The sequence below is a fragment of the Roseateles koreensis genome (assembly GCF_028595305.1).
Lineage (GTDB): Bacteria > Pseudomonadota > Gammaproteobacteria > Burkholderiales > Burkholderiaceae_C > Paucibacter_A > Paucibacter_A koreensis.
In genome coordinates this window covers 1-112,839 of the sequence record NZ_JAQQXS010000004.1, presented here as the reverse complement: position 1 = coordinate 112,839, position 112,839 = coordinate 1, and the positions used below count along the sequence as shown (strand labels likewise).

At 63.0% G+C, this 112,839-nt stretch carries 107 protein-coding genes and 2 riboswitches (1 of these 109 only partly in view); of the genes, 58 read left to right on the top strand and 49 right to left on the bottom strand.

Features of this window, described 5'->3' with window-relative positions; all coding sequences use genetic code 11:
• Together PRZ01_RS05555 and PRZ01_RS05550 are read right to left on the bottom strand one after the other, a co-directional pair.
• Positions 1-507 carry the 5' end (the start) of a DUF1329 domain-containing protein gene (locus PRZ01_RS05555; protein WP_273595772.1) on the bottom strand. 849 nt of this gene lie to the left of the window's left edge, so only the first 507 of its 1,356 coding nucleotides appear in the window; the start codon lies at positions 505-507; the stop codon falls past the left edge of the window.
• A gap of 14 nt (positions 508-521) precedes the next feature.
• Complete coding sequence (locus PRZ01_RS05550) at positions 522-2,189, bottom strand: DUF1302 domain-containing protein (RefSeq protein ID WP_273595771.1); 1,668 nt, start codon at positions 2,187-2,189, stop codon at positions 522-524.
• 541 nt (positions 2,190-2,730) lie between these two features.
• Between PRZ01_RS05550 and PRZ01_RS05545 the strand changes: the two genes are divergently transcribed.
• The 10 genes from PRZ01_RS05545 (at position 2,731) to PRZ01_RS05500 (ending at position 14,962) form a co-directional block, all read left to right on the top strand.
• Positions 2,731-3,693: a LysR family transcriptional regulator gene (locus PRZ01_RS05545; protein ID WP_273595770.1), complete on the top strand. Its 963-nt coding sequence runs from the start codon at positions 2,731-2,733 to the stop codon at positions 3,691-3,693.
• A 551-nt stretch (positions 3,694-4,244) separates the two neighbouring features.
• Positions 4,245-4,334 carry a K(+)-transporting ATPase subunit F gene (kdpF, locus tag PRZ01_RS05540; protein WP_273595769.1) on the top strand — a complete coding sequence of 30 codons (90 nt, stop codon included), beginning with the start codon at positions 4,245-4,247 and terminating at the stop codon, positions 4,332-4,334.
• Position 4,335: 1 nt separating this feature from the next.
• Complete coding sequence (gene kdpA, locus PRZ01_RS05535; protein ID WP_273595768.1) at positions 4,336-6,114, top strand: potassium-transporting ATPase subunit KdpA; 1,779 nt, start codon at positions 4,336-4,338, stop codon at positions 6,112-6,114.
• A gap of 1 nt (position 6,115) precedes the next feature.
• The gene (gene kdpB / locus PRZ01_RS05530; RefSeq protein WP_273595767.1) at positions 6,116-8,206 is read left to right on the top strand and encodes a potassium-transporting ATPase subunit KdpB; all 2,091 of its coding nucleotides are present in this window, start codon (positions 6,116-6,118) and stop codon (positions 8,204-8,206) included.
• 15 nt (positions 8,207-8,221) lie between these two features.
• Positions 8,222-8,794 (top strand): potassium-transporting ATPase subunit KdpC, encoded by a 573-nt coding sequence (gene kdpC, locus PRZ01_RS05525; RefSeq protein ID WP_273595766.1) that lies wholly within the window; start codon positions 8,222-8,224, stop codon positions 8,792-8,794.
• Positions 8,795-8,852: 58 nt separating this feature from the next.
• Entirely contained in the window at positions 8,853-9,668 is an 816-nt protein-coding gene (locus tag PRZ01_RS05520; RefSeq protein ID WP_273595765.1) for a TorF family putative porin, read from the top strand.
• A 16-nt stretch (positions 9,669-9,684) separates the two neighbouring features.
• Entirely contained in the window at positions 9,685-12,402 is a 2,718-nt protein-coding gene (locus PRZ01_RS05515) for a DUF4118 domain-containing protein (RefSeq protein WP_273595764.1), read from the top strand.
• The gene (gene kdpE / locus PRZ01_RS05510) at positions 12,399-13,100 is read left to right on the top strand and encodes a two-component system response regulator KdpE (RefSeq protein ID WP_273595763.1); all 702 of its coding nucleotides are present in this window, start codon (positions 12,399-12,401) and stop codon (positions 13,098-13,100) included. The genes PRZ01_RS05515 and kdpE overlap by 4 nt, the downstream gene beginning before the upstream one ends.
• Before the next feature lie 886 nt (positions 13,101-13,986).
• Complete coding sequence (locus tag PRZ01_RS05505; RefSeq protein WP_273595762.1) at positions 13,987-14,409, top strand: VOC family protein; 423 nt, start codon at positions 13,987-13,989, stop codon at positions 14,407-14,409.
• A 1-nt stretch (position 14,410) separates the two neighbouring features.
• A complete protein-coding gene (locus tag PRZ01_RS05500) occupies positions 14,411-14,962 on the top strand; it encodes a GNAT family N-acetyltransferase (protein WP_273595761.1) in 552 nt (183 codons plus the stop codon).
• Positions 14,963-15,443: 481 nt separating this feature from the next.
• Here the strand turns inward: PRZ01_RS05500 and glmS are convergent, their stop codons facing one another.
• Complete coding sequence (glmS, locus tag PRZ01_RS05495) at positions 15,444-17,315, bottom strand: glutamine--fructose-6-phosphate transaminase (isomerizing) (protein ID WP_273595760.1); 1,872 nt, start codon at positions 17,313-17,315, stop codon at positions 15,444-15,446.
• Between the two features lie 149 nt (positions 17,316-17,464).
• Between glmS and PRZ01_RS05490 the strand changes: the two genes are divergently transcribed.
• Complete coding sequence (locus PRZ01_RS05490; RefSeq protein WP_273595759.1) at positions 17,465-17,950, top strand: Lrp/AsnC family transcriptional regulator; 486 nt, start codon at positions 17,465-17,467, stop codon at positions 17,948-17,950.
• 43 nt (positions 17,951-17,993) lie between these two features.
• Here PRZ01_RS05490 and PRZ01_RS05485 read toward each other — a convergent pair whose 3' ends face one another.
• From PRZ01_RS05485 to PRZ01_RS05455, 7 genes are all read right to left on the bottom strand, one after another.
• Positions 17,994-19,187 carry a class I SAM-dependent rRNA methyltransferase gene (locus PRZ01_RS05485; RefSeq protein WP_273595758.1) on the bottom strand — a complete coding sequence of 398 codons (1,194 nt, stop codon included), beginning with the start codon at positions 19,185-19,187 and terminating at the stop codon, positions 17,994-17,996.
• 35 nt (positions 19,188-19,222) lie between these two features.
• Entirely contained in the window at positions 19,223-20,821 is a 1,599-nt protein-coding gene (locus tag PRZ01_RS05480) for a hypothetical protein (RefSeq protein WP_273595757.1), read from the bottom strand.
• Positions 20,814-21,797: a tyrosine recombinase XerC gene (locus PRZ01_RS05475; protein ID WP_273595756.1), complete on the bottom strand. Its 984-nt coding sequence runs from the start codon at positions 21,795-21,797 to the stop codon at positions 20,814-20,816. Before PRZ01_RS05475 ends, PRZ01_RS05480 begins: the two co-directional genes overlap by 8 nt.
• Positions 21,778-22,533 (bottom strand): DUF484 family protein, encoded by a 756-nt coding sequence (locus PRZ01_RS05470; protein ID WP_273595755.1) that lies wholly within the window; start codon positions 22,531-22,533, stop codon positions 21,778-21,780. The genes PRZ01_RS05475 and PRZ01_RS05470 overlap by 20 nt, the downstream gene beginning before the upstream one ends.
• Positions 22,530-23,390 carry a diaminopimelate epimerase gene (dapF, locus tag PRZ01_RS05465; RefSeq protein WP_273595754.1) on the bottom strand — a complete coding sequence of 287 codons (861 nt, stop codon included), beginning with the start codon at positions 23,388-23,390 and terminating at the stop codon, positions 22,530-22,532. Before dapF ends, PRZ01_RS05470 begins: the two co-directional genes overlap by 4 nt.
• A gap of 66 nt (positions 23,391-23,456) precedes the next feature.
• Complete coding sequence (locus tag PRZ01_RS05460) at positions 23,457-24,338, bottom strand: lysophospholipid acyltransferase family protein (protein WP_273595753.1); 882 nt, start codon at positions 24,336-24,338, stop codon at positions 23,457-23,459.
• A 3-nt stretch (positions 24,339-24,341) separates the two neighbouring features.
• A complete protein-coding gene (locus PRZ01_RS05455) occupies positions 24,342-25,277 on the bottom strand; it encodes a lysophospholipid acyltransferase family protein (RefSeq protein ID WP_273595752.1) in 936 nt (311 codons plus the stop codon).
• A gap of 192 nt (positions 25,278-25,469) precedes the next feature.
• Between PRZ01_RS05455 and metK the strand changes: the two genes are divergently transcribed.
• From metK to PRZ01_RS05440, 3 genes are all read left to right on the top strand, one after another.
• Positions 25,470-26,654, top strand: a complete 1,185-nt coding sequence (gene metK, locus PRZ01_RS05450; protein WP_273595751.1) for a methionine adenosyltransferase — start codon at positions 25,470-25,472, stop codon at positions 26,652-26,654.
• 143 nt (positions 26,655-26,797) lie between these two features.
• Complete coding sequence (locus PRZ01_RS05445) at positions 26,798-27,901, top strand: GGDEF domain-containing response regulator (protein ID WP_273595750.1); 1,104 nt, start codon at positions 26,798-26,800, stop codon at positions 27,899-27,901.
• Positions 27,888-28,988, top strand: coding sequence for a DNA glycosylase AlkZ-like family protein (locus tag PRZ01_RS05440; protein WP_273595749.1), 1,101 nt, complete (start codon positions 27,888-27,890; stop codon positions 28,986-28,988). Before PRZ01_RS05445 ends, PRZ01_RS05440 begins: the two co-directional genes overlap by 14 nt.
• 31 nt (positions 28,989-29,019) lie before the next feature.
• Here the strand turns inward: PRZ01_RS05440 and PRZ01_RS05435 are convergent, their stop codons facing one another.
• Positions 29,020-29,817: an HAD family hydrolase gene (locus tag PRZ01_RS05435; protein ID WP_273595748.1), complete on the bottom strand. Its 798-nt coding sequence runs from the start codon at positions 29,815-29,817 to the stop codon at positions 29,020-29,022.
• Positions 29,818-29,902: 85 nt separating this feature from the next.
• Positions 29,903-30,019: riboswitch (S-adenosyl-L-homocysteine riboswitch) on the top strand.
• A gap of 114 nt (positions 30,020-30,133) precedes the next feature.
• On the opposite strand from PRZ01_RS05435, the gene ahcY reads away from it, so the two are divergent.
• The 5 genes from ahcY (at position 30,134) to PRZ01_RS05410 (ending at position 36,240) form a co-directional block, all read left to right on the top strand.
• Positions 30,134-31,570: an adenosylhomocysteinase gene (ahcY, locus tag PRZ01_RS05430; protein WP_273595747.1), complete on the top strand. Its 1,437-nt coding sequence runs from the start codon at positions 30,134-30,136 to the stop codon at positions 31,568-31,570.
• Positions 31,571-31,577: 7 nt separating this feature from the next.
• On the top strand, positions 31,578-32,348 hold the full coding sequence (locus PRZ01_RS05425) for a TlyA family RNA methyltransferase (RefSeq protein WP_273595746.1): 771 nt from the start codon (positions 31,578-31,580) through the stop codon (positions 32,346-32,348).
• 6 nt (positions 32,349-32,354) lie between these two features.
• Positions 32,355-33,197: a methylenetetrahydrofolate reductase [NAD(P)H] gene (gene metF / locus PRZ01_RS05420; RefSeq protein ID WP_273595745.1), complete on the top strand. Its 843-nt coding sequence runs from the start codon at positions 32,355-32,357 to the stop codon at positions 33,195-33,197.
• Positions 33,198-33,339: 142 nt separating this feature from the next.
• Positions 33,340-33,966 (top strand): OmpW/AlkL family protein, encoded by a 627-nt coding sequence (locus PRZ01_RS05415; RefSeq protein ID WP_273595744.1) that lies wholly within the window; start codon positions 33,340-33,342, stop codon positions 33,964-33,966.
• A 238-nt stretch (positions 33,967-34,204) separates the two neighbouring features.
• A riboswitch (cyclic di-GMP riboswitch) is annotated at positions 34,205-34,303 on the top strand.
• Between the two features lie 68 nt (positions 34,304-34,371).
• Positions 34,372-36,240, top strand: coding sequence for a S53 family peptidase (locus PRZ01_RS05410; RefSeq protein WP_273595743.1), 1,869 nt, complete (start codon positions 34,372-34,374; stop codon positions 36,238-36,240).
• On the opposite strand, the gene pepQ is transcribed toward PRZ01_RS05410, so the two are convergent.
• Together pepQ and PRZ01_RS05400 are read right to left on the bottom strand one after the other, a co-directional pair.
• The gene (pepQ, locus tag PRZ01_RS05405) at positions 36,227-37,567 is read right to left on the bottom strand and encodes a Xaa-Pro dipeptidase (RefSeq protein ID WP_273595742.1); all 1,341 of its coding nucleotides are present in this window, start codon (positions 37,565-37,567) and stop codon (positions 36,227-36,229) included. The genes PRZ01_RS05410 and pepQ overlap by 14 nt on opposite strands.
• An 80-nt stretch (positions 37,568-37,647) precedes the next feature.
• Positions 37,648-38,247: a 5-formyltetrahydrofolate cyclo-ligase gene (locus PRZ01_RS05400; RefSeq protein WP_273595741.1), complete on the bottom strand. Its 600-nt coding sequence runs from the start codon at positions 38,245-38,247 to the stop codon at positions 37,648-37,650.
• Positions 38,248-38,351: 104 nt separating this feature from the next.
• Here PRZ01_RS05400 and PRZ01_RS05395 point away from each other — a divergent pair, with 104 nt between their 5' ends.
• Entirely contained in the window at positions 38,352-38,765 is a 414-nt protein-coding gene (locus PRZ01_RS05395) for a TfoX/Sxy family protein (RefSeq protein WP_273595740.1), read from the top strand.
• On the opposite strand, the gene PRZ01_RS05390 is transcribed toward PRZ01_RS05395, so the two are convergent.
• A complete protein-coding gene (locus PRZ01_RS05390; RefSeq protein ID WP_273595739.1) occupies positions 38,742-39,101 on the bottom strand; it encodes a DUF2917 domain-containing protein in 360 nt (119 codons plus the stop codon). The genes PRZ01_RS05395 and PRZ01_RS05390 overlap by 24 nt on opposite strands.
• A gap of 141 nt (positions 39,102-39,242) precedes the next feature.
• Between PRZ01_RS05390 and PRZ01_RS05385 the strand changes: the two genes are divergently transcribed.
• Entirely contained in the window at positions 39,243-40,232 is a 990-nt protein-coding gene (locus tag PRZ01_RS05385) for a LysR substrate-binding domain-containing protein (protein WP_273595738.1), read from the top strand.
• 38 nt (positions 40,233-40,270) lie between these two features.
• On the opposite strand, the gene PRZ01_RS05380 is transcribed toward PRZ01_RS05385, so the two are convergent.
• Positions 40,271-40,933 (bottom strand): 5-formyltetrahydrofolate cyclo-ligase, encoded by a 663-nt coding sequence (locus PRZ01_RS05380; protein ID WP_273595737.1) that lies wholly within the window; start codon positions 40,931-40,933, stop codon positions 40,271-40,273.
• A 39-nt stretch (positions 40,934-40,972) separates the two neighbouring features.
• Here PRZ01_RS05380 and PRZ01_RS05375 point away from each other — a divergent pair, with 39 nt between their 5' ends.
• Both PRZ01_RS05375 and PRZ01_RS05370 read left to right on the top strand, forming a co-directional pair.
• Positions 40,973-43,126 (top strand): lytic transglycosylase domain-containing protein, encoded by a 2,154-nt coding sequence (locus PRZ01_RS05375; protein ID WP_273595736.1) that lies wholly within the window; start codon positions 40,973-40,975, stop codon positions 43,124-43,126.
• A 149-nt stretch (positions 43,127-43,275) separates the two neighbouring features.
• Positions 43,276-43,956: a glutathione S-transferase family protein gene (locus tag PRZ01_RS05370; RefSeq protein WP_273595735.1), complete on the top strand. Its 681-nt coding sequence runs from the start codon at positions 43,276-43,278 to the stop codon at positions 43,954-43,956.
• 100 nt (positions 43,957-44,056) lie between these two features.
• On the opposite strand, the gene PRZ01_RS05365 is transcribed toward PRZ01_RS05370, so the two are convergent.
• Positions 44,057-44,569 carry an FxDxF family PEP-CTERM protein gene (locus PRZ01_RS05365; protein ID WP_273595734.1) on the bottom strand — a complete coding sequence of 171 codons (513 nt, stop codon included), beginning with the start codon at positions 44,567-44,569 and terminating at the stop codon, positions 44,057-44,059.
• Between the two features lie 185 nt (positions 44,570-44,754).
• Here PRZ01_RS05365 and PRZ01_RS05360 point away from each other — a divergent pair, with 185 nt between their 5' ends.
• Positions 44,755-45,972, top strand: a complete 1,218-nt coding sequence (locus PRZ01_RS05360) for a multifunctional CCA addition/repair protein (protein WP_273595914.1) — start codon at positions 44,755-44,757, stop codon at positions 45,970-45,972.
• A gap of 38 nt (positions 45,973-46,010) precedes the next feature.
• On the opposite strand, the gene PRZ01_RS05355 is transcribed toward PRZ01_RS05360, so the two are convergent.
• From PRZ01_RS05355 to purE, 8 genes are all read right to left on the bottom strand, one after another.
• On the bottom strand, positions 46,011-47,174 hold the full coding sequence (locus PRZ01_RS05355) for a class I SAM-dependent methyltransferase (RefSeq protein ID WP_273595733.1): 1,164 nt from the start codon (positions 47,172-47,174) through the stop codon (positions 46,011-46,013).
• Entirely contained in the window at positions 47,171-48,127 is a 957-nt protein-coding gene (locus PRZ01_RS05350) for a uracil-DNA glycosylase (RefSeq protein WP_273595732.1), read from the bottom strand. Before PRZ01_RS05350 ends, PRZ01_RS05355 begins: the two co-directional genes overlap by 4 nt.
• Positions 48,124-48,690 (bottom strand): ribosomal protein S18-alanine N-acetyltransferase, encoded by a 567-nt coding sequence (gene rimI, locus PRZ01_RS05345; protein WP_273595731.1) that lies wholly within the window; start codon positions 48,688-48,690, stop codon positions 48,124-48,126. The genes PRZ01_RS05350 and rimI overlap by 4 nt, the downstream gene beginning before the upstream one ends.
• The gene (tsaB, locus tag PRZ01_RS05340; protein WP_273595730.1) at positions 48,687-49,430 is read right to left on the bottom strand and encodes a tRNA (adenosine(37)-N6)-threonylcarbamoyltransferase complex dimerization subunit type 1 TsaB; all 744 of its coding nucleotides are present in this window, start codon (positions 49,428-49,430) and stop codon (positions 48,687-48,689) included. Before tsaB ends, rimI begins: the two co-directional genes overlap by 4 nt.
• A gap of 79 nt (positions 49,431-49,509) precedes the next feature.
• Positions 49,510-50,484 carry an SGNH/GDSL hydrolase family protein gene (locus PRZ01_RS05335; RefSeq protein WP_273595729.1) on the bottom strand — a complete coding sequence of 325 codons (975 nt, stop codon included), beginning with the start codon at positions 50,482-50,484 and terminating at the stop codon, positions 49,510-49,512.
• A gap of 40 nt (positions 50,485-50,524) precedes the next feature.
• Complete coding sequence (locus PRZ01_RS05330; RefSeq protein WP_273595728.1) at positions 50,525-51,556, bottom strand: L-threonylcarbamoyladenylate synthase; 1,032 nt, start codon at positions 51,554-51,556, stop codon at positions 50,525-50,527.
• Between the two features lie 14 nt (positions 51,557-51,570).
• Complete coding sequence (locus PRZ01_RS05325; protein ID WP_273595727.1) at positions 51,571-52,734, bottom strand: 5-(carboxyamino)imidazole ribonucleotide synthase; 1,164 nt, start codon at positions 52,732-52,734, stop codon at positions 51,571-51,573.
• Entirely contained in the window at positions 52,731-53,228 is a 498-nt protein-coding gene (gene purE, locus PRZ01_RS05320; protein ID WP_273595726.1) for a 5-(carboxyamino)imidazole ribonucleotide mutase, read from the bottom strand. The genes PRZ01_RS05325 and purE overlap by 4 nt, the downstream gene beginning before the upstream one ends.
• A 202-nt stretch (positions 53,229-53,430) precedes the next feature.
• On the opposite strand from purE, the gene PRZ01_RS05315 reads away from it, so the two are divergent.
• On the top strand, positions 53,431-54,399 hold the full coding sequence (locus PRZ01_RS05315; RefSeq protein ID WP_273595913.1) for a tetratricopeptide repeat protein: 969 nt from the start codon (positions 53,431-53,433) through the stop codon (positions 54,397-54,399).
• A gap of 26 nt (positions 54,400-54,425) precedes the next feature.
• Here PRZ01_RS05315 and PRZ01_RS05310 read toward each other — a convergent pair whose 3' ends face one another.
• From PRZ01_RS05310 to fba, 3 genes are all read right to left on the bottom strand, one after another.
• A complete protein-coding gene (locus PRZ01_RS05310; RefSeq protein WP_273595725.1) occupies positions 54,426-55,547 on the bottom strand; it encodes a hypothetical protein in 1,122 nt (373 codons plus the stop codon).
• Between the two features lie 37 nt (positions 55,548-55,584).
• Complete coding sequence (locus tag PRZ01_RS05305) at positions 55,585-56,481, bottom strand: phosphoribosylaminoimidazolesuccinocarboxamide synthase (protein WP_273595724.1); 897 nt, start codon at positions 56,479-56,481, stop codon at positions 55,585-55,587.
• 125 nt (positions 56,482-56,606) lie between these two features.
• Entirely contained in the window at positions 56,607-57,671 is a 1,065-nt protein-coding gene (gene fba, locus PRZ01_RS05300; RefSeq protein WP_273595723.1) for a class II fructose-bisphosphate aldolase, read from the bottom strand.
• Positions 57,672-57,891: 220 nt separating this feature from the next.
• Between fba and PRZ01_RS05295 the strand changes: the two genes are divergently transcribed.
• The 3 genes from PRZ01_RS05295 to PRZ01_RS05285 all read left to right on the top strand — a co-directional run bounded on the left by PRZ01_RS05295 (position 57,892) and on the right by PRZ01_RS05285 (position 60,904).
• Positions 57,892-58,920 carry an ATP-binding protein gene (locus PRZ01_RS05295; RefSeq protein WP_273595722.1) on the top strand — a complete coding sequence of 343 codons (1,029 nt, stop codon included), beginning with the start codon at positions 57,892-57,894 and terminating at the stop codon, positions 58,918-58,920.
• A gap of 378 nt (positions 58,921-59,298) precedes the next feature.
• Positions 59,299-59,955: a PEP-CTERM sorting domain-containing protein gene (locus PRZ01_RS05290; protein WP_273595721.1), complete on the top strand. Its 657-nt coding sequence runs from the start codon at positions 59,299-59,301 to the stop codon at positions 59,953-59,955.
• A gap of 103 nt (positions 59,956-60,058) precedes the next feature.
• Positions 60,059-60,904 (top strand): sterol desaturase family protein, encoded by an 846-nt coding sequence (locus PRZ01_RS05285; RefSeq protein WP_273595720.1) that lies wholly within the window; start codon positions 60,059-60,061, stop codon positions 60,902-60,904.
• A gap of 3 nt (positions 60,905-60,907) precedes the next feature.
• Here PRZ01_RS05285 and pyk read toward each other — a convergent pair whose 3' ends face one another.
• Together pyk and PRZ01_RS05275 are read right to left on the bottom strand one after the other, a co-directional pair.
• The gene (gene pyk / locus PRZ01_RS05280; protein ID WP_273595719.1) at positions 60,908-62,341 is read right to left on the bottom strand and encodes a pyruvate kinase; all 1,434 of its coding nucleotides are present in this window, start codon (positions 62,339-62,341) and stop codon (positions 60,908-60,910) included.
• 129 nt (positions 62,342-62,470) lie between these two features.
• Positions 62,471-64,798, bottom strand: coding sequence for an NADP-dependent malic enzyme (locus PRZ01_RS05275; RefSeq protein WP_273595718.1), 2,328 nt, complete (start codon positions 64,796-64,798; stop codon positions 62,471-62,473).
• 319 nt (positions 64,799-65,117) lie between these two features.
• Between PRZ01_RS05275 and PRZ01_RS05270 the strand changes: the two genes are divergently transcribed.
• The gene (locus tag PRZ01_RS05270) at positions 65,118-65,939 is read left to right on the top strand and encodes a hypothetical protein (protein WP_273595717.1); all 822 of its coding nucleotides are present in this window, start codon (positions 65,118-65,120) and stop codon (positions 65,937-65,939) included.
• A 302-nt stretch (positions 65,940-66,241) separates the two neighbouring features.
• Here the strand turns inward: PRZ01_RS05270 and PRZ01_RS05265 are convergent, their stop codons facing one another.
• The 8 genes from PRZ01_RS05265 to def form a co-directional block, all read right to left on the bottom strand.
• Entirely contained in the window at positions 66,242-67,435 is a 1,194-nt protein-coding gene (locus PRZ01_RS05265) for a phosphoglycerate kinase (protein ID WP_273595716.1), read from the bottom strand.
• Between the two features lie 91 nt (positions 67,436-67,526).
• The gene (locus PRZ01_RS05260) at positions 67,527-67,859 is read right to left on the bottom strand and encodes an AzlD domain-containing protein (protein WP_273595715.1); all 333 of its coding nucleotides are present in this window, start codon (positions 67,857-67,859) and stop codon (positions 67,527-67,529) included.
• Positions 67,859-68,593: an AzlC family ABC transporter permease gene (locus tag PRZ01_RS05255; protein WP_273595714.1), complete on the bottom strand. Its 735-nt coding sequence runs from the start codon at positions 68,591-68,593 to the stop codon at positions 67,859-67,861. The genes PRZ01_RS05260 and PRZ01_RS05255 overlap by 1 nt, the downstream gene beginning before the upstream one ends.
• Before the next feature lie 79 nt (positions 68,594-68,672).
• The gene (locus PRZ01_RS05250) at positions 68,673-69,425 is read right to left on the bottom strand and encodes a head GIN domain-containing protein (protein ID WP_273595713.1); all 753 of its coding nucleotides are present in this window, start codon (positions 69,423-69,425) and stop codon (positions 68,673-68,675) included.
• A 144-nt stretch (positions 69,426-69,569) separates the two neighbouring features.
• Positions 69,570-69,995 (bottom strand): hypothetical protein, encoded by a 426-nt coding sequence (locus PRZ01_RS05245; RefSeq protein WP_273595712.1) that lies wholly within the window; start codon positions 69,993-69,995, stop codon positions 69,570-69,572.
• A gap of 73 nt (positions 69,996-70,068) precedes the next feature.
• Positions 70,069-70,914: a zinc metalloprotease HtpX gene (gene htpX / locus PRZ01_RS05240; RefSeq protein WP_273595711.1), complete on the bottom strand. Its 846-nt coding sequence runs from the start codon at positions 70,912-70,914 to the stop codon at positions 70,069-70,071.
• 61 nt (positions 70,915-70,975) lie between these two features.
• Positions 70,976-71,944 carry a methionyl-tRNA formyltransferase gene (gene fmt, locus PRZ01_RS05235; RefSeq protein WP_273595710.1) on the bottom strand — a complete coding sequence of 323 codons (969 nt, stop codon included), beginning with the start codon at positions 71,942-71,944 and terminating at the stop codon, positions 70,976-70,978.
• 20 nt (positions 71,945-71,964) lie between these two features.
• Complete coding sequence (def, locus tag PRZ01_RS05230) at positions 71,965-72,483, bottom strand: peptide deformylase (protein ID WP_273595709.1); 519 nt, start codon at positions 72,481-72,483, stop codon at positions 71,965-71,967.
• 223 nt (positions 72,484-72,706) lie between these two features.
• Here def and PRZ01_RS05225 point away from each other — a divergent pair, with 223 nt between their 5' ends.
• The 3 genes from PRZ01_RS05225 (at position 72,707) to PRZ01_RS05215 (ending at position 75,682) form a co-directional block, all read left to right on the top strand.
• The gene (locus PRZ01_RS05225) at positions 72,707-73,903 is read left to right on the top strand and encodes a LysM peptidoglycan-binding domain-containing protein (protein WP_273595708.1); all 1,197 of its coding nucleotides are present in this window, start codon (positions 72,707-72,709) and stop codon (positions 73,901-73,903) included.
• 24 nt (positions 73,904-73,927) lie between these two features.
• A complete protein-coding gene (gene dprA / locus PRZ01_RS05220) occupies positions 73,928-75,121 on the top strand; it encodes a DNA-processing protein DprA (RefSeq protein ID WP_273595707.1) in 1,194 nt (397 codons plus the stop codon).
• A gap of 108 nt (positions 75,122-75,229) precedes the next feature.
• A complete protein-coding gene (locus PRZ01_RS05215) occupies positions 75,230-75,682 on the top strand; it encodes a Smg family protein (protein WP_273595706.1) in 453 nt (150 codons plus the stop codon).
• 9 nt (positions 75,683-75,691) lie between these two features.
• Here PRZ01_RS05215 and PRZ01_RS05210 read toward each other — a convergent pair whose 3' ends face one another.
• The 4 genes from PRZ01_RS05210 to yajC form a co-directional block, all read right to left on the bottom strand.
• Positions 75,692-78,187, bottom strand: coding sequence for a DUF1631 family protein (locus PRZ01_RS05210; protein WP_273595705.1), 2,496 nt, complete (start codon positions 78,185-78,187; stop codon positions 75,692-75,694).
• A 41-nt stretch (positions 78,188-78,228) separates the two neighbouring features.
• A complete protein-coding gene (secF, locus tag PRZ01_RS05205) occupies positions 78,229-79,263 on the bottom strand; it encodes a protein translocase subunit SecF (RefSeq protein WP_273595704.1) in 1,035 nt (344 codons plus the stop codon).
• Positions 79,264-79,284: 21 nt separating this feature from the next.
• Entirely contained in the window at positions 79,285-81,168 is a 1,884-nt protein-coding gene (secD, locus tag PRZ01_RS05200; protein ID WP_273595703.1) for a protein translocase subunit SecD, read from the bottom strand.
• A gap of 168 nt (positions 81,169-81,336) precedes the next feature.
• Positions 81,337-81,660: a preprotein translocase subunit YajC gene (gene yajC / locus PRZ01_RS05195; protein ID WP_273595702.1), complete on the bottom strand. Its 324-nt coding sequence runs from the start codon at positions 81,658-81,660 to the stop codon at positions 81,337-81,339.
• Positions 81,661-81,914: 254 nt separating this feature from the next.
• Between yajC and PRZ01_RS05190 the strand changes: the two genes are divergently transcribed.
• Genes PRZ01_RS05190 through PRZ01_RS05165 form a run of 6 tightly spaced genes read left to right on the top strand, consistent with a single transcriptional unit; the run spans position 81,915 to position 87,204 of the window.
• A complete protein-coding gene (locus PRZ01_RS05190) occupies positions 81,915-82,865 on the top strand; it encodes a dihydrodipicolinate synthase family protein (protein WP_273595701.1) in 951 nt (316 codons plus the stop codon).
• 7 nt (positions 82,866-82,872) lie between these two features.
• Positions 82,873-83,514: a GntR family transcriptional regulator gene (locus PRZ01_RS05185; protein ID WP_273595700.1), complete on the top strand. Its 642-nt coding sequence runs from the start codon at positions 82,873-82,875 to the stop codon at positions 83,512-83,514.
• A gap of 24 nt (positions 83,515-83,538) precedes the next feature.
• Positions 83,539-84,468 (top strand): proline racemase family protein, encoded by a 930-nt coding sequence (locus PRZ01_RS05180; protein ID WP_273595699.1) that lies wholly within the window; start codon positions 83,539-83,541, stop codon positions 84,466-84,468.
• Positions 84,465-85,616: an NAD(P)/FAD-dependent oxidoreductase gene (locus PRZ01_RS05175; RefSeq protein ID WP_273595698.1), complete on the top strand. Its 1,152-nt coding sequence runs from the start codon at positions 84,465-84,467 to the stop codon at positions 85,614-85,616. Before PRZ01_RS05180 ends, PRZ01_RS05175 begins: the two co-directional genes overlap by 4 nt.
• Positions 85,613-85,879: a 2Fe-2S iron-sulfur cluster-binding protein gene (locus PRZ01_RS05170; RefSeq protein WP_273595697.1), complete on the top strand. Its 267-nt coding sequence runs from the start codon at positions 85,613-85,615 to the stop codon at positions 85,877-85,879. The genes PRZ01_RS05175 and PRZ01_RS05170 overlap by 4 nt, the downstream gene beginning before the upstream one ends.
• Entirely contained in the window at positions 85,876-87,204 is a 1,329-nt protein-coding gene (locus PRZ01_RS05165) for an FAD-dependent oxidoreductase (protein WP_273595696.1), read from the top strand. Before PRZ01_RS05170 ends, PRZ01_RS05165 begins: the two co-directional genes overlap by 4 nt.
• Here the strand turns inward: PRZ01_RS05165 and PRZ01_RS05160 are convergent.
• From PRZ01_RS05160 to PRZ01_RS05150, 3 genes are all read right to left on the bottom strand, one after another.
• On the bottom strand, positions 87,180-88,346 hold the full coding sequence (locus PRZ01_RS05160) for a rhodanese-like domain-containing protein (protein ID WP_273595695.1): 1,167 nt from the start codon (positions 88,344-88,346) through the stop codon (positions 87,180-87,182). The two genes, PRZ01_RS05165 and PRZ01_RS05160, sit on opposite strands and share 25 nt — an antisense overlap.
• A gap of 130 nt (positions 88,347-88,476) precedes the next feature.
• Positions 88,477-88,689: a hypothetical protein gene (locus PRZ01_RS05155; RefSeq protein WP_273595694.1), complete on the bottom strand. Its 213-nt coding sequence runs from the start codon at positions 88,687-88,689 to the stop codon at positions 88,477-88,479.
• Between the two features lie 524 nt (positions 88,690-89,213).
• Entirely contained in the window at positions 89,214-90,203 is a 990-nt protein-coding gene (locus tag PRZ01_RS05150) for a DUF1214 domain-containing protein (RefSeq protein WP_273595693.1), read from the bottom strand.
• 145 nt (positions 90,204-90,348) lie between these two features.
• Here PRZ01_RS05150 and PRZ01_RS05145 point away from each other — a divergent pair, with 145 nt between their 5' ends.
• Positions 90,349-90,474, top strand: a complete 126-nt coding sequence (locus tag PRZ01_RS05145) for a hypothetical protein (protein ID WP_273595692.1) — start codon at positions 90,349-90,351, stop codon at positions 90,472-90,474.
• Positions 90,475-90,585: 111 nt separating this feature from the next.
• Here PRZ01_RS05145 and PRZ01_RS05140 read toward each other — a convergent pair whose 3' ends face one another.
• A complete protein-coding gene (locus tag PRZ01_RS05140; RefSeq protein ID WP_273595691.1) occupies positions 90,586-90,822 on the bottom strand; it encodes a hypothetical protein in 237 nt (78 codons plus the stop codon).
• A gap of 202 nt (positions 90,823-91,024) precedes the next feature.
• Complete coding sequence (locus PRZ01_RS05135; protein ID WP_273595690.1) at positions 91,025-91,783, bottom strand: enoyl-CoA hydratase/isomerase family protein; 759 nt, start codon at positions 91,781-91,783, stop codon at positions 91,025-91,027.
• A gap of 202 nt (positions 91,784-91,985) precedes the next feature.
• On the opposite strand from PRZ01_RS05135, the gene PRZ01_RS05130 reads away from it, so the two are divergent.
• The 3 genes from PRZ01_RS05130 to PRZ01_RS05120 are packed head-to-tail and all read left to right on the top strand — an operon-like array spanning position 91,986 to position 95,590.
• A complete protein-coding gene (locus tag PRZ01_RS05130) occupies positions 91,986-93,023 on the top strand; it encodes a branched-chain amino acid ABC transporter permease (RefSeq protein WP_273595689.1) in 1,038 nt (345 codons plus the stop codon).
• 43 nt (positions 93,024-93,066) lie between these two features.
• The gene (locus PRZ01_RS05125) at positions 93,067-94,845 is read left to right on the top strand and encodes a branched-chain amino acid ABC transporter ATP-binding protein/permease (protein ID WP_273595688.1); all 1,779 of its coding nucleotides are present in this window, start codon (positions 93,067-93,069) and stop codon (positions 94,843-94,845) included.
• A 4-nt stretch (positions 94,846-94,849) separates the two neighbouring features.
• A complete protein-coding gene (locus PRZ01_RS05120) occupies positions 94,850-95,590 on the top strand; it encodes an ABC transporter ATP-binding protein (protein ID WP_273595687.1) in 741 nt (246 codons plus the stop codon).
• A gap of 7 nt (positions 95,591-95,597) precedes the next feature.
• Here the strand turns inward: PRZ01_RS05120 and PRZ01_RS05115 are convergent, their stop codons facing one another.
• On the bottom strand, positions 95,598-96,686 hold the full coding sequence (locus tag PRZ01_RS05115; protein ID WP_273595686.1) for a calcium:cation antiporter: 1,089 nt from the start codon (positions 96,684-96,686) through the stop codon (positions 95,598-95,600).
• Positions 96,687-96,794: 108 nt separating this feature from the next.
• On the opposite strand from PRZ01_RS05115, the gene PRZ01_RS05110 reads away from it, so the two are divergent.
• The 6 genes from PRZ01_RS05110 (at position 96,795) to PRZ01_RS05085 (ending at position 100,379) form a co-directional block, all read left to right on the top strand.
• Positions 96,795-97,268, top strand: coding sequence for a CreA family protein (locus tag PRZ01_RS05110; protein ID WP_273595685.1), 474 nt, complete (start codon positions 96,795-96,797; stop codon positions 97,266-97,268).
• A gap of 52 nt (positions 97,269-97,320) precedes the next feature.
• A complete protein-coding gene (locus tag PRZ01_RS05105; RefSeq protein WP_273595684.1) occupies positions 97,321-97,944 on the top strand; it encodes a hypothetical protein in 624 nt (207 codons plus the stop codon).
• Between the two features lie 344 nt (positions 97,945-98,288).
• Positions 98,289-98,480: a hypothetical protein gene (locus PRZ01_RS05100; RefSeq protein ID WP_273595683.1), complete on the top strand. Its 192-nt coding sequence runs from the start codon at positions 98,289-98,291 to the stop codon at positions 98,478-98,480.
• Positions 98,481-98,520: 40 nt separating this feature from the next.
• Positions 98,521-98,769: a hypothetical protein gene (locus tag PRZ01_RS05095; protein WP_273595682.1), complete on the top strand. Its 249-nt coding sequence runs from the start codon at positions 98,521-98,523 to the stop codon at positions 98,767-98,769.
• 88 nt (positions 98,770-98,857) lie between these two features.
• Positions 98,858-99,769, top strand: a complete 912-nt coding sequence (locus tag PRZ01_RS05090) for an HDOD domain-containing protein (protein WP_273595681.1) — start codon at positions 98,858-98,860, stop codon at positions 99,767-99,769.
• Between the two features lie 4 nt (positions 99,770-99,773).
• Positions 99,774-100,379, top strand: a complete 606-nt coding sequence (locus PRZ01_RS05085; RefSeq protein WP_273595680.1) for a methyltransferase domain-containing protein — start codon at positions 99,774-99,776, stop codon at positions 100,377-100,379.
• Positions 100,380-100,386: 7 nt separating this feature from the next.
• Here PRZ01_RS05085 and PRZ01_RS05080 read toward each other — a convergent pair whose 3' ends face one another.
• Positions 100,387-100,869 (bottom strand): Lrp/AsnC family transcriptional regulator, encoded by a 483-nt coding sequence (locus tag PRZ01_RS05080; protein ID WP_273595912.1) that lies wholly within the window; start codon positions 100,867-100,869, stop codon positions 100,387-100,389.
• A gap of 121 nt (positions 100,870-100,990) precedes the next feature.
• On the opposite strand from PRZ01_RS05080, the gene hppD reads away from it, so the two are divergent.
• Positions 100,991-102,115 (top strand): 4-hydroxyphenylpyruvate dioxygenase, encoded by a 1,125-nt coding sequence (gene hppD, locus PRZ01_RS05075; RefSeq protein ID WP_273595679.1) that lies wholly within the window; start codon positions 100,991-100,993, stop codon positions 102,113-102,115.
• 51 nt (positions 102,116-102,166) lie between these two features.
• Here hppD and PRZ01_RS05070 read toward each other — a convergent pair whose 3' ends face one another.
• Positions 102,167-103,126, bottom strand: a complete 960-nt coding sequence (locus PRZ01_RS05070; protein WP_273595678.1) for an esterase/lipase family protein — start codon at positions 103,124-103,126, stop codon at positions 102,167-102,169.
• Between the two features lie 73 nt (positions 103,127-103,199).
• On the opposite strand from PRZ01_RS05070, the gene PRZ01_RS05065 reads away from it, so the two are divergent.
• From PRZ01_RS05065 to tnpC, 9 genes are all read left to right on the top strand, one after another.
• Entirely contained in the window at positions 103,200-103,946 is a 747-nt protein-coding gene (locus PRZ01_RS05065; RefSeq protein WP_273595677.1) for an FFLEELY motif protein, read from the top strand.
• An 85-nt stretch (positions 103,947-104,031) separates the two neighbouring features.
• Positions 104,032-105,762 (top strand): long-chain-fatty-acid--CoA ligase, encoded by a 1,731-nt coding sequence (locus PRZ01_RS05060; protein ID WP_273595676.1) that lies wholly within the window; start codon positions 104,032-104,034, stop codon positions 105,760-105,762.
• On the top strand, positions 105,762-106,718 hold the full coding sequence (locus PRZ01_RS05055; RefSeq protein WP_273595675.1) for an MBL fold metallo-hydrolase: 957 nt from the start codon (positions 105,762-105,764) through the stop codon (positions 106,716-106,718). Before PRZ01_RS05060 ends, PRZ01_RS05055 begins: the two co-directional genes overlap by 1 nt.
• A gap of 349 nt (positions 106,719-107,067) precedes the next feature.
• Entirely contained in the window at positions 107,068-107,829 is a 762-nt protein-coding gene (gene modA / locus PRZ01_RS05050; RefSeq protein ID WP_273595674.1) for a molybdate ABC transporter substrate-binding protein, read from the top strand.
• Between the two features lie 9 nt (positions 107,830-107,838).
• Positions 107,839-108,525 (top strand): molybdate ABC transporter permease subunit, encoded by a 687-nt coding sequence (gene modB, locus PRZ01_RS05045; RefSeq protein ID WP_273595673.1) that lies wholly within the window; start codon positions 107,839-107,841, stop codon positions 108,523-108,525.
• On the top strand, positions 108,522-109,643 hold the full coding sequence (gene modC, locus PRZ01_RS05040; protein WP_273595672.1) for a molybdenum ABC transporter ATP-binding protein: 1,122 nt from the start codon (positions 108,522-108,524) through the stop codon (positions 109,641-109,643). The genes modB and modC overlap by 4 nt, the downstream gene beginning before the upstream one ends.
• 317 nt (positions 109,644-109,960) lie before the next feature.
• On the top strand, positions 109,961-110,332 hold the full coding sequence (locus PRZ01_RS05035) for a hypothetical protein (RefSeq protein WP_273595671.1): 372 nt from the start codon (positions 109,961-109,963) through the stop codon (positions 110,330-110,332).
• Between the two features lie 109 nt (positions 110,333-110,441).
• On the top strand, positions 110,442-110,825 hold the full coding sequence (locus PRZ01_RS05030) for a transposase (RefSeq protein WP_273595670.1): 384 nt from the start codon (positions 110,442-110,444) through the stop codon (positions 110,823-110,825).
• Positions 110,826-111,052: 227 nt separating this feature from the next.
• Positions 111,053-112,642 carry an IS66 family transposase gene (gene tnpC / locus PRZ01_RS05025; protein ID WP_409993807.1) on the top strand — a complete coding sequence of 530 codons (1,590 nt, stop codon included), beginning with the start codon at positions 111,053-111,055 and terminating at the stop codon, positions 112,640-112,642.
• The last annotated feature ends 197 nt before the right edge of the window (positions 112,643-112,839 follow it).

Genomic DNA, 112,839 nt, shown 5'->3' with positions numbered 1-112,839 from the left:
CCACATCGCCTCGATGCCGGACTTCGGGACCGGGAACGGAATACCGCCATAGGCGCCCTGCAACGTATGGCCGTCCAACTTGGCCCGGAGCGCATTCTTGGCGGTGTTGTCATAGACCCATTGCGGGGCCACGGCGGTCCGGTGCGTCGGGTAAACGTCAATGCGGTAACTGTCCGGATACTTTTTCAGCATCGCCTTGACACCGTCGGTGAGCTTGTCGGCGTACTGGTCCATGTTCTTCGCCGTCACGGAGTACAGCAGCTTCTCCGCTTTGAAGGGGTCGCCGCGTCGCCCTCCAGGCTTGTCACCCGGGATCGGGGACGCGTAGCCGCCAGTCCATGCCGGAATGCTGCCGTCCTTGTTGCCCGCCTTCTCCGCACCCAGCGGAGTGAGATCGGTTTTCAGGTGATTGGCCTCTTCTGCGGTGACCCCGGCGTGTGCTGATGCCGAAAGGGCCAAGATGATTGCCGCCGCAATGGCGGTTGATTGAATGTGGTGCAGGCTCATGAACAGACTCCGGATCAGAAGGTGGTGCGCAGCGAGATGGAGACGAAGTCCCGGTCCTTCAGGGCCTGCAAGAACTGCGCATTGCTGTTGTTGTCGAGCGTCGAGCCCTCCTTGCCGAGGTAGTGCACGACGTTGAAGTTCAGGTACCAGTTGGCGAGATAAGCGCCCGCGAGACCGACATTGACGTCGCCGCCGTTGTCGGGGCTGAAGCCGTTGCCCACGGCGGACGAGCGGCCCCAGCCGTAACCCACACCGACGGTCGGGGTCAGGTCCCAGCCAGGCAATGCCTGGCGATAGGTGGGCGAGAAAGTCATCCGCGTCGCCGTGGCTGAGCGCGTGGCGTTCGGGTTCAGCATCCCCTCGTTCTTCGTGACTCGGACGCGTTCGTTCCAGGCGATCTCGCCAACGAAGCTCGCCTCACGCGCAATGAAACTCGGACCAAAACTGGCAATCCAAGAGAAGTTAAGGTGCGCTGTGTCGCCGACGGCGTAGCCTGGGTTGTCTTGGTTATCCAGCCCGGTGTTGACGTGAATGGTCGACAGGATCGATTGACCCGCGCTGGACAGTGGCGCATTGCGGCGATAGGACGCCTCGCCGGCCAGCCCCCACTCCCCGACCGCCTTTGAGAAGCTCACACCGTAGGCCTGGATGCCCTCGGCATAGGCCCACTGGTAGCTGCTGGCAGAGAGCGCGGGCGGCAAGCCTGTGAGGGTCGTATAGATATTGCTGGGCGTCGTCGCGTGATAGCGGATGGCATAGAAGCCGAAGTCCGTCTCAACTGCATCGGCGCGCCAGCGCAACTGCACCCCGCCCTGGCCACTGTTGCGGGGTCGAATGTCGCCCGCAAAGTTGAAAACACCGGTGGAACCTGCATTGATGCGCTCGGCCCCGTCGCCCAGCGCGTCAGACCCGGACAGGTAGGCACCGACGGGCATCATGCGCGTCTTTTCCCACTCGTAGCCGAGGTAAGCGCCCAACGACACCGAATCCGTCAATTGCAACTGAGTGGACAGCTTGCCGGTCGGGCGCGCAATTTCCTTGAACTGCGCGTTGGGAACGGAGAGCAACTTCACCAAGTCCAGCGGGGCCATGCCGCCCGCAATACCGTTGGCGCCAAAGAACAGACTTTCGCCCCACAACACCGTGTGGCGCCCCAGGCGGACGGTGCCGGTCCGGTCGCCCACCGTGAAGTTGCCGAAGACGAACGCATCAAGGAACTCCGCCTTGCGCCCCATGACCTTGCGGGTCGCCTCGGTAAACTCGTTGGCGGGCGTATGGTTCGCCGTCCTCGAAGTGTTGTCGTTCGACCGGTTGTAGACACTGTCGTACCAGGCAGCGCCGCTAACGCGGAATCCGAAGTTCTGGTAACTGGCGTCCAACTCGCTCAGCAAGTCCAGTCGACTGGACACCCAGCCCTTGTCGAAATTATTGTCACCGTCGTCTTGGTTGATGTTGTTGGGGCCAACAATGCCCGTCGGGCCAAACGCGGTCGTGGACAGGCCTTCTGAGCGCGAATTCAGGCGCAGCGCCGCGCTGTACTTGACGGTGTTGTCCCAGCGCAGCTTGAAATCAGGATGGCCGGTGTCGAAATCCATCGCCAGCGCCGGAGCCATGGTCATGGCGGCGGCCATCGGGATGCATGCCAGTCGCGGAATGTCCCGGAATGAATGTCTTGTCTTCATAGTCTCCTCACGTTGTGGTCTGATTGATTCGAGTGAACTCAGGTGCCGTGTTCGACCCTGGCCGCCGGTTGTCTTGCGGGCGTCGCAAGACCGGCCCGGGCCACTGCCTGCAAGTCCCGTCGCTCGGCAGGGGTGGCGATCACGCAGGTCTGCGGCGCACGGTCAGCGCGTCGCGGTAGGCGCAGCCGGGCCGAACGCCTGCGTCGACCCGCTCCAGGGTCGACCGATCTCAGCGCATGCTCGGTGCGACGGCGGCTTGCGCCAAAGCACAGGCGCCACCCGCATCAGGGTCGGACGGCCCCCTGCGCCACCAGCGATGGCAACGCGGCAAATAGGAACCACCCACTCAGGCCTCACGGCTTGGCGGAGGAATTTCGGGCAAAGCAATACCCTTCGACTGGTTCTTGACCATTCGTTGTCTCCAATATGTATGTTTTTTCGGGTTAGCGAGAGCTTACGAACTCTCGTCATTAATGAAAAATGACTTCGATGGATGCCACGTTTAGATGGCATCTAACAATCGAGGGTTCTCCCGGTAAAAATGAAGTTCAATCGCCTGGATCTGAACCTGCTGGTCGCGCTAGACGCGCTGCTCACCCATCAAAGCATCAGTCGCGCGGCCGAGCGGCTGAATCTGACCCCTTCAGCGCTCAGCAGCGCACTCTCGCGGCTGCGGGAATATTTCGACGATGAACTCCTTGTGCAGGTCGGTCGGAAGATGGAGCCGACCCCGCGGGCTCAAGGACTGCACGACGCAGTCCGGGACGTCCTGGTGCGCATCGACAGCACGATCGCCATTCAGCCCCAGTTCGACCCGGCTTCGACCGATCGCACCTTCAGGATCTTCGTCTCCGACTATTCACAGATGGTGGTGATCCCGCACCTGCTCACGCTGGCCGCTGAACAGCGTTGCTCGGCCCGGTTCGAGTTCCTGCCTCAGGTGTCGAATCCGCAGCGCAGTCTTGAGCGCGGCGAGGCGGACTTGCTCATCATTCCGCGCGGATTCATGTCTCCGGACCATCCGGAGGAGCTCTTGTACGAGGAGGGCTTCCTCTGCACGGTCTGGCAAAACAGCGAACTCGCCAAGGGCGAGCTCACATACGATCGCTACCTCGCATCGGGGCATATCGTCATGCAGCCACCTGGCGGTGCGGGGGAGTCATTCGAAACGTGGTTCATCAAGCGCTACGGCGTCGCGCGCAAGGTTGCCATCACGACCTACAGCTTCACAGCACTGCCCATGCTGGTTCAGGGTACCGAGTACATCGCCACGGTCCATGCCCGACTCGCCCGCCTGTTTGCAAGCACCTTTCCATTGGCGCTCAAGGCACCACCCATTCCGATCGAGCACATGCAACAGGCCGTGCAATGGCATCGGTATCGCACCCAGGATCCCGGCTTGGCTTGGTTGAGGCAGTTGCTGAAGCAAGCGGTGCTGCGCATGGACGACGAGGACGCCCGCCGTGCCTCAACCGTCGACGGAATGACGCGCCAAGTGACATGATTCATGCAGATGGGCGATGCATGCTGCGCTAAATTCTCCATGGGGATGACAGCGATCCAGAACACCCTCTCATGGCGCCCGGGTAGATGGGGGTGGTCAAGATGACGACGACTCCATCGGCAACGAAGAACTTACTTCATTGCACCAGTAGACATCTGGAGGGCTACCGGTATGGCCAAAACCTTGACCGCGAAGGCGTAAACGCGACGCCGGCTGATCCGCGACGGTAGGCCACTTGGCGAATCATGTCCTCTATGGCAGCAGGTCGGCGGTGTATCGACTTCATGCCTGCCGGGTGGCAGAAGAACGCGCTAGCTCTGACGTCACCCTCCGCGGGCAATGCGCCGCGCACGATCCGTCTTTACGGAATCTTGATACCGCCCAGCCTACCTTCTACATGGCCTTGATGCCCTGAAACCTAAGCTCCATCCATCGAATTTCTCATCAACGAGGACTGCAATGGATTGGATTTTCTTAGGCTCCGGCCTGGCGCTGTTCGGCCTCGGCGTGGGTCTGGCGGCCTTCAGCCACAGGCTGGCAGGGAGCAAGCCATGAGCGCGCTGTACTGGGTCTGTGGCTTGGTGTCCGCCGGGCTGTTTGTCTATCTGCTTTACGCGATGTTCCGCGCCGAGGAGTTCTGACATGAACAATCTCGGGTGGCTCAATCTCGGCCTCTTCATGACGGTTTTGCTGCTGGCCGCCTGGCCGTTGGCCCGTTGGTTGCATCGCGTAGCGGACGGCCGCCTGCCGCGCTGGACGCAAGCAGTTGAAGGCGGCCTCTACAAGCTCGCCGGCGTCAGACCGGACGAGGGCATGCACTGGAAGCGCTACGCGCTGGCGCTGCTGCTGTTCAACTTCATCGGCGTGCTGGTCGTCTACGCCTTGCAGCGCTTCCAGTCCTCGCTGCCGCTGAACCCGCAGGGCATGGCCGACATCACGCCTGATTCGGCTTTCAACACGGCGATCAGTTTCGTCTCTAACACCAACTGGCAAGGCTACGGCGGCGAGAGCGCCATGAGTTATCTGACCCAGATGCTTGCGCTGACGGTGCAAAACTTTCTCTCGGCCGCCACCGGCATCGTCGTGGTGTTCGCGCTGATTCGTGGCTTCGCCGGAAAACTACAGACCCACATCGGCAACTTCTGGGCCGACCTGACCCGCGTCACCCTGTGGGTGCTGCTGCCGCTGTGCTTCGTGTTTGCAATCTTTCTGGTCGGCCAGGGGGTGATTCAGAACTTCGATGGCTACAAGAACGCCACGACGCTGGAGGTCACGGCCTACCAGACGCCCAGGCTCGATGCAGCCGGACAGCCGCTGAAGGACGACAAGGGTCAGATCATCATGGAAGACGCCCAGACCGACGTCCAGCAACTCGCCATGGGGCCGGTCGCCTCGCAGGAAGCGATCAAGATGCTGGGCACCAATGGCGGCGGCTTCTTCAACGCCAACTCGGCTCATCCTTATGAGAACCCGACGCCACTGGCCAACTTCGCGCAGATGCTGGCCATCTTCCTGATTCCGGCGGCGCTGTGCTTCATGTTCGGCCGCATGGTCGGCGACCAACGCCAAGGCGTGGCCATCCTGGCAGCGATGACACTCATCTTCATCGTCGGCGTGGTGGCAGCCACCAGCGCTGAGCAGGCGGGCAACCCCGCACTGCATGCGCTCGGTGTCGACGCCACGGCCGGCAATATGGAAGGCAAGGAGACGCGCTTCGGCATCAACGCCAGCAGCCTCTTTGCAGTCATCACGACGGCAGCCTCCTGCGGTGCGGTCAATGCCATGCACGATTCACTGACACCGGTCGGCGGCATGGTCACGCTGGTGATGATGCAGCTGGGCGAAGTGGTATTCGGCGGCGTCGGCACGGGTCTGTACGGCATGCTGGTGTTTGCCATGCTGGCAGTCTTCATCGCCGGCCTGATGATTGGTCGCACGCCCGAATACCTGGGCAAGAAGATCGAGGCCTTCGAGATGAAGATGGTGGCCATCGCCATCCTCGTCACGCCGGTCATCGTGCTGGTCGGTACGGCCATCGCCGTGCAGGCGGCGGGCGGCAAGGCGGGTATCGCCAATCCGGGCGCCCATGGTTTCTCTGAAATCCTCTATGCCCTGACCTCGGCCGGCAACAACAACGGCTCGGCCTTCGCCGGCCTGTCGGCCAATACACCTTTCTACAACACCCTGCTGGGCATCGTGATGTGGCTGGGCCGCTTCGGCGTCATCGTGCCGGTGCTGGCCATGGCCGGGAGCTTGGGCGCCAAGAAGCGCACGCCGCAGACGGCTGGCTCCATGCCCACTCACGGCCCGCTGTTCATCGTTCTGCTGATCGGCACCGTGCTGCTGGTCGGTCTCTTGAACTACGTCCCCGCCCTGGCCCTGGGGCCGATGGTGGAACACCTGATGCTGTGGGGAGCTTGATATGACTGCAAACCTTCAAACCAAACTGAGCTTCCTAGATCCCCAACTCGTCAAGCCGGCCATCAAGGCCTCCTTCGAAAAGTTGGACCCGCGTATCCAGTGGCGCAACCCGGTGATGTTCGTCGTCTACGTCGGCAGCATCCTGACCAGCGGCCTGTGGGCTGCGAGCCTGCACGATCCGGCCGTGGCCGGCACCGAGGGCTCCGCCTTCATGCTGGGCATCTCGCTGTGGCTGTGGTTCACCGTGCTGTTTGCCAACTTCGCGGAGGCACTTGCCGAAGGCCGCAGCAAGGCTCAAGCCGCCTCGCTGCGTGGCCTGAAGGCCCGCACCTGGGCCAAGAAGCTGCACGAGCCCAAGCACGGGTCCCAGTGGCACTCGTTGCAATCGGACGAGCTCCGCAAGGGCGCCGTCGTGCTGGTCGAGGCCGGCGACATGATTCCGCTGGACGGCGAGGTCATCGAAGGCGTGGCCTCGGTGGACGAGAGCGCCATCACCGGTGAGTCGGCCCCGGTCATCCGCGAATCGGGCGGCGACTTCTCTTCGGTCACCGGCGGCACCCGCGTGCTGTCGGACTGGCTGGTCGTGCGCATCGGCGTCAACCCCGGCGAGTCCTTCCTCGACCGCATGATTGCCATGGTCGAAGGCGCCAAGCGTCAGAAGACGCCCAACGAGATTGCGCTGACGATCCTGCTGGTGGCGCTGACCATGGTGTTCCTGGTCGTCACCGTGACCCTGCTGCCGTACTCGGTCTTCAGCGTCGAAGCGGCCGGTGCAGGCACAGTCGTGTCGATCACCGCGCTCATCTCCCTGCTGGTCTGCCTGATTCCCACCACCATCGGCGGCCTGCTCTCGGCCATCGGCGTGGCTGGCATGAGCCGGATGATGCAAGCCAATGTGATCGCCACCTCGGGCCGCGCGGTGGAAGCCGCCGGCGACGTGGACGTACTGATGCTGGACAAGACCGGCACCATCACGCTGGGCAACCGCCAGGCCAGCGCCTTCGTGCCGGCCCCCGGCGTCGGCGAGCAGCAACTAGCCGACGCGGCGCAACTGGCTTCGCTGGCGGATGAGACACCGGAAGGCCGCAGCATCGTGGTGCTGGCCAAGACCAAGTTCGGCATCCGCGAGCGCGAACTCACCGGCATGGATGCACACTTCGTGCCCTTCACCGCGCAGACCCGCATGAGCGGCGTGGACCTGAACGGTGGCACCCGACAGGTTCGCAAGGGCGCGGGTGACGCCATTCGCCGCCACGTAGAAGCGCTGGGCGGCAAGTTCCCGAGCGAGGTGAGCCACGCTGTCGATGAAATTGCCCGCCGCGGCAGCACGCCGCTGGTGGTGGCGGACGGTGCCCGAGTGCTTGGGGCCGTCGAGCTCAAGGACATCGTCAAGGGCGGCATCAAGGAGCGCTTTGCCGAGCTGCGCCGCATGGGCATCAAGACGGTAATGATTACCGGCGACAACAAGCTCACGGCTGCGGCCATCGCCGCCGAGGCTGGAGTGGACGACTTTCTCGCCGAAGCCACTCCCGAGGCCAAGCTCAAGCTGATTCGTGACTATCAGGGAGAGGGCCGCCTGGTGGCCATGACCGGAGACGGCACTAACGACGCCCCCGCGCTGGCCCAGGCCGACGTGGCCGTGGCGATGAACACCGGCACCCAGGCCGCCAAGGAGGCCGGCAATATGGTCGACCTGGACTCCAACCCGACCAAGCTGCTGGAAGTCGTCGAGACGGGAAAACAGCTCCTGATGACCCGCGGGTCGCTGACGACCTTCTCCATCGCCAACGATGTGGCCAAGTATTTCGCCATCATTCCGGCCATGTTCGTCGGCGTGTATCCACAACTCGCCGCGCTGAATGTGATGGGTCTGCATAGCCCCAGTTCGGCCATCCTGTCGGCAGTCATCTTCAACGCACTCATCATCGTGGCCCTCATTCCGCTGGCGCTCAAGGGCGTGCCCTACCGGGCCATCGGTGCCAGCGCGCTGCTGCGGCGCAACCTTGCCATCTACGGCTTGGGCGGACTGATCGTCCCCTTCATCGGCATCAAGGTCATCGACATGACCCTGGTCGCTGCTCACCTCATCTGAAAGATTGGCCTGGCCATGAAAACACTCCTTCGTCCGGCACTCGTCATCTTCACCCTGCTCAGCGCCATCACCGGTCTGCTGTACCCATTGGCCGTCACCGGCGCCGCCCAAGGCCTGTTCCCGCAGCAGGCCGCCGGCAGCCTGATAGCGCGCGACGGCAAACTGCTCGGCTCGGCGCTGATCGGCCAAAGCTTCACCTCTCCCAAGTATTTCTGGGGCCGTCCTTCGGCCACGGGACCGATGGCCAACAACGCCGCCGGCTCCAGCGGGTCCAACCAGGGGCCGCTGAACCCGGCTCTGGTAGATGCGGTCAAGGCCCGCATCGAGGCCCTGCACGCGGCCGATCCCGGCAATACCGCGACCGTGCCGGCCGACCTCGTCACAGCTTCGGCCAGTGGCCTGGACCCGCATATCTCGCCCGAGGCTGCCCGCTACCAGGCCGGCCATGTGGCTCGCGAGCGCGGCCTCCAGGTCGCCGATGTGCAAGCCCTGATCGCAACCCATACCGAAGGCCGCGACTGGGCCATCTTCGGCGAGCCGCGCGTCAACGTGCTGAAGCTGAACCTGGCGCTCGACCAGCGACGCTGAACCCTAGAACTCAATCCCAGGTCTGGCCGATCCCCGGCTGGGCCGCTGACATACAACCATGAAAACAAAACCCACCCTGATTCTTATCGCCGCCGCCACCCTGTTGACCGGCACGGCTCGCGCCGCAGACACCACGCCGGAGCACACGCTGACCGGAAACCTCGGCCTCAGCAGCGACTACCGCTTCCGCGGCATCAGCCAGACCTACAAACTGCCTGCCATACAGGGCGGCCTCGACGACATCCACAGCAGCGGCGCCTACCTCGGGACCTGGTTGTCCAACGTCTCTGGTAACAGCTACAACAATGGCGCCGGCCTCGAAGTGGACCTCTACGGCGGCTACAAATTCGCGCTGTCGCAAGACATGACCCTGGACCTCGGTGCCTTGGCCTATGTCTACCCCGGAGCCAGGCTGAATAGCGCACCCGGCGTGGCCACGAATGAGAAGTACACCAGCGTCGACCTGTATGCCGACCTGAGCGTCGGGCCCTTCAGCGCCAAGCTGTCCATTGCAGCCAGCGACTACTTCGGCCTCAACAGCCAGACATCTGGCTACGCATACTTCAGCAGCCTACCCGCACGAGGCGGTTCCAAGGGCAGTGCCTATCTGGACCTGAACTACAACATCGACCTGGGCGACGGCCTGACGCTAGGAACGCATCTGGGACACCTCGCGGTGAAGCACTATGACGAGTTGTCCTACAGCGACTTCAAGCTTGCGCTGTCCAAGGAAACTCACGGTCTGACTCTCACAGGTGCCCTGGTTGGCACCAATGCCAAGCGCGACTTCTACCAAGTCGCCAATGCGGCCGGCCAGAACGCTAAGCGCGTCGGAGACACGGGCCTTGTCCTGTGCATCCGCAAGACCTTCTGAGCGTGACAATGTCGTGATGCTATTGCCCGACAACCAACGCCCCGATCCTGATGCGCTGCTGGAGCAACTGCGCGAGGAGGAACTTCGTGCGACGCGCGGCAAGCTGCGCATCTACTTCGGCTCATCCGCCGGAGTAGGCAAGACCTATGCGATGTTGCAGGCCGCGCGCAAGCTCAAAAGCGAAGGTCGTGACCTGCTGGTGGGCGTGGTCGAGACCCATAGTCGCAGCGAGACACTGGCGCTGACCGAGGGCCTGACGGTGCTGCCCGCGCGCCAGGTCGAGTACCGCGGAAAGAGCCTGCCGGAGTTCGACCTGGATGCGGCGCTGACGCGCAAGCCAGCCTTGATTCTGGTGGACGAGCTAGCCCATTCCAATGTCGCCGGCTCGCGCCACCCCAAGCGCTGGCAGGACGTGGAAGAGCTGCTGGCCAATGGCATCGACGTCTACACGACGCTCAATGTTCAGCACCTTGAGAGCCTCAATGACGTGGTCGGCGGCATCACCGGAGTGCGGGTTCAAGAGACGCTGCCGGACACCTTCTTCGATGCGGCAGATGAAGTCCTCATCGTCGACACGCCGGCCGACGAACTTCTCGCTCGTCTGAAGGCCGGCAAGGTCTACGCTGGCCCACAGGCAGAACGGGCCGCCAAGAACTTCTTCCGCAAGGGCAATCTGATGGCCCTGCGCGAGCTGGCGCTGCGTCGCACGGCCGACCGGGTGGAATACGATGTGCAAGCCTGGCGCAGCAACAAGGCCATCAGCCAGGTCTGGAAGACCGAGGCCGCCATCCTTTGCGCCATTGGCCCCACAGCGCGCGCCGAGCATGTGGTGCGCAGCGCAGCGCGCTTGGCGCAGCAGCTCAATGTGAGCTGGCACGCGGTCTATGTGGAGACCCCGCGCCTGCGAAGCCTGCCCGACGCGCAGCGGGAGCGCATCCTGCGCGTGGTGCGCTTGGCCCATGACCTGGGCGCGACCACCGCTGTACTGCAGGAGCAAGCGGTCGCCCAGGCATTGATCGAGCATGCCCGCGAGCACAACCTGTCGCAGCTGATGCTCGGACGGGCTCCGGCACGGCCAGCCTGGCAGCAATGGTTTGCGGGGGCCGGCCTGCACGACCAGCTGTCTGACAGCGCGGCCGATGTGGACCTGATCGAAGTCGGCCAGCCGACGACCGTCAAGACCGTCAGCGTTCCTGCGGAAAGCAGCGCCGCCTGGGAGCGGGTAGCGAGCCAGTGGAGGCGCTATCTGGGCGCAGCCCTGGTCTGCGTGACCACGGCGGCATTGAGCTGGCCGCTGCATGTCTGGTTCGACCTGACGAATATCGTCATGCTCTTCTTGCTGGCGGTGGTTGGCGTGGCCTTGCGCTGGGGGCGCGGCCCCTCGGTCCTGGCCAGCTTTGTCAGCGTGGGTCTGTTTGATTTCTTCTTCGTGCCGCCGCAGATGAGCTTTGCCGTCTCCGACGTGCAATATGTCGTGACCTTTGCCGTCATGCTGGCTGTCGGCCTGATTACCGGGCAGTTGACGGCGCATCTGCGCTACCAGGCCACCGTGGCGGCCGAGCGCGAGGGGCGTTCAAGAGCCTTGTTTGAACTGACCCGAGAACTCAGCGGCGCTCTGCAGACCGAGCAGGTGGTGGAAAGCGCCCAGGCCAGTCTCGCGCGTGAGCTGCATGGGCCGGCTCTGGTGCTGGCCCTGAGCCTGAACGACGAACTTCATCTGCCTGCCGGCAGCGAGTCCGCGATGGACGGCCCCGACCTCGGCACCGCACGCTGGACGCTCGACCATGGGCAGGCCGCTGGCCTCGCCACCGACACCCTGCCTGGCAGCGCATGGTTCTATCTGCCGCTGCAGGCGCCGATGCGGGCACGCGGCGTCCTGGCGCTGCGGCCGCGCGAACTGGCCGCCGTGATGCAACCCGAGCGTCGCGCCCAGCTCGACACTTACGCCAGCATCATCGGCCAGGCGCTGGAGCGGGTGCACTACGTGGAGGTGGCGCAGGACGCATTGGTTCACGTTGAATCCGAACGCCTGCGCAATTCGCTGCTGTCGGCGCTCTCGCATGACCTGCGCACGCCATTGGCGGTTGTATATGGTTTGGCCGACACGCTGGCGGTCTTGCCCTCCCTGCCCGAGGAGGGGCGCGACATGGCACAGGCACTGCAGCGCGAATCGCAGCGCATCAACGCCATGGTGAACAACCTGCTCGACATGGCGCGACTGCAAAGCGGCGCCGTACAGCTGCGCCGGGAGTGGCAGCCGATTGAGGAAGTCGTCGGCAGCGCCTTGCAGGCCATGCAGGCGGTGCTGCGCGGACATCAGGTCACGACGGATTTGGCGCCCGGCCTGCCGCTGGTGGACCTGGACGCCGTGCTTATCGAGCGCGTGCTGTGCAATCTGCTGGAGAACACCGCCAAGTACACGCCGGTCGGCAGCGCAGTGCGCATCGCGGCGGCGGTTCACGGTGAAGAGCTGTGGCTGTGCGTGACGGACAACGGCCCCGGCCTGCCCGCTGGACGGGAAGAGGCCTTGTTCGAGAAATTCGCCCGGGCCAAGAGCGAGTCGACGACGCCAGGTGTGGGCCTGGGCCTTGCCATCTGCCGTGCCATCATGGAGGCACACCAGGGGCGCATCTGGGCGGAGCAAACGCCTGGAGGGGGCGCCACCTTCGTGCTGGCTCTGCCGCTCGGCACGCCGCCCATCGTTCCAGAGCTAGAAGAAGAAACCGAGTTATGAGCGAACCGCATCCCGTCGCCCTGATCGTCGAGGACGAACCCAGCATCCGACGCTTTGTACGCATGGCGCTGGAGGCCGAGGGCTGGCAAGTGTTTGAGACCGAAACAGTGCGTCAGGGGCTGATTGATGCCGGCACGCGCAAACCGGACCTGGTGGTTCTTGACCTGGGCCTGCCCGACGGCGACGGCGTCGACTATCTGAAGGACTTGCGAGCCTGGTCTGGCGTTCCGGTGATCGTGCTCTCGGCCCGCAGCGACGAAACCGACAAGATTGCAGCCTTGGACGCCGGTGCAGACGACTACCTGACCAAGCCCTTCGGCGTGGGCGAGTTGATGGCGCGCGTACGGGTGGCACTGCGGCGCAGCCAGACGGCAGCGGCACTCAGCGTGCCGGCATCGAGTTCGTTCCGCTTTGGCGACGTCGAGGTGGACCTCGCCGCGCGCCAAATACGGCGCGCTGGCGAGGCCGTTCACCTAACGCCAACCGAATATCGACTACTGACTCACCTCATCGCCAATGCCGGCAGGGTGTTGACCCATCGACAGTTGCTCAAGGCGGTTTGGGGGCCTTCGCATGTCGACGACAACCACTACCTGCGCGTGTACATGGGCAATCTGCGCCAGAAGCTTGAGCAGAGCCCGGCGCAGCCCAGGCATTTGCTGACAGAAACTGCGGTCGGGTATCGGCTGATGCCGTGAGGCGCTTGTAATGCAGTCCTGACTGACCGCTTTGGGGCAATAAATTCGGGCTGTCGGCCGGCCGCAATGCGGTGACACATGCTGCCCGGGTGCGTAGATTGACCGGCACACGCATCCCAAAGCCACAAGCCCCTCGCGGACCCAGACTTAACTGTTTACTTCTACCCACGCGCGACCGAACCGGCGATCCGAAGCTTCACACTTGGCGCGTAGTGTTTCTATTTTGTATTGCGGGCATCCCAACCTAGGATGCGGAGGTTCAAACCAAGGGCATCCCCGCCTGCGCAAGTACGTACCTTCGCCTGTCGACTGGCGGTATCTGGAAACCTGCCGAACGATGGCCTGTGCCCGGCGGCGTGAGTAGTACGAACCGGGGCGGACGTCGCCTTTGGGCACTGACGCGCCCCTCAAGGTGCAGGCCGCTGCTGCGGCACTCAGCAAGCGAAACCGAGCTAGTGAGAGTACTCTTGCCAGATAGAAAATAGTTCTTGACTTCAAGTTAACTTGAACTTTCATCATGCCTGCATGTCGAAACAAATTTCCAGACCCATGCGAGAACCACCTAGTTTCCATGCGCATACATGTCACGCGACCGAAGGACTGATCGATGCCTTCCAGGCTTGCCCCTTGCATACCCTACGCACCGCAGTACCACTTGTTCATTACATGACCTGGCTTGGCAAAAGCTGCGTCGGCTGGGCACCAAACCAAAAGACACGCGTTGGCTTAACGACCACAAAGGCAACCAACTCCAGCGCGTTGGGCTCCACGTACGTACGCAACTTCAAGCTGTTGAAGTCTGGCGTGACGCCGCCCAGTCCTCACGGAGAAGTGGGCGGGTCTCGTACGGTGAATCGTGCGGTTTCATCAGAAGGAGTTGGCGTGTATGTTGACGGCTCTCAGCGTTCAAAGAATTGATCATCTCGTTTTGCGGGTCAGTGACCTGACCCGGTCCATCTCGTTCTATGAGACGGTGTTGGGCTGCGCCATAGTCAAGCGTCGCGATGACCTTGGGTTGGTGCATCTGCGGGCCGGTACATCAATGATCGATTTGATACGCATCGACGGTGTACTTGGACGCCGAGGAGGGGCCGGAGCAGGCTCGCAAGGCCGCAATCTAGACCATCTATGCCTCAGAGTTGAACCTTTTCTGGAACTTCCCTTGCTTGCTCATCTTGCTGTTTATGGGATCAAGCCGCTTGGCCCGGCAGAAGAAAACTTTGGTGCCGACGGCGATGGACTTTCACTCTATATCCATGATCCCGACGGCAATCTAGTCGAACTCAAAGGCCCTCCCACCACGAATTGACATGTTACATATTCCGACTTTACGCACTGAGCGCCTCTCCCTTGTCCCGCTCGACCAAAGCTGCGAACCTGCCTACCAAGCCTTCTATACGGATGCAAAGGCCTCGGCCAACTACGGTGGACCCTTGAGTGCCGGAGCGGCCTGGGCACGATTGGCCTCTGATCTAGGGACTTGGTACTTGCAAGGTTTTGGTGTTTGGGCCGTTCAGCAGAAGGTTGACCAACAAGTCGTCGGGGTTTGTGGCTTCTGGCAGGGCAAAGGATGGCCACGCGAATTGACTTGGTGGCTGCTCCCGCAAGCCCGCGGTCAAGGGCTTGCGAAGGAGGCCTCCCGTGCAGTGATAGCGCACGCCTACGAGGTGCTCGGCTGGCCGGTTGTTGAAACGTATATGAATGACTCCAACGCGAGCGCTCGCGCCTTGGTGATGAGCCTTGATGGTGAATTCCAGGAGCGGCGGAGTTTCCCTGACGGACTGGAGCGTGATGTTTTCCGCTTACCGAATACAGATCGAGTGTGTCTTGAGCGCCGTGCTGGCCTGTCAAATCAACTGTGAAGTTGATCGACTCATTCGCTGGTCACGCTTGTGCATCTCCAATGCACAAAGCGGCCCCCGGATATGGGTAGACACATCCGGTGCGTGAGGTGCGCAGCGGCCGAGACCACCACCCATACCGTCTGACAAGGCTGCGACCGCCGAACAAACGCTTGGGCGGTCTTCTTTTGCAGCTGAAGCGTTGGTTTCACCGCTTTTGAGGCCTCTATGGGGGCCGCCGGAGCGCTAAAGGTACCACCCAACATGGAGGGCGCACTCGTTGAGCCGCGCTGCAGCAGACTAGCGCCTCGAAAGTTCAGCATTGAACGAACAAAGCTCAGAAATCAATGAACTTCGACAGTAAATGCCCGACTGTCTTTATTTGCTCCCGATGGTCTTCATTTGTTGGAGTCAGCAGGAGCCCCAATTCAGAACTGACATGCTTTATTTTTTTCTGACAGTCTTTGTTTATACGATCAACAGCCAACACCCGCTGCGCCCCTCACTCCACCGTCACTGATTTCGCCAAATTTCGGGGCTTGTCCACGTCGGTGCCTCGGGCGCAAGCGGTGTGGTAGGCCAGCAGTTGCAGGGGCACGGTGTGCAGGATGGGGCTGAGTGCGCCGTAGTGCTCGGGCATGCGGATCACGTGCAGGCCGGGTTCGCTTTCGATCTGGGTGTCGCCGTCAGCGAACACGTACAACTGGCCACCGCGGGCACGGACTTCTTGCATATTGCTCTTGAGCTTTTCGAGCAGGGTGTCGTTGGGGGCGACCGTGACCACGGGCATTTCGGCGGTGACCAGGGCCAGCGGGCCGTGCTTGAGCTCACCGGCGGGATAGGCCTCGGCGTGGATGTAGCTGATTTCCTTGAGCTTGAGCGCGCCTTCCAAAGCGATGGGGTAATGCAAGCCGCGGCCCAGGAATAACGCGTTCTCTTTGCGGGCGAATTCTTCACTCCAGGCGATGACCTGGGGCTCCAGTGCCAGCACGGCCTGCACGGCCACGGGCAAGTGGCGCAGGGCCTTCAGGTGCTCGGCTTCTTGCGCATCACTGAGCACGCCGCGTGTCTGCGCCAATGCCAGTGTGAGCATGAACAGGCCCACCAGTTGCGTGGTGAAGGCTTTGGTGGAGGCCACGCCGATTTCAGCACCGGCGCGGGTGATGTAGGCCAACTCGCACTCACGCACCATGGCGCTGGTGGCCACATTGCAAACGGTCAAGGTGTGCTTCATGCCCAGGCTACGAGCGTGTTTGAGGGCGGCCAGGGTGTCGGCGGTTTCGCCGCTCTGGCTGATCGTAACGACCAAAGTGCGCGGGTTTGGCACGCTGTCGCGGTAGCGGTATTCGCTGGCGATTTCCACATTGGTGGGGATCTTGGCAATGGACTCCAGCCAGTACTTGGCGGTGGAGCCGGAGTAGAAGCTGGTGCCGCAGGCCAGGATCAACACCGAGTCGATCTCTTTGAAAACGCTGTAGGCGCCGTCGCCAAACAGCTCGGGGCTGATGCCGACCACGCCTTCCAGCGTGTTGGCAATGGCCTCGGGTTGCTCGAAGATTTCTTTCTGCATGTAGTGGCGGTAAGGGCCCAGTTCGGCCGCGCCGCTGTGCGCATGCACCGTGCGTACGGGGCGCTGTGCAGCCTCATAACGGCCCGTCTCAGCGTTCAGGGCGCTGATCCAGTAACGGCCCAACTGCAGGTCCACCACGTCGCCTTCTTCAAGGTAGACGATCTGGTCGGTAACGCCGGCCAGGGCCATGGCGTCGGAGGCGACGAAGTTCTCGGCATCGGCCGCTTCCATGCCAACGCCCAGCACCAGCGGCGAGCCTTCACGCGCGGCCACCACACGGTGCGGCTCGTCGCGGCAGAACACCGCCACCGCGTAGGCGCCCTTCAAGCGCGGCAAGGCCTGCTGCACGGCCTCCAACAGGTCGCCGTTGTAGAGGTGGTCCACCAGATGGGCGATCACTTCGGTGTCGGTCTGGCTGCTGAAGGCGTAGCCCTTGGCTTTGAGTTCGTTGCGGAGTTCGTCGTGGTTCTCGATGATGCCGTTGTGCACCAGCGCGATGCGGCCCACGCTGCCTTCAGTGGCATGGGGGCCTTGTGAAAAATGCGGGTGCGCGTTGTGCACCGCCGGGGCGCCGTGCGTGGCCCAGCGGGTGTGGGCGATGCCGGTGCCCGAGGCGATGGGGTCGTCTTTCGCTTGCGCCATGAGTTCGGCCACGCGTGAGGTGCTGCGGGCGCGCTTGAGCCCGCCGTCTTGGTGCACGGCCACGCCGCAGGAGTCATAACCCCGATATTCCAGGCGTTTGAGGCCTTCGATCAGGATGGGAACGATGTTGCGCTGACTGACAGAACCGACGATTCCACACATGGCTGACTGCTCTCTTGAAGAAGAGGTTGAACGAATAGCAGCCATCGTAGGCAAACGACAGAAATCAATGCTTTCAAAATTAAATTGAATTTGAAATAATCATTCACGACTCCGCAGTAAAGAATGAAAATTTCACGAAACGATTAAATATGAGCAATTCAAGTCAAACCTTGGTGCTGGATGCCACCGACCTGCGCCTACTGGATTTGCTGCAACGGGACGCGGCGCTGTCCAACCAGGACTTGGCGCTGGCCGCGCATGTGTCGCCAGCCACCGGCCTGCGCCGGGTCAAGCGTTTGACAGAAATGGGCATCATCGAGCGCCGCGTTGCGCTGCTGAATGCCGACAAGTTAGGCGCCAGCCTGAGCGCCATCGTGGAGATCACGCTGGACCGCCAGGGCGCTGAACATCTGGCCGCTTTTGAAACCAAGGTGCAAGCTGACGCGGCGGTGCAGCAGTGCTACCGGGTGTCGCCAGGGCCTGACTTTGTGCTGATTTTGCAGGTACCCGACATGCTGGCCTACCACGGGCTGGTGCAGCGCTTGTTCACGCAGGACGCCAATGTGCGCAATGTGAAGACGTTTTTCAGCGTGCACCGGGCCAAGTTCGACCCCCGCATCACCTTGCCGGGCTGAGCCCAGCCGTGGGCGTGGGCGCGGGCCGCCCCAGGCCGCCCCTTCAAGCCTTCAGCAACAGCAGGCCTTTGAGGTACTCCCCTTCGGGGAAGTTGATGGTCTGCGGGTGGTCGGGCGTGGCGCCCACGCGGTCGAGGATGTAGGCGTCTACCTGCGCGTCCATGCCCGCGCCGGCCACGATTTTGTGGAACAAGTCGGGGCTGATGCCGCCCGAGCACGAAAAGGTGAACAGCAAGCCGCCCGGCGCCAATAGCTTCAAGCCCAGCCGGTTGATGTCTTTGTAGGCCCGCGCGGCGCGCTCCGCATGGGCCACCGTGGGCGCGAACTTGGGCGGGTCCAGCACGATGGCATCAAACTGCCGGCCTTCTTTGAGAAAGTTGCGCAGCGTGGCGTTGACATCAGCGTCCAGGCTGCGGTGGCGGGCGGCGTCAAAGCCGTTCAAGCGCACGTGGGCATCAGCCCGGGCCAATGCTGGCGCGCTGGAGTCAACGCTGATGACCTCTTCGGCACCACCGGCCAAGGCCGCCACCGAAAAACCGCCCGTGTAGCTGAAGCAGTTCAACACCGTCTTGCAACCGTACTGGCGCACGCTGTCGGCAAACTTCTTGCGGTTGTCGCGTTGGTCCAGGTAGTAGCCGGTTTTGTGGCCCTCGGCCACGTCCAGACTCAGGCGCCAGGCGTGCTCAGCAATGGTCAGTTCAGTCTGGCCATTATGAACATCAGCACCACGCAGCCAGCCCGTTTGCTGCGGCAGGCCTTCAAGCTCACGCACCTGTGCGTCAGATCGCTCATACAAGCGCTGCAAGCCGGTGGCGGCCAGCAGCTGATCGACGATCACGGCCTTCCATCGCTCGACGCCGGCGGACAAAAACTGCGCCACCAAGGTGTCGCCGTAGCGGTCAACGATGAGGCCGGGCAGGCCGTCGGCCTCGCCATGCACAAGGCGCAGTGCGTCGGAGGCAATGGGCAGGCGCGCGCGCATGGCCAGGGCGCGGGCAAGGCGCTGCTCAAAGAAGCTCGCGTCGATGCGCTGCGCCTCCTCAAAGCTCCAGGCCCGCACGCGGATGTTGGAGCGCGGGCTGAACGCGCCCCAGCACAAGAACCCGCCCTCGATGGACTCCACCCGCACCGTTTCGCCGGCGTCGGCGCCGCCGCGTGCGATGGAGCTTTCAAACACCCAAGGGTGGCGGCGTTGCAGCGAGCGCTCTTTGCCTGCGCGTATGACGATTTTCTTCATGAGATTTCCTGATGTTGCTTGCTTCGCTCGGCCATTCAACGGGCCAACGCACCGTAGGCATAACCCACTGACAAGCTGACCATGGGCGCTGATTGCTCCGCATGGCGCAAGCTGCGCCACTGCCCCAGGCCGCCGCGCAAGCGCAGCCGCTCGCCCTCCCACTGCGCCCACAGCTCGCCCTGCCCGACGGCACCGCCGCCCACCATCACGCCGCCACCACCCGCGGCACCCGCCAGCAACTCGGCGCCCAGGCGCCAAGCGCCCCAAGCGTTGCTCTGCAGGCCCAAACCGAACATACCAACGGAGTACGCACCCGCACGCCCCGTGGCTGCACTGCCGGCATGAGCCACGCCGTACAGATGCGCCGTCAGCTCTCGGGTCATGACCATGTTGTACAGGCCAATGGACTCACGCGCGCCGTCTTTGAACAAGACATTGCCGAGCTGCGTGACGTTGGCAAAGATCTGGGTGGTGCGCACGATGCCTTCGTCGAGGTCATCACCGCCCCAGGCCGCCGAGGCCGAGGGCGTGATGTCGAGCGGAAAGCTCAAGCCCAAGCGCGCGAAACTGCCAGAGAAGTGGCCCGACACGGCCTGTGTCCACCCGCCCTCCAGGCGCAGGCTCGGCCCCCAAGGTGTCACCCAGCGCAGGCTGGGGCCGGCGCGCAGCAGCCAGCCGCTGCCAGTGTCCACATTGCCGCCACCACCGAGGCCCAACCCTAACTGGGCGCCTACACGCACTTTGGGGCTGCCCACCGACCAGTCCTGGCCCGCATTGGCCAACACTTCCATATAACCATCGCTGCCGCCCTGAGCGGCACCGGCTGCCTCTACGCCCCACCAACTGCCATCGGCAATGTACTGGCGCAAGTCAGCACCCGCCTTGCCAAGGTGCTTGGTGCTGGATTGGCCGCTGCGGTTGAGCGTGTTGCTGCGGGGCGTATCGATGCCACCATAAAGCATGATTTCGTCAAACCCCAGCCCGGTGCGGGAGCCCGCACGCCCCGGCCGGCCGGAGTCGCTGGGCAAAAAGCTGGCAAAACTGCTAGCCCGCCCCAGCACCACGGTGTAGCTGGTGCCGCTGATATTGCCGCTCGGGAATCGGATCATGGCAACCCCGATACCGCCATACCAGTCGCCAAACTCGGTGCGCAGCGACAACTCGGGGCGCAGCATCAAGCCGCCGCCAAAACGCAGCTGGTCGCTGCTCAGCCCACCGCCGGCCCCCACATACAGACCGGCCGCAAGATGCGTGTCCTGGCCCACACGCCAGCGCCGCTGCGTCGTCAAGCCCACTGTGAAAATGCCGCCGTAGCCCCCGCTGGCCGAGCCGTACACGCTGGGGCCAAAGCCCCAGTCGTCGTTCACCGCCATCAGGTAACTGCCGCCCAGCATCGAAGTTTTGCCGCCATCCGGCAGGGCCAGCGGGGTCCAGTTAAGCTCCACCGCGGCAGGGCGCGATTCGCCCAGGCGAACGCGCGTAGCGGTTGCGAATGCAGGGGACGTCGGCTCGACCACAGTCTGAGCCTGGGCCCGAGCCATGCCCAAGATCAGCACCGCAAAAGCCAATGCATGGCGGTGCGGTGCGGTCAATTTCATGCGGGGTTTGCGCCCACGAACTTGCAACTCAGTCATGTTTTTTCTTCTTTGCGCGCGGATGCGCTGCGTCATAAATTTTGGCCAGATGCTGATAGTCCAATTGGGTGTACACCTGCGTGGTGGCAATCTGCGCATGCCCCAACAACTCCTGTACAGCCCGCAAGTCACCACTGGACTGCAACACATGCGAGGCGAAGGAGTGCCGAAGCATATGCGGATGAACATGACTGGGACTGCCCGCCGCCAGCGCATGCTGGCGCAAGTGCGTGCGAATCTGCGTCGAGCCGAGCCGCCGCCCACGCACGCCCACCAGCAAAGCCCGCTCGTCCGGCAGGGCTCTTTGCCCGCGCACAGTCAACCAGGCTTGCAGTGCCGCCAAGGCGGCCTCGCCCACCGGCACACTGCGCCGTTTGCTGCCCTTGCCCAGCACATGCACCTCCGCCGCCTGGGTGTCTACCCAACCCAGGGCGGCCGGGTTGGCTTGAACGTCCAGGCCTTCAAGTTCCGCCACACGCAGGCCACAACCGTATAAGAGTTCGACCATGCAGTGGTCCAGGGCCGCAGCCACCGGGTCGATTTGGGTGCTCTTGAATTCGGCAAGATGCACCGCGTCGTCCACCCCCAAGGCCTTGGGCAGGGGTCGGGGTGCCTTCGGCGCACGCAAGCCATCAAAAGGGTTGAACGACACTTGTTGGCGTCCGCCGAGGTAACGGTACAGCCCCCGCCACACCGACAACTGCAACGCCATGCTGCGCGGCCCCAACTGCTGCTCGCCATGCATGCGCATCAACAACCCCCGCGCCTGGAGCATGCTCAATGCCGTGAGATTCAGACCCGCGCCGGATTGGCTGAACGCCTGCAAGCGCTGCAGGGCCTGCGTGTAGATCGCCACGCTGCGCGGCGCCAGGCGGCGCTCCACCCGCACATGGTTCAGATAGTCCTGAAGCAGCGGTAACAAGGGGCGCGGCCCCTCGTCAACCGGCTCGGCGGCTTCAGCCCCCGCGACCTTCATCAGCAGCTGTTGAGGCCGGCAACGCCAGCAATCGCCCCAGCGCCGCGCTGGCGATATCACCCACGCGCTGCAAAAACTCGGTGCCCATTTCCGCCGTGTAGCGGGTCGGGTCCGGGGAGCCCAAAACCAACAGGCCAAAGCTCTTGCGCCCTTCTTCCGCGGGCATCAGCGGAATCAGCGCAATCGACGCCGCGGCGCCGGTGGCGGGCGCGCCTTCCTGGCCGCTCAACCATCGCGCCGCCTCAAACCCCGAGTTCACGCCGCAATAGGGTTGCGACAGGCTGTTCGCGAAGCTCTTCACATCCGCGCTGACCGCCTGGGCGAACTCTGCGTCGGCAAACGCCGGCGCCACATCCCACAAGCGCAGGCCGGCGAGCGGAATCATGAAGTGGTGGCGCAACTCGTGCAACAACACCTCGGGCAGGTCAGCGGCGCGTGACGTCTGCATCAGGCGTTTGGTCCAGCGGTGCAGGCGGTCGGCAATAGCCACGTTTTCCTGGCCGTTGCGGATCATCTCGATGATCTTGAACTCCAGGCCCTTGATCTTGTCGCGCAGCATCTCGGCCTGGCGCTCTTGCAGCGACACCGCCCGCTGCCCCAGCGGGTGCGTCAGTTGCACGGTGGCCAGCAACTCGGCGTGGCGCTCGAAAAAGCTCGGCGTACGGAGCAAAAACTCGGCAATGTCCTGCTCGGTGATGCTGGGCGCGCCCTCGGGCGTGGGGATGTGGCTGTTCACAGCGAAATTTCTCCTTCAAACACGGATTGCGCCGGCCCTGTCATCAGCACCGGTGCGTGCAGGCCTTGCGTCAGGCCTGCCCATTCAATTTTCAAATCGCCGCCACGGGCGTGCACTTCCACCGACTCGTCCAGCCAACCGAGGCGGATGCCTGCCACCACAGCGGCACAAGCGCCCGTGCCGCAGGCCAGGGTTTCACCCGCGTCACGCTCGAAAACGCGCAGGCGCACTTCGTTGCGCGACAAAATTTGCAGGAAGCCCGCGTTCACCTTGCGTGCAAAGCGGGCGTGCGCCTCCACCAAAGCGCCACGCTGCAGCACCGGCGCGCGGTCCACATCGTCAACGCGTTGCACGGCATGCGGGTTGCCCATGGAGAGCACGGCCACTTCGCAATCAGCGCCTTCTAAAGGCCACAGCGCAAAGCCGTTCAATTCACGCGGGTTCAAGCCATGCGGATCGAAAGGAACCCGTGCCAAATCGAACACCGGCGCGCCCATGTCAACGGTGACGCGGCCGTCGTCCCGCAAGTGCAGGGTCAAGATCGCGTTGACCGTTTCGACGCGCACGCTGCGCTTGTCGGTCAAGCCTTTGTCCACCACATAACGCACAAAACAGCGTGACCCGTTGCCGCAATGCTCCACCTCGGCGCCGCTGCTGCCGTTGAAGATTCGGTAGCGAAAATCGACGTCAGGCGTATGGCTTCGTTCGATCACCAGAATTTGGTCGCAGCCCACGCCAAAACGCCGATCGCCCAGAACACGGATTTGCTCGGCACTCAACTGCAGCGGCGCGCTTGTGGCGTCGATGACCACAAAGTCATTGCCGGCGCCCTGCATTTTGGTGAAACGTAGATTCATGGCGGGATTATCACCTTGGCCCCGATCCTGCCCCGCGCCGGATCGGCTTCAGATCGGATCAACGGATCAGTACAGCCCCGCTTCGCCTTCAGGACGGGTCTTGAAGCGGCGGTGCACCCAAAGGTACTGCGCCGGATGGCGACGGATGCGCGCTTCCAGCCACGCATTCATGGCGTGAGCATCCGCCAGCAGGTCGCCGCTGGGGTAGTTGGCCGGAGGCTCGCAGGCCTCCACCTCATAGCCCTGCCCGCCCGGCAGCATGGTGACCACCAGCGGTTGCACCGGCATCTTCATGCTTTGCGCGATCTTGGCCGGCGCCAGCAAGGTGCAGGCGGGCACGCCGAAGAAGGGCACGAAGGCGGAGTCCTTGATGCCAAAGTCTTGGTCTGGCGCATTCAAAAATGAGTAGCCCTGCTTGATCAGGCGCAGCACGGGGCGAATGCCTTCACTGCGATCCACGAAGGCGGTCTCACCAAAGCGCTGGCGCCCGCGCAGCATGTAGCGGTCAAACACCGGGTTGCTCTGGCGCTGGAAGATGTCCACGCCCGGCGCCTTCTGGTTCAGCATGATGGCCGGCCCCACCCACTCCAGGCCGACAAAGTGCGGCAGGTACCACATCACCGAGCCCTGCTCGGACAGGGCGATATTGCCCTTCACATGCAGGATTCGCCGCAACCGCGCCGGCGAGGCAAACCAGATCAGGCCTCGCTCCAGCAGGCTGCGCCCCATCCAGCCGAAATGCTCGCGGGCCAAACGCTCACGTTCAGCGGCATCTTTTTCAGGAAAACAAAGCTCTAGATTGCGCAGCGCAATGCGCCGGCGGCGCCCGGCCAGCACCCACAACAAGCCCCCCAGGCCCTGCCCCAGCGCAGCCAGCAAGGAAAGCGGCAGAAAATGCAGCAGCCACAGCAAGCCAATCAGCACATAAGCACCCACACGAGACCACATGGCTCAGGCCTTCCCGGCGGGATCAGTTGCAGCGGCAGCATCCGCGGAGGCTGGCGCTGGGGCCGTGCCAATGTCTAGGCCACGCGGCTGCTTATAGCGGTGGTAGCCCCACAAATATTGGGCGGGCGCGAGTCGAATCATTTCTTCCATGGCCTTGTTGATGATTGCGGCTGCGGATTCTGGGGCCGAATCGGCAGCGATCTGCGGCGCCGGTCGCACATGCACCACAAAACCGCGCCCCTGCGGCAATCTGTCGCCCCAGATCAACAAGGCGGCAGCTCCGGTCTGCTGCAAGAGCTTGCCGGCCATGGTCATGGTGTAGGCCGGTTGGCCAAAAAACGGTGCCCAAACGCCCAAACCCTGCGGTGGCACTTGATCCGGCAATAGCCCAATGGTTTGGCCCCGGCGCAGCGCACGCAGCATCTGGCGCACCCCTGCCAGATTGGCCGGCGCGGTGAACAAGCCAGGTCGCTCGCGGGAGGCGTCCACCACCTCGCGCAACCACGGCTGGCGCGCAGGGCGGAACAGCACCGTGATGGGATTGACCGCCTCTTCGCCCGCCACCAACTGGCCGGAATACCGATCAGCAAAGGCCTGCGCACAAATCTCGAAGCAGCCCAAATGCGGCGTTAGCAAGACCAACCCCCGGCCTTGCTGCAGGGCGGCGTCGATCAGTTCGGCGCCGTCCCAGGTCAGGACCGGGCCCAGCGCCTGCCCGGGTGGGCGCATCCACAGCCAGGGGGTTTCCAAAATCATGCGCCCCGCATGCGCAATGGCCCCTTTCGCCGTCGACCAAGGCAGGCCCGCGATCTGCACATTGGCCTGAAAACGCCGCCGGTAGGTGGGTGAACCCCAGTAGGTGAGCCAGCCAGCCAGGGAGCCCAAAGCATGCAGCCAGCGCAAGGGTAATTTGGAGAGGACGCGAAACAGGTTCAACATATTTCTATAATTGTTCCATCGCCGAGTTAATGGACTACTTGCGGGGCGATGCGGATTGTCTTTCTGGCCTTTATCTCAGGATCACATCAACCGCCGGGCAGCGATGCTCAATAAATGCTGCTAAAGCGTTCGCCGCGTCTCCTTGACAGCACGGCAACGCCGATGAACTGTTGACATTCATGGAGTGTAAAAGTGGCGAACAACGATTTTCTATTTACTTCTGAATCTGTTTCCGAAGGGCACCCCGACAAGGTGGCCGATCAGATCTCGGACGCGATTCTCGACGCAATCTTCACGCAGGACCCGCTCTCTCGCGTGGCTGCGGAGACGCTGTGCAACACCGGACTGGTCGTGCTGGCAGGTGAAATCACCACCAATGCGCATGTCGACTACATCCAGGTGGCGCGCGACACCATCAAACGTATCGGTTATGACAACACCGAATACGGCATTGACTACAAAGGCTGCGCGGTGCTGGTGGCCTACGACAAGCAGAGCAACGATATTGCCCAGGGCGTGGACCACGCCTCGGACGATCACCTGAACACCGGCGCCGGCGACCAGGGCCTGATGTTCGGCTACGCCTGCGACGAAACGCCCGAGCTGATGCCCGCGCCGATCTACTACGCCCACCGCTTGGTGGAACGTCAGGCGCAGTTGCGCAAAGACGGCCGCCTGCCCTTTTTGCGCCCCGACGCCAAGAGCCAGGTAACGCTGCGTTATGTGGACGGCAAGCCACACAGCATCGACACCATCGTGTTGTCGACCCAGCACGCCCCCGAAATGAGCCTGGGCGACAAGATGAAGCCTGAGTTCTACGAGGCCATCCGCGAAGAAATCATCAAGCCCGTGCTGCCCAAAGAATGGCTGACGGCGGACACAAAATACCTGATCAACCCGACCGGGCGCTTCGTCATCGGCGGCCCACAGGGCGACTGCGGACTGACAGGCCGCAAGATCATCGTCGACACCTATGGCGGCGCCTGCCCGCACGGCGGCGGTGCCTTCAGCGGCAAAGACCCAACAAAAGTGGACCGCTCGGCCGCCTATGCTGCCCGTTATGTGGCGAAGAACATCGTCGCCGCCGGCCTGGCGCGCCAATGCCAGATCCAGGTGGCCTACGCCATCGGCGTGGCCCGCCCGATGAATGTGACGGTCTACACCGAAGGCACCGGTGTCATCAGCGACGACAAGATCGCCGCCCTCGTGAACGAGCACTTCGACCTGCGCCCCAAAGGCATCATCCAGATGCTGGACCTGCTGCGCCCGATCTACGCCAAGACAGCCGCCTACGGCCACTTCGGCCGCGAAGAACCCGAGTTCACGTGGGAACGCACCGACAAAGCTGCAGCCCTGAGGGCAGCAGCCGGGCTGTAAGCCTCGCGCAGTCACACCCAAGGCCGGTGGTTTGCTAACGCCCGCCGGCCCCGGTAAACCCTCATATTTAGGGCAACAACGTCATTCTGAGCGGGGTCATAATCAGAAAGCACGGTTTCCGTGCGTTCAAGCGCGTGACGCCCATGCTGCAAGCCCCCCTACCGACAGCGCTGCCGCCCTTGCGAATTCTGGTTGTCGACGATCAGGCCTCGACGCGTGAGGTCTTGAGCGCCCAGTTGCAATTCGCCGGCCATGCCGTGGAAGAGGCCGACTCTGCCGAGTCGGCGTTGCAGGCGTTTCAGCGCCATCGCCCCGACCTGGTGTTGCTGGATGTCGAAATGCCCGGGCATGACGGCTACTGGGTGGCCAGCCAGATGCGGGCGGCGGAAGCCGGGGGATGGACCCCCATCATCTTTCTGTCGAGCTTGGACCAAGACCATTGCCTCTGGCAAGCCATCGAGTCCGGCGGCGACGACTATCTCGTCAAGCCCGTTTCCAGCACGGTATTGCAAGCCAAGCTGCGGGCCATGCAGCGTTTGCGCCGCACGCAAAGCCGGCTGATCGAGCTGTCGGACGAACTGCGTCTGGCCAATGAGCAACTCACCCGCCTGAGCCATGAAGACGCGCTGACCGGGCTGCCCAACCGACGCAGCTTTGACGCACGCTTGCAGCAAGAGATTTTGGCGGCGCAGCGCGAGCAGCAACCGCTCACGCTGGTGCTGTGCGACATCGATTTCTTCAAGGGCTACAACGATTCCCTAGGGCATGTGGCAGGTGACGCCTGCCTGCAGCGGGTGGGCTCGCTGCTGCAGGGCATCTGCCGCCGTCCACGCGACTACCCCGCCCGCTACGGGGGTGAAGAATTTGCGCTGATCCTGCCGCTAACGCCACGCTCCGGCGCCATGACCTTTGCCCGTGCGGTGCTGCGCACACTGGCGCTCACCGCCATGCCGCACCCCAGTTCCAGCGTCGCACCCCACCTGACCTTGTCAGGCGGAATCACCACCTGCATCCCCGACCAGGACACCGCCGTTGAAGGCCTGATCCGGCGGGCCGACGACGCGCTATATGCCGCGAAATCCCGCGGGCGCAATTGTTTTTTCAGCTTTGAAATGCAGATGGACACACGCGAACAACGCAGCGCCAGCCGGACCGCGGCTGATTTTCAAGCCAGCGGTCGTGCGCCCTTGTCCGGCTTTGGGGACTTGCTCAGCCCAGCACCGCCCTCGGTCAATGGCCAAAAGTAGTCCCGACCTGGCAAGCCTGCGCCGTTATGCCATTGCGCGCAGCCTGTTCAAACCCACCCACTTGCCAGGCGCCATCCGACGGCTCGGCTTCGTACAGGCCGACCCCATGCGCGCCCCCGCCCGAGCACAGGACTTGATTCTGACCTGGCGGGTCAAAAACTACCGCGCGGGCGATCTTGAACAGCGCTACCCGCAACTCGACATTGAAGAAGACTGCTTCGTCAATTACGGTTTTCTGCCCAGAGAGAGCCTGGCCTTGATGCACCCCCGTACGCCCAAGCGGACCTGGGATGCCAAGACCCGCCAACGCGCCGATGAGCTGCTGGCCTGGGTGCAAACCCAGCCCCAGCCTGTGCACCCCAGGCAGGTGCAGCAGGTGTTTGACCACGGTCAGGTGAGGCGTTATTGGGGCGGGCAAACCAATGCCGTAACGCATTTGCTTGACGGCATGCATTACCGCGGCATGCTCAGGGTGGCGCGCCGTGACAAAGGCACCCGCGTCTATGCGGCGACTGCACACCCCGAGGCCGACGATAGCCCCGCCGCCCGCCAACAGCGCGCCACCGCCCTGCTTGATCAGGTGATCCATCTCTATGCGCCGCTGCCCGCTCGCACCCTGGGGCAGCTGGTGTCACTGCTGGCCTATGGCGCGCCGCATCTGCGCGCGGAAGTGCGGGCGGCACTGGCCCATGCACGCCAGCGTTATGGGCACGCGCTGATCGAGGGGCAGACATGGTTCTGGCCGGCTGGTGAATCGCCGGCGTCCCGCAGCCATCGGCCTGACACCCAGTTGCGCCTGCTGGCGCCCTTTGATCCCGTGGTGTGGGACCGCCGACGCTTCGAGATGTTCTGGGGCTGGACCTACAAGTTCGAGGCCTACACCCCGGCGTCGCAGCGCAAGATGGGCCACTACGCCCTGCCCATGCTATGGGGCGAAGACATGTTGGGCTGGGCCAATCTGCGCGTGGTCGAGGGCCGGCTTGAACACGAACTCGGCTTTGCCAAACCGCCCCCACAAGGCCCTCAATTCGAGATCGCACTGCAGCAGTGTCTCGCCCACATGAGCGAATTCCTGGGACTCGACTAGGTCCGGGTAAGGCAACGGCAACTCGCGGCAATCAAGCGGCTTCGCCCTGGCGAGCAGCGAGCAATGCCGTCGCCATTTCAGCAAATCCCTGGCCGCGCTCCCCTGCCGTGAGGTAGCTGGGCCGCCAGTGCATCTGCGGCAAAAAGCGCTGCAGATTGGCCACGCCCACGCTCAGCGGCATGTGCTCAAACATCAGCTCGTCATTGCTGGAGTCGCCCACATACACCCATTCATCGGCAACAAATGCCAGCCCGAGCCGGTGAGGCACCGCCCATTGCGCGGCGCTCCATTTGCTGTGCTCGCCGATCCAGCCGTTGATATGGATGGAGCTGACCGTGGCCCGCAAGCCGTGCTCGCGCATGAGAGCACAAACCTCGGCCACCTGCGCGGGCGGCAAATGGGCATGCTCGCTGTGGTCGACGGCAATGTCGGTCAACCGACCCGCGCTGTCGGTGGCGAGGCGGCTGCCGGGCACACGCTGCAAGATGTCTGCGGCGCAGCCTTGCAAACGCTCAAAATTGACGGCACGCGTGACCTCGTCTTGGGCGAAGTCCCGCAGCAACTGGCCCTGCGCATCCCGGCTGAGCAGTACCGCGCCGTTTTCAGCCACGATGGCGGCCACGGGCCAGGTCAAGGCGAATTGTTCGCTCCAACCCGCCGGGCGCCCGGTGATGGCGATGACGGGCACGCCCCCCGCCTGCAAGGCCTGGAGCGCGCGCCAGGCCTCCGGGGCGATGCGCCCGTCAAGGGTCAGGGTATCGTCAATGTCGGTGAGCACACCTCGCAAGGGGCGCAGGGCAGCAGCGGGGCACAGTGAAAAAGCTTGCATGATGGTGGCATTGTCGCCAGTCCGCCGTGCAGATTTGCACGCCGTCATTGAGATCATCAGCACGTTCTTGCGGCTAGAATTACGCCACTCCGAGGAGCGTTGCAACTTCATCAAATCCCTGCACAGGGGATGAAGCCAGGCTCGGAATCGAATTCGGTGTCGCTCTTCAGACACCGATTCTTCGCAACCGCGCTCACCCGCTGCCGTTTTGTGTGGGTGATTGCGTCTTGGGCGCCTTGCAGTCTCGGACCTGCCCCGCAACCCTCACTTCGCACAAAGTGGCAGTGGCTTCAAAACTTGAAGGAGCCCGTCCGCCATGAATACCGTTGTGAAGAACACACTGAGCCCCGAGCAATACCATATCGCCGATCTGGCCCTGGCCGCCTGGGGCCGCAAAGAAATCAATATCGCCGAGAGCGAGATGCCCGCGCTGATGGCCATCCGCAAAGAATACGCCGCCAGCCAGCCTCTCAAGGGCGCGCGCATCACCGGCTCCCTGCACATGACGATTCAGACCGCCGTGCTGGTCGAGACCCTGCAAGCCCTGGGCGCCGAAGTGCGCTGGGCCTCGTGCAATATTTTCTCCACGCAAGACCAGGCGGCCGCCGCCCTGGTGGCGGTGGGCACGCCGGTGTTCGCCTACAAGGGCGAAACACTGGAAGACTACTGGGACTACACCCATCGCATCTTCGACTTCGGCCCCGCCGGCACCCCCGGTGAAGGCCCGAACATGATTTTGGACGACGGCGGCGACGCCACCCTGCTGATGCACTTGGGCCAGAAGGCCGAAAAAGACCTGAGCGTGCTGGCCAACCCCACCAGCGAAGAAGAGCGCGTACTCTTCGCCGCCATCAAGGCCAAGGTGGCCGAGGACGGCACTTGGTACACCCGCAAGAGTGCGGAGATTCTGGGCGTTACGGAAGAAACCACCACTGGCGTGCACCGCCTGAAAGAAATGTCCGCCAAGGGCACGCTGCTGTTCCGCGCCATCAACGTCAATGACTCGGTCACCAAGAGCAAGTTCGACAACCTCTACGGCTGCCGCGAGTCCCTGGTGGACGGCATCAAGCGCGCTACCGACGTGATGGTTGCCGGCAAGATCGCTGTCATCGCTGGCTACGGCGATGTGGGCAAGGGCTCGGCCCAAGCCATGCGCGCGCTCTCGGCCCAGGTCTGGGTGACCGAGATTGACCCCATCTGCGCCCTGCAAGCCGCCATGGAGGGCTACCGCGTGGTCACGATGGAATACGCCGCCGACAAGGCCGACATCTTCGTCACCACCACCGGCAACAAGGGCGTGATTCGCCACGAGCACATGGCCGCGATGAAGAACAATGCCATCGTCTGCAATATCGGCCACTTCGACAACGAGATCGACATCGCCTCGATCGAGAAGTACCAGTGGGAAGAGATCAAGCCGCAGGTGGATCACGTGATCTTCCCGGATGGCAAGCGCATCATCCTGCTGGCCAAGGGCCGCCTGGTTAACCTGGGCTGCGGCACCGGCCACCCGAGCTATGTGATGAGCAGCTCCTTCGCCAACCAGACCATTGCGCAGATCGAGCTGTTTGCCCACAAGGACGCCTACGACATCGGCAAGGTGTATGTGCTGCCCAAGCATCTGGACGAGAAGGTGGCTCGCCTGCAGCTGACCACACTGAATGCGCAGCTGTCTGAACTCACCGAAGAGCAAGCCGCGTATATCGGGGTACCGAAGAGCGGCCCGTACAAGCCGGACAGCTACCGCTATTGATTGGCTGATGCGCGCCGATCAATTACTCGTTGCGCTTGGCCTCTGCAGCACACGCTCAATCGCTCAGCGGCTGATCGCGGCGGGCGCGGTGGAGTGGCAGTCGGCCAAAGGCTGGACGCCGGTCACCAAGGCCGGGCAGGACTTGATCCCCGGCGTGGCGCTGCGCGTGGGCGACGATGCGGAAGCACGTTATGTCTCGCGCGGCGGGCTCAAGCTGGAAGGGGCCTTGAAGCACACGGGTTTGACGGTCAGCGGGCTGACCGTGCTGGACATGGGCCAAAGCACCGGCGGCTTCAGCGACTGCCTGCTCAAGAGCGGCGCAGCTGGCGTGGTCGGGGTAGACGTGGGCCATGGCCAGTTGCACGAGCGGCTCAGGGGCGATGCGCGCATCGTCGCGCTGGAAGGCCTGCACGTGCGTGAGCTGGCGGCCTCAGAGCTCGCCAAGCACAAGCCGGCGACCGGATTTGAGCTCATCGTCGGTGACCTCAGCTTCATCTCCATGCTGGGCGCCCTGCCCGATTTGACGCCGTGGTTGTCTGAGCAAGGTCACGTCTTGCTCTTGATCAAACCGCAGTTCGAGTTGGGCCCCAAGGCCGTGGCACGGGGTGGTTTGGTCAAGGACGCCAGCCAATACCCGCGGCTAGAAGCCAAGGCCCGCGAGGCCTGTGCCGCTGCGGGCCTCACCGTGCGCGACTATTTCGACAGCCCCATCACCGGCGGTGACGGCAATAGAGAATTTTTCCTCTGGGCCACACGCGCGCCTGGAGACAAGGAATAAGCAACCATGAGCACGAACAAAAAGACGCCCGTCAGCTTTGAGTTCTTCCCGCCCAACACACCCGTGGGCACCGAAAAACTCAAGACCGTGGTGCAGGACCTCAGCGTCCTGAATCCCCATTACTTCAGCGTCACCTACGGCGCAGGCGGCTCCACCCGCGAGAAGACCCTGGCCACGGTGATGGACATTGCCGCCAGCGGGTTTGAGGCCGCACCACACCTGAGTTGCGTAGGCTCCACGCGCGAGAACATTGCCGAGATTCTGGCCACCTACCGGACCCAGAACATCCGCCGTGTGGTGGCCCTGCGGGGCGACCTGCCCAGTGGCACCGCTACCGCCGGTGAATTTCGTTATGCCGCCGAGCTGGTGCGCTTCATCCGCGAAACGCAAGGCCCAGATTGGCAGATCGAGGTCGCCGCCTACCCCGAGTACCACCCGCAGCAACGCTATGCAGCCAAGGATTTGCAGCACTTTGCGGACAAGATGGCGGCGGGGGCCAATGCGGCCATCACCCAGTTCTTCTTCAACCCCGACGCGTATTTTCATTTCGTCGACGAGGCGCGCAAACTCGGCGTTAGCGCACCCATCGTGCCGGGCATCATGCCCTTCCATAACTACGCTCGCATCGCCCAGTTTGCCGCGCGTGACGGCATCGAAATCCCGCGCTGGGTGGCCCTGAAGATGGAAGGCTATATGGATGACACGGCCTCCATCCGCGCTTTTGGCTTGGATGTGATGACCCGCGTGTGCGAGCGTCTGATCGCGGGCGGCGCACCCGGCGTTCACTTCTATACGCTCAATCAGTCCGCCTTGACGCTGGAGTTGTGCAAACGCCTCAGTCTTGGCTAAGTTTCTTGCGCTGGCTCAAATCCGCACAGCCCTCCTCGTGAGGGCTTTTTTTCGTTTGCGATATGTCAAGGGCAGGCCCGCCCGAGATCGATTCAATGCTGTCTATCGGGACTTACTCCCAGACCTAGAAGGAAGCATTGAAATGTCCATCACCCTCACAAAGACTCTCGCCGCATCGCTGACCGCAGCCGCCTTGGCCTGCACCGCCCTGGCCGCACAAGCGCAACAAGAAGGCCCCTGGATGGTGCGTGCCCGCGCCGTCAATCTGGATTCGGCCAACAGCGACAGCACCGGTCTGGGCCTGAGCATCAACAACAAAGTAATTCCTGAAGTCGATATCAGCTACTTCATCACGCCCAATATCGCGACTGAGCTGATCCTGACCTATCCGCAAAGCCACGACATCCGCTCCAACGGCAGCAAGATCGGCACCCTCAAGCACCTGCCGCCCACCCTGTCGCTGCAGTACCATTTCATCCCCAACGGCACCTTCCGCCCCTATGTGGGTCTGGGCGTCAACTTCACCAATTTCTCGGAAGTGAAGTTTGACTCTGCCGTGGACACCGCGCTGCACCCCAGCACCGACAACACCAGCTGGGGCCTGTCCGCCCAGATCGGCGCTGACTACCAGATCGCCAAGAACATCTACCTGAACGTGGATGTCAAAAAGGTGCAGATCGGCACCAAGATCTATTCCAGCGGCACCGAAGTTGGCAAATTCAAGGTTGACCCGCTGCTGATCGGCGTCGGCGTCGGCATGCGCTTCTAAACGATCCAATCGTTCTGAGCAGTTTTTTGCTCAAGCGGCAAGCGGCCCGGGTGGCCCCCGGGCCGCTTGCATTTCAGCCCCGCTGCAGCGCGTCACGATGAATCACCCTGAATCACGAGGCGGGGCGTGAACTCGATCACAGCGCCGATCTTCTTTACAGAAACCCCAGGTGCACGCGTCGAACCTTGAGGTTAGAGTCGCATCCAATGGTTTCCCAGGGTTCACCCCAGGAAGCCACCAGTATCGAGGGCAAACCTGTCGAAAGCCAGGGACGCAAAGCCACCGGCCTACAGCGCTCACGCCACAAGGCAAGCGCCAAGGTAGCGGGGTTGCCAACAAAGCCAGGGCTTTGTTGACTGTGTTTGGCCCTCGCCCGCCTTTGCATTGAGTTGGAGCGACCTGGCCATGACGCAGCAGTCCCTGAAGTCTATCAAATCCGGCAGCGCCTTGCTGCTGCCCACCGTGCTGGCCACCTTGCTCAGCGCCTGCGGCGGCGGGCAGGACACCAGCGCCGCACAAGCGACGACACAGGCGGCAGCCACCAGCAGCGTCAGCGTCACAACGGCCAACAGCGGCGACACGGGCCTTGCGCAAGCCCTGGCGGCCACGCTGCCCGACACCGCCGGGCAACAGCAGGCGCAGGCAACTTTCCACATTGCCCCGGTTTTGCTGAACGAACCCGGCGACACCGATGCGCAAGGCGACAACACCGCCTCCGCCGGGCGCCAAGCCACCCAGCAAGACGTCCCTGCCGAGTTCAGCGGCATGGCCTCCCGCGGCCTCACGGTACAGACCCTGCAGGCCAACCGCCGCAGCAGCGCCCTGGCCTCTTCCAGCGGCGAGTCGGCCGCACCCAAGGCCAGTACCTCGGCCGTGTCCACCTACACGCCCGCCCAAATTCGCGCCGCCTACGGCCTACCTGCCTTGCCCGCCGCTGGCGCCACGTTGACAACGGCGCAGGCCGCCCAATTGGGTGCGGGCCAGACGATTTACATCGTCGACGCCAAGCACGACCCTTATGTGCTGGCCGAGCTCGCTGCCTTCAACCTGAAGTTCGGCCTGCCCACTTGCACCAGCAAGGCGATTGCCGCCTCCAGCAGCCTGCCCTTGGCCACCGCCTCCAGCACTGCCTGCGAGTTCTCGCAGGTGTACAGCACCTCGGCCGGCGGTCTCACCAGCACCGTTCCCGCATATGACTCGGGTTGGGCCACTGAAATCACGCTGGACGTGCAATGGGCGCATGCCACCGCCCCCCTGGCGCGCATCGTGCTGATCGAAGCTGCCGACGCCTCGCTGACGAACCTGTTGGGCGCCGTCAAGCTGGCCAATGCCATGGGCCCCGGCGTGGTGTCGATGAGCTTTGGCGCCACCGAAGGCAGCTACACCGCCTCGGTCGACGCAGCCTTCAGCGTGGCCAAGATGAGTTATCTGGCCGCCACGGGTGACAACGGCGCCGCCGTGTCATGGCCAGCCGTTTCACCCAATGTGGTGGCCGTTGGCGGCACCAGCCTGAGCTACAGCGGCAGCGGCACGCGCAGCGAGGTCACTTGGTCGGGAACTGGCGGCGGCGTTAGCGCCTACACCGCCACGCCCAGCTACCAAACCGTGTCGGTGCCGGGCATGGGCACGCCCGTGCGCCGCAATGTGGCCGACGTGGCCTTCAACGCCAACCCCAGCACCGGCCAGTATGTGGCGGTGCAAACCACGGCCGGCGGCGCCATCAACTGGGTCAGCGCGGGCGGCACCAGCCTCGCCACACCGCAATGGGCGGGCCTGCTGGCTGTGGCCAACGCCGTGCGTGCCCAAGCCAACAAAGTCGCGCTGGGCGCGCCACATAACCTGCTATACCAACAGATTGCCACCGTGCCGGGCAACTATGCCAGCGCCTTTGCCGACGTGAAGACCGGCACTGATGGCAGCTGCAGCACCTGCACTGCCAAGACGGGCTACGACACCCCAACCGGCCTCGGCACCCCCAACGTCACCAGCCTGTTGAGCCTGAGCACCACCCTGGGCGCAAGCACCGCGCCGGTGATTACCGCAGGCAGCATCACGGGCAAGGCCGGCACGGCCTTCAGCTACGCCGTCAGCTATACCGCCACCAACGCCGTAACCTTCACTTTGAGCGGGGCTCCGACCGGCATGAGCATCAGCGCTGCAGGCGTGCTCAGTTGGTCCAAAGCCGTGGCCGGCAGCTACACCGTCACTGTCATCGTCAAGGACAGCAAGACAGGCCTGACCGGTCAGGCTGCCATCAGCATCAAGATTGCTTGACGTCCGGCCGGGGCAGCCCCGCCAAGGCGGCAAAAGCGTCGCGGGTCAGGTTCTCAGGCGGGCTGCCGGCGGCACGGCACACCACATCGTCTTCAATCCGCACCCCACCGAAGCGGCTGAGATGCTCGACCAGCGTCCAGTCCACCGAAGCCGCGATTGGCGTGGCCTGCAATTTGCGCAGCAAGGTGGGGATGAAGTAGAGCCCGGGCTCGATGGTCACGACCATGCCCTCATCCAGCGGGCGTGTCAGCCGCAGGTAGGGATGCCCTTCAGGTTTGGCGGACACGCCGCCCTGCTCGTCGGCCATGAATCCGCCCACGTCATGCACTTGCAGCCCGATCAGATGCCCGATGCCATGCGGGAAGAACGTCGAGGTCACACGGGCCTCCAACTGCGCCTCCACGCTCATCTTCACCACGCCAAGGTCTTGCAGAATAGCGGCCACGAGGCGGTGCGTGCTGAGGTGGATGTCGCGATAGTCCACGCCGGCGCGCACCTCGTCCACCAGCGCCAGCTGGGCTGCTTCCATGTGCGCCAGCAAGGCGTCGAAGGCGCCGTCGCCAGCACTCCAGCTGCGGGTGATGTCGGAGGCATAGCCGTTGACCTGTGCGCCAGCATCAATCAGCAAGCTGCGTGATTGGGCGGGGGCAACGGCGTCTTGGTATTGGTAGTGAAGCACCGCGCCGTGCTCGTTCAGCGCGACGATATTGCTGTAGGGCAGATCACGGTCGGTGTGCCCGCAGGCGGCGAGATAGGCGCGGTGGATTTCAAGCTCCGAGGCGCCTGCCAAAAATGCATCGCGTGCAGCCCGATGAGCAGGCGCCGCGCGGCGCGACGCCGCCCGCATCTGGTCCAGCTCGTACTCGCTCTTGTAGGCGCGCTGGTAGTGGAGGAGGTTCAGCAGATTTTGCGGGTTATTGGGCGTCAAACCCGGCAACGCAGCATCCGCCTCGCCGATGATGGCCAAGCGCCCAGGCACCTGCAGATGGGCAGCGGCGTCCTCGGGCTTGCCGATCAAAATCAGCTCCACCAACGGCACCCATTCCCCAGTCGGATCGGCCGGCGGCACATGCCAGTAGTCGTCAGGCTGGTAGTACACCAGCCGGGGTTTGTGCCCGGGGCGAATCAGCAACCAGCTGTCAGGATGATTCACCAGCGGCAGCCAGTGCTTGAAATGCGGGTTGGGCGCGAAGATGTAGGGTCGGTCATCCAGAAAGGCGAATTTCTCGACGCCCGATGCGATCAGCATGGCGTCAAACCCGCAGCGCGCCAAGGCCAGTTCGGCCCGGGTCTGCAGATGGCTCAGGTGTTGGGTGTAAGTGCTCATGTGGGAATTGTCAGCGATACCACCGTCCCGGGTACAGGGCGACCCGGCCCCCGTTAGCCGCCCGCACCCTTTAGCAACCTTTAGCAACCTTTATCCCACACCACGCCTTCTTCAGTGATCATGGCGTCCAGCGGCACATCGTGGGGCAAGGACTTCAGCAGGGCTTGAAAGCCGTGGGCATAGGCCAGGCCGGCGGTGGCGGGGCGTGGCACCAGCGCGGCCAGGGTGCGGTCCATGAATCCACCGCCATAGCCCAGGCGCAGCCCGCAGGGGCCGTAACCCAGGCAAGGCACCAAAACCAACTGGGGCTCAAACACTTCAGTGTCCTTGGGCTTCAGAATGCCGTAGGCGTCTTCTTCCATCGGGCAGCCTGGGTACCAGACCTGAAAACTCAGGGTCCCGCTCATTTTGTCCACGACCGGTAGACCGATGCGGCGTTGCGGGTCTGACTCGCTCCAGCGGTACAACGACGGCAGCGGATCAAACTCACCCTTGATGGGCCAATAGGCGCCAATGGTCAGCTCACGGCGCGGAATCAGCCAAGCGCGCAGCACGCTTTGCAAGACCTCGGCGCGCTCGAGACGATCTGGCATGTCTAGCCGCTCACGGATCAAGCGGGAGCGCAGGGCGATACGGTCGTTCAAATCCACACGGGTCTCCGAAGCAGGTTTGAGCACCATTGTGCAGGCAGCGCGCTACCTTCGCTACAGTCCAGGCTCAGTCCCCGCATTCAACCCGCACCCCACACATCGCGCATCACGCACCACGCGCAAGGATCCCGCCGATGAGCCAAGAATTCGCCCAGCATTGCGCCGAACTGTTTGCCCCATTGGGCCCTGTGCGCCTGCGCCGTATGTTTGGCGGACACGGCCTGTATGTGGACGATTTATTCGTCGCCTTGATTGCAGACGAGCAACTCTTCTTGAAAATCGATGCACAAACCCGGCCCCGCTTTGAAGCCGCCGGCTGCCGCCCCTTCACCTACCAGCGCGAGGGCGAGACGATGAGCCTGGGCTACTTCTGCCCGCCGGAAGAGGCGCTGGAGTCATCCCCACTGTTGATGCCCTGGGCACGCCTGGCCATGGAGGCCGCGCTGCGCGCCCAGGCCGACAAATTGGCCAAAGCCGCAGCGGCGGTCAAGCGACGCAAAGCACCGGCCAAACCCAAGGCCGTCTCAAAACCCAAGACGCCGACTTGAATCCAACTCAGCGATTTGCGCCGCCAACTGCGCTTTAAAGCGCGCCCAGCGAGGGGCACCCACCCTGCGAGGGCAAGGCGGCACAAGCAGTTGAAATGTGGCCTTGGGCCAAGCCTCCACCACCACCTGCGCGCCGTGGGCGAGATGCAGGCTTTGCCCGGCTTCCAGCCAGACATCCTCGGGCAAGGCTGAGGACCAATGTGCCGAGGCCGGCTGTGTCAGGGTCAACCAAAGCCGGCCGGTGCTCAGCACCAGGGTCCGTTCACCCGGCCCGATGTCGAGGCCGAGCGCTTCGCCGGCCCCCAAGTGCCACAGCCCTTGTTGCGAATTTGTCATGACTTGCACTCCTCGATACACCGCCCAGAAAATCCGGCGACTCGCCAGTTGCGGCATTCAATCCGGGTATGCGATGAATATTAAGAGTCCTCACGCGGACCGTCCAATGAGATCGCCGCGCCGAATTGATACCATTCGCGCATGAATAAGCCCCCACCCCCTGCGCCAGCGGCGACACGCCAACGGCCCTTGCCCATCGGCCCGCTGCGGGCCTTTGAGGCTGTTGCCCGATGCCTGAGCTTTCGCGCAGCGGCGCAAGAGCTACACCTGACGCAATCGGCAGTCAGCCGCCAGATTCAATCCCTGGAGGAAGACATCGGCTGCACGCTGTTCCTTCGCGGTACCCGGTTTGTGGCCTTGAGCAGCGACGGCGCCTTGCTCAAACCGGCCATCGAATCCGCCTTGCAACGGCTGGACCAGGCGGTGCGCCAGATTCGCCGGGCCCGCGGGCGGCGCGTGGTCAACGTCACCACGTTTGCATCCTTCGCCTCACTGTGGTTGATTCCGCGCTTGGAGGCCTTTCAGCGGGATTATCCAGACATCGACATTCGTGTCTCCGCACATGACGGCCTGGTCGAACTTGACGACAGCGAGACCGATGTGGCGCTGCGTTACACCGCACCTGAGCGGGTTCCGCCGGACGCGCACCGATTGTTCGGCGAGACGCTCACGCCCGTCGTCAGCAGCTTGCTGGCCGAGCAGGCCGCACAAGGCGCGATCCCGCCCTTGCGCCGTGCCGCCGACTTGCGGCAGCACACCCTGGCGGAAGAAGACGACCACCGGCCCAGCGCCGAATTTTTAAGCTGGCGGCATTGGCTGCGCCTCCAGGGCGAGGCGGAGCTGCAGCCGCGCCGTTGGATGTATCTCAACTTCACCTACCAGCAAGTTCAAGCGGCCCTGGCGGGCCAGGCGGTCGCGCTGGCGCGGCTGGTGCTGGTGTCGGAGCAACTGCAGCGCGGCGACTTGGTCGAGCCCTTCGGCCCCGCCGCGCGCATTGCCAGCCCATTTGCGTACTGGATGCTGCAATCCGCGCAAGGCCAACACCGCCCCGAAGTGCAGCAATTTGTCGCCTGGGTGGGCGAGCAAGCCGCCTTGTCACGCCAGGCGGTCGGAGAAGCGATCGGCGGTTAAAACTAGGCCATTGAAAACAGGCGGTTGAGCCTTTCGCCTTATGATGAAATGACCTCATGCTCCGTAATGAGCAAAGTCAGCGGACAGTCGTGAGCCTCCACGGCAAAACTCGTTTCGCTGATCGACCAAGCCACGCCCAGGCTGGTCACGCCCGGATGCGCCGCCAGCCAGCGGTCAAAGTAGCCGCCGCCATAGCCCAGCCGATAACCTTCACGCGTGAAGCCGACGCAAGGCACCAGCACCACGTCGGGCACTACCGCTGCGCCACGGCTGCTGGCGATGCCACATTCATCCTGCACATTGGGTGCCGCCCCGTCCCAGCGCCGAAACTCCATGCGGCGCGGCGACTTGTAGGCAAAGGGCAAAGCCCAGGGCAAAACGTGCCGATGCGCCGTTGCAAGAATTAGGGCCTCCTCGTCGGAGCCGTCCTCACCACCATCCGCCAAGTCGAGGTCGTCATGCACCGTCAAACCCCGCAGGGCCGCGGCTGCGTTAAATTCACACTCAAGCGGCCAGTACAGCCCCAGGCATTGCGGCTCCAGTTGCGTCAGCACCGCCCGGATCTGCTGGCCCAGGGCCGCATCGGCGGCTTGCCCAGCCGGCGTGCTCAACCAGGCTTGGCGGTGGGCCAGCAATCGGCGGCGCAGCGCGGCGCGGTCATGAGGCAGCGTATCCTGAGGCGGTACGGAAGATGTTGGCATTTGAGGCACTTGATTTCACCCGAAAAGAGGGACTGAGTTTTGGCAGTATATGAAGCGCACGTGGGGACGCGGCAGGGCCGCAGCAGCTCGCAACAAGGACAGCAGCAGCAGTTGCATTGGCTGCAGCACCTGACCCTGGCCGCAATGCTGACGCTGAGCCTTGGCGGCATCTCCACAGGCTGGGCGCAAAACAGTGCACGGCCTGCAGACAAAGTCGTGGAGCCCGCCAAGGCCGATGCCTTGCTGGATGAGGCCCGCGAGGCCCTGCGGCTCAAAGACAAAAAGCGTGCCACGGCAGTCGCCGCCGTGGCAACAGAGCAGCGCCACCCGCTGGCCGCCTGGATGGATTACTGGCAACTCAATCTGCGCCTGAGCGAAATCTCACAGCCCGAGTTGGACGCGTTTTACGCCCGCTGGCCTGGCAGTTACGTGGAAGATCGCATGCGCAACAACTGGCTGCTGGAGCTGGGGCATCGCCGCGACTGGGTGAACTTCAGCGCCGACTATCCGCGCTTTCAAATGCGTGATGACCGGGAAGTTGCTTGCTACGCGGCACTGGTCGACATCCTGAGCGCCAAGCCGTCCAAAGACGCCCGCGACAGCGCTCGCAGCGCCTGGCTCGCGCAGCGCGACGGGGATGAAGGCTGCCAGCTCCTGGCCAGCAATTTGTTTGAAACCCGGCAAATCAGCAGCGCCGATGTCTGGCTAAAGCTGCGGCTGGCGGCAGACAACAACAAAGCTCGCCTGGCGCGGCAAACGGCGAGCCTGCTCGGCAAACCGCTGGAGTTGAGCGTGGTCGAAATTTTCGACAATCCCATGCGCTACCTGGCCCGCAAAGCCCAGGGCAGCGGCCGTACCCATGAGGAGCTGACCACCCTCGCCCTGATCCGCCTGGCGGCCAACGACCCCGCCATGGCCGCCGAACAACTGAGCAGTCGCTGGCAACGCCAACTCCCCCCGGATCTGGCCGCCTGGGCCTGGGCGCAAGCTGGCCGACAAGCTGCGCTGCGGGTGAGCCCCAATACGGCCGATAGTGCTGACTATTTCGACCACGCCCTGAAACTGGCGGGCAAAGACAAAGCCGGCCCGGGCTGGAGTGACGACACACTGGCCTGGTCGGCACGTGCCGCACTGCGCGACGGCCGCTGGGCACAAGCGCTGAAAAGCATGGCGTGGCTGAGCGACGCCGAACAAAGCGACACCACCTGGCAGTACTGGCGAGCGCACGCGCTGATGGCCACCGCGGCCGAAGGCGCGCCCGGTGAAGCGCTGCGCCAAGAGGCACGCACGCTGCTGCAAGGCATTGCCTCACCGCTGAACTTCTACGGGCGACTGGCAGCCGAGGAAGTGGGCGGCAGTGGGAACAACGGCGGCAACCCGCTCACGGCCCTGCCCCCAGCGCCGCCGCCTCTGAGCGCCGCCGAGCGCGCCACCGTACAAAGCCACCCCGGCATCAACCGCGCGCTGGTGTTGATCAACAGCGATTTGCGCAACGAGGGGGTGCGTGAATGGAATTTCAGCCTGCGCAAATTGAATGACCGGGAGCTGCGCGCTGCAGCCCAGGAGGCCTGTGACCGTGAAGTCTGGGACCGTTGCATTAACAGCAGCGAACGCACGCGGCGCGAGATCGACCTGAACCAGCGCTTTCCGGTGCCCTTCAGGCAGGAGCTTCAAGCCAAGGCGCGTGCGGTCGGCCTGGACCCCGCCTATGTCTATGGCCTGATCCGCCAGGAGTCTCGCTTTGTCACCGATGCGCGCTCCCACGTGGGCGCGGCCGGGTTGATGCAGGTGATGCCCGCCACGGCCCGCTGGACCGCCAAGAAAGTGGGCATCGATTTCCGCCCTGAATTGCTGGCGGACCGGGACTTCAATGTGCGCATTGGCGTGAGCTACCTCAAGCTCGTGTTGGACGATTTTGGTGGCTCCATGGCCATGGCCGCCGCCGCCTACAACGCCGGCCCCGGACGGCCACGCCGCTGGCGCGAAGGCCCGGCAATGGACGCGGCCCTCTGGGTGGAAAACATTCCCTTCAACGAAACCCGCGATTACGTCAAGAAGGTACTGACCAACACCACCGTGTACGCCCAACTGCTCAATGAAGAGGCCAGCGCCAGCAGCCTGCGCGCCCGACTGGGCCTGCAGATCGGCCCCAAGGCGGGGGCAAGCAACAGCACGCTCCCGGTCGACCCCTGAGAATACCGACACGTGCGGAGTGATGCCGCAGGCGCAACAATCCGGCGCAACGATCTCATCAACCGAAGCCGGCACCCCGTTTATGCTGGCACGCCTGACATCGACACGTTCTACCCGCCCAACGCCACGCGCCCACACACCAACACACCATGAAGCTCTACATCGGCAATAAAAATTATTCCTCGTGGTCCATGCGCCCCTGGGTGTTGTTGAAGGCCTTCAACATTGCGTTTGAAGAAGTGCGGCTGCGCTTTGACTTCACGCCAGGCTCAGACTTCTACAAAACGCTGGATGCCATAGGTGCCACGGGCAAAGTGCCCGTGCTGGTGGACGACACCGGCTTTGCTGTGTGGGACACCCTGGCCATCGTCGAAACCCTTGCGGAGCGTTTTCCAAGCCACGCCATCTGGCCGCGTGACCCGCAACTCCGCGCTCGTGCCCGCAGCGTCTGCGCCGAAATGCATTCAGGCTTCAGCGCACTGCGCAACACCTGCCCGATGAATATCGAAGCCGATCTGTCCGGCCTGAGTGCCGAATTGCTCGCCAAGGAGCCCGCCCTGGGCCGCGATTTGCAAAGGCTGCAAACGCTGTGGGCCGACGCATTGGCGATAAGCGGCGGGCCGTTTCTGTTCGGTCAGTTCAGCGCCGCGGACGCATTTTTCGCCCCCGTGGTGATGCGCCTCCACGGCTACGGCCTGCCCGTGACCGCACAGGCCAGTGCCTACGCCCGCACCCTACAAACCCACCCAGCTGTGGCCGCCTGGGTGAACGAGGCCCTCGCGGAACAAGACTTTATTGAACTCGACGAGCCTTACCGCAAAAGCCGATAAAGACCGACGACAGCACCAAACGCCCCAAATGAAAAGCGCCCGAAGGCGCTTTTCATGAACCCGCCGGCGCAGGATCAACGTCGAAAATTAACGTGCAGATTCAACGCACTTGGCGACGCCGCACCACAAAACCCAGCGCACCCAAACCAGCCAGCAGCATCGCGTAGCTTGCGGGTTCAGGCACCGCCTGGGTTGAACCCACCGCAGTCACAGTCAGTGTCCCTGAATAGGAGGCCGCCGTGCTCAGCGTGCTGCCGACCAAATCCAGCACAAATCCGGGCGTTGACGTCCCTTCAACGTAGCCGAACTCCACCTTGTTCTTGCCCAAAGGCGCTGTGAAGCCAATGGCCGTACCGTTCAATGTGGAAGTCAACCAGCTGACGTTCTGGCTTTGCAGGCTCAAGCTGAAATCAAAGCTGCTGAAAGGCAGCCCGGTGAAGGTCAGTACATCGGTCCCCCCACTGAGCAGCGCCGGCGTGCCGGTGAAATCAGCAGCAAAAACCGGTGCCGAACCCACGGGCGACACCAGCGTGAAGTTCAAAGTCTGATTGGCTGCGAAGGCCGAGACCGACGACAAGGCAAGCACACCTGCGGCGAGGAATTGAGGTTTCATGGCAATCTATCCCTATGATGGTGATGCAGGCATCGGTTCGGTAATCCCAGCGATTTCCAGGCCAGTCTACCTGCGGACTTTTGGGTGATCTCAACGCTGTTTCACAGACACAAAGAGGCCACCACGACGACATTCCCATTCAATGTAGCGACCGTCTGTGTCGGTTTTTTGTACGAATCATGTCAATGCAAACCTACCTGGTCGGCGGGGCCGTGCGCGATGCCTTGCTTGGGCGCCCCGTCAGTGACCGCGACTGGGTGGTCATCGGCGCCGATCCGGCCGCCATGCTTGCCGCCGGATTTATGCCGGTCGGGCAAGACTTTCCGGTCTTTCTGCACCCAGTCACGCATGAGGAATACGCCCTGGCACGCACCGAGCGCAAGACCGCGCCGGGCTATCACGGCTTTACTTTTCACGCTGCCGCCGATGTCACGCTGGAACAAGACCTGGCACGCCGCGATCTGAGCATCAACGCCATGGCACAAGCGGCCGACGGCCAAGTCATCGACCCCTACGGCGGGCAGCGGGATCTGGCTGACAAGGTGCTGCGGCACGTTTCACCGGCCTTTGCCGAAGACCCCGTGCGCATCCTGCGGCTGGCGCGCTTTGCGGCGCGTTTTAATGACTTCACCGTGGCGCCCGAGACGCTGGCCTTGATGCGCCGCATGGTGGATGCGGGTGAAGTCGACGCCTTGGTGGCAGAGCGCGTGTGGCAGGAAGTGGCACGCGGCCTGATGGAGGCCCGGCCTTCACGGATGTTTGAGGTGCTGCGCAGCTGCGGCGCGTTGGCCCGCCTGTGCCCCGAGCTGGACCGCCTGTTTGGCGTGCCCCAGCCGCCCGCGCATCACCCCGAAATCGACACCGGCCGGCATGTGATGTTGGTGCTGGACCACTGCGCGCAAGACCTGGCACCACTGGCCGTGCGCTATGCCTGCCTGTGCCACGACTTGGGCAAGGGACTCACCGCCCCGGAACTGCTGCCGCGCCACATCGGCCACGAAGGCAGCAGTGCCCGACTGGCCCGGACGCTGAGCGAGCGCTGGCGCGTGCCCAACGACTGCCGAGAGTTGGCCGACTTGGTGGCCCGCGAGCACACGCATGTGCACCAGAGCGAAGGCTTCAGCGCCGAAGCGCGATTGCGATTGATGGAACGCTGCGACGCCTGGCGGCGGCCCGAGCGCTTCTTGCAAATGCTGTGGGCCTGCGAATGCGATGCACGCGGGCGCCTGGGCTTTGAGGATCGCGCTTACCCGCAGCGTGCGCGATTGCAGGCCGATTTACAGCGCCTGCTTGCACTGGATCTCGGCGCCGTCAGTGCCAGCGCGATGGCCGAAGGCAAGACCGGCCCGGCGATTGGGCGCGCCGTGCAACAAGCGCGCCTGGAAGCCTTGCTGAGCGCCTGACACCGGCTGGTGGCCGCTGCAAAAACAGCAGCGCCACGTCACAAGGTATGGCTGCGATCCCCGTGGGCAAAGCCTATCGCCTCGAATTCTTCGCCCACGGCGAAGCCGATGACCTTGAAGAGCTCGCCCATCTCATGCTCCGCCATCAACCGGAGTGCCATGCTGCGCTCAGGCACACTGGCCGCTGCCATCAATTCGGCCAAGCCACAGTTCAGCAAAAAATTGGCTTGGCTGGTATAGCCCAGCACGCAAAGGCCGGCCTCCTGCCCGGCCAGGGCGATGCCGGTGAAATTGACGTGCGCGGTAATGTCTTTCTGCCCCACGCTCACCAACGGATTGGTATCGGCCCGGTGCAGGTGGTGGCACATGAGGGTGCCACCATGGCGTTGCGGCAAGTAGTACTCGGCCTCAGGAAAACCGTAGTCCAGCAAAAAGATCGCACCGCGCTGCAGCTTGGCGGCCAGCGTGCGCACAAAGGCTTCGGCTTGGCCGTGGATTTCAGTCACGCTACCGGGCGGAAATTGCGAGGCAGCATCCTGCGGCGGCCAGGGCGGGTGCAAGGGCGATGGCTGGTCGGCAAAAGCGAAGGCCACGCCGGGTTCAGTGGCAGTCACCACACCGCGCTCGGCCCAGGCCTTGCCATCGAAGGACAGCAGTTGTACCGGCATCGCATCCAGCACCTCGTTGCCCACCACAACGCCTTCAAAGCCTTCAGGCAATTGCTGCACCCAGTGCACTTTGTCAGCCCAGGGCTTCAATCGCTCGGCCTGCCGGGTCGCCAGATGGCCGGACAGGTCAACAATGCAGTAGCGCTCGACCCGCTCGCCCAAGGCGTCAAGCAACTGCGCGGCCAAGGCGCCCGTGCCGGCACCAAACTCCCAAACCGTACGGGTCCCGCTCACCGCCAGCGCCTGGGCAATCTGAGCCGCCAGAGCACGCCCGAACAAGGGCGAAAGCTCAGGCGCGGTGACAAAGTCCGACCCGCTCTGCGGCATCAAGCCAAATTTCTGCCGCGCATTGCTGTAATAGCCCAGGTCGGGCTGATACAGCGCCAGTGCCATGAACTGGTCGAAACCCAGCCAGCCACCGGCGTCGCGAATGGCCTGATGAATTACCGCCTCCAGCCGCACGGTGATTTGCCCGTCTTCGGCGAATTCAAGGGCTTGCACAGCGTCAGCCGGCAGCGCTTGGTCCGGACTCATGGCTGAGCCTCCAAGGTGGTGAGCGCCAGGCACAGGTCAGCCCAGGCACGGGGTTTGTCTGCTTGCTGGCGCAACAAATAGGCGGGGTGATAGCTCACCACCACTGGAATCGATAGGCCCTGATGGGGATAGGCATGCACGCGGCCGCGCAAACGCCCCAAAGGCTCGGTGGTATTCAACAGGGATTGAATCGACTGCGGGCCCAGGGCCAGGATCAGCTTGGGTTGCAGCAATTCAATCTGGCGGGCCAGCAGGGGTTGGCATTGCTGCAACTCGGCCGCACCTGCAGAACGGCCCGGCTGCGGCCGGCATTTGAGCGGGCTGGTCACAAAGACGGCGGGCTCGGCGTCGCTGGCGCCCTGCCCCGACAGCGTCAAGCCCATGGCGCGCAGCAGATGGGTCAACAATTGCGCCGCCTCGCCATTCAACGGTGCCTGCGGGTCGGCGCCCTCACCCGTTGCCGCCTCAGCCGCGGCGTCCACCACCACCAGGCATTGCACGGGGGCCATTCCCTCTTGGGCTTGGGCTTGCCCTTGCCCAAAGGTGCGGCTGCCACCACTCAAACTGCAGGCGCGGCAATTGGCCGCGGCGGCCCGCAAAGCCTTCCAGTCCAGGGCTTGCACGGCGGGACGCAATTGCGGTGCCGCCGAACGGCCGAGCGAACCCGCCTCTCGCAAGGCGGGCGGCAAGGCCTCCATCGAGGCGATCGCCGCATTCACGCGGGGCGATGGCGCGTCGCCCTTGGCAGGCCGATCTACGGAGCACTCAACTGGGGCCTCGGCCCGCTCAGCCTTCAAATCAACGGCCGACTCATCCGCCTGAACATTCGCCCGAACTTCCACCAGATCATCCACCCGACCATCGGCCAGATCGTCAGCCAATTCTTCGGCACGCGGCCACACGCGCAAGCCCATGGCCGCCAGCATGGCACTTTGGCGTTCGTCCCAAGTCATGACGGGCGCCCTTCTTGTTCAATGTCAGGTAGGCATGCCGCCTCTTGAATGGGCAAGCTCATCAGCACCGCGTCTTCACGCTGCCCCTGGTGCGAGGGGTAGTAGGCCCGGCGCACGCCCACCTGACTGAATCCGTAGCGGGCGTACACCTGGCGCGCCCGCTCGTTGCCCTGGCGCACCTCCAGCCAGAGCTGGGCGCAACGTTGATCGCGGCATTGCTGCACCAAAGCGTCTAACAAACGTTGCGCCAGACCTTGCCCCTGAAACTCGGGCTGGACCGAAATATTGAGCAAGTGCATTTCGTCCACCCCTTTCATCGCCAGAAAATAGGCGCACAACTGCGGCGGGGTGGTCTTGTCCTTGCGATGCCACATAGCCATGGCCAAGTAGCCGGCCGCCAGCGAGTCGATGAAGTTGCCGTCGCTCCAGGGCTGCGCGTAGACCCGCCGTTCGATGGCCATGACGGCGGGCAGATCGGCCAGTCGCAAGACGCGCAGCGCGAACGGCTCGGCCGCCGAGTCGGCGCTCAACGTGACAGAAGGATGGCGGGGCAAGGCACTCATGATCCGGCGGCGGCACGGGCCGCCAGGCGCTCTTCGGTGGTTTGTGCCACCTTGTCGCGCACATAAACCGGCATGGCCTGGGCTGCGTCCATTTGCAGCCCCTGTGACCAGGCTTGCATGGCCAGCACGGCCAAGGCGCGAGCCCGTGAACGGCTCTGCGGCCAAGCACGCGTGCCGAACAAGGCGCCAGCAGGCGCCAAGGCTTCAGCAAAAATCGTGAGTGCCGAGCCCGCCACAGAAAATTCCTGCCCACGGCTCAACCAGAGCGCCGTCAGATCCGCCGGTTTGTACAGGGCTGCCGCGTCATCGCAACGCCATGTGCCATCCGGCGCGCATTGGAACAGCGCGGCATAGATTTCACCCATCCGGGCATCCATGGCGACCCACACCGGGCCGGCCAAGGGCGCGCCAGCCGCCTCGGCCTGCTGGCGGGCGTCTTCAGCCACCAAGGCCAGGCTGTCGACGGCCAACACCGGCTTATCAGCACCAAAAGCCAGCCCCTGCACTACCGCGCAAGCTGCGCGCAAACCCGTGAAGGCGCCCGGCCCGCGCCCGTAGGCAATGGCGTCCACATCGGCCAGGCGCAGGCCCGCGCCCGCCAGCAAGGCCAGGGCTTCGGGCACCACGCGCGCTGAAGCTTGCGCCCCGCCCTCGGCCTCAAAATAGGTGGCACCCGCCGGGCAGGTCAGCGCCAGGGCCATGGTTTCGGTCGAGCTATCAAGGGCCAGCAGTACGGTCATGAAAACAGTGTAGCGAGACGCAGCATGAGAAAGCCCGGCCATGTTGCCATGGCCGGGCCTGGTTTCTGATCACCCAGTGTCAGAAGGGGTTGTTGCGAGCCCGGCTCAAGGCCAGAGTGGCCAGCCGCGATTGGCCGCCTGGGCTCAGCAAGTTGTCAGAAGCCCACAACCACGTGGTGGGCGAGCTGCTCGACATCAAGGTGTTGGTGGTGCAGTTGTCGATCGTGACCGTGGTCAGGCAGGCCGCGTCGGTGACGTTGCTGAAGCCGAACGACGACGGGTACTTGACCGCAGTTTGCAGGTTTTCATCCGCCAGCACCAAACCGATCAGGCGCCCATCGTTCAAGATGTTGACGCGCATCTCCAAGTTGAACTCATGGGTCAGCTCGGTCAGGAACGCGGCGCGGTCGATGTCGCCCTTGCTGTTGCGCTCCTTGATGGCAAACGGGGTCAGGCCCTGGTCCAGCACGGTGGCCAGCACCACGCGGCCATTGGCATTGGCGATGCGGTTGACTTGCGCGGCCAGGTTACGGGCGCGCACGCGCACTTCGTCCATCAAGGCATCGTGGCTTTGCGTCGGGTAGTCGGCGTACAGCTCAAGGATGTCGTTGGCGCCGACCATCACGGTCACCATGTCTTTGGGGCCGAAGGTGCTGATCGCGAAATGCGCGTCGAGCTTGTTCTTGAAGTCCGCCACCTTGGCGCCCACCGAGGCATACATCAAGCCATTGGGCGTAGCGAATTGGTTCGGGTTGCACTCTTTAAACACCAGGCCGAAGGAGTTGGCCAGCGTCTGCACCCAAATGGGGTTGACGCTGCAGTCCAAGGCCGCAGTGGTGGCATTGAGCCCATTGATGCCGTACTTCTTGCCCTCGCTGGTGACAAGACTGGTCTCGTCACCGAACGTGATGATGCGCGTGGGGGCGAAGGGTTGAATCTGCGAGGTACCGCCGCCACAGGCGCTCAGGCCCGCAAGGGCCGCGATCGACAAACAGGCCAGACCTTGGCGACTGAGGCGGGCTAAGCCGCGCGGGCCAAGTTTGAAACTCTTCATGAACTCTCCGGACAAAAAACCAACGGGGCCTACAAACGCCCTAAGCCTCAAACGCTGCCGCAGCACGGGACAGGCGGTCCCGCACCCCATCCCATGCGGAATCGGGCGGCGGCAACTCAATCCAAATCTGCGCAGCCCCAGCCGCGTCCAAATCACGCAGGACCGCGAACAACTCATGCGCGGTGGCTTTGGCGGCTTCAGGCATCTGCCGCCACAAAACGGGCTGACCCGCCAAATCCACGCGTGAATATACCGCCAGCCCCACAGGCAGCGCTGCGCTGAGTTTTTGACGCAGCGTTGGGGTATCCAGCAAACGCACGATGGCACGTGGCGCGTAGTGCGCGACCAGGGTACCCGAGGCACGCGGGGCCGCCTCGGCAACGGCCGCGGCGGGGCCTCCGTCAACGCCGTCAACGCCGGCCAGCGTGCTGCCGTCCAAGCTCAGCGGCTCGCCCATGGCGGCTTCGATCTGCGCCGGCGTCAAGATGCCGGGGCGCAGCAAGACGGGGCGTGCCCGTGAGCAATCCACAATGCTGGATTCGATGCCCACCTCGCAAGCACCGCCGTCCAGCACCACCAAACCGGGCTCGAATTCATCCACCACATGCTGCGCCTGCGTCGGGCTGACGCGGCCAAAGCGGTTGGCGCTGGGCGCCGCCACCCCGAGCACGCCGCGCTCACGCGCCGCAGCCAGCAAGGCCCGCGCCACCGGATGCGCCGGGCTGCGCAGGCCAATGCTGTCTTGCCCACCCGCAGCCGCAGCGGCCATTGCCGGCTTGCGTTTGACGATCACCGTCAAGGGGCCGGGCCAAAAAGCGTCCATCAAGCGCCGCGCCACGGGCGGAATTTGCGCGGCGAAACGTTCGGCGTCCGCCACGTCCAGCACGTGCACGATCAGCGGATGGTCGGCAGGCCGGCCCTTGGCGGCAAAGATTTTGGCCACGGCAGCGTCGTCATCGGCACGCCCGCCCAGGCCGTACACCGTTTCGGTCGGCAAGGCGACCAAGTCGCCGGCAGCCAGGGTGGCGGCCGCCTGCGCAATGGCCTGGGGGTCGTGTCCGTCCAGCAGCATGGTCGGCCTCTTGCTTACCACTCGGTGGACAAGCCAAGAATGCGCGCTGCGGCGCGCGCGGCGTCGCCGGCCAGCGCAGCACTTGCCGCAGTGATGTTGAGGTGGCCCATCTTGCGCCCCGGCCGGGCCGACGCCTTGCCGTACAAGTGCAGATGGGTGCCCGGCAGCGCCAGCACCTGATCCCAGGCGGGGGTGCGCTCGACGCCTTGGGCGTCAAACCACAGGTCGCCCAGCAAATTGAGCATCACCGTGGGGGAATGCAAACGCGGAGTGCCCAGCGGCAACCCGGCCATGGCGCGCACCTGCAGGTCAAACTGCGAGACATCGCAGGCGTCCATCGTGTAGTGGCCCGAGTTGTGCGGGCGGGGCGCCATTTCATTGACGATCAAACGACCATCTTGCAGCACGAAAAATTCCACGCACAAGACGCCAACGTACTGCATCTGCGCGGCAATGCACGCGGCAGACGCCAGAGCCTGTGCGGCCAACTCAGCGCTGACATTGGGCGCCGGCACTTGCGTGACCGCCAGAATGCCGTCGCGGTGCAGGTTCTGCTGCACCGGAAATTGCACGATGTCGCCCGCCTCGTTGCGCGCGCTGATCACGCTCAGCTCCAGCGCCAGGGGCAACATTTGCTCCAGCACGCAAGGGACATTGCGCAATTCGTTCCAGGCGGTGGCCAGCTCAGCGCGGCTGCGCACCCGGCTCTGGCCCTTGCCGTCGTAGCCCATGCGGGCGGTTTTTAAAATACCGGGCAGCAGGTCATCGGGCACAGCCGCCAATTCAGCCTCGTTGCGGATTTGGGCATACGGCGCACACACGACCCCGCTGGCCGCGAAATGGGCTTTTTCATCGGCGCGGTCCTGGCAGATCGCCACCGAGGCACCGGCCGGTGCAACAAAACGGCGCTCCGCCAGCCGCGCCAGCGCCTGAGCGGGCACGTTCTCGAACTCGGTGGTGATGGCGTCGCACTGCGCTGCCAACTCGGCCAAGCCGGTTTCGTCCAGATAGCCGGCGCGGATGTGCTGGTGCGCCACAACGCCGGCGGGGCTGTCGGCGTCAGGGTCCAAGACCACCGTGCGATAGCCCAGACTTTGAGCCGCATGCACAAACATGCGGCCCAACTGCCCGCCCCCCATGACGCCCAGCGTCGCCTGGCCCGGCAGCTTGGCTGTCATCCTTGCAGGTCCTGGGTCATGGCCCGTGCGACCTCGGTCTGGCGCACGCGATACGCATGCAGCCGCTCACGCAGCGCCGCGTCATGATGGGCCAGCATGGCCACGGCAAACAAGGCCGCATTGGCCGCGCCCGCGTTGCCGATGGCGAAAGTGGCCACCGGAATGCCCTTGGGCATCTGCACGATCGAATGCAAGGAATCAACGCCTTGCAGGTGCCGGCTGGCCACCGGCACGCCCAGCACGGGCACCACCGTCTTGGCGGCCAACATACCGGGCAGATGCGCAGCACCGCCGGCACCGGCGATGATGGCTTGCAAGCCGCGCGTTGCCGCTGCCTCGGCATAGGCAAACATATCGTCAGGCATGCGATGGGCGCTGACCACCCGGGCCTCGAAGGCGATGCCGAACTCGGCGAGAATATCGGCAGCGTGCTTCATGGTGTCCCAGTCACTGCTGGAACCCATCACCACACCGACCAAAGGAGAGTCGCTCATTGGAATAACCCGCTAAAACTTGGCCCAGCCCGGCAGACGCCGATCCCGATACATGCGCTTCGACGAACGCACACCCGTGCTGGAAAACCTTGAATTGTAGGCGGCTGCCGCCATCTGCCCGACTTGCCCTTTCGCATTTACAAACCTTGACGCCGGCTTGACGTCACCCGATGTCTACCCGCAGCCCGACCTTGCCACCGCCATGATCGATATCACCCTACAGAATTTTGAAGCCGAGTTGATCCAGGGCTCCATGCAGCAGCCTGTGCTGCTGGACATCTGGGCCCCTTGGTGCGGCCCCTGCAAAAGCCTGGGCCCGGTCCTGGAAAAGCTGGAAGTAGCCTACGCCGGGCGCTTCAAACTGGCCAAGCTCAACAGCGACGAGGTGCCCGAGATCGCCCAGCAATTGAGCCAGATGTTCGGCGTGCGCAGCATCCCGTTTTGCGTGATGTTTGCCGGCGGACAGCCGGTGGACGGGTTTGTGGGCGCCATTGCGGAGGCGCAGATCCGGGAATTTCTGGACAAACACGTGCCGAGCGGCGAAGCCCTGGAAGCCCAGGAAGAAGTGGCCGCCGCCGAGGAACTGCTGGCCGAAGGGGATCTGGAGTCAGCGTTGGTGAAGCTGCAACGCGCAGTCGAGACCGACCCTGAAAACGAAACAGCCCGCTTCGACTACATCAAAGCCTTGCTGGAATTGGGTGACTTGCCCGCCGCCCACCAAGCCTTTACGCCGGTGGCCGCCAAAGCGGCCGACACCATCACCCGGCACGCCCGTTTTGCCGCGCTCGGCCAATGGCTGAAGGCTTGCGACCGCGCAGCCCTTGGCCTGGATCTGGCGGGCCTGCAAGCGGCAATCGCCACCAACAAGCGTGATTTCGAGGCCCGCTTCACCCTGGCGCAAGGGCGCTTTTCTGCCAATGATTTCACCGGTGCCATGGATGAGTTGCTGGAAATCATCCTGCGCGACAAGGCCTGGAACGACGGGCTGGCGCGCGTCACCTACGTGGCCATTCTGGAATTGATGACCCAACCCGCCCCCAAACCGGCGGCCGGCAGCAAGGGCCCCGGCGATGCCAAAGGCACGTTGGAACTCGCAGGCCACGCCGTGCTGCCGTCCAGCGACCCGGTGCTGGACCGCTACCGCCGCAAGCTCAGCATGGCGTTGAATTGAGGTGATTTCAGCGCCGCATCACTGAATCAACGCGGCACCAGGTCGCACGCACGCAAAGCCTGCGCCCGGCTCGCCAGCTGTGCCGCGTACCGCTGCCATTCCACCTCACCCTGCCGGGCATGGCTGGCAGCGCGCGCGGGGTCGCCCAAAGCGGCGTAGACATGTGCCAGGCGGCTGTGCATGACGGCGCGGTCGTCCACGTCGCAACCAGGGCTCAATTCCTGCAGGGCATGCTCAGCCTGCTGCGCGGCAAGTGTCGGTTTGCCCGCATTGAGGCTGCACCAAGCCAGATCGGCCCAGCGGCTGCAGCCCAGGCGCACCAACCCGGCCTCCCGCAGCTGGGGCAGGTGTTTTTCATAGAGCTGCTGCGCCGCCTCGAAACGCCCGTCCAAAGACAAGACCTGCGCCTGCAGCAAAGCGGTGAGGTCCGGCTGAACCGAGCCGCCCACGGCGTGGTCGTAGTGATCGACCGAATGCGCGCCGAGCAGCAAGGCCGCGGCCCCTTCAACCGCATGCAGGCCGCTGGCCTGCGGCGCCAGCAAACGATGCCGCCGAACTTGGCTGACCCGCATCTCGGCCTGATTGAACATCAAGGCGGACAGCGCCGCATCATCGCCATCGACCTGCACATGCCAGCGGGCCCGGGCGTACCAAGCGCGGCAAGCGTCTTCGTCGGACACCGATTGGTAGGCCAAGCCGATCACGGTGCACAGCCGGAAGCGCGCACCATGATCATCCTCGGCGGCCACCGTGTCACAGGCCCGGGCATGCGCAAGCAGCGCTGCATCGTCGTAGCGCACGTAGGCCAGGTGCGCCAACCAGGCCTCGCACAAGGCCTCCAGCGCCTGATCGCCATGGGCCTGGGCCTTGATCAAGGCTTGCGCCATGTCCTCACGCCCGCTGTCGCTGAAATCAGCGTAGTAGCACATCAAGCCTTCGGCAAATTGCAGCCAGGCGATCGGCGCCGCGTTGGCGTGCTGAAAAGCAAGCTGGTGCAACGCGGTCAATTGCTCGCGGGCTTGCGCCATCTGCCCATGCCGGGCCAGAAGCAAGGCACGTTGAACGCTCAGGCAGGCGCCTTGGGCAGTACTCGATGCGGACGCGATGCCAGCATCTAAGCGTTTAAGCAGGCGGCTCTTGATGCGCATGTGTCGGCCTGAACAAGCACAGCCTGTGCTCGGATCCTCAGCGGGTCAGGCGCTGCAGGGCTTCGCCGTATTTGGCAGCTGTGTTTTCGATCACCTCAAGCGGCAGGGCCGGTGCCGGTGCCACTTTGCCCCAAGGCTTGCCATCGACCTGCGCCTGCTCCAGCCAGTCGCGCAGAAACTGCTTGTCGTAGCTGGGCGGATTGCTGCCCACGGCATAGCTTTCGGCCGGCCAATAGCGGGATGAATCTGGCGTCAGCACCTCATCCATGAGGGTCAGGGTGCCGTCGGCGTCCAGGCCAAACTCGAATTTGGTGTCGGCAATAATGATGCCCTTGGAGAGTGCAAAGTCCGCCGCACGCTGGTACAGCTGAATGGAGATGTCGCGCACACGCTCGGCCAGCTCTTTGCCGATGATGTCAACACAGCGGTCGAAATTGATGTTCTCATCGTGGTCGCCCATCTCGGCCTTGGTGGCCGGGGTGAAGATCGGCGCCGGCAATTTGCTGGCGTTCTGCAGGTCGGCGGGCAACTTGACGCCGCAGACCTCACCGTTTTGCTTGTACTCGGCCCAGCCACTGCCGGCCAGATAGCCGCGCACCACCGCCTCGATGGGCAGCGGTTTCAAGCGCTTGACCAGCATGGAGCGGTCTTTGACCTGCGCCTTGTCGGCATCGCTCACCACCGACAGTGGGTCGTCGCCCGTCAGGTGATTGGGCACGATGCCGTCGAGTTGCTTGAACCAGAACAAGGCCATCTGCGTCAGCAGCGCGCCTTTGCCCGGAATGGGCTCGCCCATGATGACGTCGTAAGCCGAAATGCGGTCGCTCGCCACCATGAGGATGCGGTCCTCGCCCACCGCATAGTTTTCGCGCACCTTGCCACGGGCGATCAAAGGCAGGCTGGTCAGCGAGGAATTCAGGAGGGCAGCGGTCATGGCAGGAGGCTTCAAGGCGGGTAAAGGATGAATTTTAAAAGACAAAAGGCCCGTCAGCGCGGGCTGACAGGCCTTTGGGTGACAGGCTCGGGCCGTCAATGCCCGATCAAGCCCTGATCACGGGATCACTGCACCACTTGATTCAATTCGCCACGGGCATAGGCTGCCGCGATGTCGATCAGGCTGCGCGACTTGATCTTGCCGGCCTGACCTTCGCAGCCAAACTCCTGATAGCGCTGCTTGCAGATCTGCTTGGCGGCTTCACGGGCGGGCTTGAGCCATTCGCGGGCATCAAATTTTTCTGGGTTCTCTGCCAGGAACTTGCGGACTGCGGCCGTCATGGCCAGACGGATATCGGTGTCGATATTGATCTTGCGCACGCCGTACTTGATGGCCTCCTGGATTTCTTCCACCGGCACGCCATAGGTTTCCTTCATGGCGCCGCCGTACTGGCGGATCACGGCCAGCAGGTCTTGCGGCACGCTGCTGGAGCCGTGCATCACGAGGTGGGTGTTGGGGATGCGGGCGTGAATTTCCTTCACCCGCGAGATGGCGAGGATGTCGCCCGTGGGCTTGCGGGTGAATTTGTAGGCGCCGTGGCTGGTGCCGATGGCGATGGCCAGGGCGTCCAGGCCGGTGGCTTTGACGAACTGGGCGGCTTCCTCGGGGTCGGTCAGCATCTGGCTGTGATCCAGCTTGCCGGCAGCACCAATACCGTCTTCCTCTCCGGCCTCGCCAGTTTCCAGCGAGCCCAGGCAACCCAGTTCACCTTCCACCGTGACGCCCACCTTGTGCGCCAGGGCGACGACCTTGCGGGTGACGTCCACGTTGTAGGCGAAATCAGCGGGGGTCTTGCCGTCGGCATGCAAAGAGCCGTCCATCATCACGGAGCTGAAGCCCAGATCGATGGCGCCCTGGCAGATGTCGGGCGTTTGGCCGTGGTCCTGGTGCATCACCAGGGGGATGTGCGGAAAGGACTCCACCGCCGCCTGAATCAGGTGCTTGATGAAGGGCTCGCCCGCGTACTTGCGCGCACCGGCTGAGGCCTGCAAGATCACTGGTGCGCCGACTTCATCAGCCGCAGCCATCACCGCCTGCACCTGCTCCAGATTGTTGACATTGAACGCAGGAATGCCGTAGCCGCATTCGGCGGCGTGGTCCAGCAACTGACGCATTGAAACGAGAGCCATGATTTCTCCGGGAGTTTGTATGCCTTCTGCAGCGCAGGCTACCGCCAAAACTCGAAGGCAGGCCGTGTAACCACGCTGTAACTCATGGGATTCTAGCGGCGCGGGATGTCGCCCACGGGCTTGGCCCCCCCGCATCCCCTGCATTTGAACGTTCGGTACCATCTAATTGAGGCTTTAGGATGCCACGCTTGGCCGGACACTCCAGGGCTGGAGGATTGCAATGCCGACTCGACTTTCGCTCGACCATCTCACGCTGTGGATCACTGCCGCCGCGCGTGAACATTCGCTGGATCTGGCCAGCCATATTGAAGAGCGCACCGGTGCCAGCCGCCGCGCCGCCCTCGCAGCCCTGCGCAAACTGGTCGACGCCAACTGGCTAAGCCGCAGCGGCAGCGATCGCCGCCCTGTCTACGGCCCAGGCCAACTGCGCCAAGTGGCGCGCTCCTACACCCTGTACGGCTTGCAGGAAGACATTCCCTGGCAACGTGACTTTGCCCCGCACTTCGCCCTGCCGCCACATGTGCTGCGCATGGTGCGGCACGGCTTCACCGAATTGGTCAACAACGCGGCAGATCACAGTGGCGGCAGCAGCGTCACGGTGTCGCTGCGCCAGACACCCAGCCATGTGCAGTTGCTGGTGTCGGACGACGGCTGCGGCGTGTTCGACAAAATCTGCCAGTCCTTCGACATTGCCGACGCCCAGCACGCCATGCTGGAACTAAGTAAGGGGCGCTTGACCAGCCAGCCCGAGCAGCACACCGGGCGCGGCCTGTTCTTCAGCTCACAACTGGCCGACGTGTTTGACATCCACGCCAATGGCACCGCCTTCCAGCGACGCGCCTGGGAGTCGAACGGCTGGCGGCCCGGGCGGCCCATGCCACGCCAGGGCAGCTCCATCTACATGGCCGTGGCGCTGGACACCACCCGCACGCTGGACCAAGTGATGCAGGCCTGGAGCGTTGACGGCAGCGGCATCGAATTCGACCAGACCACCATCCACCTGAGCCTGCTAGCCGGCGAAGGCCAGGCCCTGGACTCGCGTGCGCAGGCGCGGCGTGTGGCGGCCCGGCTGGGCACCTTCCGGCGCGCCGAAATCAGCTTTGCCGGCGTGGAAGATGTGGGCCATGGTTTCACCGACGAGCTGTTTCGCGTGTTTGCCCGCGCCCACAAGGAGGTGGACCTGGTGCCCACCCACATGACGCCGCGCATCGCCGCGCTCGTCAAGAGCGCGCAGCAGTTTCCCAGCTGAGTGCTCCCCGGCGGTTGCACCCGCTCCAGCACATTGATATTGAGCGCGGGATTGCCGTAGCCGCGCTGCAACTCAGGCTGTTCCAGCGGTGAAGCATCGCCACCACTCGCCCGCCCTCAAAGTCCTTCAGTTGTAAACAGAACGGCCAGTGCTGATTTTGGCTCAGGCCTCACTGTTTTGGGCGACAGGACTCTCCATAAAATGACAAAAATGCGACATCAAATTGGCCAAATGTCTCGATTTAATCAAATTTCCCCTATTCAGGGGTTGAAAATTGAAGAGCGCCCGTAACAATGCAGCAACCAAGGCTGTATTTGCTCAAGAAAACGAGTGAGCCTTGGCATCAACGCACACAAGCAATCAACCCGGAGTCTTCCCATGAAATTTCTTCCTTCCTTGAGTTTGGCGGCCCTTTTTCTGGCCGGCACGGCCGCGCAGGCCCAGTCCATCAACAATGGCTCGTTTGAATCTGGCTCTTATCGTGTCCAAGGCGTCATCGGCGGGTGGAGCACAACGGCCTATATGTCGACCGTCTCAGCGGCTGACTTGGTCGCTGACCGTGCAACGGGCATGACGGCCAGCCCAGTCGGCGGCAATATGATGGCCGCGTGGTACCTGACGGTTGGCACGCCCACGCTGTCCCAGACCCTCTCGGGTTTGACGCCCGGCAAAAACTACAACATCTCTTTCTATGAAAGCACCGCCAATACTAGCCCCGACGCCTACGCGGCATCCCTGCAATGGCTGGTTTCTCTGGGCAGCCAGACCCTGGGCGGCACTGCCATGCAAGCCGCAGCACCCCACTCGGGCGCGGCCTGGAAAAAGGTCAATCTGACCTTTACTGCGAATATGGCAACTGAAACGCTCAAGTTCGTCGCCTCGGCCACAGCGCCCCTGGCGCCCGAGCCCCTGATGCTGCTGGACGGCATCACGATCTCGGCTGTACCTGAGCCCTCGACGGCAGCATTAAGTTTGGCTGGCCTCGGCCTATTTGGCTTTTTGCTGTCGCGTCGTCGCTCCGCCCGCCAAGTCTAAGCGTGCAAGCCAGGGCCCCGGCTGCTCCTGAGGGCCGGGCTCGCCTTTTTGGCTGAGCCTGCCCTCACTCCTGGCTCCGGACCGCTACGACTGCGCCCCCTCTATGCTGTACGCCCTGCAAAATCTGCTGGCCCATCTGCCGACCAATTTCTTCAAATTACTGGCTTGGCTGGCACTGGCAGCCTTGATCTTCATGCCCTTGGAGCGGCTATTGGCACGGCGCCCTCAGGCCGCCTTCCGCCAGGGCTGGTTAGGCGACATAGGCTATTACTTCATCAGCGGGTTGTTGCCGGCCTTTGTGCTGCTGTTCACCACCCACGCCATCAGCCAAATCAGCCATTTGCTCTTGCCAAAAGCCTGGTTCAGTTTGATGACGGGGCTTCCGCTGCTGACCGCCGCGTTTCTTACCTTGATCGTTGGCGACTTGGCCTACTACTGGGCGCATCGCTGGTCACACGAGATCCCACTGCTGTGGAAGTTTCATGCCATCCATCACAGCCCCAAGCAGTTGGATTGGCTGGTCAACACGCGCGCCCACCCCATAGACACCAGTTACACGCGCACGGTGGTCTTCATTCCCATCTGCCTATTGGGATTGAGTCAGGGGGCGGCCGGCGAGACGGACTTTTTGTTGCTGGCCTTTGCGCTGCTCAATCGCTTCTGGTCAACCTTCGTCCATGCCAACGTGAATCTGCGTTTGCGCGCGCTGGACGGCATTCTCAGCACGCCATTTTTTCACCACTGGCACCACACCAACGACGGCCCGCAGCTGGTCAACAAAAACTATGCAGCCGTGCTGCCGATCTGGGACAAGTTGTTCGGCAGCTATCTGATGCCCAATGACTTTCCGGCCAGCTATGGCATTGACCAGACGCTGTCCACCGGGGTGCTGAGCAAGGCATTTGCGCCGCTGGCCACAAACAAAAACGGCAGCGAGCCCGCCGCCTAGCCCTTAACCACCGACCCGGCAGACCTTGAGCATATTGGTGCCGCCGGGGTAGCCCATGGGCTCACCGCAGGTGATGGCGTAGGTGTCGCCGGGCATCAGCACCCCCATGTCCACCAGAATCTTTTCGGCCACGGCCAGCGCGGTGTCACGGTCCTCAAGCACGGGCATCAGGAGTGGACGCACATTGCGGTACAGCGTCATCTTGCGTTGGCTGACCGGTTGGGTGGTGAGGGCAAAAATGGGCACCTGGATGCGGTGGCGGCTCATCCACAAAGCGGTCGAGCCTGATTCGGTCAGCGCCAGAATCGCCTTGCAACCCAGGTGGTGGGCGGTGAACAGAGCGCCCATGGCAATGCTTTGATCGATGCGCGCAAACTGGCGTCCAGCGAAGTCGGTGTCGAGCGTGACAAATTCGGCCCGCTCGGCCTCCAGCGCGATGGCGGCCATCTGCTCGATGGTTTCCACCGGGAACTTGCCGGCAGCGGTTTCAGCGCTGAGCATCACCGCGTCGGTGCCATCAAGCACGGCGTTAGCCACATCGCTCACCTCGGCGCGGGTGGGCACCGGGTTGACGATCATGGACTCCATCATCTGCGTGGCGGTGATGGCCACTTTGTCCAACTCGCGAGCCAGCTTGATCATGCGCTTTTGCAGGGCCGGCACGGCCGCGTTGCCCACCTCCACCGCCAAGTCACCGCGCGCCACCATGATGCCGTCACTGGCCCGCAGAATGGCCTCCAGGTGCGGAATCGCCTCGTAGCGCTCGATCTTGGCGATCATGCCGGGCTTGTGGCGGTAGGGCTCGCCGGCCACATTGGCCAGTTGGCGGGCCATCTCCATATCGGTCGCGTTCTTGGGAAAGCTCACGGCCAGATACTCGCATTGGAAGCTCATGGCGGTCTTGATGTCCTCCATGTCCTTGGCGGTCAGGGCCGGCGCGGTCAGGCCGCCACCCTGCTTGTTGATGCCCTTGTTGTTGGACAACTCACCACCCATTTTCACGATGGTGTGCACCGCTGCGCCGCGCACAGCCTCAACGGTCAGCACCAACAGGCCGTCGTTGAGCAACAAGGTGTCGCCGGGCTTCACGTCACGCGGCAGTTCTTTGTAGTCGAGGCCGACGATGTCGTCATTGCCCAGCTCGGTGCGTTCGGCATCCAAGATGAAGGAGCGGCCGTTGATCAGCTCGATCTTGCCGTTTTCAAACTTGCCGACCCGAATTTTCGGGCCCTGCAAATCGGCCATGATGGCCACCGACCGGCCGGCCGCCGCCGCCACCTCGCGCACCAGCCGGGCGCGGTCGATATGGTCTTGCGCCTTGCCGTGCGAAAAGTTCAGGCGCACCACGTCGACCCCGGCGCGGATCATGCGCTCCAACACCTCGGGCGAGGATGAGGCGGGGCCCAGGGTGGCAACGATCTTGGTGGCTCGGGACATGGCTGACTCTCGCTGAAATAAAGTTACAAGCGAGAGATTATGGTCCTCAAACAGCCAGAAAGTCGATTACAGCGAGTTACCAAAGCAGGGGCGAACCCCAGGCTTGGGATTCTCTGGATTTGCCGCCGATCAGGACCTCGCCGCCAGCACATCCGCCACCGCCAGCGCCGTCATGTTGACGATGCGGCGCACCGTGGCCGAGGGCGTGAGGATGTGCACCGGCGCCGCCGCGCCCAGCAGGATCGGACCCACCGTCACGCCGTGGCCGCTGCTGATCTTCAACACATTGAACAAGATATTGGCGGCATCCAAGGTGGGCAGAACCAACAGATTGGCGGCACCCTTGAGCTTGCTGTCCGGCAGAAAAGTGGCACGCACCGACTCCGACAAAGCCGCGTCGCCATGCATCTCGCCGTCGGCCTCGACCTCGGGGTGTTCCTGCGCAAATAACTCGTAAGCACGACGCATTTTGAGCGCCGACGGCCGCTTGCTGGAACCGAACATCGAGTGCGACACAAAGGCCAGCTTGGGCGGCAGGCCGAAGCGGCGCAACTCCTCGGCCGCCATGGCGGCGATCTCGGCAAGTTGCTCGGCGTCAGGCGTGTCGTTGACAAAGGTGTCGGTGAGAAAGATCGTGTGCTGCTCCAGCATCAAGGCATTCATGGTGGCGAAGGTCTTGGCACCGGTTTTTTTTCCGATCAGGTCAGACACATGCTCCAAGTGCGACTCAAAGCGCCCCACCATGCCGCAGATCATGGCGTCGGCATCACCCAGCTTGATGGCCAGCGCGCCGATGGTGGTGGCCGAGCGCCGGACCGCTGCCTTGGCCATGTCCGGGGTCACGCCCTGGCGGCCCATGGCGTGGTGATAGGCCTCCCAGTACTGGCGGAAGCGGGCGTCGTTGTCGGGGTCGATGACGGCCACATCTTCGCCCAGCTTGAGCCGCAGGCCGGCGCGGGCGATGCGAGTGCGAATGACCTCGGGCCGGCCGATCAGGGTCGGTTGAACAATGCCTTCGTCCAGCGCTACCTGCACCGCGCGCAAGACCCGTTCGTCTTCGCCTTCGGCATAAATGACACGCGCGGGATTGGCCTTTGCCGCCGCAAACACCGGGCGCATGAACATGCCGGTCTGGTAGACAAAACGCTCCAGCGATTGGCGGTACGCCGCCAAGTCCTGGATCGGCCGCGCCGCCACGCCCGAGGCCTCGGCCGCCTTCGCCACGGCGGGGGCGATGCGCAGGATCAAGCGGGCGTCAAAGGGCTTGGGAATCAGGTATTCAGGGCCAAACACCAGTTCTTCGCCGGCATAGGCGGCCGCCACCTCGTCGCTGGTTTCGGCCTTGGCCAGGGCCGCAATCTCGCGCACGCAGGCCAGCTTCATTTCCTCCGTGATCTTGCTGGCGCCACAGTCAAGCGCACCACGGAAAATGTAAGGGAAGCACAAAACGTTGTTGACTTGGTTGGGATAGTCCGAGCGCCCCGTGGCGATGATGCAGTCTGGGCGCACCGCCTTGGCCAACTCCGGGCGAATTTCAGGCTCAGGGTTGGCCAGCGCAAGAATGATGGGCTTGTCGGCCATGCCCGCCACCATCTCGGCCGTCAACACACCCGCCGCCGAGCACCCCAGAAAAATGTCGGACCCCTTGACAACATCCGCCAAGGTGCGCGCAGAAGTAACCTGGCAATAGCGCTGCTTGCTCTCGTCCAGCTTGCCGGCTTTGGCGTCTTCACGCTGGTCCTGGATCACGCCCTTAGAGTCGCAGACAAAAATATTCTCGCTCCGCACGCCCAAGCCAACCATCAGGTCCAGGCAGGCGGTGGCCGCAGCACCCGCACCCGACACCGCCAACTTGACCTGCGCAATGTCCTTGCCCACCAATTCCAGGCCGTTCAGCAAGGCTGCGCTGGAGATGATGGCCGTGCCATGCTGGTCGTCGTGGAAGACGGGGATGTTCATGCGCTCTTTGAGCTTCTTCTCGATGTAGAAGCACTCGGGCGCCTTGATGTCCTCCAGATTGATGCCGCCCAGCGTGGGCTCCATGGCGGCAATCATGTCCACCAACTTATCGGGGTCGCGCTCGGCCAATTCAATGTCGAACACATCGACACCGGCGAACTTCTTGAACAAGCAGCCCTTGCCCTCCATCACCGGCTTGCTGGCCAACGGGCCGATATCCCCCAGCCCCAACACCGCCGTGCCGTTGGTGATCACACCCACCAGATTGGCACGGGAGGTGAAGTCCGCCGCCAGCGACGGATCTTCCTCAATGGCCAGGCAGGCATAGGCCACGCCCGGCGAATACGCCAACGACAGATCACGCTGATTGGACAAGGCCTTGGTCGGTGTCACCGCGATCTTGCCGCGGGTCGGGCTGCGGTGGTATTCCAGCGCCGCCTCACGCAGCGCCGCTTCGGCCGGGGACAAGGTTTTGTCTTTTTTGGTGATCTCATTCATCGCAGTCTCCGTTCAAGAGAATCAGGCCCGGCCATGCGGCGCCTGCAATTCGGGGCACTGAATTTACCCCGCGAATTCCTGCGCCCGGTGAAAAACACTCGGAACTTCATGCAAAGAACGCAGGGGTTCATGTTGTGGATGCAAATGACCGCCACAATGCGATCAACGACCTTGAGCTTGAACTTTGTTTCGTATTTCCACTGGGGACTGCCTTGAAGCTTGGCCGACTTCTTGGAATCAATTCAGACCACGACGCGATTCCCTTGCCGGGAAACAGGCCATATTTAGAATGTCTAACCGTTCATTCAGGAGCTAAACGTTGGCAACATTAAACCTTCCGTTTCGGCACGCTAAATTCATGCGTGCTTTGGGTCTCGGCCTGCTCGCTTTTTGGGGCGCTGTCTCAGCCATTCACGCGCAAGATTCGTCGGCGAAGGAGGCTGCCAAGTCGACAGACAAGGGCACCGACCCCACCGTGGTGAGTTACCAAGCTTATGGCAAGTACGAATACATGGACCTGAATCAAGGTTTGAGTTCGGGCACCTTGCGCTTGGGCTACATCATGCCAATAGGAGAGCACGATAACTACAGCCTGCGCTTTGAACTACCGGTCATGAAAGTCGATGGTCTGGGCGGCAACGCACGCCATGACCTGGGTGACGCGGCAATCCGTCTGGGCCATGTTTTTGGACTGACCCGAACCCACGGTTGGGTGGCGCAGGCCGAAGCGATCTTCGATACTGCCTCGCGCCCAGAATTAGGCCGCGGCAAGAATATTTTGAAGGGCACATTAATTTACGCACGATTCTTAAAAGACGGCGGCATTTTTGCCCCCGCCTGGGTTCAGAGCGTGAGCGTGTCGGGTCAGGCCCAGCGCAGCAAGGTCAACAGTACGACGGTGGACTTTTACTATGTCCCCAAGCTGGCTGACTCCCAAAACTTGCTGACCTACGATCCCGCAATTAACTACGACTGGGAGAACAAGAGCAGCTTTGTGAGTTTGGCGATCACGGCTGGGCGAGTAATCGGGCAAGCCTTTGGCGGCAATGCCATCGTATTTGTCAAACCGACGCTGTTCGCTGGCGGCGCGAGACCTGGCAATTGGGGACTGGAACTCGGCTACAAAGTGGTCGGGTTCTGAAGGCGATCCGCTCGCTGAGCTAGCAAAGCATCAAGTCGACCCCGGCCTCTCGGCTTGACCGGAATTCGACAAAAATAGGCCCGCGCTTGTGAGGAACTCATCCATGCCCTGGACAAGGATTCTCTTCGAACAAATCGCCACCCGACGCCCAATGCCTCAGTTGAACTGACAAAGTGCAGCACGGTGCACTTTGCAGATCATTTCGAACGCTGTCTCGCTTGGGTTGAAGAACACAACGTCGACAGCTGAGTCGGCCCCGGCGCGACACGTGTAGGTGCTCGCGCCGTGGCCTCACCTGTCGCTCAGCCCGCCGCGCGCTGGCTCAGGATTTCAATCGCGGGCAGAGTCTTGCCTTCGAGGATTTCCAAGAAGGCGCCGCCGCCGGTGGAGATGTAGCCGACGTCTTTTTCAATACCGTATTTAGCGATGGCGGCCAGGGTGTCGCCGCCGCCAGCGATGGAGAAGGCGTTGGAAGCGGCGATGGCGCGAGCGATGGTCTCGGTGCCATGGGCAAAGGCGTCGAACTCGAACACGCCCACCGGGCCGTTCCAGACGATGGTGCCGGCGGCCTTGAGTTGCTCGGCCAGCAAGGCGGCGGTTTGGGGGCCGATGTCCAGGATCAGGTCGTCGTCGCCGACGGCGTTGGCAGCCTTGACCGTGGCGGGGGCATCAGCGGCAAACTTCTGCGCGACCACCACGTCGACCGGGATTGGCACGGCGGCGCCGCGGGATTTCATGGCCTCGATCACGGCGCGGGCTTCGCCGACCAGATCGGGTTCGGCCAGCGACTTGCCGATTTTCAGGCCGGCGGCCAGCATGAAGGTGTTGGCGATGCCGCCGCCGACGATCAGGCCGTCAACCTTGTCCGACAGGGCCTTCAAAATGGTGAGTTTGGTAGACACCTTGGAGCCGGCCACGATGGCGACCAGCGGGCGCTTGGGCGCCGCCAAGGCCTTGCCGATGGCGTCGATTTCAGCCGCCAGCAAGGGGCCGGCGCAGGCCACGGGGGCAAATTGGGCGATGCCGTAGGTGCTGCCTTCGGCGCGATGGGCGGTGCCAAAAGCGTCGTTGACGAAGATGTCGCACAGGGCGGCCATTTTCTTGGCCAGCACCGGGTCGTTCTTCTTCTCGCCCTTGTTGACGCGGCAGTTTTCCAGCAGCACCAACTGGCCCGGCGCCACGCTCACGCCGTCGACCCAATTCGCCAGCACGGGTACCTCGCGGCCCAGCAATTCACCCAGACGCTTGGCCACCGGGGCCAGCGAATCGGCGGGCTTGAATTCACCCTCGGTCGGACGGCCCAGGTGGGAGGTCACCATCACTGCGGCGCCGGCCTTCAAGGCCTGCTCGATGCAAGGCACCGAGGCGCGGATGCGAGTGTCTTCGGTGATGTTGCCAGCTTCGTCTTGCGGCACATTGAGATCGGCGCGGATGAACACGCGCTTGCCGGCCACTTGGCCGCTGCTGAGCAAATCAGTAAAACGAATGACGTTCATGGCAAGTCTCTGTTTTTCAGGTTGAACAAGAAGAGGAAAACGAGGGGAGAAAAAACAATCGTCAGCACAGCGGCAAGAATTTTCGGGCCGTTCACCAACCCAGGCCAATGCGCAAAACCAGCATCACCGCCGTGCCACTAAGAATGGTGCCGAGGATGCCACGGCGCCAGAAAAAATAGGCCGCTCCCACCGCCGTGGCATAAAGCCGGGCATCTTTGAAGGTGGAAATCAGGTGGCCCTGGCTCGTCACGATTTCAGGCGCGATCACCGCCACCAAGGCAGCCAGCGGGGCATAACGCAAGCCCTGCTTGGCCCAGTCCGGCAAGGGCAACTCCTCGTCGGGAAACATGAAAAAGCCGCGCGTCAACAGCGTGACCAGCCCCATGCCGACAATCCCGAGCGCGATTTCCCAGGGGCTCAGCATCAGCTTGTCCCCCGAGAGCGCTCAGGAAAGGTGTGCTCCATGAGCAGCCCCATCGCGACCGCTGCGGCAATCGCCACCAGGATATTCAGTCGCAGGGGCAAACCGTAGGCCGCGACAGCCGCCGTGGCAGCCACTGCGGCGGCCACCCAGGAGTTGCGGTCTTTCAGCAGCGCCAGCGCCAAGCCCAGCAAGGCCAGCACGCCGGCAAACCCCAAGCCCCATTGGGTGGGTACGCGGTCAGCCAGAAAAATCCCCAGCACCGAGGGCACTTGCCAGGAGGTCCAGTTCAAGGCCACTCCGCCCCAGTAATAAGGTACTTGCTCGGGTGCCGGCTTGATATCGGGAAAGCGGCGGATGAAGGCCACGTAATTCAGGTCGGCCGCAAAATAGCTCATGGCCAGGCGCTTGGTGCGCGCCAAATGCCCAAAGTACATGCGCCATTGCGCGCTGAAAATCACAAAGCGCAGATTGACGCAAAACGCCGTGGCCCAAACCACCCACAGCGGTGCACCACTTGCCAACAGCGGCAGAGCGGCCAGTTGCGAGCTGCCGGCGAACACGACGAGGCTCATCAAGAGCGACAGCCCCACACCCAGGCCACTTTTGATCATGGCCACGCCCGTGACCAAGCCCCAGGCAGAAATGCCCAGGGTGATGGCCGTCATGTCTTTGGCACCGCGCTTGAATTCGGGATGGCGCCACATGGGCACCGAGGCTGAAGAAGAAAAACCCATAGGCGCATTGTCCTACGGGCTTCTACCAATTTCCGCCGAACAGAAAATGTCGGGACGCAATTCAGCGCCTTGTGCGGTCTTAGTTCAGCTTTCGAACCCTGCCGCTGCCGGCCACAGACACGCTGAGCTCTGGTGCGCCCACATAGCCCACATCCCCTGAGCCGGCAATCGAGGCCCGCAGCGTCTTGGTCGCCTGTACCTCCACATCGCCACTGCCGGTCACCGAGAGGCTGGCCTCCGCCGCAACCAATTCGCGGGCCTTGAAGTCGCCAGAGCCGGCCACGGACGCGCGCAAGGTGTTGACCTTCCCGCTGGCCTTCACTGTGCCGCTGCCCCCTAGACCCACACTCAGGGTGTCGCTTTCGAGGTGGTCGAACACAATGTCACCCGAACCGCCTAGCGTCACGCTGACGCTGGGGGTCTTGAAGGCTTCAATCCGCATGAGACCGCTGCCGCCCATCTCGATGCTGCTCAACACGGGGAGGTCCACCACAAGCTGGGGGCGCGACGAGCCGGCCAAGTTGATGCCCTTGCGCGCACGGATGGACAGGTATCGGCCGCTGCGGCCCTCGATCACCTGGGTTTCCAACAGCGCCTGGAGGTTCCGGTCGGTGCGCACTTCAACGCGCGGGCTATTGGTCTGCCGCACCGTCACTGCAAAATCGCCAGCCAGGCTGATCGCGTCGAATTGGCCGACATTGCGGATCTCGCTGGTGATCTCACCGGAGCCCTTGACGGTTTCATTTCCCCACGTGCCCAAGCTCCAGGCCTGGGCGGAGGTGGCAACAAGCAGGCTGCCAGCGGCAAGCACAAGGAATCGACGGTTCAACATGAGGGGCTCCAAGATCGGACGGGAAGGCCGCGATCTTGCCCAAACCCGCACCCTTGGGGCCCGACGAAACGACAGAGTGCATCAACCGTGGCATCAGCGGCCACCCAGAACGACAGATCGTGCCGTGGCGGCGACACCGCGGCGTCAATGCGCGGGCTTGGCCTTGGCTGCTTTGGTGTCTTTGGCGCTGTCTTTTCCGCCGTCTTTAGACTCTTTGGCCGCGTCTTTCTCAGGGGCCTTGTCGCCATCCTCTGAGGCGCTGGCGGGCTTGCCCGGGACCGGGCGCGGCACGACGGGCACGATGCCTTCAATCTTGTTCTCGCGCATGTATTCATCCATCTCGCGCCAGCCCGCGAACACGGAAGCTTTGTGGGCTTTAGGGTTCAAGGTGTAGCAGTCTTCAATGGCGCGCAGGGCATGCCGACAGGCACTGCCAATGGCTTTGCCCTCGGCTTCTTTGGCAGCCTGAACTTTGGCGGGGTCTTCGATGCCCAGTTGCTCGCACCCGGCCAGCCCGAGCGGCAGCAGCAACGCGGCGGCAAGTGCCAGAGCGGGGCGGAATGGGGTCATGGGCGCAAGATCCTTCATGCACGGTTTATCGGCAGGCGAACCAGACACTTGAACCGACTCCTTGAAACTGCGCTCAGCGCCGCACCATTTCCAACAAGCGCGCAACGCGCTCTTCAGTGGCCGGATGGGTGCTGAACAAACGGCTCAGGCCGCCGCCATGCAGCGGGTTCATGATCATCATTTGCGCGGTTTCAGGGTGACGCTCAGTGGCTTCCAGCGGCAAGCCTTGGGCGATGCGTTGAATTTTTTCCAGGGCTGAGGCCAGGGCGGCGGGGTCGCCTGAAATTTCAGCGCCTCCACGGTCCGCCTCGAACTCGCGGGCGCGGCTGATCGCCATCTGAATCACGCTGGCAGCAATCGGCGCCAGCACTGCCACCAAAATACCCACCAGCGGATTGGCTGGACGCCCCTCGCTGTCGCGCCCGCTGAAGAACATGGCGAAATTGGCCAGCATGGAGATGGCGCCCGCCATGGTGGCGCTGACGGTGCTGATCAAGATGTCACGATGCTTCACGTGGGCCAACTCGTGCGCCATCACGCCGCGCAGTTCGCGCTCGTTCAGCACCCGCAGTATCCCGGTGGTCGCGGCCACCGCCGCATGCTCGGGGTTGCGCCCAGTGGCGAAGGCGTTAGGCGCGTCTTCATCGATCAGGTAGACGCGGGGCATCGGCAACTGGGCCTTTTGCGCCAACTCGCGCACCATGGCGTAGAACTGTGGGGCCGAGCTGTCGTCCACCTCGCGGGCGTTGTACATCTTCAGCACCATGGTGTCGGAGAACCAGTAGCTGAAGAAGTTCATGCCCAACGCGACCACCAGCGCCAGCATCATGCCGCTGCGCCCACCCAGCATGGCGCCGATCGCCATGAACAAGGCGGTGATGGCGGCCATCAGGATGGCGGTCTTCATCAAATTGAACATGGGAATCCTTTAGGTTTTGAATGTGCAAACAGCCCCTCAGTTGGGGCCTCAGACGCCTTCTTCAAGCCGCCGCGAGGGCGGCAGGTTCGAACATCGCACCCACAACGATGGGCCGAGCCTGCAAGAACGCCGAAACTCGCAGGCGCTTGCCGCCCGCGCGCTGAAGCTCGGTCAGCCGCACGGCTTGTTGGCCACAGGCCACGACGGGGCCTTGTTCGTCCACCGACAACACGCAACCGGGGCGGCCAGAGCCAGGCACGGCCTCGGCACGCCAGATCTTGATGGCCTCGCCCTCCAAGTGCGACAACCCGCCCGGAAAGGGGTCAAACGCGCGCAGGCGCCGTTCGATCTGCGCAGCATCCTGCGTCCAGTCGATCAAGGCTTCGGCCTTGTCGATCTTGTGCGCATAACTGACACCCTCGGCGGGTTGTACAACTGGCCGCAGCCCGTCACGGGCAGCCAAGTCCAGCGCATCAACAATCATCCGCCCGCCCAGGGCGGCCAAACGGTCGTGCAGGCTGGCAGTGGTGTCAGCTGCATCGATGTCCACACGCTCGGTCAACAACATATCGCCAGTGTCCAACCCTGCGTCCATTTGCATGAGGGTGATGCCGGTCTGGGCGTCACCCGCCTCGATGGCGCGGTGAATGGGCGCCGCCCCGCGCCAGCGCGGCAGCAAGGAGGCGTGGATGTTGAGGCAGCCCCGCGTTGGCAGATCCAGTGTCCATTGGGGCAGGATCAGGCCGTAGGCTGCCACGACCATGACGTCGGCCTGTGCCGCGAGCAAAGTGTCGCGCGCGAGGGCTGCTTCATCGGCAAATTTGCCGTCCAGGCGCAAGCTGCGCGGCTGGCTGACCGGGATGCCGTGCTGCAGGGCGAGCTGTTTGACGGGCGAGGCCTGCAACTTCATGCCCCGCCCCGCCGGCCGGTCGGGCTGCGTCAGCACCAGAGGCACTTCAAAGCCACGGGCCAGGAGGGCTTGCAACGCCGTGGCGGCAAATTCCGGCGTACCGGCAAATACAACACGCATGGGAGGGGGTTCCGGGTCGGTCAGCGCTTGTGCGCTTGCTCTTCACGCGTCTTTTTGATCATCTTGGTCTTGATGCGCTCGCGCTTCAAGGGGCTCAGGTACTCCACGAAGACCTTGCCCATCAAATGATCCATCTCGTGCTGGACGCACACGGCCAGCAGGCCCTCGGCATCAAACTCGTAGGTTTCGCCTTCACGGTTCAGCGCACGCACAGTGACGCGGGAATGGCGTGGCACCTTGTCGTAGATCTGCGGGACAGACAAGCAGCCCTCTTCGCCCTCGGTGAACTCGGCGCTGGTGTGAATCAACTCCGGGTTGATCAGCACCCGAGGCGTGTCGCGGTCGTTGGAGGTGTCGATCACCAGCACACGCTCGTGCACATCCACCTGGGTTGCGGCCAAACCCACGCCTTCGGCGTCATACATGGTTTCAAGCATGTCGTCGACCAGGCGGCGGATGCGCTCGTCCACTTGGGCCACGGGGGTGGCAACCGTATGTAAACGAGGGTCGGGGTAGCGCAGAATATTCAGTATTGCCATGAATCGTCGAGTTGTAAGTGCATGCAAGAGGGTGAAAGCTCCTGCTTAACTGCTTTGCGACGAGTCCTGTTTGGGGGCAGAATCGCCGCGCAAGTCCATGATTTTCGCCGAATTGCCATCCAAGAGCATGAAAGCCTGAAATCAGCCCCAAGGAAGCCTGGAAACGCAGCCCCCCGCCAGGATTCATCCAACCTATCGCCGCTGATGCGGTGGAGAGCCCTTGATGCCCGTGTCCACGCTCTATACCTGCCCGTCCTCACGCACTGCGCGCCACCCGCTGGCTGTGGCCGCCCTGTCCGCGATGCTGATGCTGGGTCTGGCCCACACCGCAGCGGCCAACACCTATCCCGTCAGCCCCGCCCAACGCGCCACCGCCGATCAGGTGGCCCAGCGCGGCGTGCCGCTGTCAGAACTGGCGCCCAATGCGCCCGACACTTACACCGTCAAGACCGGCGACACCTTGTGGGCCATCTCCCAAATTTTTCTGAAAAGCCCTTGGCGCTGGCCTGAACTGTGGGGGATGAACCACGAGCAGATCAACAATCCTCACCTGATTTACCCGGGGCAGGTGCTCATGCTGGTCAAGCAAGACGGCATGGCCCGCTTGCAACTGGGCCAGGAGCGCAGCGCTGGCGATACCTCAGACACGGTGAAGTTGTCGCCCCGCATTCGCAGCAGCGACAGTGACGTGGCGGCCATTGCCGCCATTCCGCTTAATTTGATCGAACCCTTCCTGAACGACGCCGTTGTGTTCGATGCCGATGCGCTGGCCACCGCGCCCCGCGTCGTCGCCTCACCGGAAGGACGAGTGCTGGTGACAAAGGGCGACTTGGCCTATGCCCGGGGCGATTTCAGCGCGGCGAACGAATACCGCGTGTTCCGCAACACCGTCCCGCTGCGCGATCCGGGGACCCAGGAGATTCTGGGTTATGAGGCCCGCTACCTAGGCACGGCTGACTTGATTCGTCCGGGCGAAGAACGCAGCGATGGCGACGGCCACTCGGAGATCGTACCTGCCACGCTCCGCGTCAAGACGGTGCGCCAAGAAATTGGGGTGGGCGACCGCCTGGCGCCTGTGCTGCAACGCAACTTCTTGCGCTACGTGCCCCACGCACCCAGCCAAGCCGTTGAGGGACGCATCGTCTCCATCTACGGTGACAGCCTGAATGCGGGCCAGAACCAGATCGTCGCGCTGAACCGCGGTGCCCAGGATGGCCTGGAGCGCGGCCATGTGCTGGCGCTGTGGCAAAAGGGCCGCAACGCCGTCGACACCACCTATGAGCGCAAGCAAGACATCGTGCTGCCGGACGAACGGCATGGCGTGCTCTTCGTGTTTCAGGTGTATTCGCGCGTGTCCTACGCCTTGATCATTTCCGTCAAGGAACCGGTTCGGGCGGGAGATCGCTTCAGCCGCCCCTGAGCACCGAACCAAGACACCCGGTTGATGGAACACTCCGAGCTGGCCGCTTGGCTGCGCCTGCTTGAAACTCCGGGCCTCGGGCTGGAGGGCGCGCGGCGCTTGCTCGCTGCAGCGGGCTCGGTGCAGGCAGTGTTTGATCTGCCGCCCACCGTGCTGCATGCCCTGCTGTCGCCCAAGCAACGCCAATTCACAGGGGGCGCCTGGAATGCCAGCCCCGAGACCCTGGCCAAGCTGATCGACACCACCTGGCGATGGTTGCAGCAGTCGCCCACTCACAGCGTGCTGTGCCTGAGCGATGCTGATTACCCGCCGGCCTTGCTGGCAACGGCTGACCCGCCCCTGTTGCTCTACCTCGCAGGCGATCGCAGCCTGTTGAATCGTCCCTGCCTGAGCATCGTGGGCAGCCGCAACCCAACCGCGCAAGGCCGGGAAACCGCTGAGCACTTTGCGCGCGACCTGAGCCAGCACGGCCTCACCATCGTGTCGGGCCTCGCCTTGGGCGTGGATGGCGCCGCGCACCAGGGGGCACTGCAAGGGCTGGGGAGCAGCATCGGCGTGCTCGGTACGGGCCTGGATTCGGTCTACCCCGTCAAACACAAAAGCCTGGCCGCGGCCATGGTGGCGCATGGGCTGCTGATCAGCGAGTACGCGCTCGGCACCCCGGCGTTGGCGGCCAACTTTCCCCGGCGCAACCGGATCATCGCGGGCCTGAGCCAAGGCTGCCTGGTGGTGGAGGCGGCGCTGCGGTCGGGCTCCCTGATCACCGCCCGCCTGGCCAGCGAAGCCGGCCGGGAGGTCTTTGCCATCCCGGGTTCCATCCATTCAGCGCTCAGCCGCGGCTGCCACGCCTTGATTCGACAAGGCGCCAAGCTGGTGGAAACCATTGACGACGTGCTGGAAGAGCTGCCCCCGCTGGATCTGGGCCCACACAACGCCGCCACACTGACTGCCTCGACAGCGACAGCACCCCTGCGGCCCAGCGCGCCTGCCAAGCCCCGCGCGGGGACCGCCCCGCCGCCGGCCACCGCCGCTCCGCGCCCACCGGCACAGCAGCAAGTGTTGAACCTGATGGGCTTCGACCCGGTGTCGCTTGACGCCCTGATGGCTCGCGGCGGGTGGGAAGCGGCCGAGCTGAATGCCCATCTACTGGAGTTGGAGCTGGACGGCGCCGTGGCACGCCTGCCAGGGCAGGTCTTTCAACGCCAGGCCCACGCCTGATCTGATGGTTTTCACGCCAGATTTAGGGACAAGCCCGGTCATTTCGCGCTGGATTTGACCCAACCACCCACAAATCAGTCAACAAATCGACTGCGTTATAGTCAGGCCATGCTTGACGTACTGGTCTATCTCTACGAAACCTATTGGCGCCCGGATGCATGTCCTGACCATGCGCAGCTGAAGCGCAAACTGTCTGCCGTGGGTTTCGAAAGCGATGAAATCCAGGAGGCCCTGACTTGGCTGGACGGCTTGGCCGCTGGCGCCTCCTCCTATCAGGGCACCCAAGGCCCGCTGAGCCAACGGGTCTATTCGGTGGCGGAGTTGGACCATCTGGGCGAACCGTCGGTCGGCTTTGTCAGTTTTCTTGAGTCCGCGGGCGTCTTGCCGCCCCCCATGCGCGAAATGGTGATCGACCGTGCCATGGCCGTGCCCGGCGCGCCGATGGATCTGGAAGACCTCAAGATCATCGTCTTGATGGTGTTCTGGAGCCTGGGCGAAGAGCCCGATGCGCTGATTCTCGACGAACTGTTCGTCGCGCCTGAAGACCGGCTCATTCACTGAGCCACTGGCTCAGTTCAACAGCAAATCTGGGTCCACATCCAGCTTGGCCAGGGCACTGCGCGTGGCTTTGACGGTCAAGGCCTCATCTTGCGCGGGCAGCAGCAAGCCCGCTTGCAAGTAGGCGCCCATGCGATTCAAGGAGAACAACACGCCTCGCCCATGAGCCGTGACGAACAGAGCCATCTGGCGGCGATTGCCACGCCAAGCCAGTTGCACCGCCTCTTTGCGGTGGCGGTAGTCGAGCATGTACCAGCCGCCCACCTGCAATTCGCGCGCCCAGGCCTGCACCGCAGGTGATGGGGGAGCTCCCCCCTCGGCCACGACTTCCAGGCCGTCGGATTCGTGCCCAGACAATTCACGCACCAAGGAGGGATCGAGCTCGACATCCCCCTGCCCGTCGTCCTGCGCTGCGGGCAACAAAGCCTCCAGCGTGGCCAGTTGGTCCATCAACTCTTCCAGACGTTCGCGTGGGATCACCGCCGTCTTGGCCGTGAAGGCGGCCGCCAGCGCGTTGTTCAGGTGGCGCACTTGCTCGTCTTGGCGGTCCAGCGGCAAGCCGGCATGATTCATACCTTCGCGCAGGGTTTTCAACAAGGGCGGCAGCCGGCGGATAACCTCGGCCCGCTCTTCTCGCGACACCTTGGCACTGGCCGACCAGATCAGGTCCGCCGCAGCGCGCTTCATCTGCTTGATAGCGTCGGACTGCGCACCGCTACCCATGGCGGTGACGGCCAGCACATCGGCCCAGACCTGGAACAAAAACTCACGCACGCCGTCTTGCACCGGCACCTCGGCCAGCATCTTGCGCAGCTCGATGGTGTACTGAATGGCCAGCGTCTCGCGCTGCTCGACTTGCTGCGCCAGCGACACACCATGACGCGTCGCCTGATTTTCGTTTTCGAAATAGTTGTCGAGAAATTTCTCGAACTCGGTCAGCACGGTTTGAAAAACACGCCGCCCCGTGTCCGGGTAGGCTTCCACGACCTGAACCACTCGCTTGATTTCTCGCTCCAGCGGATCACCCCCCCCCGAGGGATCATTGGTCACCATGCCGGCACTGCTGTTGAAGCCCATCACACAGGCGCCCATACGGTCGATGAGTTGGCGAGCAGGATGATCGGTGGTGGCGAAGAAATCGGGCTCGCTGACCGCCACCCGCAAGACCGGCATCTGCAGGCGAGCAAACCACACTCGCACCGTCGCGGGGATGCGGTCTTCCATGAGAATGCTCTGGAACATCATGGCCACCAACTCAATGGTGGCCCGTTCAGCAGGGGTATCCGCCGCCTGCTTGAGCACCGCCTTGACGCTCTGGCTGCGCTGCTGCAGGTTTTCCAGCATCTGCGGCGCTTCGGGCAAGCTCAACAAGTCGCTGGACAGATTGAGGTCCAGCCCCCCCGGATCCCGCAACAGGGCTTCTTGTGCATGGGTGATGGCCATGCTGAGACGGTGGCCGTCGCGGTGCGCCGACAATGCAGGCAGGGCGGAAGAAGCAATGGCCGGGAACCGCTGCGGCTCCGTTTCCGCTGCGGCGGATGATTCCCCCAGACGGTCAGACGGCTGCATGGGCGCAGCCGCTTGGCGCGCCGTCACCGCAAAAGCAGGCACTTGGCGCCCGACAATGCGCTGCAGCAGCAGCAGCACTTCTTCCGCCTGATTGCTGGCAGGACTTTGTACCGTGATGGGCCCCGCCGCGCGAGCCTCGGCCAAACCAGACGATGCCTTGATGGCGCCAATCGGCAGGGGCGTTTGCGGTGCGGCAAGCCCTGCTGCAGGCATCTGGAAGCCGGCGGTCACGCCACCTGGGCTGACACCTGCCCCCACCGCATTGGGCGCACGCCGGATGAAGGGGCGCAGGTCAACCTCCGGCATCACCGCCTGAGCGATCAGCCATCGATTGACCTCGTGATAAGCCTCGCCGAGCAACAATGAAAACTCCTCGTGCAGGGCATGCCGAAGCATTTGCCACTCCGAAGCGCTCAGGCCGCTGCGGGTCCACGCCTCCAGCACCAGTTTGGCCACCACTTTGGCGCGCAACAAATCGAGCACGGGCAGGTTGTCCAGTTGCTCCAGCATTTGCATGCGGGTGCGCAGATCGGTGAACTTCCAGGTGGCCTTGTCCATCATGACCAAGGCCAGGCGAGACACCGTGATTTCCCGCTCAATCGTGTCGTCATCCACCAGAGACAACAAAGCCTGCGAATGGTCCGGCGCGCCGACCGAACCTGCGACATCGGCAGGCCGTTCCGTGTCAAGAATGCCGTAAACGGCGGCATGCCGCAGGCCGCTGACCACACCTGCCTGCCATGCCGGGCCACAGCGATTCCAGGCTTGCACGCCATCGCGACGCGCCATCATGATGGGATATTCGGTGGTTTGCTGCAGCAGTTGCGCCGCAGCCTCGTTCAAAGCGCGAACCAGCGGCACCATGCCGCGCACCAGCGCCTCGATATAGATGCGCCGCGCCTGAGTGGCCAGAGCCTTGTTGCGGGCGGCGACGGTCATGGAATGCGTGGGGCCTCTCTAACGATCGGGTCCAGCTGACTCTACACCACCGCGCCCGCGTTGGGGTCGTCCGGATCTTCCCGATTGACCGGGGCCTGAATCAGATCCTCGCGCTTGACGCCCAACCACATCGCAATCGCTGCGGCCACGAACACCGACGAATAGATACCGAACAAGATACCGATGGTCAGTGCAATGGCAAAGTAGTGCAGGGTCGGACCGCCGAACATCAGCATCGACAACACCATCAGCTGCGTACAGCCGTGGGTGATGATGGTGCGGCTCATGGTGCTGGTGATAGCGTGGTCGATCACCTCATGGGTGCTGAACTTGCGGAACTTGCGGAAGCCCTCGCGCACCCGGTCAAAGATCACCACCGACTCGTTCACCGAGTAGCCCAGCACTGCCAGCACCGCCGCCAGCACGGGCAGCGAGAACTCCCACTGGAAGAAGGCAAAAAAGCCCAGGATGATGACCACGTCGTGCAGGTTGGCGATGATGCCGGCCACCGCAAACTTCCACTCGAAGCGGAAGGCCAGGTAGATCATGATCCCGAGCACCGTCACGCCCAGTGCCTTGGCGGCGTCGCGCGCCAACTCCTCACCCACGGCCGGGCCCACCACCTCACTGCGCGAGAGTTTGACCGGCTCAGCATTGGCGGCATTCACGCACACCTGCTGGCTGACCGACTCGCCCTTGGCGGTGACGATCTGACGCTGGCTGATGCTGCCGGACTCCGCCTTGCAGAGTTCGGCAAAGACGTGGCCGACTTGCTCGGTCTGCTTGATGTCGCTGCGCAGGGGCAGGCGCATCAACACGTCGTGCGAGCTGCCGAAGGTCGTGACCTGAACTTCGCCAAAGCCCATTTGCTCGACCACATGACGGGTTTTCTCGATATCGGCAGCTTGTGCGTATTCGACCTCGATGACCGAGCCGCCCTTGAACTCAATCGAAAAATTGAGCCCGCGGGTGACCAGGAAAAAGACTGCGGCAGCAAATGTCAGGAAGGAGATAGCGTTGAAGACCAACGCGTACTTCATGAACGGGAGGTCGCGCTTGATGCGGAAGAGTTCCATGGTTCAGTGCGTCCTATGAATTCAGGCGTTAGCCGCAGGCTGATCGCCCTCGGCCTTGGGTTTCCAGATCTGGCCGATGGACAGTGACTTGAGCTTCTTGCGGCGGCCGTACCAAAGGTTGGCCAGCGCGCGCGAGAACACCACCGAAGAGAACATGGAGGTCAAAATGCCCAGGCAGTGCACGATGGCGAAGCCCTTGACCGGGCCGGAGCCAAAGGCTAGCAGCGACACGCCCGCAATCAGCGTGGTGACGTTGGAGTCCAGAATGGTGGCGAAGGCACGCTCATAGCCCAAATTAATGGCAGCCTGCGGCGAAGCACCACCGCGCAGCTCTTCGCGGATGCGCTCGTTGATCAGCACGTTCGAGTCAATCGCCATGCCCAGCACCAGCGCAATCGCCGCAATGCCCGGCAAGGACAAGGTGGCCTGCAACAAGGACAGCACTGCCAGCAGCAGCAAAAGATTGAAACCCAGCGCCAGCGACGAGAACACGCCGAACAGCAGGTAGTAGATGCACATGAACACGGCCACGGCGGCAAAGCCCCAGGTCACGCTCAAGATGCCCTTCTCTATGTTTTCCTTGCCCAGCGTCGGGCCCACGGTCCGCTCCTCGATGATTTCCATCGGCGCAGCCAGCGAGCCGGCGCGCAGCAGCAGCGAGGTGTCGTTGGCCTCCTGCGTGCTCATGGCGCCAGAGATCTTCACGCGGCCGCCGCTCAATTCGCTGCGAATCACCGGGGCCGTCACCACTTCACCCTTGCCCTTCTCGAACAAGATGATGGCCATGCGCTTGCCGATGTTCTCGCGCGACATGTCCTTCATGATGCGGGCGCCCTTGGCGTCCAGCGTCAAGTCGACAGAGGGCTGATGATTCTCGTCAAAGCCCGGTTGGGCGTCGTTCAGGTTGTCGCCGGTCAACACCACCTGGCGCTTGACGATGATGGGGCCAAAGCCGCGGTCGACAAAGCGCTCTGTGCCAAAGGGTACCGGACCACTGCCGGCCAGCGCAGCCTGCGCCTCGGCGCTGTCGTCCACCATGCGCAATTCCAGCGTGGCGGTACGGCCGATGATGTCTTTGGCCTTGGCAGTGTCTTGCACACCAGGCAATTGCACAACCACACGGTCCAGGCCCTGCTGCTGGATCACGGGCTCCGCCACGCCCAATTCATTGACGCGGTTGTGCAACGTGTTGATGTTTTGTTTCAGCGCCGCTTCCTGTACGGCAACCATAGCTTTGGGATTGAGCGAGCCGCTCAACACCGAGTCAGCACCGGCCGTGCCGGGCGTCCACAATACTTCAGGGACCTTGTCGGTCAGCACGGCCTGCGCCTGCGCAAGGGTGGCAGCGTCGCGGAAGGACACCACCACATTGTTGCCATCACGGCTGATGCCGGAATGGCGGATGTTCTTTTCGCGCAGCAAGGTGCGTACATCGCCGGTGAGCGATTCGGCCTTCTTGGTCAGCGCAGACTTCATGTCTACTTGCATCAAGAAGTGCACCCCGCCACGCAGGTCCAAGCCCAGGTACATGGGGAAGGCATGCAAGGCCGACAACCACTTCGGCGAGCGGGACAACAGGTTCAGCGCCACGATATAGGTGGGCTCAACTTCATTGGGGTTGAGCGCCTTGACGATCGCGTCCTTGGCCTTGATCTGCGTGTCGAGGTCCGCAAAACGCGCCTTGATCGAGTTGCCTTCCAGCAGCACAAAGTCAGGCTGGATTTGTGCATCAGCCAAGGTCTTTTCGACGCGCGCGCGCACCGCATCGTCCACCTTCACGGTGACCTTCGCGCTGGACACCTGCACAGCGGGCGCCTCACCAAAAAAGTTGGGCAGCGTGTAGACGAAGCCGAAAAGCAGCGCCACAACGAGCAGCGCATATTTCCAAAGCGGGTAACGATTCATGGTGCTTCCTGTCGGCCCCCGATTCAGCGCAAAACCCGTTGGCCCCAACGCAAAGCGCGGGCCGAGCGGGCAAATGAACCAGGGAGGGCGCGCTGACGATGCCGCCACAGCGCGCGGTCACTCACGCGCGGGGTCCATGCAGACCGCCACGCGCGCGTCTGGTTGGACTTACTTGATGCTGCCTTTGGGCAGCACTTGAACGATGGCCGAGCGCTGCACCTGCAACTCCACACCCGAGGCCACTTCCAGCGTCAGAAAGCTCTCGCCCACCTTGCTGATCTTGCCCAGCAGGCCACCGGAGGTGACCACTTCGTCGCCCTTGACGACAGCTTCGATCATCGCCTTGTGTTCTTTTTGACGCTTCATCTGCGGGCGGATCATCACGAAATACAGCACCACAAACATCAGCACCAGCGGCAGCATGCTCAGCAGGCTGGACTCGGTACCACCGGCCGCGGCTGCGGTTTGAGCGTAAGCATTGGAAATAAACACGTCGAATCCCTTTGGAATGATGACAGCGCGCCGCCACGGCCAGCCATGGCCACGGCACGGGCAAATGAACGTCGGATTGTATGCGCGCGGCAAGGCGGACCCAAGTCACCCACACACGGTGTGTTTAGCGGTTGCCCACCTCGTTGGAGCCAGGCCCGGCGCCCTGGCCTTACGGCTTGACACAAGGTGGCGTTGACAAGTGCTTGATACAAGACTATTGTTTAAATATATTTACAGTATATTGAGACCAAACAATGCCCAAACTATCCACGGACTCATTCCCCAGCACCACGCCCGTACTGCCTCGCTGGCGCGGTGTATTCCCAGCCGTCACGACCAAATTCAAGGCAGACGAGTCGCTGGACATGGCCGCCATGGCCTCGCATTTCGAATTCCAGATCGCCCATGGCGTTGACGGCCTGGTCACCTGCGGGTCGCTGGGCGAAGCCTCCACACTCACATTGGACGAAAAGCTCGAAGTCGCCGCCCTCGCCTTGGAAGTGTCGGCTGGGCGCGTGCCGGTGCTGGCCAATGTGTCTGAAACCAGCACCCGCGCCGCGCTGCGCTATGTGGAAGGCGCCGCCAAATTGGGCGTGCAGGGCCTCATGCTGATGCCCGCGCTGCTGTACGGCGCCGATGCGCGTGAAGCCATGCTGAACGTGCGCACCATTGCCGAGGCCGCCGCCTTGCCCACCATGGTCTACAACAACCCGGTGTCTTACAAGGTTGATCTGCAGCCCGAGCACTTCGCGGAACTGGCGGACTGCCGTTGGCTGGTGGCCATCAAGGAATCGAGCGACGACATCCGCCGCATCACCAACCTACGTAACGCCTTAGGGCAGCGGTATCAACTCTTCATCGGCGTCGACGACCTCAGCTTTGAAGGCTTGGCCATCGGCTGCGACGGCCTCCTGGCCGGCCTGTGCGATGCCTTCCCTGCTGAAACCGTGGCCATCTATCGCCTGATGCAAGCCAAGCGCTACGACGAGGCGCTGAAAATCTACCAATGGTTCACGCCCCTGCTGCACCTGGACGTTCATGCCAAGCTGGTGCAGAACATCAAACTGGCCGAAGCCATGGTGGGCGTCGGCAACGAGTACGTTCGGCGCCCACGCCTGGCGCTGATCGGCGCCGAGCGCGAGCACGTGGCAGCCATCATCCAGCGCGGCATCGACACCCGACCCGACTTGAGTCAGCTGTTCTAATCCCTGCATGACGACAACACCCGGCCGCCAAGCCGACCAAGCCTACGACGCGCTGGAATCCATGATCGCCACGCTCCGGCTGCATCCGGGCGCGCCCATCGTGGAAGCCGAGTTGATCGCCCAGACCGGCTTGGGCCGCACGCCGATCCGCGAGGCCTTGATGCGCCTGTGCAGCGCAGGCCTGATCGTGCAGCAAGCACGCCGGGGCCTGCGGGTCAGCGACATTCGGCTCGACCAGCACCTTGACCTCATCGAAGCCCGCCGTGCGCTGGAGCGTCTGATTGCAGCCACCGCCGCACGCCGTGCCACCCCACCGCAACGCCAGGCGTTGTTGGCCTGCGCCGACGCCATGTGCCGCAGCGCGCAAGCCGGCGACCTGGCGGCTTACATGAACGCAGACCAAGGCCTGGACCGTGTCATCCATGCCGGCTGCCGAAACCCTGCGGCCGTTGCCGCGGTGATCCCGATGGCTATCCAGTGCCGCCGCTTCTGGTATGCCTATCAACACCAGGGCGACTTGCAGCAAGGCGCCCGCTTACATCAGGCCTTGGCGCAAGCCATCGCACAATCCAGCGCAGAGGCAGCCCAGCAAGCTGCCGAGGCGCTGATGGATTACTTGCGCGGCTTTGCCCAAGCCGTTATCGATTGATTTTTCACCTTCGCACCCGCCGCCATGCGCATCATCGACTCCCACACCGGCGGTGAGCCCACCCGCCTGATCATCGAAGGCGGACCCGACTTGGGCCCGGGCACCATGGCCGAACGTTTGACCGTGCTGCGCGACCAACACGACCATTGGCGGCGTGCGCTGGTGCTCGAGCCGCGCGGCAACGACGTCATCGTCGGCGCGCTGCTGTGCACCCCGCAAGACGCAGCCAATACCTGTGGCGTGATCTTCTTCAACAACGCCGGCTACCTGGGCATGTGCGGGCACGGCAGCATCGGGCTCATCGCCAGCCTGGCGCATCTGGGCCGCATCGGGCCGGGCCTTCACCGCATTGAAACGCCGGTGGGCGTGATCAGCGCCGTGCTGGCGGAGGACGGCGTGGTCAGCATAGCCAACGTGCCGAGTTTTCGCGAGGCCAAGTCAGTTGCTGTTGAAGTAACAGGTTATGGCATCGTCCACGGCGACATTGCCTGGGGCGGCAACTGGTTCTTTCTTTGCGAAGACCACGGCTTGTGCATTGAGCCCAGTCAGATTGATCAACTGACCGAGCGGGCCTGGCAAATTCGCCTCGCCCTGGGACGCGCCGGCTGGAGCAAGGTGGACCATATCGAGCTCATCGCGCCCTCGCGCAATCCCGCGCACGACCCCGCCCGCAGCGCACGCAACTTTGTGCTGTGCCCCGGCAAGGCCTATGACCGCTCCCCCTGCGGCACGGGCACCAGTGCCAAGCTCGCCTGCCTGGCCGCCGACGGCAAGCTGGCGCCCGGCGAAGCCTGGATGCAGGAAAGCGTGATCGGCAGCTGTTTTACCGGCAGCTACCAACATGGCGACAAGGGGCATGTCTTGCCTCGCATCGAGGGCCGCGCCCATGTGACGCTGGACGCCCAGGTGGTGGTGCAAGCGGATGACCCCTTCGCCTGGGGCCTGCCAGCTTGAAGCACGGGCAGCGCAGCGCTGACGTCTTGATCGTCGGTGGGGGCATCATCGGCGCCGCCTGCGCCCGCGAGTTCTCACGCCAAGGCTTGAGCGTGGCGGTGATTGAGCCCGGCCCGATCGGCGGGGGCGCCACGGCCGCCGCCATGGGGCATTTGCTGGTGGTGGATGCACAAGGGCAGGCGGATGACGCTGAATTCCAACTGACCCGGCGCGGTGTGAGCTTGTGGGACGACTGGCTGGCTGAATCCGCCGACCATCCGCGCATCGCCGAGCACGAACGCTGCGGTACCTTGTGGGTTGCGGAAGACGCCGGCGACATGACCCTTGCCGAACTCAAATACAGTTGGTTGAATCAACGCGGCATTGCAGCAAGAATGGTCGATGCCGGCCCGCTCAGCACCCTGGAGCCGCTGCTGCGCCCGGGGTTGTTCGGCGCCCTGTTGGTGCCCGGGGATGCACGCATCTACGCGCCCAAAGTAGCGATGCGATGGATTCAAGAGGCCCGCGTCACACACATTGAAGGGCGGCTCAGCCATGTGGACGGCCACGCCGTACACCTTTGCGACGGCCGAACGCTGTGGGGCGCCATGACCGTGCTGTGTGCGGGTCTGTCCAGCCAAGCATGGCTGCCAGCCGGCAGCCTGATCGCAAAGAAGGGGCAACTGGCCATCACCCAGCGCTACCCGGGTCTGCTGCGCCACCAGGTGGTGGAACTAGGCTACCTCCGAAAGGCGCATCTCAGCGACCAGGATTCAGTAGCGTTCAATGTGCAACCGCGACCCGGCGGCCAGATCCTGATCGGCTCGTCCCGTCAGTTCGCCGCAGCAGGGCAAACACCTGACCCGGCGATTGACTTGCCTGTGCTGAAAGACATGCTGGCCCACGCCTGCCGCTTCATGCCGAAGCTGGCGCCATTGAACCTCCTGCGCACCTGGACGGGCCTGCGCCCGGCCAGCCGCGACGGCCGGCCCTTGATCGGCGCCCATCCGGAGCACGCCCGCCTGTGGCTGGCCACCGGCCACGAAGGCCTGGGGCTGACCACGGCGCTCTCAACGGCAGAGCTGCTGGTGGACCTGTGCCTGCAGCGCCCCACGCAGATGGTCCCCGAGCCGTGGGCGCCCTGCCGCTTTTTCAACACCTCCGCATGATCACCCACGCCCTCCCGCTCACGCGGCTTACCCTTCTCGTCAATGGCTGTTCGCACCCCATTCAGGGGCCGTGCAGCGTGGCGGCCGCCCTCGCGCAGATCAGCCCAAATGGCACCCGCCGCTCGGTGAGCGGCCAGCCGCGCGCCGCCTTCTGCGGCATGGGCGTTTGCCAGGAGTGCAGCGTCACCATCGACGGACAAGCACATCGACTTGCCTGCATGACGCCGGCTCTCGACGGCATGCACATTGAGGCGCCAACATGAGCCTGCTCCATGCCGATGTTTTGGTGGTGGGTGCGGGGCCTGCGGGCATTGCCGCCGTATGCACACTGGCCGAAGCCGGAAAATCCGTGATCTGGATCGACGCCGGCTTGCGGGCAGGTGGCCAGATCTGGCGCAGCGACATTCCACAGCCCTGGCGAGAGCGCCTGACGCGCGCCCAGCATCAGGTACGGTGGCTGAGCGGTCATACCGTCATCGCCGCTGAAATGAGCCCCGCCGGGCACACTCAGCTTCTACTGCACAACTTGCAAAGTCCGCTGACCGATGCGCATTCAGTCGAAGCGCCACACGTCTTGCTGGCCTTGGGCGCACGAGAACGATTTCTGCCATTCCCAGGGTGGACATTGCCAGGGGTCACCGGCGCGGGCGCCCTGCAAGCCCTGGCCAAAGAGGGCGCCCCGCTGCGCGGCAAACGGGTGGTGCTGGCGGGCTCGGGGCCCTTGCTTTGGGCGGCGGCACACACTCTGCAAGTGCACGGTGCCCTTCTTGAACTGTTGGCCGAGCAAGCCTCACGATCGCAACTGGTCAGCTTCACGATGCGCCTGAATCCACAGTTATGGACGCAAACCGTGCGACTGGCCTGGGCCTTGCGAAGAGTCCCCCAGCGCCAAAGCTGTTGGGTCGAACGAGCCCTCGGCGATGAAAAGCTGGAGGCGGTGCAATTGACCGACGGTCAGCGCCGCTGGACCCAGCCATGCGAGGCTTTGGGGGTAGGCTTCGGGCTACTCCCCAATACTGAATTGGCCGAGCTGATGGGCTGTCAACTCAAAGATGGCGCCATTCAAGTGGATGCCCGTCAGCAGACTTCCAGGCCCGGCATCTACGCCGCCGGTGAATGCACGGGCATCGCCGGCATGCACAAGGCAGTGTTGGAAGGGCAGTTGGCGGCGCAAGCCCTGCTGAGCGGCAACAGCGGCGGCGCCGGTCTTGCCCGTCTGGCCGGCGCCTTGCAGCGTGCCAGACGCCACGGCGACTTGTTGCAGCGCCAGTTCACACTCCGCCCGGAGTTGTTCAAACTGGCCGACGCGCAAACCCTGATCTGCCGCTGTGAAGACGTGAACTTGGGCGCCCTGAAGACCCATCAACACTGGCGCGACGCCAAGCTGCAAACCCGTTGCGGCATGGGCGCCTGCCAAGGCCGGATCTGTGGCCCCATCTGCCAGGATGTTCTAGGCTGGCCCGCTGACCCGGGAGTTCGCGGTGTCCGAATGCCCCTGCAGCCCGCGCCCATCGCTGCCTTGCTGGCGAACCACAAGCCCATCGACAGCGACTCAACAATCCATCAAGGGGCGCCCTCGATCTTGTAACCCGCCGCACGCCACTCCGGGAAACCGCCCCGGAACCAGTAAACCTTGGCGTACCCCGCTTTCATCGCCACTTGGCTGGCCTTGAAGCTCTTCCAGCATTCAGGCCCATTGCAGGCGAACACCAGGGAAGCCTTCTTGTCGGCGGGCAATTGCGTCAGGTCAAACTTATCGTCCTCGGCCTTGAAGTCGGCCTCTTTGGCGCTTTTTTCGTTGTAGGGCACCGATTTGGCCCCTGCGGCGTGGCCCGCCTTGTACTCAGCCTCAATGCGGGTGTCGATCAGTTGCGCCCCCCCCTGCATCAGCTTGGCCACAGTGGGCGCATCGACCAGGGTGGCGCCCTCCAAGGCCCTGGGGGTGAAATAACCCAGCGTTGCCACGTAATCGAAGGCCTCAGCCGCCACGGCCTGCAACTTCAAGCCGGAAGCCGGGTTGTTGACCAAGGCATAACGCAAAGACTCAACTGATAGTGTGCTGCCCGGTTTGATGGCCAGGCTGAGTCCAGGCACCGCCTTGCTTTGCATGACAGCCTTGACGGGTTCGCCCGCCGCCTGCCAACGATCGAACACCGCCCGCTCCACCGCCACCACGTCGCAGCGCTTGATTTGCAGGCACACCAGCAGCGCGTCCTGATAACGGCTTTCCAGTACGGCACTGAAATGTTTTTTGATCGTGCTGTTGGCGGCATTGACTTCGCCGCGCAACAGATAAGTCACCACGCTGTCTTGCTGCGGCAGACCCAGTCGCTTGCCGGCGGCGTCGCTCAGCTTGTTGATAGCGCTGGACTGCGGCGCCACCAGCACCGCCTGCACCGGCTTCTCCAGGGTGGCCACCGGTAGATAGCCGTATCGCACCGCACTGCCCACCACATGGGCGGGCGCCACCACCAGGTCGTTCAAACGCGAGCGGGTAGCGCTGAGATCAGCCGTCGCGTCATTGGACTGTGTGATTTGCAGGCCCGCGCCACGCTCACGCCGGATGGATTGCTCCACCACCTGCTTCCATTCGTTAAAAACAGCAAAGCGCGACTGCTCAGCCTGGTCTCCAGGGTTGATCACCACGCTCAGGGGTTGTGCGCCCCCACACAGGGGCCAAGCCAAGACAGCCAGGGCGGCAAAACGATTCAAAAGCAGCTTGATTCTCATGCGCTGGAGTCTAGGCGAAGCGCCCTGCCCCAAAGGCCAGTACATGCCCTGCACATGATTTACAGCATGACAAAATCCCGCAGGTCGCGGGATAGTCCCTAGGCCCGCGTCACAACACGCAGGGCGCGATTCAGGCGGCGTCTTTGGGCTTGGGGCATGAGGGCTTGCACACCACCTCGGTCCGACCCAGTACCCGCTTAGATTGCAGGTTATTGGGTGTGCGATGTTTGCCACACTTGAAGCAAGAACGGGTGTGCCCGCTGCCGAGGAAGGGCGAGCCCCCCAATTTGGACTCATAACGCAGGCCGTTGTCGCTCACGGCGGTGTAAGTGTCTTTGGTCATTGTTGTCGTCGGTTCGAAAAACAGACCTTCGGCGCGGGTAGCGCGTCCGGCTCGGACAAAACTTTTCCCTCAACTTGATAGTAGGCGCTAGTTCGCGAACTTGGCTACCTCACTTGCCCCATGTTTTGTCACAATTCGTCTCAGTTCGCCCTGAAACCAGGGATTACCCGACACCCATTTGGTGGGTGGACCTCAGCACCCCGGAACCCTGGAAAGAACACCTTGGCAAATCGCTGGTCTCGCTGATGCAGCGGCCTTGCGGGAGACACAGGCTGCTGAGTTAAAAGCCAGCGACGTGGGCGAGCGAAGCGGCACCGAGTAGGGCGATGTCGATCAGGGGGGTTTTGAAGCTCATGCGTGATCTTGTTTCAATGAACACCGAGTCGCTAGTTGCCCGGGCGCGTGCGACCCCAGACAGATCAACAAAAAGCGCTCCTAGATCATTTGATCTAGGAGCGCCCAATCACTACGGAGAAATTTCGTCTGCCAAGTTGGCTATGGCATCGCCGACCCGACTTGACAGCTTACTTCAGCAACTCGGCCTTGGGGAAGGCCCACTTGCCGTCAAGAACCTCAGCCCTAGGCCGATACAGGCGCACCATATAGTTCCAGCCCGGCATGATGCGCAGATAGTTGTCGGCCTTGGGATCGCCGCCGAAATTGACCGTGGTGCTACCGTCGGCATTGCGTTTGGCCGTGTAGCTGTTCACCGATGCGGCCTTGGCCGGCGCTTCGTAGAAACCATTCTTGTTGTAGACGGTGATGGACCAAAAGGCGTCGACAGGCACATCTTTGACCGTGATCTGCATAGGCGTCTTGCCGTCGTTCTTTTTCGGAAATTCAGAGATGTAAAGGGCATCCTTTTCGGCGTTACCGAAAATGCCGCCCGCCGTGCCAAGGAGGTGGCGCACTTCATCCACCTCAGCCTTGCTGCCAAAGGTTCTCTTGCTGTCAGGCATCCAGGGCGCCATCGTGAGAATGGCCTTGCGCAAACCTAGCAGGCTTTTTTGATCCCAGTTGGGCACTTCAAAGCTGCCCGGGTTTGACTGAATAACCTGCACGGCGTCTTGCGCTTTGCGCATGGCTTCGATATCGGCCGGGTCATTGGGGTTGACCAAAGTACGAATCGTCACCTGGATATAGCGGCTGCCCATCTCCTCTTGTGTAAATGTGTAGGTGCCAGGCTCGTAGATAACGCGCTGGATGTAGTGACCTTGATTGAAGACCAGCATCGACTGAAAGCGCCCTTGGGTGTCAGGTTTGACAATGGTGACCGGCTGCTTGAGGTCGAAAATGGCGGTGCTGTAAGGGGTGTCGCGGTTCATGCGGATCACAAGCTGCTTGTCCACATCCACAGGGCCGCGCTCATGGTGAAATTTTCCGAACGCGCCCTGTTCAAATCGCTGTTTGAAGTAGCGATCTGTCTCTGCCCGAACAAAAGTGTCAACATTGACCGGTACGGTTTTTGCGCTGGCAACGGCTTCCGACGAAGCAGCGGCGTGAGTCAGTGACACGAGGCCAAAAGTCAACGCCGCGCATGCTTTAAAAACAGTTTTCTTCACATCTACTCCTTGTTCGGTTTACGACCAAAAATGCACATTGCAAGAATGCGGCACAGAAGTATCTACGAAAGCCGAGCGCCAAGGGTAAAGAGTCCCGATGAATGCCGGCAAATCCATGGCGCTGCGGCACGCTGCCTACAGCCATGAAGAACGCGGGCACCCGCTGTGCTTGTATACCGCCCAGTTGGACGACCGCTACGGGAGCCGCTTCCGGCAAGCCTAAGCTCGCTCGGCGCGCCCGTGAATAATCACCAAGCCGGCCGCCATAAACAAACAGGCCAGACGGATCGCCCGTCTGGCCTGTTTGGCTTGCACTTGATTCAGTCAGCTGAAATCAGGGCTTGCTGAGTTGCTCGTCGAGTTCTTTGCAGCTGGGCGCACAAACGGGTTGAGACTTGCCCAAAAGCTTCTTGGACTTGAGCATCGCGCGCGGACGATGTTTGCCGCACAAAAAGCACGACATGGTTGCGGCACCAAAGGATGAGGTCGCTGCGAACGGCGATCCTGGTGCTTTAGAGCGGTAGCGCAGACCATCGGCTTCGATGGTCGTTTTAGTACTGTCCTTGGCCACGTCGGTCCTGATAGTGAGTTGATGGAAAGGCCGCTTAACGCGCAAACCCGAAATTTTTCAATTCAGGCCGACGTAAGTGGCAACTCCTCTATTTTCCCACGTTCTGAGCCCTCGTCGTACCCCGCTTTAGGGGACTTGACGAACACATCGGGATTTCCCCGATCGTCAGCCACACGCCTTACCTACACGTTTGGCGCAGAACTCAGCGCCCTTCAAACCGCGGCGGCCGGCGCTCTTTCCATGCCGCCACCCCTTCCGCCAAGTCGGCGGATGCGACGGATTGAGCCAGATCAGCCGCCAGCGCGGCCGAATCCAGTTGCCCCCGGACGACAGCATTCAAGTGCTTTTTCATGCCCAGCAAAGCCAGCGGCGCCATGCCCAGGAGCTGCGTCTGCAGTGCTTGAACGGCGGCATCAAGTTCGGCTTTGTCCGGCAGCAATTGATCCAAAAATCCGCTGGCCAGCATGGCTTGTGCATCCAACGTTTGGCCGGCCAGCAACACCCGTTTGGCCCATTGCAGGCCCAGGCGGATGACATAGCGCTCCAAGCCGCCTTGGTAGAAGTGAAGCCCCAAGCGCGCAGCGGGCACAAACATTTCACAGCCCGCCACGCCCAGCCTGAAGTCGCAAGCCAGCGCCAAGTCGGTGGCGCCACCGTAAACGCCGCCGTGGATCACGGCCAAGGTCACAGGCCGGGCGGCCTCCCAATCGTTGGACAGCGACTCAAACAAGGCGCCGGCATCCAAGCCCGGGACCGCACCAATATTGAAGCCGCTGCAGAAGTGCCGCCCCTCGCCCAGCAGCGCCAGCACCCGCACCTCCGGCTGCGCGTTGACCTCAGCCAGTTGCGCGCGCAGGGTTTGCAGGTCTTGCGGTTCCAGGCGATTGGCCACCCGGGGGCGGCGCAGGGTGATGCGGGCCAAGGGGCCGTCGATGTCGAGCTGTGGGGCGTGTCCAGTCATGGGGTGATGAGCTTAGCAGCCTTGGGCCACCCGCCCAAACGACAGAAATTGCCGAAATATTCAGAAATCACCTGCCCAACAAATTCGACCGACCAGTCGGATGACTGATTTGCGTTTTGTCAATGCGGCACTGCACCAAGTGGGCTCGCCTACTTTTTCAGTAGAGTGCACGCAAAGCCCGCAGCCGGAGACGCACAGCCCCATGGACCTTTCAATTGCCAGCATCCTGATGCTCGACGGTCTCACCAATGGCGCCATCTACGCCTTGCTGGCCCTGGCCACGGTGCTCATGTTCGCGGTGACCCGCATCATCTTTATCCCACAGGGCGAATTTGTCGCCTTTGGCGCCTTGACACTGGCGGGCCTGCAAATGGGAACGAGGCCGGGGACCATCCCTTTTCTGCTGACGCTGGCCGCTGTGATCGCCGGGTTGGATCTGGTCAAGGGCTTGCGTGCAGGCAAACACCTGGCGCAGTCGCTGCGAGGCGCCTTGCTACCGCAGGCGCTCCCGGTGGTCATCGGTCTGATGGCCTGGTGGCTGGCCCCCAAGCACTTGCCGCTGGGTGCCCAAGTACTGATCACGCTGAGCGTGGTTACCGCCCTGGGGCCGCAGATCTACCGCTTGGCGTATGAGTCTCTGGCAGACGCCTCCATCCTGGTGCTGCTGATTGTGTCAGTCGGGGTGCACTTCGCCTTGACCGGACTGGGTCTGGTTTTTTTTGGCGCAGAAGGATCGCGCAACCCGAGTTTCTGGGATGCCAGCTTCACGGCCGGGCCCTTGTTGGTATCGGGCCAAACCTTGATCATCATCGGTGCCTCCGGAGCACTGATCCTGCTGCTGTGGCTATTTTTTGAGCGCAGCCTGTACGGCAAAGCCTTGCGGGCGACCGCCGTGAATCGGCTGGGCGCGCGGCTGATGGGCATTTCGAGCAGTGCCGCCGGGCGGCTGTCGTTCACCATGGCGGCCTTCATCGGTGCGCTGTCGGGGGTGCTGATCAGCCCGACCACCACCATCTTCTATGACAGCGGCTTCCTGATCGGCCTGAAAGGTTTTGTGGCCGCCGTATTTGCCGGGCTGGCCAGTTACCCGGGGGCAGCCCTGGGTGCCGTGCTGGTGGGCTTGCTGGAGTCGTTCAGCAGCTTTTGGGCCAGCTCCTTCAAAGAGGTGATTGTGTTCACCTCCATTCTTCCGGTGCTGTTGTGGCGCTCCTTGCGCAACCCGCACCACGAAGAGCATTGAACCCACCGCCAGCTCACCCCAATTGCTTGCCTGACTGGATCCCATGACGCCGCGCAAAGCCATTCCCTGGGGCCTCCTGGTCCTGTTGTTCATCCTGCCCCTGCTCCCGGTGCCGGAGTTCTGGATCACGCAGCTCAACTACATCGGCCTGTTCGCGCTGGTCAGCACCGGCCTCGTGCTGCTCACCGGCGTAGGTGGATTGACCTCTTTTGGCCAGGCCGCCTTTGTCGGTATCGGCGCTTACGCCAGCGCCGTGCTGACCACCCAATATGCGCTCTCGCCTTGGATGGGTTTGCTGGCAGGCTTGCTGATCACGGCGGCCGTGGCCTTGTTGCTCGCGCTGCTGACCCTGCGCATGTCGGGGCACTATCTGCCCCTGGCCACCATCGCATGGGCCCTGAGCTTGAACTTCACCACGGCGAACATGGAAAGCCTAGGCAAATACGACGGCATTCAGGGCCTGCCACCGCTGCATTTGCTGGGCATCAGCCTGCAGGATGGGCGCGCGTTGTACTACCTGATCTGGGCCATTGCGCTGCTGGCCGCGCGCGCCACATTGAATCTGCTGGACTCACGCGCTGGCCGCGCCATCCGCGCCTTGAACGGCGCAACCACCATGGCCGAAGCCATGGGCATTTCCACCTTGCGCTACAAGGTGGTCATCTTCCTGATTGCGGCACTGCTGGCGTCCGTCTCGGGGTGGTTGTTTGCGCACTTGCAGCGCAGCGTCAACCCCAGCCCATTTGCACTCAAAATGGGCATCGAGTACCTGTTCATGGCCGTCGTCGGCGGGGTAGGCACGGTGTGGGGCGCCTTTATCGGCGCGGGCGTTTTCAAGATCATCGAAGATCAACTGAAAGAGCTGCTGCCCGCCTTGCTCGGCAGTAGCGGCAACTTTGAAATCATCGTGCTGGGCGTGGTTCTGGTGCTGATCATCAAATACGCGCCCAAAGGCCTGTGGCCGGCTATCACCTCGCTCTCGGCCCGCTGGCTTGTGCCCGAGCATCGTCCGCGCAATTGGCAGAGCGCCGCGCCGCTGGCCGCCCGAGACAAGGCCCGGCCGCAGGAGTTGCTGCTGGATGTGGACAAAGTACGTAAGCAGTTCGGCGGCTTGGTGGCGGTGAATGACGTGTCCTTTCAGATCTTCGCGGGCGAGATCATTGGCCTGATCGGCCCCAACGGCGCGGGCAAATCCACCACCTTTAACCTGATCTCCGGCGTGTTGCCGCTCAGCAGCGGTGCCGTGCGTTTTCGTGGTCATGCGGTGAGCAACAAACCCTCCCGGGAAATCGCACGCCTAGGCATGTCGCGAACCTTTCAGCACGTGAAGATGATTCCCGACATGAGCGTGCTGGAGAACGTCGCGCTGGGCGCCTACGTGCGCAGCAGCAAGGGCGTGGTGCAAGGCATGCTGGGCCTGGGCAAGGCCGAAGAAAAGCAGCTGTTCGCCGAAGCCGAACGACAGCTGCAACGCGTGGGCATGGGCACGCAGATGTTCGAGTTGGCCGGCAATCTGGCGCTGGGTCCGCAACGCCTGATGGAAATCGCGCGGGCGCTGTGCACCGACCCGGCCCTGCTACTGCTGGACGAACCCGCAGCCGGTCTGCGGCATAAAGAAAAGCAGGCTTTAGGCGACGTGATCCGTCAGTTGAAGCGTGAAGGCATGAGCGTACTGCTGGTAGAACATGACATGGAGTTCGTCATGGGCCTGACCGACCGTATCGTGGTGATGGAATTCGGCACCAAACTGGTTGAGGGCACCCCCGCATTGATTCAATCCAGCCCCATTGTGCGGGCGGCGTACCTTGGCACGGAGCATTGAGCGCATGACACCCCCCACAGACATGTTGAGCGTTCAAGGCCTGCACGCCGGCTATGACCGCGCCGAAGTCTTGAACGATTTGAGCCTGCGCTTGCCACAAGGCGCCGTGGTGACGGTGATCGGGCCGAACGGCGCCGGCAAAAGCACCACCTTGAATGCGCTGATGGGTGTGCTGCCCGCCAAAGGAAAAATCATCCTGGCCGGGGAAGACATCAGTGCGCTGAGCCTGGAAGAGCGGGTCATGAAAGGTCTCGCCCTGGTACCGGAAAAGCGCGAACTCTTCACCACCATGAGTGTTGAGGACAATTTGATCCTCGGCGGCTATCGGCCCATGCGGCTGGGCCAGCGCGACTGGCGCGAAGGCCTGGAGAAAGTCTTTCAACTGTTCCCTCGGCTCAAAGAGCGCCGCACCCAGTTGGCGGGCACGCTGTCGGGAGGCGAACGCCAGATGCTGGCCGTGGGTCGAGCCCTGATGGCCCAACCCAAAGTCCTGATGCTGGACGAACCCAGCCTGGGTCTGGCGCCGCTGATCGTGAAGGAGATCTTCCGCATCGTCTCGCGTCTGCGCGATACCGGTGTGGCGATTCTCCTGATCGAGCAAAACGCCCGCGCCGCGCTGGAAGTGGCCGACTACGGCTATGTCCTAGAAACCGGCGAGGTGGGCCTGCAGGGACCGGCCGCCGAATTGGCCCGCGACCCACGGGTGATCGAAACTTATCTGGGCACGGCCAAGAAGCTGGAATAGCGTGTGATCAAGGCACGATGGCCAGAAACAAGAAAACCGTAAACAAGACCAAATGCACCGCCCCATGCAGCACCGTGGCGCGGCCGGTCCCCAAGGTCAGCGTGCCAACGCCAAAGGTCAGCATCAGCAGCACCATGTGGATGTGCGACAGGCCCAGCACCAATGAGTTCTGCATGAAAAGCGACAGCAGAACGACCGCCGGTATGGTCAGCCCAATGCTGGCGATGCCGGAGCCCAGGGCCAAGTTCAGGCTGGTCTGCAGGCGGTTGGCAAGGGCCGCCCGCACTGCCGCCAGGGTTTCTGGCAGCAGCACCAGCATGGCGATGATCACGCCAACCACCGCCAGCGGCGCGCCAACCTGCCGCACCCCTGCCTCGATGGAAGGCGCCAGCAGCTTGGCCAGCCCCACCACCCCCACCAAGCAGATCATCAGCAAAACCAGGCTGACCCAGGCCACGGGCGTGGACGGTGGCGACGCATGGGCATCGTCATTCGCACCATCCGCGGGCAAGAAGTAATCGCGATGGCGCACGGTCTGCACGAACACAAACACGCCATAAAGCAGCAATGAAGCCACGCCGGCAAAAACCATCTGCGCGTTGGAGAAAGTCGGGCCCGGGGAGCTGGTGGTGAAACTGGGCAAAACCAAGGTCAACACGCTCAGCGCAACCAACACGGCGAGCACGGGGCTGGTGCCCTCAACCTTGAAGGCCACTTCTTTAAAGCGCATGCCGCCCAGCAAAATGCACAGGCCGACAATGCCGTTGCAAACAATCATGATGGCCGAGAACACCGTGTCACGCGCCAGGGCAGGGGCGCCCTCGCCGCCAGCCAACATCAAAGAGACAATCAGCGCCACCTCGATCACCGTCACCGCCACGGCGAGCAGCAAGGAGCCCAGCGGCTCGCCTACCCGGTGCGCCACCACCTCGGCATGGTGGACAGCGGCAAGCACCGCAGCGACCAAGGTGAGGGTCACGAGACCCAGCAGCCAAGCCGACAAGCCCCCCTGTCCCAGGCCCAACAACAGCCCGCCCGCGACCATTGGCGCTGCAACAGTCCAGACTGGCAAGGCGACGGGCAACTTTTTGATCATGTCGCAAGCATAAAGGCAAGTAGCAACGCGGCACCCCCATCTGCGCGCCCAGGGGCCCTCTCATCTGGCTGATACTGACGCTTCTTGTTTCAGCCTCGGACACCCCGCATGAAAAAGACTTTGATCCTGGTCGCCGCCCTGCCGCTGTTTTTGTACAGCCCCGCTCACGCTGAGGCGATCGGCGAGGTGGACACCGTCTTCAAGCTGATCGGACCCGACCACAAAATCGTCGTGACCGCCTATGACGATCCCAAGGTTGAGGGCATCACCTGCTATGTCTCCCGCGCCAAAACCGGCGGCATCTCAGGCGCGCTGGGGATGGCGGAAGACAAATCCGAAGCCTCCATCGCCTGCCGGCAAACCGGCCCCGTCAACTTCGCCAAACCCCTCCCCAAGCAAGAAGAAGTGTTCAGCGAACGCGCCTCTCTGGTGTTCAAACGCCTTCGTGTGGTTCGCATGGTGGACGCCAAGCGCAATACCCTGGTGTACCTGACTTACTCGGACCGCGTCATCGAGGGTTCGCCGCAGAACAGCGTGACGGCAGTGCCTGTCGACCGGGCCACGCCAATCCCGCTGAAGTAAGGCGCGAACCGCCAGGACGCCCCGGGATCAACAAGGCTTTATCATGGCGCCCATGTCATCCGCGCCCATGGACGTCGCACAGGTCCGTTTGGACAACGCGATGCTCCTTTTTGAAGAATTCGTCACCGCCTCCGTCCGGCACCCCGACCCCGCCACATTGCGTGGCCTGGAGCGCCGTTTTGCGGAGCGCCTGCAAATCCAGCCCAGCTACTGGAGCCAGATCAAAAGCCGCTCGCGCCAGATTGGCGAACGGCTGGCACGCCAATTCGAACAGCTGTTTCACAAACCCGCCTATTGGATGGACCAAGCCCATGGCCACGGTGCGACTGGCGGTGAAGCGCTTTCAAGTGCCGAAGAAACCACGCCCAGTGTGCCGCAGGATGATGATGAGCGCTTCATCGTCGGCTTGGTGCTGACCTACTACCGCCGGCATCCCCAACGCGCCCGCACCCGCTTGCTCGACCTCTTGGGCGAGGTGCTGACACCCAGCGCGGCCACACCGGCCCCCACGCCCCCGCCACCAGGACCTGCGAAAGCAACCAAGGGGGCCGGGACAAGCAAAACGGCCAGCCCCGGGCGCCCCACGACTGCAACAACAGCAAGTAGCAGCACTGAAATCGACGAATGGCGTCGCCTGCAGCAAGGTATTGCACCGCTCAAGCCCAAAAAACGCTGATCTCCCCAAGCCGCCGCCCTCACGCAACTGCATAAAGCCGAGAACGGCCCCTGCGCCAGCCCGCGTCCGACCGGGCAAGCTTCGGCACGTCAGCGGCATTTTGTGATAAATACAACTTGCGCAAGATAAACAATTGTTTATCATTTGCGCAAGCTGCGAAGCTCACCCTCGCAGTGAAGTCCCCCGTCGCAACACCCGCTCCGTGCAGCTGTCCCGGCTACCAGAGCATTGCCCGCGTGCAGCTCGTCATCCGACAGGCGTGCGCGGCCGCCCCGTCTCATTTCGCAAACGCTGCAACGCTGCCACGGCGCAGTCGCGCCGCCGCATTGCCCAGGAGTTTTCGCATGTCTCAGTTCGTCGCCCCACGCCCCCAAAACAGCCGCATGGTCATCAAACCTCGCAATCCACTGGTCGGCCCCGCGCTGCTGCGATTGGCAGGACGCCATCGCAGCAGCGCCAGCGCCCAGCGACAGAACGCGCAGCGCACGCTCAAACAAGAGCTCAAGACCTTGACCTCACCCGACCGCTGCCCTTGAACCGCCCGCGGCCCTAGCGGCCGCCTCCCGGAGACCCCTCATGTTGCGTTTGAGAGACCTGCATGGCGCCCACGATAGCCGCGCCAGCTGCCTGACCACCCACCACAGCTGGTGTCAGCGCCTGGCACGCCTGCTGACCCGCTTCCACCGCCAGCACGCACCCGAAGATAAATGGGCCACGCTTGACGTTTATGGCGACGCCGGTGCACCGGAAGGGGCGCTGCTGTATGTCAACAACAAGCTAACTGACAAATTGCACGGTATCGCGCGCCGGGTGACGCGCCCGTAGCGCAATACCTTGCGCCGTGATGACCGCCGGTCCCTGAGTCTCACTCAGGGACCCAAGAGCGACTACCATCAGCGCCAGCACAGCCCTTATGCCCCGCTCGCCCGTGACCCAGCCCTTATCCTCGTCTCAGCCCACCGGCACGTCTGGCGCATTGGATGCGTCATGGCCCAATTTACGCCAGCCCCTGCCTGATCTGGCCAGTTGGGCCCACTTCTGCAGCCAGGCGCACCTGCCCATCCTGCTGGACACGGCCGAGTACCTGAACCTAATGCGCGAGCATGAAGACGCGGCCGACGCCAACAACTTGGGCGAGCAAATCGCCCGCGACCCCTTGATGAGCTTGCGGCTCCTGGCCCACGCGTCCGAGCAGCGCTCCAGCCGTTTGCCGTCGGACACCCAAACCGTCATCGCCGCCTTGGTGCTGATGGGCATCACCCCATTTTTTAGTACCTTTGCGGCGCCGTTGACGGTTGAAAGCCACCTGGCCGCACAGCCCTTGGCGTTGCAAGGCCTGCGTCAGGCCGTGCAGCGGGCCGATCGCACCGCCCGCCTGGCCCACAGTTTTGCGATCCACCGCAACGACCCCAGCGCGCCAGCGGTGCACTGCGCCGCACTGCTGCACGATTTCGCCGACTTGCTGCTCTGGAGTCTTGCGCCGGAGTTGGCCTTGCAAGTTCAGGCCCACCAGCACGCGCACCCGCTAACGCCACGGGCCGACGTGCAGCGCAACGTGCTGAACATTGAGCTAAGCGCCCTTGAAAAGGCTTTGATACAACATTGGCGGCTGCCCCCCTTGCTCCACCAGCTTCGCCATGATGAGCACGGGCGCAACCCGCAGGCGCAATGCGTGCTATGGGCGGTAAATTGGGTGCACCACACCGCCAACGACGAAGCCAGGGATGAAGGCGAGAAGGGCATTGCTGCCTTTCTGGACCTCAGCTTGCCCGCGACGCGGCAGCTGCTGCACGAGTTCGATGAAACGACAGCTGAAACGAGGTGATCTCATGAGCGGCCCCAACCCCGACTTCTGGCAAGAACGCTTTACCCAAGGAGAAACACCATGGGATCGCGGCGCACCCCATCCACAATTGCTGCACTGGCTGGCCGCCGGCTTGATTCAGCCGGGCATGCGGGTGCTGATCCCGGGCTGCGGGCGCGGGCATGAGTTGGTGGCGCTCGGGCACCAGAACATCGCCGCACTCGGGCTGGACTACACGCCCGCTGCCGTGGCTTTGGCGCGCGCGCAACTTGGCAGCCTGCCGGGCGCTGTGGCGCTGGCCGATGTGCTGGAATGGCAACCGCCCGAGGCCTTGGACATCGTTTACGAACAAACCTGCTTGTGCGCCTTGCACCCCGATCATTGGCAGCGTTATGCTGCGCAGATTCATGCGTGGCTCAAACCGGGCGGCCAACTCCTTGCCTTGTTCATGCAAGCACGGCGCGACTCAGCGGGCACCGGCGTGGTCGAAGGCCCGCCCTACCACTGTGACATCAATGCCATGCGCGCCTTGTTCCCGGCGGCGCTATGGCACTGGCCCGCCCCGCCCTACGTCAGCCAAGCCCATGCGCGCGGCTGGAACGAGCTGGCCGTGGTGCTGACGCGGCGCTAAGCCGAGCTCAGACCGGCACCGCCGTGGTGTTCTTCAACCTATCAAGCACAAAGCTGGTCTTGCAGTCTTGCACGCTCGGGTGTTTGAGCAGCGTGTCCGTGATGAAGCGGGCGTAGTGCGCCATGTCTTGCACGAGCACGCGCAGTAGATAGTCCATCTCGCCCGTCAAGGCCGAGCACTCGACCACCTCGGGCCAGGTTTGAACGGCCGCGCGGAACAAATCCATCGGGTTGCGCTTGTGGCTCTCGGTATGTTTTTCCAAGCGCACGTTGATGTAAGCCGTTAGCCCCAGGCCCACGCGTTCCGGCGGCACCAAGGCCACATAGGCGGAAATAGTGCCCGACTCTTCCAGGCGGCGGACCCGCCGCAAGACCGCGGAGGCCGACAAATTCACCTGAGCCGCCAACGCGTCGTAAGTCACGCGGCCATCTACCTGCAGCGCCCTCAAAATGCGTCGATCAATGGTATCGAGCTGAACTTCAGTTTCCATGGTCGATATTTTCGCAGTTTTCATGCGCGGGAGTACCAGCTCGCGCCTGAGTTCGCATGAATCCTGCATGCCATTCCTTCTACAGTCTTGACCCATCGCAAGACATATTTGGAGACATCACATGGCATTCACACCTTGGGACAACCCGATGGGAACCGACGGCTTCGAGTTCATCGAGTTCGCAGCCCCCGAGCCCGCAGCCCTGGGCAAGCTGTTCGAGACCATGGGCTTTGCTGCTGTGGCAAAACACCGGCACAAGAACGTCACGTTGTACCGACAAGGCGGCGTGAACTTCATCATCAATGCCGAGGCTGACTCGTTTGCACAGCGCTTTGCTCGACTGCATGGCCCGTCGATCTGCGCCATTGCCTTTCGGGTGAAGGACGCCGCGCAGGCCTACCAGCGTGCGCTCGAACTGGGCGCCTGGGGCTTCGACAACAAGGCCGGGCCCATGGAGTTGAACATTCCGGCCATCAAGGGCATTGGCGATTCGCTGATCTATTTTGTCGACCGCTGGCAAGGCAAAAATGGCGCCGAAGCCGGTGCGATCGGCAATATCAGCATCTACGACGTCGACTTCGTGCCACTGACTGACGCTCATGGTCAACCTGTGCCCGCCAACCCGGTCGGCCATGGGCTGACCTATATCGACCACCTGACGCATAACGTCTTCCGTGGGCGGATGAAGGAATGGGCCGAGTTCTACGAACGCTTCTTTGATTTCCGCGAGGTACGCTACTTCGACATCGAAGGCAAATTAACCGGGCTGAAGAGCAAGGCCATGACCAGCCCTTGCGGCAAGATCCGCATCCCCATCAACGAGAGCAGCGACGACAAGAGCCAAATCGCAGAATACCTGGACCTCTACCGCGGCGAAGGCATCCAGCACATCGCCCTGGGCACCGACAACATCTACGGCACCGTCGAGGGCATGCTCGCCTCAGGCGTGCAGTTTCAGGACACTATCGACACCTATTTCGACCTGGTCGACAAGCGTCTGCCGGGCCACGGCGAAAAGCTCGCAGACCTGCGCCGCCTGCGCATCTTGATCGACGGTGCCGCGCATCTCGACGCCCCCAATGAATTGCTGCTGCAAATCTTCACCAAGGAAGTGATCGGCCCGATCTTTTTCGAGCTGATCCAGCGCAAGGGCAACGAGGGCTTTGGCGAAGGCAACTTCCGCGCCTTGTTCGAGAGCATCGAGCTGGACCAAATTCGCCGTGGTGTGCTGAAAGCCGACGCCTGACTCAGAGCGGGCGCCTGGCCAGGATCTGGCTGACCGCGAATTTAGTGCCCACTAAGCTGCGGCCGCTTGACGCCTTGCGTCGTTGAGCGGTTGGGCCAGATACGCCAAGGCGTCCGCAAAAACGCGGGGTTCGAACACGAGGCTTAAGTGCCCTGCGGCCGGAATTTCGATGGCTCGCGCGCCCGGCAGAACAGCCGTCTGCGCCGGGCAGACCACTTGGTCGCAGGCACTGAAGTAACAATCCAGATGAGCGGCGATTTGACAATCGCCCTCATTGAGCCGCTCATGGCTAGCCAGCTCTTGCAGCCATGCGCTATGGCGGCGCATTTGCCGGGCATTGCGGGTCGTCGAGAGTTCAGCCATCACGGTACCGGCGTGTGGAGTCCCCAGGGTCAGCACGCGCTGGACCCGCGCACGCTGATCGTTATGACCGTGGCGGCGCCACCAGGCGCGCACCGCTAGGCCGCCCATGCTGTGCGCGACCACCAGCGGCGGGGTGCCACCACACGCGGCCGTCAGGCGCTGCACAGCCGCCTCGATGGGGTCGGCATAACGGTCAATGCCACCGAATTCCGGGGTCAGCGTGAGCGCAATGTAAGGATGGCCCTTCGCACGGAGTCGCCGCATCCATTCGTTCCACAGCCCACGATTGCACGAAAAGCCGTGAATCAACAAGACGCCACGTTGGCGGGCCGGAGGCGCAGGCAAGGCGTCAGCAACAGCCTGGGCCGCAAAAGGCTGCCACCAGGAAAAGACCCGCTCACACGCGGGCAGCTCTCGCCACCAGGCGCGCAGCAAGGTGCCCCATGAAGGCCTTCCGTCACTTGGCGACTGATTGATTCTGCGCAAGCTGAAAAAGGCGCCCAGCAAAAACCAGGCGTAGGCGAAAAATAGCAGGGTGCCGACGGCCAGCCCGAGGGCGAGTTGCCCTGCACGAGCCCAATACCCAGCCACAGCCAGACTCAAAACCACACGCAGCAATTGCTGAAGACGCTGTATCCATGCATTCATCGTTTCAGTGTACGAGCGGGCGTGGGGGCAAGCGCCAAGCGCACAATCAAAGCTTGGACTTTCAACATGAACGATGAATCTGGACACATCAGCCCAAGGCATTTTGAGCGAGTTACAGGAGGTTGAACGGCAGCGCGCCTGGCGCGACCAGCAACCGGGCATGGCAGCCCGTGTGGAGGCCCTGAAGGGCTATCAACAACGGCGCTTTGCAAACACCTATGCCGACCTGCTGGCGACGCCACGCTATGCCCAGGCGACCCGTTTTTTCCTTGAAGAGCTGTATGGGCCGGGGGACTTCACGCGCCGTGACGCGCAATTCGCACGGGTGGTGCCGGCGTTGGTGCGAATTTTTCCGGAAGAGGTTGTGGCGACGGTTGCGCGCCTGGCGCAATTGCATGCCTTGTCCGAAACCATGGATTCCCGAATGGCCAGCCTGCTGGGTGAGGCGCCACTCTCGGCCAGCCGCTACGCTCAGGCATGGCAGGAGTGCGGCGCAGCGCCAAGTCGCCAGCAACAAATCGAACTCACCCTGGCCGTTGGCGTGTCGCTGGATGCGCTCACGCGCAAGCCTATGTTGCGACAGGCCTTGCGCCTGATGCGTGGCCCCGCAACTGCCGCCGGCCTGCATGAGTTGCAGTCGTTTTTGGAGTCAGGCTTTGACACCTTCAAGGCCATGCGGGGCGCCACGGACTTTCTGTACACCGTGCGCCAGCGTGAGGAGGCCCTGGCCCGCGCACTTTATTCAGCATCCGCACCGGCGCGCCTCAGCGCGGAGCGCGCGTGTCTCGCAGGTGACGATCCACTAGGGCAATTACCCTAACAGGCTGACAGCAAGCCAGCCACCATGAAGACTCGCAAGATCAAATGCCCGTGCAGTGGCAGATCACAATCATCGGACTGGAGACATGGTGCAAGCTGAAGCGACCGTTGAACGCCCCAGGGTTTCGCCCCCTGCGGAGTCGAAACCCTGGCTCAAAACCTATCCGCCCGGCGTTCCCGCGGACATCGATGGCAGCGCCTACGGGTCTCTGGTCGATTTGCTTGAGGAAACCTTCAGCAAGTATGCCGACCGGGATGCAGCCGAGTGCATGAACCAAAGCCTCAGCTTCAGCCAAGTGGGGGCGCTGTCACGCGACCTCGCCGCATGGCTGCAAAGCCTGGGCCTGCCTCGTGGCGCACGGGTCGCCATCATGATGCCTAATATCTTGCAGTACACCCTCGCCGTTGCCGCCATCCTGCGAGCGGGCTACGTGGTGGTCAATGTCAACCCGCTCTATACCCCGCGCGAGTTGTCCCATCAGCTGAAGGACTCCGGCGCGCAGGCCATCATCGTGCTGGAGAACTTCGCCAGCACGCTGGAACAAGTGCTGGACCAAACCGAGGTGCGCCACGTGGTGCTGGCGTCCTTGGGCGACATGCTCGGCTGGTGGCGTGGCCCGTTGGTGAACTTCATGGTTCGCCATGTGAAGAAGATGGTGCCCGAGTTTTGCCTACCCGCCGATGTGGGGCGCAGCGTCACCCGTTTCAACGCCGCCCTGCAGCGAGGCAGCGGCCTGCCCTTGCAGCCGATGGCCCTGGGGCCAGACGACGTCGCCTTCTTGCAGTACACCGGCGGAACCACGGGCATCTCCAAGGGTGCAACGCTCTTGCACCGCAACGTCGTCGCCAACATCTTGCAAAGCGAAGCATGGTTCGCTCCCACCTTGAAAAAGCTGGGCGACAAGCCCTTGACCATCGTCTGTGCGCTGCCGCTTTATCACGTCTTCGCGCTCACGGCTTGCTACATGCTGGGTGCGCGCCTGGGCATGAAGAACCTGTTGATTCCTAACCCGCGAGACATCCCGGGAATGATTGAGACCCTACACAAGCACAAGGTCAACGTCTTCCCCGCCGTGAACACCTTGTTCAACGCACTGGCCAACGACCCGAACTTTGCCCGCTTGGATTTCAGCGAATTGGTGATTTCCAATGGCGGTGGCATGGCAGTCCAACAAGCCACGGCTGAAAAATGGCTCAAGCTAACCGGCTGCTCCATCGTTGAAGGCTATGGCCTGTCTGAAACATCCCCGGTCACCACCATCAACCGGCTGGACCTGCTCACCTTCAACGGATCTATCGGCCTGCCTGTGCCGGGCACTGACATTGCCATCCGCGATGACGACGGCAAAGACCTGCGCCCAGGCGAGCGCGGTGAAATTTGCATCCGCGGGCCGCAGGTGATGGCCGGTTATTGGAATCGTCCGGATGAAACCGCTCTGGTCATGACGCCCGACGGCTACTTTAAAAGCGGCGACATCGGCGTGATGGACACCCAAGGCTATGTCCGCATCGTGGACCGCAAGAAAGACATGATCCTGGTCTCCGGATTCAACGTCTACCCTACCGAGATCGAACAAGTGGCAAATATGCACCCCGGGGTGCGGGAATGCGCCGCGGTCGGCGTGCCCGACCCACGTTCCGGCGAAGCCGTGAAGCTCTATGTCGTGAAGAATGACCCTGCCCTGGCTGAAGAAGACCTCAGCCTCTTCTGCCACGACCAGCTGACTGCCTACAAGCGCCCCAAATACATCGAGTTTCGGGACGATCTGCCCAAGACCAATGTCGGGAAAATCCTGCGCCGAGAACTGCGCAGTTGATGTCTCCGTTCGCCCTGCCCGCCGACGTCACCGTGCTGGAACGCGGCTGGCTCTCCTCCAACTCGGTCATCCTCTTCGACGAACACCAAGGCGCAGTGCTGGTCGACACTGGCTACCACAGCCACCAGGCGCAAACAGCGGCGCTGGTACAACAGGCGCTGTCAGCCCATGCCCACACCAGCCCGGCGCTGCGCTTGATTGTCAACACCCACCTGCATTCAGACCACTGCGGCGGCAATGCAAAGCTCAGCCAGCAATTCAACTGCCCGATCGCCATCCCTCCAGGCGAGTTTGACGCGGCCGCGCGATGGGATGAAGCTGCGCTCAGCTACGCCGACTCCGGCCAGCATTGCCCGCGCTTCACCCCAAGCTATGCGCTGACGCCGGGCGAAGAGATTGTGCAGGGGCACAGGCGCTGGCAGGTGCACGCCGCGCCCGGCCATGACCCGCACTCTGTTGTGTTATTCGAGCCCGACTCCGGCATCCTGATCTCCGCAGACGCCCTTTGGCAGCACGGCTTTGGCATTGTTTTTCCGGCCATTGAAGGCGGAGCCGGGGTCGACCGGGGATTCGCGGAAGTCGAGGCCACGCTCGACCTCATCACCACGCTTCCCGTGCGCTATGTCATTCCGGGCCACGGGAGCCCCTTCAGCGATGTTGAGGGGGCCATGCGTACTGCTCGACAACGTTTGACCTACTTCCGGCAAAACCCGAGTCGCCATGCGAGCCACGCCGCCAAAGCCTTGATCATGTTCCGCCTGCTGGACGTAGGCGCACAAAGCGCGGCGCAATTTCTCGGCGGGTTGGACAACACGCCCGTTCACTGTGCCCTGTGGCGCGGCCATTTCAGCCACCAGCCGCTGCGCCAATGGTCTGAAAGCTTGTTGGCTGAATTGGCACAAAACGGCCAGCTCGCCTTGAACGATGCGCAACTGAGCGTCCCTCCGCAGCGCTGAAGGGCGGCGAGGGCAGCTTCGCGCTTGATCTATTGGGCGCCGAATCTCAGATGCCTCGCGAGGCCTTGTCCTCCAAGTTTGACGGCCCTCCTCGGATCATCATGCACGTGCCCTAGAATTTGCGCGACGCCTGCCTGGGCCAATTTCGAATTGGCAGTGCCTATGGACTGCCAAGTCATTTCGTCAAAAAAATCGTAAGCTCATGAAACCCCAACTTGGCGGCGGTCGCAGCGCCATGGGGGTGAGTTCCTGCGCGGACTTCAAGGTCTCCATCGTGATTCTCGCGGTGACCGATTGATGCCTGCATTGATCGACAGTTGACCGAATTTCTATTTGAGGAGAAACGCAGATGAACCAAAAATTCGGCTTGAACACCCTCGCGGTGTGGGGCGCCCTGGCCCTGGCAACACAGCCGGCCCGGGCCGATGAAGTACTGGTTGCAGTGGCGGCCAACTTCGCCGTGCCACTGGCACGCATTGCCGAAGGCTTCAGCACAGCCACAGGCCACACGTTGAAGATCTCGTCCGGCTCGACCGGCAAGTTCTACAGCCAGATCGCGGCCGGTGCGCCCTTCCAGGTGCTGATCGCCGCCGACGACGAGACGCCCGCCAAATTGATCGCCGAGGGACACGCCGTGGCCGGCAGCCAGTTCACCTATGCCATCGGCCGCCTGGTGCTGTGGAGCCCCCAGCCGGGGCTGGTGGACGCGCAAGGCTTGGTGCTGGCGTCGGGCAAATTCACGCACTTGGCGGTTGCCAACCCCAAACTTGCGCCCTATGGCCGAGCCGGGGTTGAGGTGCTGAAAGCGCGTGGCCTGGAGGCGGCCGTTGCCCCCAAGCTGGTGACCGCTGAGAGCATCGCTCAAGCCTACCAATTCGTTGCCAGCGGCAATGCGGAGCTGGGATTCGTTGCGCTGTCTCAGGTCGCGCCACCGGGCAAGCCAGTTGCCGGCTCCTATTGGCTGGTACCGCAGGCCTTGTACGGTGAAATCCGCCAAGATGCCGTGCTGCTCAAACCGGGTGAAAAGCAAGCCGCAGCCGCCGCGCTGCTGGCCTATCTGAAGAGCGCCCCAGCCAAGGCCATGATCCAAGCCTATGGCTACGGCCACTGAAGGCAGGCAATGACACCCGCCACCTGGAGCGCCGTCCGCCTGAGCGCCGAGTTGGCGGGGCTCAGCACCTTGCTGCTGCTGTTGCTGGGTACGCCGCTGGCTTGGTGGCTCGCGCGCACGCGCTCAATCTTCAAGCCGCTGTGGGCCTCGCTGGTGGCCATGCCTCTGGTGCTGCCACCCTCGGTGCTGGGCTTTTACCTGTTGCTCCTGATGGGGCCACAGGGCCCGGTGGGCCGCCTGACGGAGTGGCTGGGATTGGGGCGCCTGCCTTTCAGCTTTGGCGGTTTGGTGGTGGGTTCAGTGCTGTACTCGATGCCTTTTGTCGTGCAACCACTGCAGCAAGCCTTCGAGGCCATTCCCGAGCGCCTACTGGAGGCGGCCGCCAGCTTGCGTGCCGCGCCGCTTGACCGGTTCTTCAGCGTCGCCCTACCCTTGGCGAGGCCGGGCCTTCTGACGGCCAGCGTGCTGGGTTTTGCGCACACGGTGGGCGAGTTTGGCGTGGTGCTGATGCTGGGTGGCAATATCCCGGACCGTACACGGGTGCTCTCGGTGGCCATTTACGACCATGTGGAAGCCGGCGAATTTGCCGAAGCCCAACAACTCTCCGCCGGCATGGTGGCGTTTGCGCTGGTGGTGCTGCTGACGCTCTATCTGAGCAACCGGCCTCGCCGCCAGCGTCAGGAAGACAGAGCATGACCGGGTCACACACGATCGGCCTGCAATTGCATCTGCAGCGGCAGGATTTTTCGCTAGACATCGACCTGCAATTGCCGGGCCGTGGCGTCAGCGCCCTGGTGGGCCCCTCCGGCTGCGGCAAGACCACAGTGTTGCGCTCGCTGGCCGGACTGGAGCGTGCCCAGGGCCGGGTGAGCTTGGGTGACGAAGTCTGGCAGGACGATGCCCGTCGGCACTTTGTGCCGACCTGGCAACGCCCCATCGGCTATGTGATCCAGGAGTCCGCGCTGTTCCCGCATCTCGATGTGCGCGGCAATCTGGAATATGGCCGACGCCGCAGCAGCAAAGATAGACACAGCCAAGGAAGCAAGGCAGGATCCGGCGCCGGCCCGGGGGAGCTGCCCGTCTTGCTTGAATTGCTAGGCATCGGCCACTTGTTAGCGCGGCGCCCAGACACCTTGTCGGGTGGCGAGCGCCAACGCGTAGCCATCGCCCGTGCCCTGGCCGCCGAGCCGCGACTCTTGTTAATGGACGAGCCCCTGGCCGCGCTGGACGCGGCACGCAAGGCCGAGATCCTGCCCTATCTTGAGCGCCTGCAAGCGGAGTTGGACCTGCCCATCGTCTATGTCAGCCACTCCATGGACGAAGTGGCACGGCTGGCCAACCATCTGGTGCTGCTACGCGCAGGCCGAGTCGAGGCGGCCGGCCCCTTGCTTGAGCTGCTGGCCCGGCCAGAGATGTCACCCAACCGGTTAGACGACGCCAGCGTAGTGCTCGAAGCCGAAGTGCTGGCGCACGACGAGCAGCACGGCTTGACGCAGATCGGTCGCGCCGGCGCCACACTGTGGGTCGGCCAGACACGCCAGGCCCTAGGCAGCGCAGTGCGCGCCCGAGTACTGGCACGCGATGTGAGTGTGGCCCGACAGGCCCCACTCGAAACCAGCATCCTCAATGTGCTGCCGGCACGGCTGGAGTCCATCTACCTGGAGCCCCATACCGCCCTGCTGCGCCTCCAACTCAACCAAGCACATGCAGGCTGGCCGCTGCTGGCCCGCATCACGCGGCGCAGCCTAGCAACGCTAGCACTGCAGCCCGGTGAATATCTGCATGCGCAGATCAAGGGTGTGGCGCTGATGTAGCGTGTACCTCCCTAATTGTATGGAGTCCGGCGACGATCGGCTTTGATATATGGAGACGGTCCGCCTAACGTTATATCTGCACGCCATTCGTGCGTCCGTGCAGCTGCCGTCATCGACAGCGAAGGGGTAAGCCCCTGAGATTGCACGGAACTTCCCGCCCGGTCGCATGGGCTGCGCGCCAAGCTGCGTCCAACGTACAACGACGTGCATAACGGCGCTTTCACCGATTTGGCGATCGCCCTTCGTCGGTCAGGCCATCCCGCGAAGACACCGACGCTTGACGTCCGGCACGCTGACTTAACCCGAGGACCCGCATCATGCGCACGCACACCCACCTCTTTTCCCTACTCCTGCTTGCTGGAGGAGCACTGGCCCAAGATGCAATGCCGACCCAAGAACCCGCGGCGTTGAGAACGGCCGAAACCACAGCAGCGGCCGCCACCACGGCAACAGCAAGGGCGACTGCTGCAACTGCAATACCCATAGCCCCCAAGGTCGCCATCGATCCGGTCGCATTGATGGAGAAAGAGCCTACTGCAGCCGGTTTCAAAACACGGGCCAACGTGGTGGCTGAACTCAAACGCGCCCGTGAATCTGGCGAGATGAGTTATTACTGGTCCGAAATTGATCCGGGCTATCGGGCGCCGGCAACTCACACCGCCAGCCCAAATGGCGCTAGCAATCGCTGAAGCGTCCATTTGCCGAACAAGCATAAGCGGCCAGCCAAGTCATGTTGATCCGCTGAGCGGAACCAAGGATGCTCGTATCCATCAAGAACTAAACGGATACGTGTGCACCATGGAGCAGGGAACAGGCGGACGTTGGCGGCGAGTCCATAGCGACGAATTCAAGGCGCACGTCGTCGAAGCGAGTAAGCAGCCGGGTGTGTCGATGGCGGCCGTGGCGATGGCCAACGGCATCAATGCCAATCTGCTGCGCCGTTGGGTGCTGATGTCCCTGGCATCGACGGCAGTACCGCCGCGTGCCGAGCTGGCGTCGCTGCCCACGCACGCCGACTTCCTCCCCGTGCCGATGCCTACTGTTCCATCGGAGCAGGCACTGGAGCCCGCGCCTGCACCGATCCGCATCGACGTGCAACGGGGTTCGACCGCGATCACCGTGTTGTGGCCGGTCAGCGCTGCCGCTGCGTGCGCGAGCTGCTTGCGTGAGTTGCTGAGTTGACCCGCATCGACGCGATGTGGCTCGCCGTCGAGCCGCTGGACATGCGCGCCGGCACCGAAACGGCGATGAGATGCAGCTGACGTCCGCACAGCTGCAGGCGCTCGTGCTGGGACTGCCCTGGCAGCGCATCGGCGAGGGCGGCGCCATCGACTTGCTGTAGGGCGAGTTGCGCATCAATCGGTGCCTGTGCCGATGCGCACGGCGGCGTCCTTGTTCACACTGCCGACATGGCAGTCGCTTCGCCCCCGGCCCCCTCCTTGAGTGCAGAAGACATCGCCTCGCTCGACGCAGCGGGGCTCTCGCACATCGGCGCCAAGCTGCTGGAACTGGTGGATCGCCAGGCCCGCGACCGCCACGAGATCGAATGGCGCGATGCCAAGATCGAGAAGCTGAGCTTCGAGATGGCGCAACTGCGCCGGGTGAAGTTCGGCAAGAAGAGCGAGCAACTCGATGCCGAGCAGAAGGCCCTCTTCGACGAGGCCGTCGATACCGATCTTGCCGCCCTTGAAACGCAGCTGGCCGAGCTGCTCGCGGCCAAGCGCAAGCCCGGTGATGTGCCGCCCGAGCGGCCCAAGCGCGCGGCCCTGCCGCCGCACCTGCCCCGTGTGGATCGGCATCACGAGCCCGCGAACACGATGTGCGCCTGCGGTTGCCAGTTGATGCGCATCGGCGAGGACGTCAGCGAGAAGCTCGACTACACACCCGGCAGCTTCACCGTGGTGCGCCATGTGCGGGGCAAGTGGACCTGCTCCCAGTGCCGCACGTTGACGCAAGCCCCTGTGCCGGCCGAGATCATCGATAAGGGCTTGCCCACCTCGGGCTTGCTCGCGCATGTGCTGGTGGCCAAGCATGCTGACCACCTACCGCTGTATCGGCAGGAAGCCATCTTCGAGCGCGCCGGCTTGGCCATCCCACGCTCGACGCTGGCGGCCTGGGTGGGCGTGTGCGGCATGCGTCTGCAGCCGCTCGTGGACGCCATGAAGGCAGAGTTGCTGGCTCGGCCCGTGCTGCATGCCGATGAGACGCCGGTGGCGATGCTGGCTCCGGGAACTGGCAAGACCCATCGCGCCTATCTCTGGGCCTACGCCAGCGGCGCCTTCGAGCCGCTGCGCCTGGTGGTCTACGACTTCACCGAGAGCCGCTCCGGCGAGCACCCTCGCGCCTTCCTCGGCCACGGCACACCGCAGGCCTGGCGAGGCAGCTTGGTCTGCGACGACTACTCGGGCTACAAGGCGCTGTTTGCCGCTGGCATCACGGAGGCCGGCTGCATGGCGCACGCCCGGCGCAAGTTCGTTGAACTGCATCTGGCCAACAAGAGCACGCTGGCTGCAACGGCCATTGACCTCATGGGCCAGCTCTACGGCATCGAGCGCGAGATCAAGGCGCGCTCACCGGATGACAGGCTGCGAGAGCGACGAACGCGAGCGGCGCCGATTGCTACGGCGCTGCATGACTGGCTCGCCACATACCGCGCCAAGGTTCCGGAGGGCAGCGCCACCTCGAAGGCGATGGACTACAGCCTCAAACGCTGGGCTGCGCTCACGCGCTACCTGGACGATCCGGCATTGCCCATCGACAACAACTTCGATGAACAGCAGATCAGGCCATGGGCAACTGGCCGCAAGAACTGGCTGTTCGTCGGGACGCTGTTGGCCGGGCAGAGGGCTGCGGCGATCATGAGCCTGATCCAGTCGGCCAAGCTCAATGGACACGATCCATACGCCTATATGCGCGACGTGCTCACGCGGCTGCCGACGCAGTTGAACCGTGACATCGGGGAACTGCTGCCTCATCGCTGGAAACCCGCCGCCGCGTAACTGCAGAGCCACGTCGGTCAACATGACTTGGCTGGACGCTTACACTACGAACAAGCCGTAGCATTCGAAGTAGAAACCACAAAAGCAAAAAACCCCCAACTCTGACGAGAAGGGGGTTTTGCTGGATATTAGCCTGACGATGACCTACTTTCACACGGGAATCCGCACTATCATCGGCGCTGAGGCATTTCACTGTC

Bases quoted from the DNA above. Each gene is read 5' to 3' on its own strand.
- PRZ01_RS05160 (WP_273595695.1), bottom strand. From the start codon at position 88,346: ATGAGAATCAAGCTGCTTTTGAATCGTTTTGCCGCCCTGGCTGTCTTG.
- PRZ01_RS05400 (WP_273595741.1), bottom strand. From the start codon at position 38,247: ATGGTGCTCAAACCTGCTTCGGAGACCCGTGTGGATTTGAACGACCGT.
- PRZ01_RS05505 (WP_273595762.1), top strand. From the start codon at position 13,987: ATGTTGACGGCTCTCAGCGTTCAAAGAATTGATCATCTCGTTTTGCGG.
- kdpE (WP_273595763.1), top strand. From the start codon at position 12,399: ATGAGCGAACCGCATCCCGTCGCCCTGATCGTCGAGGACGAACCCAGC.
- PRZ01_RS05485 (WP_273595758.1), bottom strand. From the start codon at position 19,187: ATGAAGAAAATCGTCATACGCGCAGGCAAAGAGCGCTCGCTGCAACGC.
- PRZ01_RS05360 (WP_273595914.1), top strand. From the start codon at position 44,755: ATGCAAACCTACCTGGTCGGCGGGGCCGTGCGCGATGCCTTGCTTGGG.
- PRZ01_RS05310 (WP_273595725.1), bottom strand. From the start codon at position 55,547: ATGCGCATCAAGAGCCGCCTGCTTAAACGCTTAGATGCTGGCATCGCG.
- def (WP_273595709.1), bottom strand. From the start codon at position 72,483: ATGGCAATACTGAATATTCTGCGCTACCCCGACCCTCGTTTACATACG.
- PRZ01_RS05410 (WP_273595743.1), top strand. From the start codon at position 34,372: ATGACGCAGCAGTCCCTGAAGTCTATCAAATCCGGCAGCGCCTTGCTG.
- secF (WP_273595704.1), bottom strand. From the start codon at position 79,263: ATGGAACTCTTCCGCATCAAGCGCGACCTCCCGTTCATGAAGTACGCG.
- PRZ01_RS05550 (WP_273595771.1), bottom strand. From the start codon at position 2,189: ATGAAGACAAGACATTCATTCCGGGACATTCCGCGACTGGCATGCATC.
- PRZ01_RS05085 (WP_273595680.1), top strand. From the start codon at position 99,774: ATGAGCGGCCCCAACCCCGACTTCTGGCAAGAACGCTTTACCCAAGGA.
- PRZ01_RS05115 (WP_273595686.1), bottom strand. From the start codon at position 96,686: ATGATCAAAAAGTTGCCCGTCGCCTTGCCAGTCTGGACTGTTGCAGCG.
- PRZ01_RS05305 (WP_273595724.1), bottom strand. From the start codon at position 56,481: ATGACCGCTGCCCTCCTGAATTCCTCGCTGACCAGCCTGCCTTTGATC.
- fba (WP_273595723.1), bottom strand. From the start codon at position 57,671: ATGGCTCTCGTTTCAATGCGTCAGTTGCTGGACCACGCCGCCGAATGC.
- kdpF (WP_273595769.1), top strand. From the start codon at position 4,245: ATGAGCGCGCTGTACTGGGTCTGTGGCTTGGTGTCCGCCGGGCTGTTT.
- dprA (WP_273595707.1), top strand. From the start codon at position 73,928: ATGGAACACTCCGAGCTGGCCGCTTGGCTGCGCCTGCTTGAAACTCCG.
- PRZ01_RS05095 (WP_273595682.1), top strand. From the start codon at position 98,521: ATGTTGCGTTTGAGAGACCTGCATGGCGCCCACGATAGCCGCGCCAGC.
- PRZ01_RS05185 (WP_273595700.1), top strand. From the start codon at position 82,873: ATGACGACAACACCCGGCCGCCAAGCCGACCAAGCCTACGACGCGCTG.
- PRZ01_RS05055 (WP_273595675.1), top strand. From the start codon at position 105,762: ATGTCTCCGTTCGCCCTGCCCGCCGACGTCACCGTGCTGGAACGCGGC.
- kdpB (WP_273595767.1), top strand. From the start codon at position 6,116: ATGACTGCAAACCTTCAAACCAAACTGAGCTTCCTAGATCCCCAACTC.
- PRZ01_RS05110 (WP_273595685.1), top strand. From the start codon at position 96,795: ATGAAAAAGACTTTGATCCTGGTCGCCGCCCTGCCGCTGTTTTTGTAC.
- PRZ01_RS05460 (WP_273595753.1), bottom strand. From the start codon at position 24,338: ATGTGGTCTCGTGTGGGTGCTTATGTGCTGATTGGCTTGCTGTGGCTG.
- modA (WP_273595674.1), top strand. From the start codon at position 107,068: ATGAACCAAAAATTCGGCTTGAACACCCTCGCGGTGTGGGGCGCCCTG.
- PRZ01_RS05365 (WP_273595734.1), bottom strand. From the start codon at position 44,569: ATGAAACCTCAATTCCTCGCCGCAGGTGTGCTTGCCTTGTCGTCGGTC.
- rimI (WP_273595731.1), bottom strand. From the start codon at position 48,690: ATGAGTGCCTTGCCCCGCCATCCTTCTGTCACGTTGAGCGCCGACTCG.
- PRZ01_RS05515 (WP_273595764.1), top strand. From the start codon at position 9,685: ATGCTATTGCCCGACAACCAACGCCCCGATCCTGATGCGCTGCTGGAG.
- kdpC (WP_273595766.1), top strand. From the start codon at position 8,222: ATGAAAACACTCCTTCGTCCGGCACTCGTCATCTTCACCCTGCTCAGC.
- PRZ01_RS05475 (WP_273595756.1), bottom strand. From the start codon at position 21,797: ATGAAGGTCGCGGGGGCTGAAGCCGCCGAGCCGGTTGACGAGGGGCCG.
- PRZ01_RS05030 (WP_273595670.1), top strand. From the start codon at position 110,442: ATGGAGCAGGGAACAGGCGGACGTTGGCGGCGAGTCCATAGCGACGAA.
- PRZ01_RS05120 (WP_273595687.1), top strand. From the start codon at position 94,850: ATGACACCCCCCACAGACATGTTGAGCGTTCAAGGCCTGCACGCCGGC.
- PRZ01_RS05245 (WP_273595712.1), bottom strand. From the start codon at position 69,995: ATGACCCCATTCCGCCCCGCTCTGGCACTTGCCGCCGCGTTGCTGCTG.
- PRZ01_RS05440 (WP_273595749.1), top strand. From the start codon at position 27,888: ATGGCCAAAAGTAGTCCCGACCTGGCAAGCCTGCGCCGTTATGCCATT.
- PRZ01_RS05425 (WP_273595746.1), top strand. From the start codon at position 31,578: ATGCGCGCCGATCAATTACTCGTTGCGCTTGGCCTCTGCAGCACACGC.
- PRZ01_RS05520 (WP_273595765.1), top strand. From the start codon at position 8,853: ATGAAAACAAAACCCACCCTGATTCTTATCGCCGCCGCCACCCTGTTG.
- PRZ01_RS05385 (WP_273595738.1), top strand. From the start codon at position 39,243: ATGAATAAGCCCCCACCCCCTGCGCCAGCGGCGACACGCCAACGGCCC.
- PRZ01_RS05275 (WP_273595718.1), bottom strand. From the start codon at position 64,798: ATGAATGAGATCACCAAAAAAGACAAAACCTTGTCCCCGGCCGAAGCG.
- PRZ01_RS05290 (WP_273595721.1), top strand. From the start codon at position 59,299: ATGAAATTTCTTCCTTCCTTGAGTTTGGCGGCCCTTTTTCTGGCCGGC.
- PRZ01_RS05090 (WP_273595681.1), top strand. From the start codon at position 98,858: ATGCCCCGCTCGCCCGTGACCCAGCCCTTATCCTCGTCTCAGCCCACC.
- pyk (WP_273595719.1), bottom strand. From the start codon at position 62,341: ATGTCCCGAGCCACCAAGATCGTTGCCACCCTGGGCCCCGCCTCATCC.
- PRZ01_RS05445 (WP_273595750.1), top strand. From the start codon at position 26,798: ATGCTGCAAGCCCCCCTACCGACAGCGCTGCCGCCCTTGCGAATTCTG.
- PRZ01_RS05070 (WP_273595678.1), bottom strand. From the start codon at position 103,126: ATGAATGCATGGATACAGCGTCTTCAGCAATTGCTGCGTGTGGTTTTG.
- metF (WP_273595745.1), top strand. From the start codon at position 32,355: ATGAGCACGAACAAAAAGACGCCCGTCAGCTTTGAGTTCTTCCCGCCC.
- PRZ01_RS05170 (WP_273595697.1), top strand. From the start codon at position 85,613: ATGATCACCCACGCCCTCCCGCTCACGCGGCTTACCCTTCTCGTCAAT.
- PRZ01_RS05545 (WP_273595770.1), top strand. From the start codon at position 2,731: ATGAAGTTCAATCGCCTGGATCTGAACCTGCTGGTCGCGCTAGACGCG.
- PRZ01_RS05100 (WP_273595683.1), top strand. From the start codon at position 98,289: ATGTCTCAGTTCGTCGCCCCACGCCCCCAAAACAGCCGCATGGTCATC.
- PRZ01_RS05415 (WP_273595744.1), top strand. From the start codon at position 33,340: ATGTCCATCACCCTCACAAAGACTCTCGCCGCATCGCTGACCGCAGCC.
- PRZ01_RS05380 (WP_273595737.1), bottom strand. From the start codon at position 40,933: ATGCCAACATCTTCCGTACCGCCTCAGGATACGCTGCCTCATGACCGC.
- PRZ01_RS05180 (WP_273595699.1), top strand. From the start codon at position 83,539: ATGCGCATCATCGACTCCCACACCGGCGGTGAGCCCACCCGCCTGATC.
- PRZ01_RS05395 (WP_273595740.1), top strand. From the start codon at position 38,352: ATGAGCCAAGAATTCGCCCAGCATTGCGCCGAACTGTTTGCCCCATTG.
- PRZ01_RS05060 (WP_273595676.1), top strand. From the start codon at position 104,032: ATGGTGCAAGCTGAAGCGACCGTTGAACGCCCCAGGGTTTCGCCCCCT.
- PRZ01_RS05250 (WP_273595713.1), bottom strand. From the start codon at position 69,425: ATGTTGAACCGTCGATTCCTTGTGCTTGCCGCTGGCAGCCTGCTTGTT.
- htpX (WP_273595711.1), bottom strand. From the start codon at position 70,914: ATGTTCAATTTGATGAAGACCGCCATCCTGATGGCCGCCATCACCGCC.
- modC (WP_273595672.1), top strand. From the start codon at position 108,522: ATGACCGGGTCACACACGATCGGCCTGCAATTGCATCTGCAGCGGCAG.
- PRZ01_RS05500 (WP_273595761.1), top strand. From the start codon at position 14,411: ATGTTACATATTCCGACTTTACGCACTGAGCGCCTCTCCCTTGTCCCG.
- tsaB (WP_273595730.1), bottom strand. From the start codon at position 49,430: ATGACCGTACTGCTGGCCCTTGATAGCTCGACCGAAACCATGGCCCTG.
- PRZ01_RS05330 (WP_273595728.1), bottom strand. From the start codon at position 51,556: ATGCTGCTGGACGGACACGACCCCCAGGCCATTGCGCAGGCGGCCGCC.
- fmt (WP_273595710.1), bottom strand. From the start codon at position 71,944: ATGCGTGTTGTATTTGCCGGTACGCCGGAATTTGCCGCCACGGCGTTG.
- PRZ01_RS05065 (WP_273595677.1), top strand. From the start codon at position 103,200: ATGAATCTGGACACATCAGCCCAAGGCATTTTGAGCGAGTTACAGGAG.
- PRZ01_RS05480 (WP_273595757.1), bottom strand. From the start codon at position 20,821: ATGACTGAGTTGCAAGTTCGTGGGCGCAAACCCCGCATGAAATTGACC.
- PRZ01_RS05225 (WP_273595708.1), top strand. From the start codon at position 72,707: ATGCCCGTGTCCACGCTCTATACCTGCCCGTCCTCACGCACTGCGCGC.
- tnpC (WP_409993807.1), top strand. From the start codon at position 111,053: ATGGCAGTCGCTTCGCCCCCGGCCCCCTCCTTGAGTGCAGAAGACATC.
- PRZ01_RS05325 (WP_273595727.1), bottom strand. From the start codon at position 52,734: ATGACAGCCAAGCTGCCGGGCCAGGCGACGCTGGGCGTCATGGGGGGC.
- PRZ01_RS05125 (WP_273595688.1), top strand. From the start codon at position 93,067: ATGACGCCGCGCAAAGCCATTCCCTGGGGCCTCCTGGTCCTGTTGTTC.
- ahcY (WP_273595747.1), top strand. From the start codon at position 30,134: ATGAATACCGTTGTGAAGAACACACTGAGCCCCGAGCAATACCATATC.
- PRZ01_RS05265 (WP_273595716.1), bottom strand. From the start codon at position 67,435: ATGAACGTCATTCGTTTTACTGATTTGCTCAGCAGCGGCCAAGTGGCC.
- PRZ01_RS05210 (WP_273595705.1), bottom strand. From the start codon at position 78,187: ATGACCGTCGCCGCCCGCAACAAGGCTCTGGCCACTCAGGCGCGGCGC.
- PRZ01_RS05215 (WP_273595706.1), top strand. From the start codon at position 75,230: ATGCTTGACGTACTGGTCTATCTCTACGAAACCTATTGGCGCCCGGAT.
- PRZ01_RS05255 (WP_273595714.1), bottom strand. From the start codon at position 68,593: ATGGGTTTTTCTTCTTCAGCCTCGGTGCCCATGTGGCGCCATCCCGAA.
- PRZ01_RS05080 (WP_273595912.1), bottom strand. From the start codon at position 100,869: ATGGAAACTGAAGTTCAGCTCGATACCATTGATCGACGCATTTTGAGG.
- PRZ01_RS05315 (WP_273595913.1), top strand. From the start codon at position 53,431: ATGATCGATATCACCCTACAGAATTTTGAAGCCGAGTTGATCCAGGGC.
- purE (WP_273595726.1), bottom strand. From the start codon at position 53,228: ATGAGCGACTCTCCTTTGGTCGGTGTGGTGATGGGTTCCAGCAGTGAC.
- glmS (WP_273595760.1), bottom strand. From the start codon at position 17,315: ATGTGTGGAATCGTCGGTTCTGTCAGTCAGCGCAACATCGTTCCCATC.
- PRZ01_RS05135 (WP_273595690.1), bottom strand. From the start codon at position 91,783: ATGACTGGACACGCCCCACAGCTCGACATCGACGGCCCCTTGGCCCGC.
- PRZ01_RS05260 (WP_273595715.1), bottom strand. From the start codon at position 67,859: ATGCTGAGCCCCTGGGAAATCGCGCTCGGGATTGTCGGCATGGGGCTG.
- secD (WP_273595703.1), bottom strand. From the start codon at position 81,168: ATGAATCGTTACCCGCTTTGGAAATATGCGCTGCTCGTTGTGGCGCTG.
- PRZ01_RS05035 (WP_273595671.1), top strand. From the start codon at position 109,961: ATGCGCACGCACACCCACCTCTTTTCCCTACTCCTGCTTGCTGGAGGA.
- PRZ01_RS05105 (WP_273595684.1), top strand. From the start codon at position 97,321: ATGTCATCCGCGCCCATGGACGTCGCACAGGTCCGTTTGGACAACGCG.
- PRZ01_RS05370 (WP_273595735.1), top strand. From the start codon at position 43,276: ATGAAGCTCTACATCGGCAATAAAAATTATTCCTCGTGGTCCATGCGC.
- PRZ01_RS05335 (WP_273595729.1), bottom strand. From the start codon at position 50,484: ATGAAGAGTTTCAAACTTGGCCCGCGCGGCTTAGCCCGCCTCAGTCGC.
- kdpA (WP_273595768.1), top strand. From the start codon at position 4,336: ATGAACAATCTCGGGTGGCTCAATCTCGGCCTCTTCATGACGGTTTTG.
- PRZ01_RS05435 (WP_273595748.1), bottom strand. From the start codon at position 29,817: ATGCAAGCTTTTTCACTGTGCCCCGCTGCTGCCCTGCGCCCCTTGCGA.
- PRZ01_RS05285 (WP_273595720.1), top strand. From the start codon at position 60,059: ATGCTGTACGCCCTGCAAAATCTGCTGGCCCATCTGCCGACCAATTTC.
- PRZ01_RS05190 (WP_273595701.1), top strand. From the start codon at position 81,915: ATGCCCAAACTATCCACGGACTCATTCCCCAGCACCACGCCCGTACTG.
- PRZ01_RS05390 (WP_273595739.1), bottom strand. From the start codon at position 39,101: ATGACAAATTCGCAACAAGGGCTGTGGCACTTGGGGGCCGGCGAAGCG.
- PRZ01_RS05155 (WP_273595694.1), bottom strand. From the start codon at position 88,689: ATGACCAAAGACACTTACACCGCCGTGAGCGACAACGGCCTGCGTTAT.
- PRZ01_RS05165 (WP_273595696.1), top strand. From the start codon at position 85,876: ATGAGCCTGCTCCATGCCGATGTTTTGGTGGTGGGTGCGGGGCCTGCG.
- PRZ01_RS05295 (WP_273595722.1), top strand. From the start codon at position 57,892: ATGCCGACTCGACTTTCGCTCGACCATCTCACGCTGTGGATCACTGCC.
- pepQ (WP_273595742.1), bottom strand. From the start codon at position 37,567: ATGAGCACTTACACCCAACACCTGAGCCATCTGCAGACCCGGGCCGAA.
- dapF (WP_273595754.1), bottom strand. From the start codon at position 23,390: ATGAATCTACGTTTCACCAAAATGCAGGGCGCCGGCAATGACTTTGTG.
- PRZ01_RS05455 (WP_273595752.1), bottom strand. From the start codon at position 25,277: ATGTTGAACCTGTTTCGCGTCCTCTCCAAATTACCCTTGCGCTGGCTG.
- PRZ01_RS05490 (WP_273595759.1), top strand. From the start codon at position 17,465: ATGAGCAATTCAAGTCAAACCTTGGTGCTGGATGCCACCGACCTGCGC.
- PRZ01_RS05130 (WP_273595689.1), top strand. From the start codon at position 91,986: ATGGACCTTTCAATTGCCAGCATCCTGATGCTCGACGGTCTCACCAAT.
- PRZ01_RS05145 (WP_273595692.1), top strand. From the start codon at position 90,349: ATGAATGCCGGCAAATCCATGGCGCTGCGGCACGCTGCCTACAGCCAT.
- PRZ01_RS05355 (WP_273595733.1), bottom strand. From the start codon at position 47,174: ATGAGTCCGGACCAAGCGCTGCCGGCTGACGCTGTGCAAGCCCTTGAA.
- hppD (WP_273595679.1), top strand. From the start codon at position 100,991: ATGGCATTCACACCTTGGGACAACCCGATGGGAACCGACGGCTTCGAG.
- PRZ01_RS05350 (WP_273595732.1), bottom strand. From the start codon at position 48,127: ATGACTTGGGACGAACGCCAAAGTGCCATGCTGGCGGCCATGGGCTTG.
- modB (WP_273595673.1), top strand. From the start codon at position 107,839: ATGACACCCGCCACCTGGAGCGCCGTCCGCCTGAGCGCCGAGTTGGCG.